Annotated in this window: 113 protein-coding genes and 1 riboswitch (1 of these 114 cut by a window edge); of the genes, 60 read left to right on the forward strand and 53 right to left on the reverse strand. The window is 63.9% G+C overall.

The genetic code is table 11. The annotated features are described in order from the left end of the window. Positions 1 to 171: 171 nt before the first annotated feature. Complete coding sequence (locus NKK50_RS25675) at positions 172 to 1,818, reverse strand: acyl-CoA synthetase (protein WP_352544026.1); 1,647 nt, start codon at positions 1,816 to 1,818, stop codon at positions 172 to 174. Positions 1,819 to 2,019: 201 nt separating this feature from the next. On the opposite strand from NKK50_RS25675, the gene NKK50_RS25680 reads away from it, so the two are divergent. The 9 genes from NKK50_RS25680 (at position 2,020) to NKK50_RS25720 (ending at position 11,520) form a co-directional block, all read left to right on the forward strand. Then, positions 2,020 to 3,141 (forward strand): KamA family radical SAM protein, encoded by a 1,122-nt coding sequence (locus tag NKK50_RS25680; protein WP_031204497.1) that lies wholly within the window; start codon positions 2,020 to 2,022, stop codon positions 3,139 to 3,141. A 150-nt stretch (positions 3,142 to 3,291) separates the two neighbouring features. Then, positions 3,292 to 7,101, forward strand: a complete 3,810-nt coding sequence (metH, locus tag NKK50_RS25685; RefSeq protein ID WP_023743853.1) for a methionine synthase — start codon at positions 3,292 to 3,294, stop codon at positions 7,099 to 7,101. Between the two features lie 188 nt (positions 7,102 to 7,289). After that, positions 7,290 to 7,880, forward strand: a complete 591-nt coding sequence (locus NKK50_RS25690; protein WP_352544027.1) for a BA14K family protein — start codon at positions 7,290 to 7,292, stop codon at positions 7,878 to 7,880. 87 nt (positions 7,881 to 7,967) lie between these two features. After that, positions 7,968 to 8,279, forward strand: coding sequence for a DUF2934 domain-containing protein (locus NKK50_RS25695; protein ID WP_352544028.1), 312 nt, complete (start codon positions 7,968 to 7,970; stop codon positions 8,277 to 8,279). A gap of 2 nt (positions 8,280 to 8,281) precedes the next feature. Beyond that, positions 8,282 to 8,479 (forward strand): hypothetical protein, encoded by a 198-nt coding sequence (locus NKK50_RS25700; RefSeq protein WP_352544029.1) that lies wholly within the window; start codon positions 8,282 to 8,284, stop codon positions 8,477 to 8,479. Positions 8,480 to 8,572: 93 nt separating this feature from the next. Continuing rightward, entirely contained in the window at positions 8,573 to 9,256 is a 684-nt protein-coding gene (locus tag NKK50_RS25705) for a dual OB domain-containing protein (RefSeq protein ID WP_352544030.1), read from the forward strand. 31 nt (positions 9,257 to 9,287) lie between these two features. Then, positions 9,288 to 9,908: a DUF488 domain-containing protein gene (locus NKK50_RS25710; protein WP_352544031.1), complete on the forward strand. Its 621-nt coding sequence runs from the start codon at positions 9,288 to 9,290 to the stop codon at positions 9,906 to 9,908. A 3-nt stretch (positions 9,909 to 9,911) separates the two neighbouring features. Beyond that, positions 9,912 to 10,358 carry a DUF488 domain-containing protein gene (locus NKK50_RS25715; RefSeq protein WP_352544032.1) on the forward strand — a complete coding sequence of 149 codons (447 nt, stop codon included), beginning with the start codon at positions 9,912 to 9,914 and terminating at the stop codon, positions 10,356 to 10,358. 217 nt (positions 10,359 to 10,575) lie between these two features. Further along, positions 10,576 to 11,520: a hypothetical protein gene (locus NKK50_RS25720; protein ID WP_352544033.1), complete on the forward strand. Its 945-nt coding sequence runs from the start codon at positions 10,576 to 10,578 to the stop codon at positions 11,518 to 11,520. Between the two features lie 9 nt (positions 11,521 to 11,529). Here NKK50_RS25720 and tcmP read toward each other — a convergent pair whose 3' ends face one another. Next, positions 11,530 to 12,699 (reverse strand): three-Cys-motif partner protein TcmP, encoded by a 1,170-nt coding sequence (tcmP, locus tag NKK50_RS25725; RefSeq protein ID WP_352544034.1) that lies wholly within the window; start codon positions 12,697 to 12,699, stop codon positions 11,530 to 11,532. A gap of 18 nt (positions 12,700 to 12,717) precedes the next feature. Further along, a complete protein-coding gene (locus NKK50_RS25730) occupies positions 12,718 to 13,476 on the reverse strand; it encodes a DUF5131 family protein (protein ID WP_352544035.1) in 759 nt (252 codons plus the stop codon). Positions 13,477 to 13,707: 231 nt separating this feature from the next. Here NKK50_RS25730 and minC point away from each other — a divergent pair, with 231 nt between their 5' ends. From minC to NKK50_RS25770, 8 genes are all read left to right on the forward strand, one after another. Next, complete coding sequence (gene minC / locus NKK50_RS25735; protein WP_352544036.1) at positions 13,708 to 14,538, forward strand: septum site-determining protein MinC; 831 nt, start codon at positions 13,708 to 13,710, stop codon at positions 14,536 to 14,538. A 47-nt stretch (positions 14,539 to 14,585) separates the two neighbouring features. After that, the gene (gene minD / locus NKK50_RS25740) at positions 14,586 to 15,401 is read left to right on the forward strand and encodes a septum site-determining protein MinD (protein WP_023670342.1); all 816 of its coding nucleotides are present in this window, start codon (positions 14,586 to 14,588) and stop codon (positions 15,399 to 15,401) included. Beyond that, positions 15,398 to 15,670 (forward strand): cell division topological specificity factor MinE, encoded by a 273-nt coding sequence (gene minE, locus NKK50_RS25745; RefSeq protein WP_023684809.1) that lies wholly within the window; start codon positions 15,398 to 15,400, stop codon positions 15,668 to 15,670. The genes minD and minE overlap by 4 nt, the downstream gene beginning before the upstream one ends. A gap of 270 nt (positions 15,671 to 15,940) precedes the next feature. Continuing rightward, a complete protein-coding gene (locus tag NKK50_RS25750) occupies positions 15,941 to 16,387 on the forward strand; it encodes an ArsR/SmtB family transcription factor (RefSeq protein WP_352544037.1) in 447 nt (148 codons plus the stop codon). Beyond that, entirely contained in the window at positions 16,384 to 16,920 is a 537-nt protein-coding gene (locus NKK50_RS25755) for an SRPBCC family protein (protein ID WP_352544038.1), read from the forward strand. The genes NKK50_RS25750 and NKK50_RS25755 overlap by 4 nt, the downstream gene beginning before the upstream one ends. A gap of 165 nt (positions 16,921 to 17,085) precedes the next feature. Beyond that, complete coding sequence (locus tag NKK50_RS25760; protein WP_352544039.1) at positions 17,086 to 17,667, forward strand: dihydrofolate reductase family protein; 582 nt, start codon at positions 17,086 to 17,088, stop codon at positions 17,665 to 17,667. Positions 17,668 to 18,010: 343 nt separating this feature from the next. Beyond that, the gene (locus NKK50_RS25765; RefSeq protein WP_023711860.1) at positions 18,011 to 18,892 is read left to right on the forward strand and encodes an EamA family transporter; all 882 of its coding nucleotides are present in this window, start codon (positions 18,011 to 18,013) and stop codon (positions 18,890 to 18,892) included. 145 nt (positions 18,893 to 19,037) lie between these two features. Further along, entirely contained in the window at positions 19,038 to 20,213 is a 1,176-nt protein-coding gene (locus tag NKK50_RS25770; RefSeq protein ID WP_352544040.1) for a hypothetical protein, read from the forward strand. 90 nt (positions 20,214 to 20,303) lie between these two features. Here the strand turns inward: NKK50_RS25770 and NKK50_RS25775 are convergent, their stop codons facing one another. From NKK50_RS25775 to NKK50_RS25795, 5 genes are all read right to left on the reverse strand, one after another. Further along, positions 20,304 to 20,396, reverse strand: coding sequence for a hypothetical protein (locus tag NKK50_RS25775; RefSeq protein WP_023689018.1), 93 nt, complete (start codon positions 20,394 to 20,396; stop codon positions 20,304 to 20,306). A 73-nt stretch (positions 20,397 to 20,469) separates the two neighbouring features. Then, positions 20,470 to 20,568 (reverse strand): hypothetical protein, encoded by a 99-nt coding sequence (locus NKK50_RS25780; RefSeq protein WP_023684816.1) that lies wholly within the window; start codon positions 20,566 to 20,568, stop codon positions 20,470 to 20,472. 59 nt (positions 20,569 to 20,627) lie between these two features. Beyond that, a complete protein-coding gene (locus tag NKK50_RS25785) occupies positions 20,628 to 20,726 on the reverse strand; it encodes a hypothetical protein (RefSeq protein WP_023670351.1) in 99 nt (32 codons plus the stop codon). A gap of 199 nt (positions 20,727 to 20,925) precedes the next feature. After that, entirely contained in the window at positions 20,926 to 21,516 is a 591-nt protein-coding gene (locus NKK50_RS25790) for a DUF924 family protein (RefSeq protein ID WP_245271482.1), read from the reverse strand. 2 nt (positions 21,517 to 21,518) lie between these two features. Beyond that, complete coding sequence (locus NKK50_RS25795; protein ID WP_023834727.1) at positions 21,519 to 22,430, reverse strand: SDR family oxidoreductase; 912 nt, start codon at positions 22,428 to 22,430, stop codon at positions 21,519 to 21,521. Positions 22,431 to 22,541: 111 nt separating this feature from the next. On the opposite strand from NKK50_RS25795, the gene NKK50_RS25800 reads away from it, so the two are divergent. Beyond that, entirely contained in the window at positions 22,542 to 23,507 is a 966-nt protein-coding gene (locus NKK50_RS25800) for a LysR family transcriptional regulator (RefSeq protein WP_023702929.1), read from the forward strand. Positions 23,508 to 23,534: 27 nt separating this feature from the next. On the opposite strand, the gene NKK50_RS25805 is transcribed toward NKK50_RS25800, so the two are convergent. Then, the gene (locus NKK50_RS25805; RefSeq protein WP_352544041.1) at positions 23,535 to 24,722 is read right to left on the reverse strand and encodes a Y-family DNA polymerase; all 1,188 of its coding nucleotides are present in this window, start codon (positions 24,720 to 24,722) and stop codon (positions 23,535 to 23,537) included. Between the two features lie 232 nt (positions 24,723 to 24,954). On the opposite strand from NKK50_RS25805, the gene NKK50_RS25810 reads away from it, so the two are divergent. The 3 genes from NKK50_RS25810 (at position 24,955) to NKK50_RS25820 (ending at position 26,239) form a co-directional block, all read left to right on the forward strand. Continuing rightward, complete coding sequence (locus NKK50_RS25810) at positions 24,955 to 25,191, forward strand: hypothetical protein (RefSeq protein ID WP_023670353.1); 237 nt, start codon at positions 24,955 to 24,957, stop codon at positions 25,189 to 25,191. A 152-nt stretch (positions 25,192 to 25,343) separates the two neighbouring features. Beyond that, the gene (locus NKK50_RS25815; protein WP_023693868.1) at positions 25,344 to 25,751 is read left to right on the forward strand and encodes a heme-copper oxidase family protein; all 408 of its coding nucleotides are present in this window, start codon (positions 25,344 to 25,346) and stop codon (positions 25,749 to 25,751) included. Between the two features lie 266 nt (positions 25,752 to 26,017). Further along, a complete protein-coding gene (locus tag NKK50_RS25820) occupies positions 26,018 to 26,239 on the forward strand; it encodes a hypothetical protein (protein ID WP_023670355.1) in 222 nt (73 codons plus the stop codon). Positions 26,240 to 26,462: 223 nt separating this feature from the next. Here NKK50_RS25820 and NKK50_RS31395 read toward each other — a convergent pair whose 3' ends face one another. Next, complete coding sequence (locus NKK50_RS31395; RefSeq protein ID WP_502902424.1) at positions 26,463 to 26,993, reverse strand: hypothetical protein; 531 nt, start codon at positions 26,991 to 26,993, stop codon at positions 26,463 to 26,465. A 115-nt stretch (positions 26,994 to 27,108) separates the two neighbouring features. Between NKK50_RS31395 and NKK50_RS25830 the strand changes: the two genes are divergently transcribed. The 4 genes from NKK50_RS25830 (at position 27,109) to NKK50_RS25845 (ending at position 28,729) form a co-directional block, all read left to right on the forward strand. Continuing rightward, positions 27,109 to 27,411, forward strand: a complete 303-nt coding sequence (locus tag NKK50_RS25830) for a hypothetical protein (RefSeq protein ID WP_023684824.1) — start codon at positions 27,109 to 27,111, stop codon at positions 27,409 to 27,411. A 342-nt stretch (positions 27,412 to 27,753) separates the two neighbouring features. Beyond that, positions 27,754 to 28,083 carry a DUF1236 domain-containing protein gene (locus tag NKK50_RS25835; protein ID WP_023670359.1) on the forward strand — a complete coding sequence of 110 codons (330 nt, stop codon included), beginning with the start codon at positions 27,754 to 27,756 and terminating at the stop codon, positions 28,081 to 28,083. Positions 28,084 to 28,181: 98 nt separating this feature from the next. Beyond that, a complete protein-coding gene (locus NKK50_RS25840) occupies positions 28,182 to 28,397 on the forward strand; it encodes a hypothetical protein (RefSeq protein WP_023670360.1) in 216 nt (71 codons plus the stop codon). A gap of 92 nt (positions 28,398 to 28,489) precedes the next feature. After that, positions 28,490 to 28,729 carry a DUF2934 domain-containing protein gene (locus tag NKK50_RS25845; protein WP_023684825.1) on the forward strand — a complete coding sequence of 80 codons (240 nt, stop codon included), beginning with the start codon at positions 28,490 to 28,492 and terminating at the stop codon, positions 28,727 to 28,729. A 156-nt stretch (positions 28,730 to 28,885) separates the two neighbouring features. Here NKK50_RS25845 and NKK50_RS25850 read toward each other — a convergent pair whose 3' ends face one another. Then, positions 28,886 to 29,278 (reverse strand): hypothetical protein, encoded by a 393-nt coding sequence (locus NKK50_RS25850; protein WP_352544042.1) that lies wholly within the window; start codon positions 29,276 to 29,278, stop codon positions 28,886 to 28,888. A 201-nt stretch (positions 29,279 to 29,479) separates the two neighbouring features. Then, positions 29,480 to 29,592, forward strand: a riboswitch (TPP riboswitch). Between NKK50_RS25850 and NKK50_RS25855 the strand changes: the two genes are divergently transcribed. The 4 genes from NKK50_RS25855 to NKK50_RS25870 all read left to right on the forward strand — a co-directional run bounded on the left by NKK50_RS25855 (position 29,583) and on the right by NKK50_RS25870 (position 33,072). Next, positions 29,583 to 30,191, forward strand: coding sequence for a YkoF family thiamine/hydroxymethylpyrimidine-binding protein (locus NKK50_RS25855; protein WP_023670364.1), 609 nt, complete (start codon positions 29,583 to 29,585; stop codon positions 30,189 to 30,191). (Overlaps the previous riboswitch by 10 nt.) Before the next feature lie 255 nt (positions 30,192 to 30,446). Beyond that, the gene (locus tag NKK50_RS25860; RefSeq protein WP_023689011.1) at positions 30,447 to 31,289 is read left to right on the forward strand and encodes an ABC transporter permease; all 843 of its coding nucleotides are present in this window, start codon (positions 30,447 to 30,449) and stop codon (positions 31,287 to 31,289) included. Further along, positions 31,286 to 32,068, forward strand: coding sequence for an ABC transporter ATP-binding protein (locus NKK50_RS25865; RefSeq protein WP_023705167.1), 783 nt, complete (start codon positions 31,286 to 31,288; stop codon positions 32,066 to 32,068). The genes NKK50_RS25860 and NKK50_RS25865 overlap by 4 nt, the downstream gene beginning before the upstream one ends. Continuing rightward, the gene (locus NKK50_RS25870) at positions 32,065 to 33,072 is read left to right on the forward strand and encodes an ABC transporter substrate-binding protein (RefSeq protein ID WP_023834724.1); all 1,008 of its coding nucleotides are present in this window, start codon (positions 32,065 to 32,067) and stop codon (positions 33,070 to 33,072) included. The genes NKK50_RS25865 and NKK50_RS25870 overlap by 4 nt, the downstream gene beginning before the upstream one ends. A 162-nt stretch (positions 33,073 to 33,234) precedes the next feature. Here the strand turns inward: NKK50_RS25870 and NKK50_RS25875 are convergent, their stop codons facing one another. Then, entirely contained in the window at positions 33,235 to 33,897 is a 663-nt protein-coding gene (locus NKK50_RS25875) for a LexA family transcriptional regulator (RefSeq protein WP_023834723.1), read from the reverse strand. 80 nt (positions 33,898 to 33,977) lie between these two features. On the opposite strand from NKK50_RS25875, the gene NKK50_RS25880 reads away from it, so the two are divergent. The 3 genes from NKK50_RS25880 to NKK50_RS25890 all read left to right on the forward strand — a co-directional run bounded on the left by NKK50_RS25880 (position 33,978) and on the right by NKK50_RS25890 (position 36,059). Next, entirely contained in the window at positions 33,978 to 34,352 is a 375-nt protein-coding gene (locus NKK50_RS25880; protein WP_352544043.1) for a hypothetical protein, read from the forward strand. An 86-nt stretch (positions 34,353 to 34,438) separates the two neighbouring features. Continuing rightward, positions 34,439 to 35,131: a GcrA cell cycle regulator gene (locus tag NKK50_RS25885; protein ID WP_023693856.1), complete on the forward strand. Its 693-nt coding sequence runs from the start codon at positions 34,439 to 34,441 to the stop codon at positions 35,129 to 35,131. Between the two features lie 328 nt (positions 35,132 to 35,459). Beyond that, entirely contained in the window at positions 35,460 to 36,059 is a 600-nt protein-coding gene (locus NKK50_RS25890; protein ID WP_352544044.1) for a DUF6456 domain-containing protein, read from the forward strand. A gap of 65 nt (positions 36,060 to 36,124) precedes the next feature. On the opposite strand, the gene NKK50_RS25895 is transcribed toward NKK50_RS25890, so the two are convergent. Continuing rightward, entirely contained in the window at positions 36,125 to 36,433 is a 309-nt protein-coding gene (locus NKK50_RS25895; RefSeq protein WP_352544045.1) for a hypothetical protein, read from the reverse strand. A 203-nt stretch (positions 36,434 to 36,636) separates the two neighbouring features. Here NKK50_RS25895 and NKK50_RS25900 point away from each other — a divergent pair, with 203 nt between their 5' ends. Further along, positions 36,637 to 37,521: an NmrA family NAD(P)-binding protein gene (locus NKK50_RS25900; RefSeq protein WP_352544046.1), complete on the forward strand. Its 885-nt coding sequence runs from the start codon at positions 36,637 to 36,639 to the stop codon at positions 37,519 to 37,521. A gap of 57 nt (positions 37,522 to 37,578) precedes the next feature. Here NKK50_RS25900 and NKK50_RS25905 read toward each other — a convergent pair whose 3' ends face one another. After that, entirely contained in the window at positions 37,579 to 38,346 is a 768-nt protein-coding gene (locus NKK50_RS25905; RefSeq protein WP_156933462.1) for a COG3904 family protein, read from the reverse strand. 147 nt (positions 38,347 to 38,493) lie between these two features. Beyond that, the gene (locus tag NKK50_RS25910; RefSeq protein ID WP_352544047.1) at positions 38,494 to 39,768 is read right to left on the reverse strand and encodes a DUF763 domain-containing protein; all 1,275 of its coding nucleotides are present in this window, start codon (positions 39,766 to 39,768) and stop codon (positions 38,494 to 38,496) included. Between the two features lie 244 nt (positions 39,769 to 40,012). Between NKK50_RS25910 and NKK50_RS25915 the strand changes: the two genes are divergently transcribed. Next, positions 40,013 to 41,005: an HNH endonuclease gene (locus NKK50_RS25915; RefSeq protein WP_023702917.1), complete on the forward strand. Its 993-nt coding sequence runs from the start codon at positions 40,013 to 40,015 to the stop codon at positions 41,003 to 41,005. Positions 41,006 to 41,055: 50 nt separating this feature from the next. Here NKK50_RS25915 and NKK50_RS25920 read toward each other — a convergent pair whose 3' ends face one another. Further along, positions 41,056 to 43,011 carry an acyltransferase family protein gene (locus NKK50_RS25920; protein ID WP_023712494.1) on the reverse strand — a complete coding sequence of 652 codons (1,956 nt, stop codon included), beginning with the start codon at positions 43,009 to 43,011 and terminating at the stop codon, positions 41,056 to 41,058. A gap of 461 nt (positions 43,012 to 43,472) precedes the next feature. Here NKK50_RS25920 and NKK50_RS25925 point away from each other — a divergent pair, with 461 nt between their 5' ends. Next, complete coding sequence (locus NKK50_RS25925; RefSeq protein WP_023688994.1) at positions 43,473 to 43,826, forward strand: cupin domain-containing protein; 354 nt, start codon at positions 43,473 to 43,475, stop codon at positions 43,824 to 43,826. A 764-nt stretch (positions 43,827 to 44,590) separates the two neighbouring features. Here the strand turns inward: NKK50_RS25925 and NKK50_RS25930 are convergent. From NKK50_RS25930 to NKK50_RS25945, 4 genes are all read right to left on the reverse strand, one after another. Next, entirely contained in the window at positions 44,591 to 45,418 is an 828-nt protein-coding gene (locus NKK50_RS25930; protein ID WP_023685454.1) for a metal ABC transporter permease, read from the reverse strand. Continuing rightward, a complete protein-coding gene (locus tag NKK50_RS25935) occupies positions 45,402 to 46,196 on the reverse strand; it encodes a metal ABC transporter ATP-binding protein (RefSeq protein ID WP_023685455.1) in 795 nt (264 codons plus the stop codon). Before NKK50_RS25935 ends, NKK50_RS25930 begins: the two co-directional genes overlap by 17 nt. A 26-nt stretch (positions 46,197 to 46,222) precedes the next feature. Continuing rightward, the gene (locus tag NKK50_RS25940; RefSeq protein WP_023672495.1) at positions 46,223 to 47,104 is read right to left on the reverse strand and encodes a metal ABC transporter solute-binding protein, Zn/Mn family; all 882 of its coding nucleotides are present in this window, start codon (positions 47,102 to 47,104) and stop codon (positions 46,223 to 46,225) included. 232 nt (positions 47,105 to 47,336) lie between these two features. After that, positions 47,337 to 48,398, reverse strand: a complete 1,062-nt coding sequence (locus NKK50_RS25945; protein ID WP_352500377.1) for a maleylacetate reductase — start codon at positions 48,396 to 48,398, stop codon at positions 47,337 to 47,339. A gap of 309 nt (positions 48,399 to 48,707) precedes the next feature. Here NKK50_RS25945 and NKK50_RS25950 point away from each other — a divergent pair, with 309 nt between their 5' ends. The 6 genes from NKK50_RS25950 to NKK50_RS25975 all read left to right on the forward strand — a co-directional run bounded on the left by NKK50_RS25950 (position 48,708) and on the right by NKK50_RS25975 (position 55,580). Beyond that, positions 48,708 to 49,592 (forward strand): AraC family transcriptional regulator, encoded by an 885-nt coding sequence (locus tag NKK50_RS25950; protein WP_023672497.1) that lies wholly within the window; start codon positions 48,708 to 48,710, stop codon positions 49,590 to 49,592. Between the two features lie 228 nt (positions 49,593 to 49,820). After that, on the forward strand, positions 49,821 to 50,885 hold the full coding sequence (locus NKK50_RS25955) for an ABC transporter substrate-binding protein (protein ID WP_023672498.1): 1,065 nt from the start codon (positions 49,821 to 49,823) through the stop codon (positions 50,883 to 50,885). Between the two features lie 152 nt (positions 50,886 to 51,037). Beyond that, entirely contained in the window at positions 51,038 to 51,862 is an 825-nt protein-coding gene (locus tag NKK50_RS25960; RefSeq protein WP_023715131.1) for an ATP-binding cassette domain-containing protein, read from the forward strand. Further along, positions 51,859 to 53,118: a sugar ABC transporter permease gene (locus tag NKK50_RS25965; RefSeq protein WP_023672500.1), complete on the forward strand. Its 1,260-nt coding sequence runs from the start codon at positions 51,859 to 51,861 to the stop codon at positions 53,116 to 53,118. Before NKK50_RS25960 ends, NKK50_RS25965 begins: the two co-directional genes overlap by 4 nt. Positions 53,119 to 53,146: 28 nt before the next feature. Further along, entirely contained in the window at positions 53,147 to 53,875 is a 729-nt protein-coding gene (locus NKK50_RS25970; protein ID WP_023735452.1) for an SDR family oxidoreductase, read from the forward strand. A 97-nt stretch (positions 53,876 to 53,972) separates the two neighbouring features. Beyond that, complete coding sequence (locus NKK50_RS25975; protein WP_023735451.1) at positions 53,973 to 55,580, forward strand: FGGY-family carbohydrate kinase; 1,608 nt, start codon at positions 53,973 to 53,975, stop codon at positions 55,578 to 55,580. Positions 55,581 to 55,590: 10 nt separating this feature from the next. Here the strand turns inward: NKK50_RS25975 and NKK50_RS25980 are convergent, their stop codons facing one another. Genes NKK50_RS25980 through NKK50_RS26005 form a run of 6 tightly spaced genes read right to left on the reverse strand, consistent with a single transcriptional unit; the run spans position 55,591 to position 61,441 of the window. Next, a complete protein-coding gene (locus NKK50_RS25980) occupies positions 55,591 to 56,520 on the reverse strand; it encodes a phosphatidate cytidylyltransferase (protein ID WP_031201228.1) in 930 nt (309 codons plus the stop codon). A gap of 39 nt (positions 56,521 to 56,559) precedes the next feature. Then, entirely contained in the window at positions 56,560 to 57,228 is a 669-nt protein-coding gene (locus NKK50_RS25985; RefSeq protein ID WP_023672504.1) for a lysophospholipid acyltransferase family protein, read from the reverse strand. A gap of 3 nt (positions 57,229 to 57,231) precedes the next feature. Next, positions 57,232 to 57,666: a hypothetical protein gene (locus tag NKK50_RS25990; protein ID WP_023834519.1), complete on the reverse strand. Its 435-nt coding sequence runs from the start codon at positions 57,664 to 57,666 to the stop codon at positions 57,232 to 57,234. A 10-nt stretch (positions 57,667 to 57,676) separates the two neighbouring features. Continuing rightward, positions 57,677 to 59,011 (reverse strand): phosphatase PAP2/dual specificity phosphatase family protein, encoded by a 1,335-nt coding sequence (locus NKK50_RS25995; protein ID WP_031204366.1) that lies wholly within the window; start codon positions 59,009 to 59,011, stop codon positions 57,677 to 57,679. A gap of 4 nt (positions 59,012 to 59,015) precedes the next feature. Beyond that, the gene (locus NKK50_RS26000) at positions 59,016 to 60,797 is read right to left on the reverse strand and encodes a bifunctional alpha/beta hydrolase/class I SAM-dependent methyltransferase (protein WP_031204364.1); all 1,782 of its coding nucleotides are present in this window, start codon (positions 60,795 to 60,797) and stop codon (positions 59,016 to 59,018) included. A gap of 41 nt (positions 60,798 to 60,838) precedes the next feature. Beyond that, positions 60,839 to 61,441, reverse strand: coding sequence for a CDP-alcohol phosphatidyltransferase family protein (locus NKK50_RS26005; protein ID WP_023688982.1), 603 nt, complete (start codon positions 61,439 to 61,441; stop codon positions 60,839 to 60,841). A gap of 238 nt (positions 61,442 to 61,679) precedes the next feature. On the opposite strand from NKK50_RS26005, the gene NKK50_RS26010 reads away from it, so the two are divergent. The 3 genes from NKK50_RS26010 to NKK50_RS26020 are packed head-to-tail and all read left to right on the forward strand — an operon-like array spanning position 61,680 to position 64,440. Next, complete coding sequence (locus NKK50_RS26010; protein ID WP_023672509.1) at positions 61,680 to 62,681, forward strand: sugar phosphate isomerase/epimerase family protein; 1,002 nt, start codon at positions 61,680 to 61,682, stop codon at positions 62,679 to 62,681. Beyond that, positions 62,678 to 63,553: a MurR/RpiR family transcriptional regulator gene (locus NKK50_RS26015; protein ID WP_023672510.1), complete on the forward strand. Its 876-nt coding sequence runs from the start codon at positions 62,678 to 62,680 to the stop codon at positions 63,551 to 63,553. Before NKK50_RS26010 ends, NKK50_RS26015 begins: the two co-directional genes overlap by 4 nt. Continuing rightward, entirely contained in the window at positions 63,550 to 64,440 is an 891-nt protein-coding gene (locus NKK50_RS26020; protein WP_023834516.1) for a ribokinase, read from the forward strand. Before NKK50_RS26015 ends, NKK50_RS26020 begins: the two co-directional genes overlap by 4 nt. Before the next feature lie 140 nt (positions 64,441 to 64,580). On the opposite strand, the gene NKK50_RS26025 is transcribed toward NKK50_RS26020, so the two are convergent. Together NKK50_RS26025 and NKK50_RS26030 are read right to left on the reverse strand one after the other, a co-directional pair. Then, positions 64,581 to 65,081: a hypothetical protein gene (locus NKK50_RS26025; protein ID WP_023713519.1), complete on the reverse strand. Its 501-nt coding sequence runs from the start codon at positions 65,079 to 65,081 to the stop codon at positions 64,581 to 64,583. A 95-nt stretch (positions 65,082 to 65,176) separates the two neighbouring features. Next, positions 65,177 to 66,124, reverse strand: coding sequence for a LysR family transcriptional regulator (locus NKK50_RS26030; RefSeq protein WP_023743889.1), 948 nt, complete (start codon positions 66,122 to 66,124; stop codon positions 65,177 to 65,179). A 106-nt stretch (positions 66,125 to 66,230) separates the two neighbouring features. Between NKK50_RS26030 and NKK50_RS26035 the strand changes: the two genes are divergently transcribed. Then, positions 66,231 to 67,241, forward strand: a complete 1,011-nt coding sequence (locus NKK50_RS26035; protein ID WP_023834515.1) for a zinc-dependent alcohol dehydrogenase family protein — start codon at positions 66,231 to 66,233, stop codon at positions 67,239 to 67,241. Positions 67,242 to 67,428: 187 nt separating this feature from the next. On the opposite strand, the gene NKK50_RS26040 is transcribed toward NKK50_RS26035, so the two are convergent. From NKK50_RS26040 to NKK50_RS26050, 3 genes are read right to left on the reverse strand one after another with little or no spacing between them, the layout of a single operon-like run. Further along, entirely contained in the window at positions 67,429 to 69,729 is a 2,301-nt protein-coding gene (locus tag NKK50_RS26040; RefSeq protein WP_023834514.1) for a xanthine dehydrogenase family protein molybdopterin-binding subunit, read from the reverse strand. Continuing rightward, positions 69,726 to 70,709, reverse strand: coding sequence for an FAD binding domain-containing protein (locus NKK50_RS26045; RefSeq protein ID WP_023834513.1), 984 nt, complete (start codon positions 70,707 to 70,709; stop codon positions 69,726 to 69,728). Before NKK50_RS26045 ends, NKK50_RS26040 begins: the two co-directional genes overlap by 4 nt. After that, entirely contained in the window at positions 70,706 to 71,200 is a 495-nt protein-coding gene (locus NKK50_RS26050; protein WP_023705138.1) for a (2Fe-2S)-binding protein, read from the reverse strand. Before NKK50_RS26050 ends, NKK50_RS26045 begins: the two co-directional genes overlap by 4 nt. 459 nt (positions 71,201 to 71,659) lie before the next feature. Here NKK50_RS26050 and NKK50_RS26055 point away from each other — a divergent pair, with 459 nt between their 5' ends. Continuing rightward, on the forward strand, positions 71,660 to 72,277 hold the full coding sequence (locus tag NKK50_RS26055) for a TetR/AcrR family transcriptional regulator (RefSeq protein ID WP_023709407.1): 618 nt from the start codon (positions 71,660 to 71,662) through the stop codon (positions 72,275 to 72,277). A 9-nt stretch (positions 72,278 to 72,286) separates the two neighbouring features. On the opposite strand, the gene NKK50_RS26060 is transcribed toward NKK50_RS26055, so the two are convergent. Further along, complete coding sequence (locus NKK50_RS26060) at positions 72,287 to 74,383, reverse strand: alpha/beta fold hydrolase (RefSeq protein WP_023705137.1); 2,097 nt, start codon at positions 74,381 to 74,383, stop codon at positions 72,287 to 72,289. Between the two features lie 134 nt (positions 74,384 to 74,517). Here NKK50_RS26060 and NKK50_RS26065 point away from each other — a divergent pair, with 134 nt between their 5' ends. Beyond that, positions 74,518 to 74,880 (forward strand): hypothetical protein, encoded by a 363-nt coding sequence (locus NKK50_RS26065; protein WP_023685480.1) that lies wholly within the window; start codon positions 74,518 to 74,520, stop codon positions 74,878 to 74,880. A 24-nt stretch (positions 74,881 to 74,904) separates the two neighbouring features. Here NKK50_RS26065 and NKK50_RS26070 read toward each other — a convergent pair whose 3' ends face one another. From NKK50_RS26070 to NKK50_RS26080, 3 genes are all read right to left on the reverse strand, one after another. Continuing rightward, positions 74,905 to 75,213: a hypothetical protein gene (locus tag NKK50_RS26070; RefSeq protein ID WP_023685481.1), complete on the reverse strand. Its 309-nt coding sequence runs from the start codon at positions 75,211 to 75,213 to the stop codon at positions 74,905 to 74,907. Between the two features lie 14 nt (positions 75,214 to 75,227). After that, positions 75,228 to 77,777, reverse strand: coding sequence for a caspase family protein (locus NKK50_RS26075; RefSeq protein ID WP_352544048.1), 2,550 nt, complete (start codon positions 77,775 to 77,777; stop codon positions 75,228 to 75,230). Between the two features lie 245 nt (positions 77,778 to 78,022). Continuing rightward, positions 78,023 to 79,258, reverse strand: coding sequence for an ROK family protein (locus NKK50_RS26080; RefSeq protein WP_352544049.1), 1,236 nt, complete (start codon positions 79,256 to 79,258; stop codon positions 78,023 to 78,025). 166 nt (positions 79,259 to 79,424) lie between these two features. On the opposite strand from NKK50_RS26080, the gene NKK50_RS26085 reads away from it, so the two are divergent. The 3 genes from NKK50_RS26085 (at position 79,425) to NKK50_RS26095 (ending at position 83,319) form a co-directional block, all read left to right on the forward strand. Then, entirely contained in the window at positions 79,425 to 80,081 is a 657-nt protein-coding gene (locus tag NKK50_RS26085; protein WP_023733972.1) for an SGNH/GDSL hydrolase family protein, read from the forward strand. Between the two features lie 158 nt (positions 80,082 to 80,239). After that, a complete protein-coding gene (locus NKK50_RS26090) occupies positions 80,240 to 81,385 on the forward strand; it encodes a sugar ABC transporter substrate-binding protein (RefSeq protein WP_032905967.1) in 1,146 nt (381 codons plus the stop codon). A 71-nt stretch (positions 81,386 to 81,456) separates the two neighbouring features. Beyond that, positions 81,457 to 83,319 (forward strand): ATP-binding cassette domain-containing protein, encoded by a 1,863-nt coding sequence (locus NKK50_RS26095; protein ID WP_352544050.1) that lies wholly within the window; start codon positions 81,457 to 81,459, stop codon positions 83,317 to 83,319. 18 nt (positions 83,320 to 83,337) lie between these two features. Here the strand turns inward: NKK50_RS26095 and NKK50_RS26100 are convergent, their stop codons facing one another. The 3 genes from NKK50_RS26100 to NKK50_RS26110 all read right to left on the reverse strand — a co-directional run bounded on the left by NKK50_RS26100 (position 83,338) and on the right by NKK50_RS26110 (position 85,505). Then, positions 83,338 to 84,342, reverse strand: a complete 1,005-nt coding sequence (locus tag NKK50_RS26100; protein WP_352544051.1) for a zinc-dependent alcohol dehydrogenase family protein — start codon at positions 84,340 to 84,342, stop codon at positions 83,338 to 83,340. A gap of 51 nt (positions 84,343 to 84,393) precedes the next feature. Next, the gene (locus tag NKK50_RS26105) at positions 84,394 to 84,666 is read right to left on the reverse strand and encodes a hypothetical protein (protein WP_023730377.1); all 273 of its coding nucleotides are present in this window, start codon (positions 84,664 to 84,666) and stop codon (positions 84,394 to 84,396) included. Positions 84,667 to 84,752: 86 nt separating this feature from the next. After that, positions 84,753 to 85,505 carry a DUF899 domain-containing protein gene (locus NKK50_RS26110; protein WP_023685489.1) on the reverse strand — a complete coding sequence of 251 codons (753 nt, stop codon included), beginning with the start codon at positions 85,503 to 85,505 and terminating at the stop codon, positions 84,753 to 84,755. A gap of 389 nt (positions 85,506 to 85,894) precedes the next feature. Between NKK50_RS26110 and NKK50_RS26115 the strand changes: the two genes are divergently transcribed. Both NKK50_RS26115 and NKK50_RS26120 read left to right on the forward strand, forming a co-directional pair. Then, the gene (locus NKK50_RS26115) at positions 85,895 to 87,115 is read left to right on the forward strand and encodes a hypothetical protein (protein ID WP_023685490.1); all 1,221 of its coding nucleotides are present in this window, start codon (positions 85,895 to 85,897) and stop codon (positions 87,113 to 87,115) included. 29 nt (positions 87,116 to 87,144) lie between these two features. After that, positions 87,145 to 87,777, forward strand: a complete 633-nt coding sequence (locus tag NKK50_RS26120) for a Vgb family protein (RefSeq protein ID WP_023715140.1) — start codon at positions 87,145 to 87,147, stop codon at positions 87,775 to 87,777. 52 nt (positions 87,778 to 87,829) lie between these two features. On the opposite strand, the gene NKK50_RS26125 is transcribed toward NKK50_RS26120, so the two are convergent. Further along, positions 87,830 to 88,135, reverse strand: a complete 306-nt coding sequence (locus tag NKK50_RS26125; protein WP_023689804.1) for a hypothetical protein — start codon at positions 88,133 to 88,135, stop codon at positions 87,830 to 87,832. A gap of 284 nt (positions 88,136 to 88,419) precedes the next feature. Between NKK50_RS26125 and NKK50_RS26130 the strand changes: the two genes are divergently transcribed. Further along, the gene (locus NKK50_RS26130) at positions 88,420 to 88,764 is read left to right on the forward strand and encodes a PQ-loop domain-containing transporter (protein WP_023685493.1); all 345 of its coding nucleotides are present in this window, start codon (positions 88,420 to 88,422) and stop codon (positions 88,762 to 88,764) included. 37 nt (positions 88,765 to 88,801) lie between these two features. On the opposite strand, the gene NKK50_RS26135 is transcribed toward NKK50_RS26130, so the two are convergent. Continuing rightward, on the reverse strand, positions 88,802 to 89,533 hold the full coding sequence (locus NKK50_RS26135) for a DUF2270 domain-containing protein (protein WP_023673885.1): 732 nt from the start codon (positions 89,531 to 89,533) through the stop codon (positions 88,802 to 88,804). Between the two features lie 237 nt (positions 89,534 to 89,770). Between NKK50_RS26135 and NKK50_RS26140 the strand changes: the two genes are divergently transcribed. Next, positions 89,771 to 92,065 (forward strand): cation:proton antiporter domain-containing protein, encoded by a 2,295-nt coding sequence (locus NKK50_RS26140; protein WP_352544052.1) that lies wholly within the window; start codon positions 89,771 to 89,773, stop codon positions 92,063 to 92,065. 30 nt (positions 92,066 to 92,095) lie between these two features. On the opposite strand, the gene NKK50_RS26145 is transcribed toward NKK50_RS26140, so the two are convergent. After that, entirely contained in the window at positions 92,096 to 93,304 is a 1,209-nt protein-coding gene (locus tag NKK50_RS26145; protein WP_352544053.1) for an MFS transporter, read from the reverse strand. 247 nt (positions 93,305 to 93,551) lie between these two features. On the opposite strand from NKK50_RS26145, the gene NKK50_RS26150 reads away from it, so the two are divergent. Continuing rightward, positions 93,552 to 93,980, forward strand: coding sequence for a VOC family protein (locus tag NKK50_RS26150; protein ID WP_155922514.1), 429 nt, complete (start codon positions 93,552 to 93,554; stop codon positions 93,978 to 93,980). 95 nt (positions 93,981 to 94,075) lie between these two features. On the opposite strand, the gene NKK50_RS26155 is transcribed toward NKK50_RS26150, so the two are convergent. Further along, on the reverse strand, positions 94,076 to 94,663 hold the full coding sequence (locus NKK50_RS26155; RefSeq protein WP_023834508.1) for a dihydrofolate reductase family protein: 588 nt from the start codon (positions 94,661 to 94,663) through the stop codon (positions 94,076 to 94,078). Between the two features lie 132 nt (positions 94,664 to 94,795). Between NKK50_RS26155 and NKK50_RS26160 the strand changes: the two genes are divergently transcribed. Continuing rightward, entirely contained in the window at positions 94,796 to 95,212 is a 417-nt protein-coding gene (locus NKK50_RS26160; RefSeq protein WP_023727056.1) for a winged helix-turn-helix transcriptional regulator, read from the forward strand. Between the two features lie 108 nt (positions 95,213 to 95,320). Continuing rightward, positions 95,321 to 96,424, forward strand: a complete 1,104-nt coding sequence (locus NKK50_RS26165; RefSeq protein ID WP_023673466.1) for a flavin-containing monooxygenase — start codon at positions 95,321 to 95,323, stop codon at positions 96,422 to 96,424. A gap of 58 nt (positions 96,425 to 96,482) precedes the next feature. Here NKK50_RS26165 and gcvA read toward each other — a convergent pair whose 3' ends face one another. Then, positions 96,483 to 97,382, reverse strand: coding sequence for a transcriptional regulator GcvA (gcvA, locus tag NKK50_RS26170; protein WP_023743899.1), 900 nt, complete (start codon positions 97,380 to 97,382; stop codon positions 96,483 to 96,485). 117 nt (positions 97,383 to 97,499) lie between these two features. On the opposite strand from gcvA, the gene NKK50_RS26175 reads away from it, so the two are divergent. After that, positions 97,500 to 98,204, forward strand: coding sequence for an SDR family oxidoreductase (locus NKK50_RS26175; RefSeq protein ID WP_023715144.1), 705 nt, complete (start codon positions 97,500 to 97,502; stop codon positions 98,202 to 98,204). 31 nt (positions 98,205 to 98,235) lie between these two features. Here the strand turns inward: NKK50_RS26175 and NKK50_RS26180 are convergent, their stop codons facing one another. The 7 genes from NKK50_RS26180 to NKK50_RS26210 form a co-directional block, all read right to left on the reverse strand. Then, positions 98,236 to 99,138, reverse strand: a complete 903-nt coding sequence (locus NKK50_RS26180; RefSeq protein WP_023673469.1) for a carbohydrate ABC transporter permease — start codon at positions 99,136 to 99,138, stop codon at positions 98,236 to 98,238. A 1-nt stretch (position 99,139) separates the two neighbouring features. After that, complete coding sequence (locus NKK50_RS26185; protein ID WP_444849008.1) at positions 99,140 to 100,039, reverse strand: carbohydrate ABC transporter permease; 900 nt, start codon at positions 100,037 to 100,039, stop codon at positions 99,140 to 99,142. Positions 100,040 to 100,180: 141 nt separating this feature from the next. After that, positions 100,181 to 101,506, reverse strand: coding sequence for an ABC transporter substrate-binding protein (locus NKK50_RS26190; RefSeq protein WP_023693796.1), 1,326 nt, complete (start codon positions 101,504 to 101,506; stop codon positions 100,181 to 100,183). A gap of 39 nt (positions 101,507 to 101,545) precedes the next feature. Continuing rightward, positions 101,546 to 102,631, reverse strand: a complete 1,086-nt coding sequence (locus NKK50_RS26195) for an ABC transporter ATP-binding protein (RefSeq protein ID WP_352544054.1) — start codon at positions 102,629 to 102,631, stop codon at positions 101,546 to 101,548. A gap of 195 nt (positions 102,632 to 102,826) precedes the next feature. Then, positions 102,827 to 103,417 carry a DUF922 domain-containing Zn-dependent protease gene (locus NKK50_RS26200; RefSeq protein ID WP_502896569.1) on the reverse strand — a complete coding sequence of 197 codons (591 nt, stop codon included), beginning with the start codon at positions 103,415 to 103,417 and terminating at the stop codon, positions 102,827 to 102,829. 53 nt (positions 103,418 to 103,470) lie between these two features. Beyond that, complete coding sequence (locus NKK50_RS26205; protein WP_023743901.1) at positions 103,471 to 104,748, reverse strand: D-tagatose-bisphosphate aldolase, class II, non-catalytic subunit; 1,278 nt, start codon at positions 104,746 to 104,748, stop codon at positions 103,471 to 103,473. Next, the gene (locus NKK50_RS26210; RefSeq protein ID WP_023834506.1) at positions 104,745 to 105,731 is read right to left on the reverse strand and encodes a tagatose kinase; all 987 of its coding nucleotides are present in this window, start codon (positions 105,729 to 105,731) and stop codon (positions 104,745 to 104,747) included. The genes NKK50_RS26205 and NKK50_RS26210 overlap by 4 nt, the downstream gene beginning before the upstream one ends. Positions 105,732 to 105,941: 210 nt before the next feature. Here NKK50_RS26210 and NKK50_RS26215 point away from each other — a divergent pair, with 210 nt between their 5' ends. Beyond that, the gene (locus tag NKK50_RS26215; RefSeq protein WP_352544056.1) at positions 105,942 to 106,571 is read left to right on the forward strand and encodes a glutathione S-transferase family protein; all 630 of its coding nucleotides are present in this window, start codon (positions 105,942 to 105,944) and stop codon (positions 106,569 to 106,571) included. Between the two features lie 149 nt (positions 106,572 to 106,720). Continuing rightward, on the forward strand, positions 106,721 to 106,954 hold the full coding sequence (locus NKK50_RS26220; protein ID WP_081726147.1) for a hypothetical protein: 234 nt from the start codon (positions 106,721 to 106,723) through the stop codon (positions 106,952 to 106,954). Between the two features lie 67 nt (positions 106,955 to 107,021). Here NKK50_RS26220 and NKK50_RS26225 read toward each other — a convergent pair whose 3' ends face one another. The 3 genes in view from NKK50_RS26225 to NKK50_RS26235 are tightly spaced (at most 11 nt apart) and all read right to left on the reverse strand, a layout consistent with a single transcriptional unit that may run on beyond the window. Further along, positions 107,022 to 107,519, reverse strand: coding sequence for a GNAT family N-acetyltransferase (locus NKK50_RS26225; RefSeq protein ID WP_023685888.1), 498 nt, complete (start codon positions 107,517 to 107,519; stop codon positions 107,022 to 107,024). Between the two features lie 11 nt (positions 107,520 to 107,530). Next, complete coding sequence (locus NKK50_RS26230) at positions 107,531 to 108,547, reverse strand: ABC transporter permease (RefSeq protein WP_023693787.1); 1,017 nt, start codon at positions 108,545 to 108,547, stop codon at positions 107,531 to 107,533. Next, positions 108,544 to 110,131, reverse strand: the 3' portion of a protein-coding gene (locus NKK50_RS26235) for a sugar ABC transporter ATP-binding protein (RefSeq protein WP_502896568.1). The gene runs 44 nt beyond the window's last position; the window shows 1,588 of its 1,632 coding nt (coding positions 45–1,632); the start codon falls outside the window, past its right edge; it ends in the stop codon at positions 108,544 to 108,546. The genes NKK50_RS26230 and NKK50_RS26235 overlap by 4 nt, the downstream gene beginning before the upstream one ends.

The raw sequence follows: 110,131 nt of genomic DNA on the forward strand, positions 1-110,131 counted from the left end.
CGTCTTACCGCGCCCGTTGGGGGGTTTTTGCCGGCCGGCCCTGTGGGGGGCGCCGCGCGTTACCCGCTGACCCATTTTGCAGCGCGAGACGACGTTAGCGCTTCACGCGCAACGACCCCCTCTGTCGCCTTCGGCGACATCTCCCCCTCGAGGGGGGAGATTGGCGCCTAATCACGCCTTGCGCTTCTCCACCTCCGCCTTCCTCAGCAGGAAGCGCTGGATCTTGCCGCTTGGGGTCTTCGGCAGTTCCGTGATGAACTCGACCTCGCGCGGGTAGGCGTGCGCCGACAGCCGTTTCTTGACGTGCTGGGCAAGCTCTTCGGCGAGCTCCGAATTGCCCTTGTAGGCCGGCGCCAGCACGACGAAGGCCTTGACGATCTCGGTGCGCTGCGGATCGGGCACGCCGACCACGGCCGCCTCGTTGACCGCCGGATGCTCGATCAGTGCGCTTTCGACGTCGAACGGGCCGATGCGATAGCCGGCCGAAGTGATGACATCGTCGGCGCGGCCGATGAAGGAGACCGAACCGTCCGGCTCGTACTCCACCGTATCGCCGGTGCGGTAGTAGCCGCCCGTGATCGCCGGCGTTTGCGCCTGGTGATAGCCGTCAAACCAGCGCAGCGGCGACTTCGCGATATCTACGGCGAGGATGCCGGGCTGGTTGGGGCCGAGCTCGTTGCCGGCCTCGTCCAATACCACCATGCGATATCCGGGCATTGCGAAGCCGGCCGAGCCCGCGCGCACGACATGCGAGAGCCCATGATGGTTGTTGACCATCATGCCGTTCTCGGTCTGGCCGTAATGGTCGTGAATGGGCGCGGCGAGATTTGCGTCGAACCAGCGGATGACTTCCGGGTTGAGCGGCTCGCCGGCGCTACTCACCACGCGCAGTCTGCCTTTGACACGGGCCGCAGCTTCCGCGCCTTCCGCCATCAGCAGGCGATAGGCGGTCGGCGAGCCGGCAAGGCTGGTGACGCCGAGCCGCTCGATGATGTCGTAAGTGCTCTTGGCGTTGAAGGCGCCTTCATAGAAGGTCGTGGCGATGCCCAGCTGCAACGGGCCGGTGATGGCGTAATAGAGGCCGTAGGCCCAGCCGGGGTCCGCGATGTTCCAGAAGATGTCGTCGGGCAGCAAGCCGATCGCGTCGCGCATATAGGCGCCGAAGGCGAGCAGGGCGCGAAGCGGCACCGGCACGCCCTTGGGCAGGCCGGTCGTTCCCGACGTCGACATCATCATGAACAAGTCGTCGCCCTTGCGCATCACCGGCTGGCAGTCGGGCGACGCGGTGCCAAGCGCGGCGCGGAAATCGATGTCGCCTGCAGGCAGCACATCGCCATTGCCAAGAATGGTGGCGATTTGCGCTGATCTCTGGACCTCGTCGAGCTTACCGCGATTGGCCGGGTTGGTCACCACGATCCTGGCGCCGCTATAGCCGAGGCGGTGCTCGATGGCTTTCGGACCGAAGGCGGTGAACAGCGGCTGGTAGACCGCGCCGATGCGCCACGTCCCGAGGATCAGCGCCACCAGTTCGGGGACGCGCGGCAGCATGCCGGCGACGACATCGCCGGCACCGACGCCGGCGGCCTTGAGCACATTGGCGGCGCGCCCCGACATGTCGGCGAGATCGTCGAAGCTGAATTCGCGAAGCTCGCCGCCGGCCGAGATCGCGCGCAGCGCCAGCCGGTCTTCTCCGGTGTAGCGGCCGCAGCATTCGACATAGGCATTGATGCCGGTTCCAGGGTTGCCATACAACCGCGCGATCTCATCTTCGATGCGAAAGCGCTGAACGGCATCCTCATAGCGCGGCATTTTGCTCATGGCGATCCTCCCTAGGCGGCGCCCATCTCCCCTTGGAGCGCCTTATCGGTGAGATTGCCTGAAATTGCTGCGCTGGTCGATTACGGCGATAGTCGGGGGATGCGAAGGACCGCAGCGCAGCGACAATCCGCGCTGAGCCACTGGAGTTGACCGAACCGTCCATCCGGCCGATAGCACCGCCAGAATTGCCCCGAGGCCCCAATGACCCCAGACTCAACTTTCGATGACGCGGCCATCGCCGACGAAGGACGCGATGCCGACACCGCCTGGCAAAACGACATCCGCGCGGGCGTGCGCCACGTCCGCGATCTCGCCTCCCTGCCGCTGTCACCCGCCGAGCGCGCGGCGGCGCAGGAGGCGGCCGTACGCCACAAGGTGCGTGCCCCCAAAACCTATCTCGACCTGATCGACTGGAACGATCCCGCCGATCCGATCCGCGCCCAGGTCATTCCATCGCCGGATGAGCTGACGGAAACGGAAGGCGAGCTCGACGATCCGATCGCCGACCATGCCTTCAGTCCGGTGCCGCGACTGACGCACCGCCACGCCGACCGGGTGCTGTTGTTTGCGACCTACCAATGCGCGGTCTATTGCCGTTTCTGCTTCCGCAAGGAATCCCTGACCTCGATCGGCCGCGGCTATACGCGAGAAGCGCTCGAAGAGGCTTTTGCCTATATCGAAGGCCATACCGAAATCCGCGAAGTGATCCTGACCGGCGGCGATCCGCTTTCGCTGCCGGACAAGGCGCTGGCCGAAATCCGCGCCCGTATCGAGACGATCGCGCATGTGAGGCTGCTGCGTATCCACACACGCGTGCCTGTCGTGCTGCCCGCGCGCATCACGCCGGGGCTGGTTGGCGCCTTGCAGGGCCGGCTGATGGTCACCGTCGTCACCCATTTCAACCATGCGCGGGAGATCACGCCGGCCACCGAATTGGCCTGCCGCGTCATGCGCCAGGCAGGCTTCGTGCTGCTCAACCAGAGTGTCCTGCTCAAGGGCGTCAACGACACGGTCGAGGTGCTGGAGGAACTCTGCCGCGAACTGATGTACCGGCTCGGCGTCAAACCCTATTACCTGCACCATGGCGACCTCGCGCGCGGCATGGCGCACAGGCGCACCACGATTGCGCAGGGACAGGCGCTGGCCGGCGCGCTGCGCGCCCGCCTGTCGGGCATCTGCAATCCCGTCTATGTGCTGGACCTGCCGGAAGGCGGCGGCAAGGTGCCGCTCGGGCCGTGTCATATCGAAGGACGGGACGGGCAGGATTGGCGCATCCGCGGCCAGGACGGCGAGGTGAGGCTGTATCGGGACGTCGTGGTGTAGGCAGGGCGCAGCGGCGACGATGACCGCCGCCGTCACATTGTCGATCGGGATGACCATCGCACCAAACTCTCGCCACGACGCGTTCGCCTGCATTCCGTATGTTGACATAAAGATATCCTTATGTGATGGTTGTCGCCTCAAGGATAAAAAATGTCGCAGAATTCTGCATCGCTGGACGCATTGTTCGGCCCCGTCGCGGCAAAGCCCGATGGGTCCGAAGTGCTTGCGGCGCTGACGGCAGCGGCACGCGAGCGCATCCTCATCCTCGACGGCGCCATGGGCACGCAGATCCAGGGTCTCGGTTTCGACGAGGAGCATTTTCGCGGCGAGGCATTCGCCGGCTGCGCCTGCCACCAGCAGGGCAACAACGACCTCTTGATCCTGACGCAGCCGAAGGCGATCGAGGAGATCCATTATCAATACGCCATCGCTGGCGCCGATATCCTCGAGACCAACACCTTCTCCTCGACCTCGATCGCCCAGGCGGATTACGGCATGGAGGATGCCGTCTACGCGCTGAACCGCGACGGCGCGCGGCTGGTGCGTCGGGCAGCGGCGAGGGCACAGCAGGAGGACGGCAAGCGGCGCTTCGTCGCCGGCGCGCTCGGGCCGACCAACCGCACCGCCTCGATGTCGCCCGACGTCAACAATCCCGGCTATCGCGCCGTGACCTTCGACGATCTGCGCCTGGCCTATGGCGAGCAGTTGCGCGGACTGGTCGACGGTGGCGCCGACATCATCCTGATCGAAACTATCTTCGACACGTTGAACGCCAAGGCGGCGATCTTCGCCTGCAATGAGATTTTCCTCGAAAAGGGCGTACGGCTGCCGGTGATGATTTCCGGCACCATCACCGATCTCTCCGGCCGCACCCTGTCGGGCCAGACGCCGACCGCCTTCTGGCATTCGGTGCGCCATGCGAGCCCCTTCACCATCGGCCTCAACTGCGCGCTCGGCGCCAACGCCATGCGCGCGCATCTGGCTGAAATATCGGGCGTCGCCGACACCTTCGTCTGCGCCTATCCGAATGCCGGCCTGCCCAATGAATTCGGCCGCTATGACGAGAGCCCGGACTTCATGGCCGCGCAGATCGAGGATTTTGCGCGGGAAGGGCTCGTCAACGTCGTCGGCGGCTGCTGTGGCTCGACGCCGGACCACATCCGCGCCATCGCCGAGGCTGTCAAGAAATATCCGCCACGCGCCATCCCCGAGATCGAGCGCAAGATGCGCCTGTCCGGGCTGGAGCCGTTCACGCTGACTGATGAGATTCCCTTCGTCAATGTCGGCGAGCGCACCAACGTCACCGGCTCGGCCAAGTTCCGAAAGCTGATCACGGCGGGCGACTATGTCCCGGCGCTCGACGTGGCGCGCGACCAGGTCGCCAATGGCGCACAGATCATCGACATCAACATGGATGAAGGCCTGATCGATTCGAAAAAGGCGATGGTCGAGTTCCTCAATTTGATCGCCGCCGAACCCGACATCGCCCGTGTTCCGGTGATGGTCGACTCCTCGAAATGGGAGATCATCGAGGCCGGGCTGAAATGCGTGCAGGGCAAGCCACTGGTCAACTCCATCTCGATGAAGGAAGGCGAGGAAGCCTTTCTGCATCATGCGAAGCTGGTGCGCGCCTACGGCGCGGCGGTGGTCGTCATGGCCTTCGACGAGGCCGGTCAGGCCGACACCAAGGCGCGCAAGGTCGAGATCTGCACCCGCGCCTACAATCTGCTCACCGAACAGGCCGGTTTCCCGCCCGAAGACATCGTCTTCGACCCCAATGTCTTCGCGGTCGCCACCGGCATAGAGGAGCACGACAATTACGGCGTCGACTTCATCGAGGCCGCCGGCGAGATCACCGCCACGCTGCCGCATGTGCATATCTCGGGCGGCGTCTCGAACCTGTCCTTCTCCTTCCGCGGCAACGAGCCGGTGCGCGAGGCGATGCACGCGGTGTTCCTCTACCATGCCATCCAGCGCGGCATGGATATGGGCATCGTCAATGCCGGCCAGCTTGCCGTCTACGACACGATCGAACCGGGACTGCGCGAGGCTTGCGAGGACGTCGTGCTCAACCGCGCGCCCAGGGCCGGCGGCACCGCCACCGAACGCATGCTGGAGATCGCCGAGCGTTTCAAGGGCACGGCCGGCAAGGAAGCCAGGGAGCGCGATCTCGCCTGGCGCGACTGGACAGTCGAGCAGCGGATTTCGCATGCGCTGGTCAACGGCATCACCGAATTCATCGACGCCGACACCGAAGAGGCGCGGCTTGCGGCCGAGCGGCCTCTGCATGTCATCGAAGGCCCGCTGATGGCCGGCATGAATGTCGTCGGCGATCTGTTCGGCGCTGGAAAGATGTTTCTGCCGCAAGTGGTGAAGTCGGCGCGCGTGATGAAGCAGGCGGTGGCCGGATTGCTGCCGCACATGGAGGCGGAAAAACTGGCGAATGCCGCCAATGGGATCGACAATGGCGAGCGCCAGACGGCCGGCAAAATCCTGATGGCGACGGTGAAGGGCGATGTCCACGACATCGGCAAGAACATCGTCGGCGTCGTTCTGGCGTGCAACAATTACGAGATCATCGATCTCGGCGTCATGGTGCCGGCGGCGAAGATCCTGCAGACGGCTCGCGAGCAAAATGTCGACATCATCGGCCTGTCCGGCCTGATCACCCCGTCGCTGGACGAGATGGTGCACATGGCCGCCGAGATGGAGCGCGAAGGCTTCGACATTCCGCTTTTGATCGGCGGCGCGACAACCAGCCGCGTGCACACGGCGGTGAAGATCCATCCCCGCTACTCCAGGGGACAGACGGTCTATGTCAATGACGCCAGCCGGGCGGTCGGCGTCGTCTCGTCCTTGCTGTCGAAGGAGACCAAGGGCGGCTACGTCGACACAGTGCGGGCCGAGTACAAAAAGGTCGCTGACGCGCATGCCCGCTCCGAGGCCGACAAGCAGCGGCTGCCGCTGGCCAAGGCCAGGGCCAATGCGCACAGGGTGGACTGGTCCGCCTATGAACCGCCGAAGCCGTCCTTCACCGGCGTGAAAGTGTTCGAGAACTGGGACCTGACTGAGCTCTCGCGCTACATCGACTGGACGCCGTTCTTCCAGACCTGGGAGTTGAAAGGGCGTTACCCCAAGATCCTCGACGACGAGAAGCAGGGACCGGCGGCACGCCAGCTTTTCGAGGATGCGCAGGCGATGCTGACAAAAATCATCGCGGAAAAATGGTTCGCGCCGCGCGGCGTCATCGGCTTCTGGCCGGCGAACGCCGTCGGCGACGACATCAGGCTGTTCACGGATGAGGCGCGCTCGCAGGAGCTTGCCACTTTCTTCACGCTGCGCCAGCAGCTGATCAAGCGCGACAGCAAGGCCAATGTCGCGCTGTCGGATTTCGTCGCACCGGCCGACAGCGGCAAGCCGGACTATATCGGCGGCTTCATCGTCACCGCGGGGATCGAGGAGGTGGCGATCGCCGAGCGCTTCGAGCGCGCCAATGACGATTATTCCTCGATCATGGTCAAGGCGCTGGCCGATCGTTTCGCCGAAGCTTTTGCCGAGCGCATGCACGAGAAGGTGCGCAAGGAATTCTGGGGCTATGCATCAGACGAGAAGCTGGCGCCCGACGAACTGATCGGCGAGCCTTATCGCGGCATCCGCCCCGCGCCCGGCTATCCCGCGCAGCCCGATCATACCGAGAAGGCGACCTTGTTCCGGCTGCTCGACGGCGAGCGCAATGCCGGCGTCGGCCTGACCGAGAGCTATGCGATGTGGCCGGGCTCGTCTGTGTCCGGCATCTATCTCGCCCATCCCGAAAGCTATTATTTCGGCGTCGCCAAAGTCGAGCGCGACCAGGTCGAGGACTATGCCCGCCGCAAAGCCATGCCGCTGGCCGATGCCGAGCGCTGGCTTGGGCCGATCCTCAACTATGTGCCCGTGGATTATGCCGAGGCGGCGGAATAGCCGGGACGTGATCTGGCCCAATGGCTCGACCGCTCCCTTGATTTTCACCGTCGAAAGAAATCGCGCCGCACCCGGTTCTCGGCGAGCTGCCGGTTGTGGGTCGGTCAGACTTAGGTCCCTCGCGCCTGCTTTTCTGGAACAAGCCGTGATGTCCCGCATTTTATTGGCAGGGACACAAGGAGTGTCGAGTGAAAGCGATTTTGGGACTGGTCGGCGGCTTCGTGCTGACCCTTGCGGTGTTCGGCAGCGGGCTGGTTTTCGCAGCCTGGCTGCTTGCCGCCAAGCCAGCGCGGGAGGCAAGGCCGACCGTCAGCGTGGCGGAACTGTGGACCCGGAAAGCGCGGCCGGTGGACAAGACGGCGCAGGACTTCGAACGTGTGCCGCCCGAGCAGTCCGCGCCTTCCGACATCGCCGCCAAGGAGCCAGCCCAGGACCCGGCCAGGCAGCAGCCCGATCCCACCGTCACCGGCGCCATCGCGCGGACCGAACTGCCGCCGCCGCATCTCGCCTGGTGCGCCAGCCGATACCGCTCCTACGATCCCGACGACAACAGTTACATGTCATACAGTGGACAGCAGCGCACCTGCGTATCGCCCTATCTCGCCGCCGACCGCGTCGCGCCGCGAGAGGCAAGCTATGTCGAGGGCGCGGGCGCCTACGCGGCTGCCGGCGGCGAACCGGACCATGTCGCCTCCTGCTTCAGCCGCTATCGCTCCTACCGTCCGGAAGACAACAGCTACCAGCCATATTCCGGCGGGCCGAGACGGCAATGCGAATAGCCAGCGCGAAGGGCGCCGCGAACGATTGCGACCGCGCGATTTCTGGGATCGTTCGGATCGTCCTCAAAGCCCAGGGGAGGAACCACCATGGAAGACGACCGCCATCACAAGATACAGCAGCGCGCCTACCAGATCTGGGAGCGCGAAGGCACTGGCGACCCCGAGCACCACTGGCACCGGGCCGAGGCCGAAATCGACCGCGAAGCAGCCCTGCCGCTGACCGCCGACGACGCCCTGCCGCGCGAGATCGCCAGCACCGACGTCCTGACCGTCGAGGAACTCGCCGTGCGCACCGGCATATCGGGCGACGAGGCACAGGAGCTGATCGACAGGCTGGGCGCGGACAGGGCGGCGGTTGAGCAGGCGGCGAGGGGGCTGAAGGTCAGGCGGAAATTCTGAGAATGAGATGGCCCAGCAAACTAAAAGACGAAAAATACCGGCCTCTATTCGAGGAAGAAGGACGAACAGACCGGCAAGCAGCGGAGAAGCGTGTACAGTTCGCTCTCTTAAAATATGACAACGGCGAAGGCAAAATCATCGTATTGGCGACAACCGATATTGAAAGGAGTGTTTCAGGCAGGTTTGTGGAAGATGGATAATATTCCAAGAGAAATGACTTGATTAAAGAACGTAACTTACGGATAGAGTATCACATGGGGAGATCAAACGAGAAGAAGTAAGGGAGTGGGGGAATGCCGGTTGCATATCGGAAGGTGATAATATGCCTAGCGAATTCAAGAAAGATTTCCGGGAGATGTGTTGCTGGAAAAGAGGTTAATGAGCAAGGTGTGGGTGGGTGGGTCCGCCCTGTGAGCGAGAGAGAGAACGGAGAACTGTCTGAGGCAGACCGACGCTTCGAGGACGGTGCCGACCCGAAACTGCTTGACGTAATATCAATTCCTATGAAGCGGCCAAACCCGCATGAGTTCCAGGTTGAAAACCACGTCATAGATGACGGTTATTATTGGAAGAGAATTCGTACCGCGACTGCGGATGAGGTGGCAGCTGCAATCGATCATGTTAACGGCCCTCTTTGGGACAACCAGTCGTCCAGCTACAATGGCCAGCATGATAGGGTGTCCGAAGCTCAGGCGAATCAGCTCGGGTATTCACTTTGTCTGATACCGGTAGATGATTTACAGGTGCATATAGGGGTGGAAGGCGCCGAATTTGGGAATGGCAAACGAAGGGTGCGAGGCCTTTTCACGTTCAACGGAGCGCAATATCTACTGAGCATAACCGACTCAGTTGTGGAAAGGCGATATCTGGCGGGCAAGGATGGAACTTTCGACCTTGGCGCTGCCACTCTTTCCATTAGTTTGGGAGAGCCGTGGCAAGGGTACGCCTACAAACTGATAGCGGCGGTTCTTCCCTGAACTAAGCGGGCCCTACCCGTAGGACGATAAAATGAAGGCAGCCTGCGAAATTTTTACAATCGGCCATTCGAACCTTAGCTATGAGGCTTTCTTGTCGCTGCTTCGGCAAGCTGGCGTAACCGCAATCGCTGATGTCCGTACGTCGCCTTTTTCACGCCGCTCTCCTCAGTTCAGTCAGCCCCAACTCAAGAACGAGCTCCCGCTAGATGGCGTCGCCTACTCCTTCTTGGGTAAGGAGCTTGGTGGTCGGCCGACAGGTAAACAGTTCTACTGCGAGGGTGTGGCAAACTATGAACGCATGGCGAAGTCCTCGGACTTCAAGCGTGGGATTCAGCGTGTGCTTGAGGGTGCCCAGAAATATCGCATTGCGCTGATGTGTTCCGAGCATGATCCTCTGGATTGCCATCGCTGTCTGCTGGTGGGTCGGGTTCTTTCCGAGCGTGGCCTGGCAATTAGACATATCTTATCAAACGGAAAAATCCTTGATCAGAAAGATATCGAGGAAAAGCTTTTGAATTTAGAAGGCAAGCAAGATGAAGATCTATTCGTTTCGCGTGAAGATCGACTGGCGGCGGCTTATCGGGATCGGGCTCTAAAAGTAGCGTACTCAGAACCGCAAAATAACACCTCAGGTCACATGGCTGCGGAGTAGGTTTTGGAAAAGGTCAGCGTTTCTACGATTGGTTTTACAAAATCGAACGCCGAGAATTTTTTTGAGCGTCTTTTAAAAGCGGGGGTAAAGCGAGTTGTTGATGTCCGTTTGCACAACACTTCACAGCTTGCAGCTTTCGCCAAAGCCGATGATTTGGCATATTTTTTAAAGAAAATAGGTGGAATTCAATATGTCCATCAACCTTTGCTTGCTCCAACCGATAATATTCTAAAGGCCTACAAAAAGGAGAAGGGTGATTGGAGCGTATATCAAGAGCGTTTCTTGCATTTAATGGCGGAGCGAAAAATCGAGCAACGTCTAAAGCCAGAGATGCTGGCGGGTGCCTGCTTACTTTGTTCCGAGGCTACTCCACATCACTGTCATCGGCGCCTCGTTTGCGAGTATCTGAATGACAAATGGGGCGACGCACTAAGCGTTAGGCATCTTTAGCTGCACGCGCTGACCTGCTGGTACGGCAATTGTGGTCCTAGGTATCCGATAGAAACGACATCTCTTCAGCCCAGCACCTTTCCATGCATTGAAGCCCGAGCACAAGACCATCACTTAGAGTCCAGAGGCGCTACAGCCATCATAGTATTGATTGATGCGGCTGCTACTGATGCGATTCCCCGCTGCCGGATAGCTCGAGGCAAGCCATGGTTCCACAATGACAACCCATGATGATTGGCGGCTTTTCACGATCAAGAATATCCAGACACGGCGCCTCTGGGGTTGGGGCTACTCTATTCAAAAATTTGTCAGCATGGGGGAACCACGTCAAAGGAAATCTGATCGGCTCTTGATTGCATCCGACTATGGAGGCGATCACCCCCGATCCACGCATCAAATCTACTGCTATCTGGTAGTCCGGCGCGTTGATTTCGAACGGCTTTCGAGTATCAGCTCTATTCGCCGCACCGCGCTCAAGGACAATCGAACGATGTCCTATAAACGCCTTGATGATCCGCGACGTCAGGAGGCGCTGGTACCATTCTTGGCGGCTGCTTCCGAAGTCGACGGTCATCTCGTCGCCATCGCCGTCGATAAGAAGAAAAAGTGGCTGTCCACGGTTCCTGGGTCGATGGACGACATTCAAAAAGCGCTCGGCCTGAAGGCATCCTGGAATCCGCGGTCATTCGAAGCGATGATGCGAAAAGTGCATTTTGCGTCCATCCTGCTGTCGATCTGGTCGCGCCCGCATGGGAATGTCACATGGATTACTGACGAGGATGAGTTCGTTGCCAATGACGCGCGGCATGACGATGCTCTACAGGCAGCTGCGCGAATGTCATCTCTCTATTTCTCTCATCCCATGGGTGTTTTCCGCCTGAACACTACCGGCCAAGACCCGAGCGACAGAGAATATGAGGATCTTTGCGCAATACCTGACCTGGCGGCCGGGATGCTGTCTGAAATCTCAACACGCCTCACAAAAGATGGAGTTTGGGAAGACAAGCTGAAGCGGGTGCTTGATGTTGCACTACCCTTTAAGACGGACCTTATTGCCGATTGGTTTTGGGATGAAGGAATGCGCCTCCGAAAGACCCTTGTCAGCATCGATGTCGAAGGAGCGCGTTTCGGAGTGCGCAAGGTTTGGATGACGGCCAAGTGAGTAGACTTACTAAGAGCTTGCAATTTCGGGAGCTGGAATGCAAAGCCTGATCGGATCGGTGTCGTCAGGCTTCCTGATCCTATTCCCCCTGTCTTTCCAAGTAGGCCTAATGATTGCACGCTTAGCTAGCTCAACGCAGATGTCCTTTGCGTCTGTCTTCCGCAACATGAAAAGCTCAAGCATATCTGGCCACATATCCTCAAATAGCTCGTCAACCTCCGATCCCCTCAGTCGTTTCTCTAGCCATGCTGTCGCGGCTTCCTGCTCTACTGCGCACTGGATGTCGACCGCATTGGAAGGATTCAAATCACCCGCTTTGAAGAGCAAACTCTGGCCAGTAGCCTCGATTTTGGCCAGACGGCTCTCAAGTCGTCGAAACTCGTGATCTCGCAACGCCCGGTGTTCAATACCTCGATAGATCTCCAAACCCTTCGGGTGGCGCGTCCCGTAGGTGATGCAGAAATGGGTGCGATCAGACAATTTTTTAATCGGCGTAGAGACTACCCTCTCGAAGGCGCCCGCTTCTTTGAACTCCTTCCGAAACAGGCGTTCAGCTGCCTCTCCCGGAGGTAGCGAGCGGTCGATCCTATTGCGCCATCCCGGGCGAAGGATGCCGTTAAAAGACGCAGTGATCGTTTCGTCGTCCCATGAGGTGAAACGGCTGATGTGGTCATACATGAAGTTTACGAGTGTCTCACTTGCGGGTCGCGCCAGCAGGGGGCCGATACGATCGAATGCGTAATCGGTCCAGCCTGTGGGATCGATGAAAGTGAGCGTCATGCCTTGAGCAAACTTCATAATTGCCGGGATCGATTCCTCGAATCGCCCGTTGAAAGTCTCTACGCAAAAGCTATCCGCTTCATCGTGATGTATGGTAACAGCCGACTGCAACTGGGTGAATGCAGCTTCATCCTTCTCGACGAAGAAGCACTTGATCGTCGGGCGCAAGCCCCGAGCCCTAAGCTGAATCCGTATTTTCTTCAGGACGCCTATAGCGATCATGAATGAAGTGTCAGAGAAATCTGCCTTGCGCGACATCCAAGGGCCAGAAAAACCGTCAACATAAGTCAGCGTCGAGAACGCCCCCTGTAAAGTGATCAGGGAGAGCTCCTGAAGATAATGGCGGAGGATGAAATGCTTGGCTGCTGTCTGCTCCCTAAGGAAGTATGTATTGTCCATCCAAGTCCTCGTGGCGTGCTATTCAGCTGCTGCGGAAATCCCTTCCCGAATCGAGTTCGCAATAGGTAATTGGTTCCACTCTTCTCCGTCCAGTATCCGCCCACCGCTTTTAGGCCTGCTCCCGCCCCATTGTTTGAAGAAGAATGCGACTCCAGCATCATTACATTGGTCGCGTACTTCCCTCACCCACTCTGGATTCAGAGGTCGCGCTTTCGGGCCGCTTTCGCCGCCTACAATGACCCAATCGATTCCTTCGAGATTGATTGTGCCCATAGGCCCAATCAGTGGCTCGACCGACAGGAATCGGATCGAGGCATTCATCTGCTGCATATGCCGGATACGAGATTTCCGGCTGCCATCCTCGACCGAGGTACCTAGCCATACGTGCGGCGGTGCAGCATCCGCGCCGTAACGCTTATTCACGTAGTCGCGCATCCGGGAACTACGCTTCGTGAGAACCTGAAACGTATGCCAGTCTGCTTGTTCCATGGTGTCGAAGACGCCGTCTACGAACTCCAGAGGAATTCCTTTGTGAAAAAGGTCGCTCATAGAGTTGACGAAGATCATCTTCGATTGTTTCCATGAGAGAGGCTGGAGCATTCTTTCCGGTCGCAGAATGAGATCGAAACCCAGCTCGAAAGGATGCCCGGAAACGCCTCGGAAGCGCTCCGAGAAGCGTTCCGCGTAACAGTTGTCACAACCGGCGCTAATCTTCGTACAGCCTGTAACGGGGTTCCACGTCGCATCTGTCCATTCAATGGATGTGGTGCTAGCCATATTATATTCTCCCAGAACATAAAGAGAACACATAATGTCTTTACTCGGTTAGAGAAGTGTTAAGGCTAATAAATTGTTTGCCGATTACCATGTTTGGGGAACGACCATGGCGAGAACTCGAAATTTGCGATGAATCCTCGGATTGAAGCGCTAGCTCCCGTCCCCCTCCCGTTAACCTTTCATTAACCATACCACCGCTAGCGTTTACCTCTCAGTAAGGAATCGCCCGCCGTGACCTTTGCCGCTCCCCTCGAGGCCAAATCCATTCGCTTTCGCGCCCGCTCCTTCGTCGCTTTCACGCTGACGCCGGAGGCGCCTTTGGATGTGTGGCTGGAGAGCCTCGATCGCTGGGTCGGCAATTCGCCGGGCTATTTTGCCGGGCGCCCGGTGGTGCTCGATCTGAACGTGCTGAAGCCTGATGTCGTCGCCATCGAAGCGCTGGTCGATCTGCTCGGCCAGCGCGGCATTCGCATCTATGCCATCGAGCTCGACGGCGGCGCCGAGCTTGGCGCGCATCTGCCGCCGGTGCTGGTCGGCGCCAAGGAGGCGACCACCGACGGTCTGCTGCAGCCGAGCCGCAAGGCGGGCAGGGCGGAGGACGCCACGCCGGCAGGCGATACGAAGGCGGCCGGTGACATCAAGACAGAGGCCGGCGATTTGAAGGCGGGCGATTTGAAACCGGCGAGCGATGCCAGGGCACAGCCGAGAGACGCCAAAATTGCAGCACCCGACGCCGGCACGTTGATGATCCGCTCGCCGATCCGTTCGGGCCAGCTGATCTTCCATCCGCACGGCGATGTCATCGTGCTGGGCTCGGTCGCGTCCGGATCCGAGATCGTCGCCACCGGCTCGATCCATGTCTATGGCACGCTGCGCGGCCGCGCTTCGGCAGGCGCTCAAGGGAACACGGCGGCGCGTGTCTTCTGCCGCAGGAACGAGGCCGAGCTTCTCTCGGTCGATGGCTGGTATTGCACGGCCGAGGAGATGGACCCGTCGGTCCGGGGCAAGCCTGTGCAGGCATTTCTCGACAACGGTATGCTGCGCATCGCCCCTTTCAGCTAATGCGTCGCCCGACAACGACATAACGAACAACAACGGAGGCTTTATTGATGGGCAAGGTAGTGGTGGTCACCTCGGGCAAGGGGGGCGTCGGCAAGACGACCTCTACCGCGGCTCTGGGGGCGGCGGTCGCCAAGACCGGCAAGAAGGTGGCGCTGGTCGATTTCGATGTCGGCCTGCGCAACCTCGATTTGATCATGGGCGCCGAACGGCGCGTGGTGTTCGATCTCGTCAACGTCATCCAGGGCTCGGCAAAGCTGTCGCAGGCGCTGATCCGCGACAAGCGGGTCGAGACGCTGTTCCTGCTGCCGGCCTCGCAGACGCGCGACAAGGATGCGTTGACCGAGGAGGGCGTGGCCGAGGTCATCGGCAAGCTGCGCTCGGTGTTCGACTATGTCTTCTGCGACAGCCCAGCCGGCATCGAGCGCGGCGCGCAGCTCGCCATGCGCTTTGCCGACGAGGCGGTCATCGTCACCAATCCGGAAGTGTCGTCGGTGCGCGATTCCGACCGCATCATCGGCCTGCTCGATTCCCGCACCTTGCGCGCCGAGGAGGGCGAGCAGATCGCCAAGCATGTGCTGGTCACGCGCTACGATGCGGGACGCGCCGCGCGCGGTGAAATGCTGTCGATCGACGATGTGCTGGAGATCCTGTCGGTGCCGCTGCTCGGCATCATTCCGGAAAGCCAGGATGTGCTGCGCGCCTCCAACCTCGGTTCGCCGGTGACGCTGTCGGAGCCGCTGAATGCCGCTGCCAAGGCTTACATCGACGCGGCCAAGCGGCTCGAGGGCGAACAGCTGCCGGTCATCGTGCCCTTCGAGCGCAAGGGCTTCCTCGATCGTCTTTTGGGAAGGAGGGCGGCATGAACCTGCTCGACATCTTCAAGCGGCGCACCAGCGCGCCGGTGGCGCGCGAACGGCTGCAAGTGCTTCTCGCCTATGAGCGCCGCAACCGCAGCCAGCCCGATCTCGTCTCCATCCTGCGCGAGGAGATCATGGCGGTGATCGCCAAGCATGTGCAGATCGACCAGGACTATCTGCAAGTCTCGATGGACCGCGGCGAGACCATGTCGACGCTGGAGATCGACATCCAGATCCCCAACAAGAGCGCAGTGCCGCTGGCCATGGCTGGGTGAGGGCACTTTACCCTCCCCCTTGTGGGGAGGGTCGATCCGCAAAGCGGATCGGGGTGGGGGTCTGCGCGGACCTCCGCCATCTTGGGTTCCTCTCCCAGACTTTCGTGAGGGAAGAGGAAATCCACATCCCCCACGGTCAGCGCTAGTACCCCCACCCGGACCTACGGTCCGACCTCCCCACAAGGGGGAGGTAGGGGGCCAGCGCCTCTCCCCAAAACACATTCAACCAACTAGTTGACTATCTAAAATCTCGCCTCTATATTCAACTACATGGTTGAATTAGAGACGCCCCAGATGGACCAGGTTTTTCACGCCCTTGGCGACGCCACGCGCCGGAACATGCTTAACCACCTCGCCGGCGGCGAGCGTACGGTGAGCGAGCTGGCTCAACCCTTTGCCATGTCGCTGGCCGCCGCCTCCAAGCACATCAAGGCGCTGGAGCATGCCGGGCTGATCCGGCGCGAAGTGCGCGGGCGCACCCATGTCTGCCGCCTCGAGGCCCGCCCGCTGGCCACCGCCTATCAGTGGCTCGGCCAATACGCGCGTTTCTGGAACAGCCGCCTCGATGTCCTCGAACAGCTTTTGCGCGAGGAGGCGGGGCGCAAAACGTCGACGACGCAGACAACGCCGGCACCGGCAAATCCAGAACCATCCAAGCCGGAATTACCCAGGCCAACATCATCCAAGCCAACATCATCCGAGGGAGACGACCGATGAATCAGATGAACAGCTTCGACGGCTACGCCCAGCTGATCCAGCCGGCCACTTTGAGGATCGAACGGCTTTTGCCCGGAACCAGGGAGCGCGTCTGGGAATATCTGACGCAGAGCGACCTGCGCCGCCAATGGCTGGCGGCCGGCGACATGGAGATGGAGGAAGGCTCTTCCTTCGAGCTGGTCTGGCGCAACGACGAACTGACCGACCCGCCCGGCGTGAGGCCGGCCAGCTTCAGTGGCGGCGAGCAGCGGATGCACAACCAGATCGTCGAGTGCGACCCGCCGCGTAAGCTCACCATCACCTGGAACGGCAGCGGCAATGTCACGTTCGAATTGGCGCAGCGCGGCGACGACGTCCTGCTCACCCTGGTCCACCGCCGCCTGCCGGACCGCTCGAGCCTGATGATGCATGCCGCAGGCTGGCACGTGCATCTCGACCTCCTGGTTGCCCGCGTGGCGGCCGAGAAGCCCGAACCGTTCTGGGACAGCTTTAGCCGTATCGTGGCGGAATACGACCGGCGCCTGCCGGCCTGACCTGACCTGACGCATCGCCCGGCCCAACCGGGCACCATCGATCCCTTGCGCCGGATGCCGGCGCAAGGGTCGGCGAAACACGCGCCTTCGCCAGACACCGCGGCGCGCCAGCGGAAATGAAACCAGGCAACGTGCTTGCATCCCGCAAGCCCGAAGGAGGAAGTCATGCGTAAATTGATCACCGGAATGAAGATCTCCATCGACGGCAAGATGGAAGGCCCCGAAGGCTTTGCCGACTGGGTCGACAACTGGTCGGAGGAATACGGCCTGATGCCTGAGATCGACGCCTGCCTGCTCGGCGGCGTCATGTATGCCGGTTATGAGCGCTACTGGAGCGCGATCCTTGAGAACGAGCCGGACCAGCCATTGCCGATGACCGGCAGACTGGTCGACCCGGCCGAACTCGAATGGGCGCGCTTTGCCGCCAAGACACCGCACTATGTGCTGTCGAACACCATGACTTCGGCCGCCTGGGCCTCGACGCGCTTCCTGCGCAGCCTCGACGACATCGCGGCGCTGAAGCGCGAGCCCGGCAAGGACATCTACCTCATGGGCGGCGCGAGCATCACCGCCAGCCTGATCGGGGCGGGGCTAGTGGATGAAATGCGGCTCATCGTTTATCCGCTGCTCGCCGGCGAAGGCAAGGCGCTGTTCGGCACGGTGCACGCCCGGCACGGACTGGAACTGCGCCAGGTCGGCCAGCTGTCGGATGGGCGGGTGAGCCTGGTGTATGGGCTGGCGAGCTAGCTTCTTTTCCTCTCCCTCCGGAGGGGGGAGAGGTGGCGCCGCGAAGCGGCGACGGAGTGGGGGAAGGCGCTCATGAAACCCACGGTCGCCGCAAAACAGGAGCGACGGAAGCGAGCGCGAAACGCCTGCAAGCAGGCAATCAGGCGGATGAACGGTCGACCCCCACTCCGTCGAGCTACGCTCGACACCTCTCCCCCGATCGACGGGGGAGAGGAAATGCGTCGGCGTTCGCCTCCCACCCTTGCCCTATCAACAGCCCGCTCGTGCCACACGACAGCCAGGCCCTTTATCCCTATCTCCAGCCTGCGCTACGGCCGGCTGGTCGCGTGGAGAGGGACTGGAATTGACGTCGACGTCGATTGCCGCAGCTGAAGCGAAGGCCTTGCCGATCGGCGCGTTGCTTGGCGCCATGGTGTCGATCCAGATCGGCGCCACCTTCGCCAAGAGCCTGTTTCCGCTGATCGGCGCCAACGGCACCACGGCGCTGCGGCTGGCCTTGGGCGCGCTGATGCTGGCGGCGGTGCTGAGGCCGTGGCGGGTGCGGCCGTCGCGCGCCGTGCTGCCCTGGCTCATCGCCTATGGCGTCAACCTCGCGGCGCTGAACCTGCTGTTTTATGCAGCGCTCGCCAGAATCCCGCTCGGCGTCGCGGTGGCGCTCGAATTCTCCGGCCCGCTGCTCGTGGCGACGCTGTCGTCGCGGCGCGCCACCGACTTCGTCTGGGTGGTGCTGGCCGTTGCCGGCATATTGCTGTTGTCGCCCTTCATCCACTCCGGCAGTGCACTCGACCCGATCGGCGTGATGCTGGCGCTGGCCGCCGGCGGCTGCTGGGCGCTCTACATCGTCTTTGCGCAAAAGGCGGGCGCCGAGCTTGGCAGCCAGACCACGGCTTACGGGCTGGTCATTGCCGCTGCTCTCGCCCTGCCGTTCGGCCTCGCCGAGGCGGGTACCGGCCTGATCGCACCCGCGATCCTGGTCAGCGCGCTGCTGGTCGGGCTGTTCTCCAGCGCCTTGCCGTTCTGGCTGGAGATGGTGGCGCTGACCCGGATGCCGGCCAGGCTCTACGGCACGCTGACTTGTCTGGAGCCGGCGCTGGGCGCGCTGGCCGGCTTCCTGTTCCTGCACGAGATCCTGAGCCCGTTGCAATGCGCGGGCATCGCCGCCGTGGTCGTCGCCGCCTTCGGAGCCGCGCTGACCACCAAGCCGCCGGTGCCGTCGCCGGAATAGTTGCCTGAAATGGGTATGTGACGCCGATGCCGTGGTCCGCCGATCCCGTGTCCGGTTGCTCAAGCGCCCGCAGCATCGATATATGGATCGATGTATGCGCAGGAGATTCAGATGAGCAGGGCCGACAGCATTGCTTGAGCCGTCCGTGATCAAGGCAATACTCCTTGTCGGGTTCGCCGCTGTCGTTGCGGCTCTCGCCTGGCGGCTGGCGCGGTCTCGTCGCAGAGCCCGGCTTCGTGAAGATCCGGCCAACGACTACGCCGTGCGCCGCGACTGGTCGGGCAACCACGGCAAGCTCAATCATTCGACCTTTGTCTATTTCGATGCCGATCGCGACGGCCGCTACGGGCTCGGCGACCGCCCGATGGCCGGCATCATGGTCAGACTGCATGATGGCGACGGCCGCTTCGTCGCCGCGGCGCGGAGCAATCGCGGCGGCTTTGCCAATTTCCTGGCGTCGACGAAACGTCGGGCCGCGCTCATCCATGTGCCGGGCAGCTACCGCTTCACCGTGTCTCTGCCGCCCGGCTGGCGCTCGAGCAGCGCCAACGAAGTACAGTCGCAGCACCTCCGGCCGCTGCCAGGCTCGCCCACCGGGCTGGTGTCGGACGCAATGCTGCAGCCGGTCGGCCTGTTTGCGATACGCCGGCTCAGCGGCCGCGTAGCGGACGGTGTTTCGACGAGCATCTCGGTGATGGCGAAAGGGCAAGAGGTGGCGGTGCATCCGCTAAGTGCTGGCGCTGGCTTCCGTCTCGATCTGCCCGATGACGCCGACGCGATCGAAATCACCGGCGGTGGCATGGAACGACGACTGGCCTTGTCGGCCTACCCGACCGAGCTCGGCCTGCTGTCGCCCGAGAACGCGGCTGTCGACAGCGCCGCGTCCTTGCAGGCCATCGGTTTCGACGATGTCACGACGCGCGGCCTGCGCAAGGTGCCGTCCGGTTATGCCGGGTTGACCTGGTTCAACCTGAACGCACTGGCGCGCGATCATACCGAAGGCAGCGAAGGCTACGTCAACGGCAATATCTCGGGAGACCATGTCTGCTATACGAGCAGCGGACACCCGGCTGAATTCTCGAGCGACAAACCGTTCGGGTTCCATTCCGTGATGCTGACAGCGGCATGGTTGAAGTCCGAAGGCGAAACCGCACTGGTCGAGAGCTGGCTTGGCGACCGGCTGATCGCCAGCGACACGATCGTCCTGTCGGCACTGGCGCCCGTCCACTATGCGCCGATGCTGGCGGCGGTGACGCGCGTGCGCCTCTCCACGAGCCACTATTGGCAGCTCGTGCTCGACGATCTGGTGGTTGTGCGCTGAACGGTCCCGCCGCCTGCGGGAGATCATGCTCCGGAAACGATCAAGCCGCCCGACTCTGCCAGGAGGATCTCGATCTACCGGGGAACGAGTTTAGCCCGGAATAGGAGCAGAAGCGCCGTTCGCGGTGATCTGCGAGAGCTTGCCCTTCTTGACCAGCACCGGCTTGGAATAGGTCTTCCTCATTTTCCACTCTCCACGTCGGGCACCCAAAGCCCTGTTCCCGGCCAGACGGCACGAGGCGTCGGATAATCGGCTGCTAGACGGCGACCGGCCCGGAGCCGTTACCATTGTCGGCTGTAACCTGCGAGAGCTTGCCCTTCTTGACCAGCACCGGCTTCGAATAGGTCTTCTTCATGCCGCATCTCCAGTGTCAGGCGAGGCCGCCAGATCAGGCGACAGTCCGACTCAACGACTTCACTCGATCGGGCCGGAACCCGCTCCATTGGCGAGCGCCGTAACCTGCGAAAGCTTGCCTTTTTTGACCAGAACAGGCTTCGAATAGGTTTTCTTCATAGTGAATCCTCCAAGCTTACGCGATAATGCCAGACGGATCGGCACTGTCAACCTTCGCGGCGCCGTCGTCCCGCCCCGGGTTTTCTCGGTCCCGATGCACTAGATCATGATGAGATTTGGTTGCAATCTCATTATGATCTAACCCTTTGTTGGAGCATGATCTTTTCCAAAAACCGGACCCGCTTTTTGGAATCATGCTCTAACCCGCAAATCCACCTTCATCGAGAAAGCGTTGTTCTTGGGCGTGCATGGCGCGGCCGAGGATCGGGTTGCGGTGCGGAAAACGTCCGAAACGGCGGATGATGTCGCGGTGATGTTCGGCCCGCTTCAGGTCGGACGGGCCGATGTCGCGCGACAGCGCCACCGAGCGGTCCTGGTCGGCAATCGCTTCGGAATGCGCGAAGGGCAGCCCGAAGAACAGCCGCAGCGAGGGATCGACCATCCGCTGGAACCCGGCATCGATCGCCTCAGTAGCGATCGCGCGGGCCTTCGCGTCGCTGGCATACATGCGCGGCGTGTCGCGAAAGGCGTTGCGCGGGAACTGGTCGAGCAGCAGGATCAGCGCCAGCGCCCCGTAGGGCGTCGCCATCCAGCCATCGCAGTCGCCGCGCGCTGCGGCCTCATGCAGCCGCAGGAAGCGATCGCGAAACTCGCGGTCGAAGGCCGCATCCTTGGCGAACCACGCGGCAGGTCCTGCCTGCCACCAGAAGCCCACCACGGCGGCAGCGGCATCCGGCACATTCTTCCGGGCTGCGAGGCCGCCCGGTTCGACGGTTGCGATGGCGTCCATTGTCAGGCCGCCTTCGCATCGCCGGCCAGTGCCGCCCAGTCCAGCGCTCTTGCCCATTCGGCGAATGAGGTCGGCTTCAACGGCAGCAGACGGGTCGTCTGGCCGAGATCGACGGCAAGCACGGTCTGCTTCTGGTTGTGGATCCAGGCATAGCTGGCGGCAGTCTGTTCGGCGGCGTCCTTGCCGAGCATGGTTTCGAGCGCGGCGGCGAAGTCCGCCAGCGGCACAGGATAATAGCTGACTTCGCGGCCGACAATGCCTGACAGGATGACGGCCATCTCCGGTCCGGTCAGCGCCTGCGGCCCGCCAATGTCGAAGCTGGCACCGGCAAGCTCCGGATGCCGCAGCGCTTCGACCACGTAGGCCGCCATATCCTGCCAGGAGATCCAGGAGGTCTGGAAGTTGGCCGGCAGCGGATAGGCGAGGACGCCCTGATGCATGATCGCCGGCGCGCTCCAGGGCGCCGCGATATTGCTCATGGCCAGCGTCGGCTTGAGGACGATAGATGGCGGGCCGAACGTCTTGATGTAGTCGATGAGTTCGGCCTTGGCGTCCATCACCGCCGTGCCGGAATGGCCCGACACATGGCCGCTGGTGTTGAACACCAGAAGCTTGACGCCGCCTTGCTGCGCCGCATCCGCAATGTTGCGGCCGTAGCGCAGGATCTCTTCAGGGCTTGCACCGACCGGCAAGGTCAGCGCCACCGCATCAACGCCGAGGCAGGCGAGGGCCAGTCGGCCGGGGTCGGCGAGATCACCGCGCACGATGTTGACCCCATCGCCGAACGGATCGGGCGAGCCCTTGCGTAACAGGACACGCACCGTGGCGCCGGCGGCGCGGCAAGCGCTGACAATGGCCGACCCTTGGGCGCCGGAGGCGCCGGTGACCAGAACCGAATTGGGAAAGTTTGGCATGGATTTGCTCCTCTCTGAATGAGTGCCGACGAAACCGGCACCACCGTCTTCGCGTCGAAGAAGGCATTCGCAACTTTACTCTGCTGAATCCAGTGATATGATTTCAGGAATATGCTGAACAAAATTGACCTGGCGCGCGCCGATCTCAATTTGCTGGTCTTGTTCCAAGCCATCATGGAGGAGCGGCATGTCGGTCGCTCGGCGGAGCGGCTAAACCTGTCGGCCTCGGCGGTCAGCCATGGCCTTGGCCGGCTGCGCAAGCTGCTTGGCGATCCGTTGTTCCTGAAGACGCCGCGCGGCGTCGTGCCCACCGACCGGGCAACGGAGCTTGCCGAACCGGTGGCCGAGATCCTGGCGCGGGTGCGCCGGGTGATCGCCAGCGCCGAGCCGTTCGATCCGGCCCGCTCGACGCGCCGCTTCACCATCGGTGCGCCGGATGCGGTATCGTCCGTGCTCCTGCCGCCGCTGCTCGACCAGATCCGCTTTTTGGCCCCCGGCATCGACATCGGCATCCGGCAACTGCTGCCGCGCCAAGGTGAACCGTCGCCCACTACTGCCTGGAGCGACTGTGTCGCCGAACTCGAAGCGCGCGCCATGGATGTCGCGGTGATTCCGTTCGACGGCCTGCCGGCACGCTTCACCGTCGACAAGCTCTATGAGGAGGATTTCGTCGTCGCCATGCGCGCCGGCCACCGCTTCGCCGGCGATCCGTGCCTCGACGCCTATTGCAGCGTGCAGCATATGGTCGTCTCGAACAATGGCGATCCGAACGGGTTTGTCGACAGGGTGCTGGCTGAACGCGGCCTGTCGCGTCGCGTCGCGCTGACTGTCCCCAACTTTATGTTCGGACTGGCCGTGCTTGCTCAGACTGATCTGATATCGGCCTATCCGCGCCGGTTCCTCGCCATGTATGGCGGCCGTTTCGGTGTCGTCGGCGTTGATGCGCCCATCCGGCTCGGCCACTTCAACATCAACAGCATCGTGCCGAAGGTTGCGCTGATGGATGCGGGCTTGGCCTGGCTGGTCGGCCTGCTCAGGCAGACCGGAAATGCAGCACTATCTTCGGGTGCGGCGTAAGCATTGGCCTGGCCGTCGCGGCGGTGCTCAAAGCTCCTTTTCCGCCAGTTCGCGGAAGGCATCGGGAACCGAGCGCCGGGCTTCCAGCGCCACGGCGCCATAGCCGACAGCCTCTCTGCCAAAGCGCTGGCGGATCTTGTCGATGGCGCGGTCGGCGCCAAAGCGCGCCAGGCCTTGCCTGCTGCCGGGCCGCTGCTTTTCATCGGCAAGCCCGAGCGGCAGCTCCAACTGCAGCTCGGCACTTTCTTCCAGCTGCGACACCGAGATCGCCAGCAGCGAGATGATCTTCTCCCGAGGGTTGGCTGCCACCACGCCGCGCACCAGCTCCCCGGCGATTTCGGCCAGCATCGCGGTTGCCGAAATCGGTTGCTCGAGCGTCAGCGAGCGTGTGACAGCGTGCAGATCGGCGAAACGCACGCGCACCGTCACCGTGCGTCCGGGCCGTGATTTCGCCCTGAGCCGGCTGGCGACCCGGTCTGCCAGATGCAGCAGGACGGGTCCGAAGATACGCGCCGGCCGTCTGCCAAGCGCCGACTGCGCGCCGGCGGAATGCGACGGCCTGTGGGTTTCGAGCTTTCGCGGGTCGCGGTTCCATGCCAGCGACGCCAGCTTTTCGCCGGCGGCGGGCCCGAGCAACCTTCGCAGCGCCCCGCTATGCGTCTTTGCCAACTGGCCGATGGTCTCGATGCCGATCTCGGCCAGCCGCGCTCTGGTCGCCGGGCCGACGCCCCACATCACCACCACCAGGCCGTCGGGCTTGGCCACCTGCGAGGCGATCTTGGCCAGATGCTTGGTGCGCGCCACGCCGATCGAGATCGGCAGGCCGAGCTCTGCCCGGACGCGCCGACGCACCGTGGCGGCGATCTCGGCCGGCGGTCCGAACAGATGCGTGCAGCCGGCCACATCGGCAAAGGCTTCATCGATGGAAATCCGCTCGACCAGCGGCGTGAAATCGTCGAGCACCTTGATGGCGGCGTCGCCCAGCCGCTGATAGTCGGCGAAATGGCCGCCGACGAAGATCAGTCCGGGGCAAAGCTCGCGCGCGCGTCGTCCGGGCATGCCGCCGCGCACGCCGAAAACCCTGGCTTCGTAGGAAGCGGCAAGCACGACGCCGCCGCCGACGGCGATCGGCTTGCCCCTGAGCGCCGGGTCGAGCAGCTGCTCGACCGAGGCGTAGAAGGCGTCGAGATCCGCATGCAGGATGGTGGGCTCCATCCCGACCGTTCCCTTTGCGGCGTTGCAGCATTAGCCGCGTCTGTTGTGAGAGGCGTTTTTGCCGAACAAATAGAGAACAAACAGGGCCTATTGTCAAGCGAAGTGGTTGTCGCCGGCCGGCCCGTTCCAGGTCGGGCTGTCGAGTGCTCCGCCTGGGCATCGGACCTGCGGAACATTGTCTCTCGCCTCGGCGTTCATATCCGCGACGGGACGCTGTTTTGTGGAGGCCGGTATGGGCCAGTTCGAGATGATCGACCTCGTCAGCGTCATTGACGCCTGCACGAGCGATCGCGTTGCCGGGCACTGCGTGTCAATGGCCAGGGCGGTGGAGGAGTTGCGAGTGCTGACCGGTGATTTCGTATCGCCGGACGAGACGGTGGCCAACGCGCTGTCGGCAGTGGCGCTGGGGCGCGGCTGCGCGGTGGTGTTCGACGAGCGAGCGGGCGCCGACATCTTGCTGACGCCGTAGCGGCGGCGCCGGGTTGTGGCAGCCAGAAAAGTCGAACAGCGTGCAAAAAGCTGTGCAGGCATGGCCCCATAACCGGGGCGTGGAAAAGTTCTGCGCGTGGGTGTATTCTCCAGGTCGCAAGCGGTCGCAGACCGCATAGGGGGAGAAATGACATGCCGAGGGTTTCAGAACTCTTTTTCAAAACTGCCATCTTGTTCCTGATGTTGGGGATTGCGGCCGGCCTGCAGATGGCGATCTCGGGTGACCACGCCGCTTTTCCGGCGCACGCGCATATCAATCTGCTCGGTTGGGTGACGAGCGCCATCTTCGGCGGCTACTACGCGCTCAATCCGCAAAAGGCGGCGCGTCGCGTCGCCATGATCCACTACGGGCTCTACACTCTCGGCTTGGTGATCATGCTGCCGGCGCTGTATGTGATGCTGCAGGGAAACCCGGCGCTTGAACCGATCGTCGCCGGCGGCTCGCTCATTATCGCCGCTGCCGTTCTGGTTTTTGCTTTCGTGGTGTTTTCGCCCGAAACGGCGCGCTCGGTGTCCGGCGTGGTTCCGGCCTCTCGCTGACTGTTCGCGCGCGGCGATCAAAGTCCGACCCGCGTTCGCGACCCGCGACACGGGTTGGCCAGGCCGATTGCCGCAGCCGCTTGCTGCGGTGTCTATCGCCGCGTCGGCGCTTAACATACCCGAGTCCCACCACGTATTATTTCGTGACTATTTGGCGCCGGAACCTTCCCAGATATCGCGCGTTGCGGCGACTGTATTCGCGCTGCCTTATATATAGGCAGCCTTGAGTACGTCCACAGCATGGGTTGGGGGAGGAGCAGGACACCATGTCGAACAGAGAAATCGGAACGTCGGCCTCCCTGGGCCGACGCATCGCCGATCTGAAAGCCAGGATGCGAGACGCCAGCGTTACTGAACACGAGATGCAGACCTTCCAGAAGGTCGCAGCCATCATGGGAGGTGTCGAAGGCTCCCTACGCCTCGACGCCGACGACCTGATCGCGGCGTCCTTCGTCACCGAGGCGCTCGGCGATCCCGGGTCGAATTGAAGGTCAGAGCCCGTCGGCACCCAAGTGCCGGCGGTCGATGGCCCGGTTCGCAGCGCCGCGATGCCGGAGCGTGTCTGCACAGCCCGCGGCGGGGATTTCTTGCGCACTTTGAAGATTTCAGGCGAGCGGCCTCGACGGCGCTTGAAATATTGGGCTTCGCGTTCGTGCTTCTCGGCTGTCGAAGGTGCCGAGATTGTCGCCGTCCAGCCCTTGACCACAAGGGCTAAGCCAAACCGCCAAGGCGGCTTAAACGAAGGATCCGGCCAGCCGGATCCTTCGAAATATCCCGATGCTCCGGCATCGCCTTCAGCTCATCCTTGGTCCAACTGGTGACGGCGTGGACGTCCCGGGAAACCTCTCGAAAGTCCGCGGTCGCTGCCTTACACGTCGTCGAACGGGCCGCCGCGCCTCGCCAGGTCGTGACCAATGGCGGCTTCCTCGGCGTCGTCGGGCAAGGCATCGTCACTGTCCTGGTAGGGTTGTCGTCATCCTCCTCGGGCAATTCGCCTTCCTTCTCGACACCGGTGGTGTCCGGCAGGCTTTCCTCATCTGCTCCGTCGGGCAGGACCGTTGCGCCACGCAGCGCATCCCAATCCTGCCGGCGCGGCGTCGGCGCTTCCACCTCGTCATTGGCGATCCTGTCGCGGGCATCGTTTTTGCTCGGTGGCGCCTCGACCCCGTCATTGGGTTTTCTGTTTCGTTCTTCCATGATTGCCTCCTCCGGGCGGCTTTGCGTCGAGAAGGTGGAACTCACTTCCGGCTGTCAGGTTCCGGCAACCACTCCATCTCCGTGGAACCAATTGCCGCCAGTCTGCTTTGCCAAGGACTAGTCTGCTTTGCCAAGGAGATGAATCCAGAGGAGCTGGACCATGAAGACTTTCCCCCTCATCCCATGCGTGCTGCTCCTGGCGCTGGCCGACCCGGCGGCTGCGCAGGACAATGGCGACCAGCACGGCCCTGCCGCGCCTTGCCAGGCGCAGCCTCAGGACGATGGTCAGAAGCCGCCGGTCGCCAATGGCGGCGGCGAATCGACCAGCACGCTCGGTCCCTGCGGCGGCGTGCTGCAGCCGCCGCCCAGTGGTGACCAGGGTATGACGCAGCCGCCGCCGGATCAGGGCAAGACGCCGGTGATCAAGCCTGGCGAGGTGCCTGCGCAGCCGCCGAAGCAATGACCTTTTGCTTGAAACTTCACGGCGTGGCACGAAGGCGGTCGGTTCCGGTCTTGGCCGGGCGACGCGGTCACCGGATCAATGCCGGCGCCGGCCGCAATCGCCACCGGAATTGGAGCCGTGCATCATCCATGTCGAAGGTCTCCTGAGGGATTGTGCTTCAATGCGAATCTTGCGGGTGCGGGTTCTGCTGGCATGACCGGGAAGCCGATCAATTTAGTCTCCGCTTGCGGAACAAGACCGTACCGGCTGCGTTTGCCTCCAGGAGCCCGCCACCTCGATCTGCGCTGTTTTCGCCTCATGCGGGAACACGGCGGAGCTCGCCAACAACGACAGGAGACGAAGATGAAAACCATCCTTATTCCCGCCGTCGCCGGGCTCGCCATGATCGCTGGTATCGGCATTGCCGCCGCCGACGAGGTGATCGTCACGCAGCCGGCACAGCAGCAGGTGATCATCACCCCGGAACAGCGCACGGTCGTGCACCAGTACGTAAAGAAACATCCGCTTGCCTCGGTCAATCTGCTCGGCGTCGAATTGAATGTCGGCACTGCCTTGCCTGACACTGTCGAGCTGCAGGAGGTTCCCGACGTTCAGTACAGATACGCCGTCGTCGACAACCATACCGTGTTGGTCGACCCCAGCACGCGCAGGATTGTCGAGGTGGTCGAGTAACGCTCGACAACCTAACCATTCATCGGTGATACGGCCCTGTCGTTCTTCCCAAAAGGGCGGCAGGGCCGAATGACGAACATGATGAAAGGAGAATTGCCATGTTGCCGCATGTCGAGACCCCGAACTCCGCCAATGTTGCGGCGTGTTGCGACAAGTTGCTGGCCGAGCGCAACACGGCGCTGTTATCGATGAAGGAAGCGATCGCGCTCCTGCGGGAGCGCACCGGCACCGATCGTTCGGATGCCGACCTCGCGGGGCTGATCGTCAAGAAAGCGGCGCTGCTCGGCGTTGCGGTGATTTCCGACCCGCGCTGAGATGTCTCGTCACTCAAGACGCCGGCCGAATTTTCGGCTAATGTTTTCGTGGAATCTGGACCAACCGACCGGACCCAACCACGGAGGCTTAAGTGACGGACGACAAACAGGACCGCATTCGCCAGCGCGCGCACGAGATCTGGGAAAAGGCCGGCCGGCCTGAAGGCGCGCATCAGGAACACTGGGAGCAGGCCACGGCTGAAGTCGATGGCGCGGTCGCCAAGCCCAAAAAGGCGGCGAAGAAAGCTGACGCCAAGCCCGCCAAGGCAGCCGCCAAGCCAAAGGCCGCGAAGCCTGCCGCCGCAAAGTCCGGCAAAGCCAAATCGAAATAAGGCCAGAAATAAGGCCAGTCGAAATAAAGCAAGGCCGGAATTCGCTGGCCGGGCCATCCTTGGCGCCCGCCGTTCAGGCGCGCCCGAGCCTCTCAACCTGACGAATTGCGCCTGCGACGGGCAGCGCAATTCCTTGTGTTTGGCGACAGCCGCCCCTCATGCCTCCCAGGCATAACTCGACAGCGCAAAGCGAATCCCGGCAGCTGTCATGGCCAGTTCGCATTCGGTGATCTGGCGCAGGTGGCGCAGATAGCGCGTTACAGTCTGTGGCAGCCAGCCGGCGCAGGCCTCGACATAGGCGCGGCTGTGAACAAGGGTGCCGGTCGACAGCCTCTCGTCCTTCTCGGCAACGACTTTCAAATATTGGCGGATGAAGCGGATGTCGTCGGCGATGTCCTGGCTGGCCATTCGCCAGGCCCCGGCGAGGCGTTGGCACTGATCGAATGACAAGGGCAACAACGGCGGCGGCAATAAAGGCGGCGGCAACGACGGGGGTGACAGCAAAGGACGAGAGAGATCGGCGAAAGCAACATGGTTCGCTGTGCTCAAGGACATTCCTCTCTGCGAAAAGAGAGATCGTACTTTATGTACGAACGAGCGTCAAGCCAATTTCGTACGGTTGGGACGATAACGCAACGAACTGACGAGTCGTCTGTTAACGCCCGGGCGCCCGGCACGTCTGGCCCAAAACACTTTCCCGCAGTGCCTCAACAAACGGCTTCCCCAATGCCGCGAACGGTGCTTTAACCCGCCCATCCACAGGGGTGCTCCGTATCGTCGGGGCTGAGATGAGGGCGGCAAGCCTTCGGACCCTAAAGCTGATCTGGATAATACCAGCGGAGCGAGGCGGGCGATGTTTTCAGGCGCACAGATTTCCCTTTATCCCATGACCGACGATTTCGTCGGCGTCATCCTCGGCGCGCTCGGCGCGCTCGATCCCTGGCGCGACCGGCTGCGGATCGAAACCGATGACATCTCGACCCTTATGGTCGGGCCGCCCGAGGTGCTGTTTCCCGCCATGCGCGACCTGTTCGTCGCGGCGGCCAAAAGCGGCAAGCACTGTGTGCTTTCGGCGGCGGTCTCGCGCGGCTGTCCGGGCGAGCCCGACGATCCGATCTGCCGCTCCGACGAGACCGGCGGCCCCGCCATTCCGCTGGACGAGCGCAAGATCGCCGCGATCCGCGCTGTCCAGGCCACGCCGTCGACCGGCCAGCCGGTGGCGGCGCAGTTCTCGCTCTACGTTATGGGCACGGGCGACCATATGGACGAGATCTACGGCTGCATCGATTTCCTGAAACAGTCCGGCGTCTTTGAGCGCTCAAAGAACTTCTGCACCAAATTGCGTGGCGATGCCGGTGCGGTGTTTGCCACGCTCAACGAGGCCTTCTGCCGCTTCGGCCCCGGCGCCGGCCACGTCACCCTCGACATCACGATCTCGGCGAACAGCCCGAGCGCCGTCTGAGCCGCGGCTCAAGCGTCGTTCCTTGAGGATATTGCCGTGGCTGGTTTATCTGACCCATTGCGTGGAGGAGATGCCTCTGACCCCTCAGCACAAAGAGGAGGGGAGCCATTGGCGATTGGCGAAGACCGCGATGCCCACGAATCTCCCCCCTCGAGCAGGAGATGGCCGGCAGGCCAGAGGGGGTCCCAGCGCGTGGAGCGCCGACGTCCTTTTCGCATCGGCAAGGCGTGGGCGCTCTATGCGAGACGACCCCCTCTGTCGCCTTCGGCGACATCTCCCCCTCGAGGGGGGAGATTAGCCGCAGCCATCGCCAAGACCATCCCCGCCGCCTGCGCCTCCGCCCTGCTCCTCGCGGCGTGGGAGCTCTACGCCCGCTATGGTGGCGCTGCGCCCACCATGCTGCCGGCGCCGTCGCGCGTGCTGCAGCAGGCCTGGGAGCATCGCGCTGCCCTTGCCGACAACACGCTGCCCACCATCCGCGCCACATCAGCCGGCTTCGCCTGCTCGTTGGTCGCTGCCTTCGTGCTTTCGGCGCTGGTCGATTTCTTGGCCCCGCTGCGCCGCGCGCTGTTTCCGCTGCTGATCGTCAGCCAGACCTTGCCGCTGGTCGCGATTGCGCCGCTCATCGTGCTGTGGTTCGGCTTCGGGCTGATGCCAAAAATCTTGCTTGTGGCGCTCGTTACCTTCTTCCCGATGATGGTGGCGCTGGTCGAGGGTTTTGCCGCGACCAGCAAGGCGATTTCGCAGATGCTCGCCACCATGGGGGCAGGGCGCTGGCGCATCTTCTGGCTGGCGCGCCTGCCTTCGGCGCTGCCCTATTTCTTCGCCGGGCTGCGCATCTCCATCACCTACGCCGTCGTCGGCGCGATCTTCGCCGAATATGCGGGGGCGGCGAAGGGGCTGGGCATCTACATGCTCAATGCCAAGAACAACTTTCGGCCCGATCTGGTGCTCGCCGCGGTCGCCGTCAGCGCCGCGCTCACGCTTGTCTTGTTCGCCATTGCGGTGCTCGTCCAGCGCTTCGCCATGCCTTGGGAGAATGCAGGGAGCGAAAGCCGCGACGGCAAGGTTGAAGCTGCAGAAGAGAACCGTCAATGACGCGGCTCGAACTCCGGGACATCAGGAAGAACTTCGGCGCGCTTGAGGTGCTCGCCGGCATTTCGCTTCATGTCGCGGCCGGCGAGTTCGTCTCCATCCTCGGCCCTTCCGGCGCCGGCAAGTCGACGCTGTTCCAGTTGCTGACCGGCGCGCTGAAAGGCGAGGGCGACATGCGCTTCGACGGCGCACCATTGCAGGGCAGCCCCTTCGCCTTCATGCCGCAGCGCGACGCGCTGATGCCGTGGCGACGCGTCATCGACAATGTGACGCTGGGGCTGGAGGTGCAGGGCATGAAGCGCCGCGAGGCGCGCGCGTCCGTTGCGCCATTGTTCGCTGAGTTCGGCCTTGCCGGTTTCGAGCGCGCCTGGCCGGCCGAGCTTTCCGGCGGCATGCGCCAGCGCGCCGCCCTTTTGCGCACCGTGGTGCAGCAGCGCGACATGCTGCTGCTCGACGAGCCCTTTGGCGCGCTGGATGCACTGACCCGCGCGGGTATGCAGCGCTGGCTGGAAGGCATGTGGCAGCGCCACCGCTGGACCGCGCTGCTGATCACCCATGACGTGCGCGAAGCCGTCTACCTCTCCGATCGAATCTATCTGATGTCGGCGCGGCCGGCCCGCATCATCGGCGAGATTGCCGTGCCGCTGCCGCGCCCGCGCACCACCGGCAGCGATGCCGCGCGCCAGGCCGCCGCGCTCGAAGCCGACATCCTCGACACGCTGCTCAATCCCGGGACTGACCGGGGCTTGTTTCCGCAGACCGCTCAAAGGAGTTTTTCATGACCGAATTCACACGCCGGCAGGCTTTGCTGCTGACGCTGGCCGCCGGATTGCCGCTGGCCTCGCGCGCTCATGCGGCTGCGCAAAAAATCACCGTCGCGCTCGACTGGACGGTCAACACCAACCATGTCGGCCTGTTCGTTGCCCGCGACAAAGGATTCTACAACGAGGCCGGGCTCGATGTTGAGATCCTGCCCTATGGCGATACTGGCGCCGGCACGCTGGTCGCCAACCGCATCGCCGATTTCGGCATTGCCGGCGTCGGCCTGTTTACCCAGCGGGCTGCCGGCGCCGATCTCAAAGCGGTCTACGCCGTGGTCCAGCAGGAGACCGGCCGGCTGGTCTTCAACGCGGACCGTAGTGAGATCAAAGGCCCGAAAAACCTTGACGGCCTGACCTATGGCGGTTTCGGCAGCGCCTGGGAAAACACGCTGATCTCGACCATCATCCGCCACGATGGTGGCAAGGGCGTTTTCGAGACGGTGACATTAGGCACCTCGGCCTATGAGGCGCTGGCCAACGGCTCGGTCGACTTCACGCTGGAGGTCTCGACCTGGGAAGGCGTCGATGCGGAGCTGAAAGGCGTCAGGCAGCGCGGCTTCCGCTACGCCGACTACGGCGTGCCCGACGAGCACACCACCTTGATCGCCTCCAGCAATGCATATCTCCAGGCAAACCCGAAGGCCGCATCGGCCTTCGTCGAAGCAACGCGGCGCGGCTACCAGTTTGCCTGCGATCACCCGCAGGAGGCTGGCGACCTGCTGATCGCGTCCAACAAGGACGCGCTGACCGACCCGGCGCTGATCCACGCTTCGCTGAAGATGCTCGTCGACGGGCACTTCCTCAGAAGTCATGCCGGCGTCATCGGCACCGTCGACAAGGCCAAGATCGAGGCGATCGGAACCTACCTCTTCAGGGCCGGCATATTGCTCGATGGCGATGGCAAGGTTCTGAAGGAGAAGCCGGATTTTGGAGCGTATTTCACGAACGAGTTTTTGGGCGCGTAATCTCCCCCCTCAAGGGGGAGATGTCGCCGAAGGGGTCGGTACGTCCTGACGCGACTTCCTATCGCGGACAGAGGACGTCAGCGCCTTACGCGCGGCGACCCCCTCTGGCCTGCCGGCCATCTCCCCCTCGAGGCGGGAGATTGCGCCTCACCGCCTTCTCCCTCACATATCGATCATCGAGCGCTTCACCCGGCCGATGATGGTGATGGCGCCTTCGAGCGCCGGCGGCGGGATGTCCATGTAGGAGGCCGGCTGGAAGGGCGGGTTCTCGTTGGGGCGATAGCGCTTGTAGGTGGCCTGGCCGGATTCGTCCGAAATGACGTAGCAGCCATTGGTCACCAGCCGCTTGTCCCTGAGGTTGACGAAGATGATCGAATCCGGTGGCGAGATCTTGTTCATCGACGGGCCGTCGACGCGCAGCGCAATCCATTGGCCCTGCTCCAGATCGGTGGTGGGGATGGTCGGATAGTCGCTGAGATTGGCCACCGTATCCTGGCTGCCGAGTTCGCCGGCGCTGATCCACGAGACGATGGGCACATCGACGGTGGCCAGCGACGGCATCGGGATCTGCCGGCCCGACTCGTCAAAGCCGAAATGGCCCCCCGCAAGGCTGCCGCCGTCACCGTTGAACAAGAGCCAGCCGGGATCGACGCCGAACAGGCGGCCGTATTTCTCCGCCGCCTTGCGCGACAGCGGCCGGTTACCATTCTCGTGACTGATCAGCGTGTTCTTGTTGATGTCGCGCAATGCTCGCGCCGCGTCGCTCGGCGAGGCATAACCCGCCTCCGCCCGCGCCTGCTGCAATCTGTGCCTCGGTTCCTGCATCGTACAAATTGCCTGAAATTTATCGTCCAATTTGTACGATTTCGCTTGCGTACGTTTCGTACATATCGTACGCTTAGCGCATGATCGAACAAACCGCAAGCGTTTCCGCAGACATCGTCAGCTTTCTCCCATCGTCCGGGCTGTCCTCCTCCCCGGTCCGGACGCAAACCGGGGCTCTTGCCCCGGATCCGGTCGAACCGTCGTCCCCCCGATCGACCGGAACGGCCGGAGCCGCTCCTCTCCCGGCTCGGGCCACCTCTTCAGCCCATGGCGCCGCCGGTGCGCCAAGGGCTGTCTCCGGCGGGCAGGGTATTTCCTGCATCCGCACGGAAGATGGCACCGTCATCCTGTTCGACCGGCTGACGGGCAGGGCGGTTTCCGCCCTCACCAAAGCGGCCGCCGAAGCCGCCTTGCGGCATCTCGCCGGCTCGCTGCCGGCCGCCAGTATCGGCTGACCGCACCGACCATCCGCTCTGATTTTTTCCCGTGGGCCCTCGGGGCCGGCGCTCGGCCTTTGCGCGCGCAATCAATGGATACCGACATGACTGCCTATACCGACACCGAATTGCAGGAGATCGCCGTCTGGCTGAGGGATGGCCTGTCGGCCACAGGGATCGCCGTCCGCTTCACGGCGCTGCGCGGCAGTCCGGTCTCGCGCAATGCCATCATCGGCATCGTCCACCGCAACAGCGCGTTGAAGACCATCGGCTTCGCCAACCCCAGAGGCGGCAGGTCCGGCGGCCGACCGAGGAAGAATGCGACGGGGAAGACTGCGGCAAACGAGAATACCGCCAAGAGGAATCCGCCGGCGCAGCCAAGCAAGCTCGTAAGGGAAGTAGGAGTTTCGAAGCAGGCCGCGCCGGTCAAACCGGCCGCCAAACCGAGCCGTCAGCCATCGGCCAGGCCTCTGTTGCCAGCCCGTCCGGCGCCCTCGATCCCGGGCGAAGGACGGCTGGTGGTGGACGGCGAAATCTACCGCTTCAATGTGCCGGCGCCGCGCCCTGCCTCGCTCGGGCGTCAGCCGCATGTCGCCGCCATGCGCTTCATCGACTGCCTGTTCGACCGCTGCCGCGCGCCGCTCGACCTGACGTTGGAGGAAGACCCCGACAACGATGCTCCCGGCAGTCGGCCGGGGCTCGAGATGCTGTGCTGCGGCCTGCGCACAAGGGCGCTGAAAAGCTACTGCGAATATCATCAGACGCGTTTCCACCGACCTGTGGCGGAGGTGGTGTGAGCGGCTGGGCTCCGTTCCTCGCCTCCGGACGACCCCACCAATGATCGAAAGCCGGCGGGACAGCGCCCCCCTCTGTCCTGCCGGACGTTCGTCGCTCGGGAAGCCAAGCAATTGGCTTTCCGTCCGCTTCGCGGACCACTCCTCAACCTCCACGCGGGGGGAGATTGGCAGCTCGCCCGCACTGCCTTCCAACGGCGGTGGTGATTGGCGAAAGCCGACGCGACATCCGATCTCCCCCCAAGTGGGGGAGATGCCCGGCAGGGCAGAGGGGGGCGCGAAGGAACGCCAACCTTCCGGCTCAACAACCCAATCCCACAAGGATCCCCCGATGAGCAAAAAAACCGCGCAGAAAGCCAAACCGCCGAAATTGCCTGCGGGCGAAGCCGAGCAGGTGCGCATCCGCCGCGAGATCGGCCATGATTTCGCGCTGAAGGACGATCGCTTCGGCCGCAAGCGGTTGAGCGTCGGCACCGAAGAGGCGCGGCGCGTCTACGAGGTCTCCAATGACGGCTACACCGCGACCGGCGGCATCGTGCGGGTGCGCAATGTCGATCCGCTGGTCGGCATCACCTCGCTGACCCGCCAGCAGCGTGAGGCCGCCCAGCGGTTTCGCGACGATTTCGAGCGCGCCTCGCGTGACGGGCTGCGGCCGATGCCGTGGGAAGAGCGCATTGACGGCGGCCGCATCAATGGCGGCATCCCCGACCGCGTGCTCAACGCCGGCCGCGCCCACACCCATGCCATCGCCGCCATGGCCCACTGGGAAGTGACGGAGGTGGTTCGCAAGATCTGCCTCGAAGGCCAGTCGGTGAAGGCGCTCGCCGAACGCACCGGCGAGGGACGAGATGTGGTGGTGAAGCTGTTGAAGGTCGGGCTCGACCTTTTGGCCGTGGGTTACGGGATGATGCTGATGCGGAAGCCGCGATAAGGCCGGCAGCCGCGCAGGAAGCGGCCGGCCGGCAGATGCCGGCCGACCGGTTTCACCCTATCGGATCACCGTTCGCAAACGCGAATTTCCTCGATGATCCTGTGATGATGGCGCCAATGCTTGACCAACTCTATTCGGCAATGGCGATGGTGCCTGTGATACCTGTGGTACCTGAAGCCGTTGTCGTAGGCATTATACTGGTAGTAGGGGCGAGGAGCGTAGCGATCGTAATAGTCGCCATAGCTGTCATTGTAGTCATCGTCATAGTAGCCGTTGCCGATGCCGATCACGACGCGCCCGCCGGCATTCGCCGGAGCGATCATCGCCGCCGCCGCAGTGATAGCGATAGCCGAAGCAAGCAGGAGCTTTCTCATAGCTGCCTCCTATTCAAGGTTGCGCTAATATAACTCGCTGGGCACCACCTCGTTCCATAATTTTGCAAGATGCGAACGACCCCTGCGCCGTGCATTGCGAGGAAAGCCGGCGTCACCTCCTGTCAGCATCGTCCCCCGATTTTTGAACCCTTCGCCGCCCCAGCCATTAATCCGGCATGAATCAGCAAGGGAAGGACGAGACCATGCATGTCATTCTTGGAGGTACCGGCCATGTCGGCTCGGCGGCGGCAATGGCGCTGTTGCGGCAGGGAGAGGATGTCACGGTGGTGACGCGCGACGAGTCGAAGGCCGCATGGTTGGTTGAACAGGGCGCGGAGGCAGCGGTTGCCGATGTGCTCGATGTCGAGGCGCTGCGTGAAGTCTTGCGGCGCGGCAAGCGGGCGTTTCTGCTCAACCCGCCGGCCGATCCATCGACCGACACCGACGCCGAGGAGCGCAAGACGGTTGGCGCCATTGCGGCGGCACTGGAGGGCTCCGGCCTCGAAAAGCTGGTGGTGGAATCGACCTATGGCGCGCAGGCCGGCGAGGGTGTCGGCGATCTCACCGTCCTTTACGGCCTCGAGCAGAAGCTGAAGGCCCAGGCCATTCCGGCAAGCATCAACCGCGCCGCCTATTACATGAGCAACTGGGATCAGGCCTTGGAGACGGCGCGGCGCGACGGCGTCATCACCTCCTTCTTCCCGGCGGATTTCGAGCTGCCGATGGTGGCGCCGCAGGATCTCGGCGAGGCCGCGGCGAGACGTCTGCTGGAGCCGACGGACAAGACCGGCACGCACTATATCGAGGGCCCTCGGCGCTACTCAGCCGCCGATGTCGCCGCAGCCTTCAGTGCGGCGTTGCGCAAAAACGTGCGCGTGGTCACGGTGCCGCGCGAGCGCTGGACAGAAACCTACGAAAAACTCGGCTTCTCCAAAGCGGCGGCCGAGTCCTACACCCGCATGACCGAGGCCACGCTGGACAAGCCGGCGGAGCCGGAAAACCCGGAGCGCGGCACGACCAGCTTGGAAAGCTATATTGCTGCGCTCGTCGAGGGGCGGCCGGAAGACCTGTTGAAGGGTGCCGCGTAAAGTGAAGGGTTGCTGTTGAGAAACAGGCGCTTCGACGACCTACGTGGCCCGCTATTCCTATTGCCTGACCGTTCGGCAGTTGCCCGCCGGCGGCGTGGTCTTGCAGATATCGATGGAGGTGCGCGTGTCGCCGTGACCGGTTTCGGTTATCAGATTCAGGTCCAAAAGTTCGTATGTCACGAGGTATCGTATGCTGTCGTCGGGTATTTTTTGCATGGCCGATACGATCCACGAACCTGCTTTCATCTCGGTGAAATAGCTGTCGACCTTGCGTTCATACCATTTGGGTATCGGAACGAGGACGATGGTCTTCTTGCCGTGGATTTTCTTGGCGGTCGGCAGCATGATCCGGTGAATGCCGACAAAGGCGCGGCTGTCTGCCAGGCGCCGTACGCCGCCCGCAAGAACCATCGTACAAGCTGACGAACAGACTGCGCCGACGGGGTTGGCGACGCCGAAGCGGAGGTCGCCCGGCCCGCAGGCTTTTGTGTCTGGCGCGCATTCGGAGAACTCCGTCTTGCCAACCATCGTGTCGAGCCCGCTGGCGCGGATCATATGGCCAAGCGCCATCGCCGCATCGGTCTCGCCGCCCGGGGAATTCAACGCCAAAGGCAATTTGCGGGGGCCGAGTTTTTTCAGCAAGGCCTTCAGCAAAGCTGGCGTGCCCGCCACGATGTGACCTTCCGCCGAAATCCATTCCGGGCATGTCGGCTCGCATCCTGGCGTGCTGTTGCGTACAACGACGAAGTGCATCGGCGGTGTATATGCCAGTATGGCAGGCTCAGGCGTCGTTTGGGCGATCGCGCCGCCAATCGCCAGCAGCACGAAAACCAACGTCCATGCGAATGTCTTCATGCCGAGCCTCGCCTGGCAGAGCATCACTTGAGAAATGGGTCTTTGCAAGCATTATCAAAACAAGCCGAGCACGTGTTTCTATGGGCCGCGCACTATCTCTGCATGATGGACAGGCCGCTACTGGCGGCCCCTGTCTGAACCGTCGTCGCTTTCCGCCGCCCCCTCCCACCCGAACACACTGCGCCCTCCCAGCAGATGCGACTGGTCGAACTCGCCGGCGACGATCTCCTTAAGGCTCGGCCCGATGACGTAGCGCTCCAGCCGGCGCGCCTCGCCATCCAGGCGCTTCAGCGCGCCAAGCTCTTCCTCGCGGCCGAGCTTGGCCTTGCCGACGGCCGATTTCAGCACCGCGATCGTCTCGTCATAGACTTTCAGCGGCACCGGGAAGGGATGCCGGTCCTTGCCGCCATGGGCAAGCGAAAAGCGCGCCGGGTCGGAGAACCGGCAAGGCGCGCCATGCACCACTTCCGCCACCATGGCCAGCGCCCGCACCGTGCGCGCGCCGACGCCGGGCACCAGCAGCAGCTCGGGAAAGTCGGCCGGCCCGCTTTCGATGGCGGCGGAAATGTTGCCGTGCAGCCGGTGCATGACGATGTCGCTCTCGCGCACGTCGTGATGCGCCGGCATCACCAGATTGGGCAGCATCGGCTGCGCCGCCGGTTTCGCAGGCGCTGCTTTCGGCGGCGGCTCCAGCACGGCAAGCTCGTCGAGGATCCGTTCCGGGCTCATGGTCTTCAACAGGTCGATCTGGCCGCTACGTGACGGCGCGGCGCGATGGTCGGTCAGGTTGACGATCTCGCCCTGCCGCTCGCCCTCGATCGCCGCATGCGGCTGGTCGACGAAGCTTGTCAGCCCTTCCGACAGCCAGTGATAGCGCCGCGCCTGGCGGCTGTCGCCGTTCATGCCTTGCTGCACCACCACCCAGCGGCTGTCGTCGGTGACGATGAAGCCGTGCAGATAGAGGTCGAAGCCGTCCTGCACGGCCGCACTGTCCACTTTGGCGACCAGGCGGCTGGCGGTGGCGAGTGCCGCGCCATCGATGCCGACGCGTTCGCCGATCGCGGTCAGCTCCTGCGGCGTCTTGCGCGAATGCGCGCCGCGCCCGCCGCAGACATGGATGCCGAGCTCGCGCGACATCGGGTTCAGCCCGCGCTTCAGCGCGCCGACGACCGAGGTGGTGATGCCCGAGGAGTGCCAGTCCATGCCCATGACGGCGCCGAAAGACTGGAACCAGAACGGATGCGCCAGCCGCCGCAACAGCTCGTCGCGGCCATAGTGATGGATGATCGCCTCGCACAGCACAGCGCCCAGCCGCGTCATGCGATCGCCCAGCCATTTCGGAACCCGCCCGCCATGCAGCGGCAAATCCGCACTGCCGCTTCGCTGCGTCAAGTGAAAGCTCCGTGGCTAAGGCGCACCGGCGGTGCGCCTGTGATCTAGATGGCATTTGGGGGGCGATTTGCAAGTGGGGTGGGGGCGGCGACTATCGTCGCCCTACGCTCTTCTTGGCGTCTCGCCGAAAGATGCAGTTACGCCGCCTGTCGCACCTGGCAATAAGGTCGGCTCCATGCTTGTAGGCGAGACAGGTCTCGAATAGAGCTTACCCAGCCGACGGCAACTATTAAAATCAAAAACGATGTCGCAATTCTGGTGGGTAAATCACAGTCAGACCGCCTGCCAAGAGATCGACGGGCAATATCTCTGGTCGCCCAAAACTCAGAAGAATGGGGCACGCAGCGAGTTCTACAAAAATATGCGTCGGGCGACACCTGGTGACCTCGTGTTGTCTTTTTTCGGTCAAGCCGTGCGCTATATTGGTCGGGTAGCGGAGTTTGCATTCACAGCACCGAAACCACCGGAGTTCAAGAACACTGGAGCCAATTGGAACGAGGAAGGTTGGCTTCTCCCGGTGTATTGGGCGCCGCTCCTGCCGACGGTGCGCCCGTCGGACATAATTGGCGAATTGGGTCCGCTTCTGCCTCCCCGATATTCGCCCATCGACCCAAACTCCGGATCAGGCCGTCAAAACGCCTATCTCGCGAGCGTATCGCAAGAGGTGTTTCACACCATTGTCGCGGGTACAGCTTTCGACCGCGAAGCTCTGAGGCGTGGTGGCGCAAACAGTCTCACTTTCGAAGTCGTCAATGAAATTTTAGAGGACGTCGTTGAGCGCCGTATCCGAGACGACCTCCAACTCGAGGACACTGTAAAGACGAGCGTCATTCAAGCTCGTCGCGGCCAAGGTAAATTTCGTTCCAATGTCGAAGCCATGGAGCGCTCGTGCCGACTCACAGGGGTCACCAATCCCTCGTTGCTGATTGCAAGCCACATCAAGCCTTGGCGCCTATGCGCTTCCGCGCAGGAGCGCTTGGACGGCATGAACGGGCTGCTCCTCACGCCTGATGCCGACCACCTCTTTGACCGTGGCTTCATCAGTTTTGAAGATAGCGGGCAGGTCCTCATATCCCAGCGCGTCGACAAGACTGATTTGCGGCGGCTCGGTTTCGAGCAATTGGTGATGCAGAGTTTCGGCTTTGCCGAAGCCCCCGCCGTCTGGCGCACTAGCACCTTCACCCCGCCGCAGCAGGCTTACCTCGCTCACCATCGAGAGGATGTGTTTGTGGCATAGCTCGCATCAACTGAGCGGTCAGCCGTCAGGTCCCCCTACCTCGCCGCCCCCTAAAACACCGCCTTCTCCAAGACCGGCTCCAGTGATTCAGCAAATGGCGTCGCCAGGTGGTGTCGGTCGCGGAAGGCGAGTTGGCCGTTGATGAACACGTGGCAGGTTTGGGCGTCGCAGAACTGGCTGGTCAGGTCGACATAGGTGGCGCCGGGCACGCTGCGCACGACGTCGCGCTCGGCCGCGGCGATGTCGTCGTTCGCCGCCGCGTCCCTCGGCGTGTCGCAGACTTCAGGCACCTGCCCGCGCCACAGCGCCCGCGCCACGCATTTGTCGGCATAGCTTCCATTGTAGGGAACGTCCCGGATTACCGCGACCTTGATCCCGGCCCGGCTGAATGCCGCCAGCGTCCAGCGCAGGCCGGCCTTCCACTCCTCGTTCCAATCGGCGTGCTTCAGTTCCTCGGGCGATTCCTTCATCACATTGCCGATCGAGAATTCCGAGATCACCACCATGTGCGGGTGCAACGCGATAATGTCCTTGACCGATTGCTCCCGCCACTGGTCGCATTCGGTGTAGTCGCGCTTCAGCCGCCAGTTCCAGGTCGTCACCCGCGAGGCACGGCAGGACGATTTGAGATAGGTGACGAGGCGATAATTGTTCTTGGCCGCCGCGTCGATCAGCGGCGTCGACCAGTGGTCGGCATGCGAATCGCCGAACAGCGCAATCGAGCGCCCGGCGTCCTTGTTGCCGAACACGCAGGCCTTCGGCGTCACCGTCTCAAAGGAGAGAATACAGCCGGCCGCGCGCGCCGTGGACGGCTGCGCGGCGCTGGCGGCAATGCTGCGCTGCTCAGGGTCCAGATCGTGGACGGCAAGCCTGGCATTGGCGTAGGCGGCTGCGACGCCGGTGCCGGTCAGGAGGACGGCCGGCACCAGCGCCCGCGCCGCACTGGCCATCAGCCAGCCATTGCGGCGGATCGGGTTTTCGATGACATGATAGGTGAACCCCGACAGCGCCAGCGTCAGCGCCAAGCAGCCGAGCCGCTGCAGCGGCGAAAGTTCCGGCGTCAGCATCGTGGCATACACGATCACCGGCCAGTGCCAGAGATAGAGCGAGTAGGAGAGTTTGCCGACCCATTGCAGCGGCGCCAGCGCCAGTGCCTCGATCGGGCTTTTCTTAGCGCTCTCCTGCTGCGCGTGCGCCGCTCCTGCCAGCAGCAACAGCACGGTGCCGGCCACCGGCACCAGGGCGAGGAAACCCGGGAAGGGCGTTTCGTCGCTGAAGGAAAGATAGGCGCCGGCAATCAGCGCTAGGCCGAGCCACGCCAGCGGCGTGGCGAGCCGCGGGCGGTTTTGCCAGACTTGCTGCGGCACCATGCTGGCCAGCCCGCCGGCGGCGAACTCCCAGGCGCGTAGCGGCGAGAAATAGAAGGCCCAGGGCTGCGAGACCGTGGTGAGCCACGCGCAGACGGCGAACGAGACGAGGCCGGCAATGCCGATCACCAGGATCGCGCCGCGCTTGCCGGGGCGCAGCCATGCCGCCAGCACAAGCAGCGCCGGCCAGGCGACATAGAACTGCTCCTCCACCGACAGCGACCAGAAATGGACAAACGGGTTGCTGGCCGCATCGGCGGCGAAATAATCAAACGACCAGCGGATCAGCCACAGATTGATCATGTAGGCCGAGGCGAACATGGCGCCTTTGGAATAGAGCGATTGTTCCTCCGGCGACAGGATGAAGGCGCCGGCCACCAGTGTGGCGAGGATGACGAACAGCGACGCCGGCAACAGCCGCCGAGCGCGCCTGGCATAGAAGCGCCACAGGTTGAGCCGCCCGGTCTCGGTGATTTCGGCAAGCAGGTGTTTTGTGATCAGATAGCCCGAGATGACGAAGAAGATGTCGACGCCGGTGAAGCCGCCGGGCAGGCCGGTGAAGCCGAAATGAAAGGCGATCACGCCTGCCACCGCCAAGGCACGCAGTCCTTCGATATCGGGCCGGAACGATGCTGACACGATTTGCCACCTCGTGCTGGTGCATGACCCCGCCTCGGCGAGTAACGATCGCGCCGGGATCATACGTGCGGCAGCTTTGCGCCCAACGGGACACGGCGCTGCAACCGTTCACAGTCGGACCAAGACTCCGCCCTATGGGTCGATATCGCAATGCAACAAATCTAACGCAGTGCAACATTGGAGGAGGCGACGCCGCTGATCTCCCCCCTTGAGGGGGAGATGGCCGGCAGGCCAGAGGGGGTCGGTTCGACCGGACTCGGCCCAATCCTGCAAGTGAAGGCAGGCGCTCCACGCGCGGCGACCCCCTCTGTCGCCTTCGGCGACATCTCCCCCTCGATGGGGGAGATTAGGTCCCCGCCTCCTTCGCCAAATCTCCGACATCCGGGGTCGGCCCTTGCGTTGCCCCCGTCACACGCATCGGCTATCCAACCGGCAGCCATGCAATTCAAACGGAGCCTCCCATGACCAACACCACCATTTTCAAATTCGGCGCTGTCGAGCATGCCGAGGGCGGCGACTTACCGGGCTGGATCGTTGTCGCGGGCCGGCCGACCATGCAGACCGCCGTGCAGCACACCACCGCCGACGGCAAGGTGCTGTCGGGCACCTGGCGGGCCTCGCCCGGCACTTATCACGCCACCTACACCGACTATGAGTTCGTGCACATGATCGCCGGCCGCATCATCATCACGCCCGATGGCGGCACGCCTGTCGAGGTCGGTCCGGGCGATGCGTTCGTGGTCGAAGCCGATTTCAAGGGCACCTGGCAGATCCTCGAGCCGGTAACCAAGCACTTCGTCGTCAAGCTTGCTTGATCGACGTAGTCAAGCTTGCTTGATCGACGTCGCCAGGGTCGCCTGATCGGCTCGTCGTCAGGCTTGCTTGATCGCGTCGTCAGGAGTGCCTGATCGGTAACGATACACGTCGGCCGGCGCGGTTCATCGCCAGCGTCCCCCTCGCCCAGCAGGGGAGGGGGACGCTGGCGAAGCGAATATCGGTTAAGAGGGCGTCACCTCGTTCGCTTCGAACCGATGCGGATCGAAAAGCTGAGACGATGGCGTTCTGCGGAGCCTGGTCGAGAGAACGCAGGCCAGGACTGCTGCCGGGTCGCCAGCGCGTCAGCCAAGAGCGAGCGGCGCACTTCGAGAGTGCATGCCGCCCGTCCGGCGCCGGGCCGTCAATGCTGTTGTTACGAAACCCCCCAGCCCCGTCTCAACCGCCACGGCCATGGCGTGACCCATGGCTTGCTATACGCATGCAGCACCGCGGTCTGTCAACGCCGCCCGCAATGGCCGCGGGAGGTCCCTTTGGCGCCTCCCGGCCAGCTTTCCAGCCGGCCTCGCGCAAGCCATTCGCCGCTGCAAAATGCGCTTGAAATGGCGGTTTTCCGGGTGTTCCGGCCGCTCCGGAGCGGCCCTTTGGCGCGACAGAGGTCGCGATCTAGGCGATTGGATGAATTTGTCTTTCCCGGCTGAAACGTTTCAGGAGCCGGTTTGTAAACCTGACTTTTTTTGGGTGTATTTCCCTCACGTCAGTTTTGCACTCCAGCCGGCCCGATCGACCCGCCGGAGGGCAAGCCTCAGGGGCCGGCGTCGGCGCTCTGAGTCTCTCGGACCGACGGGCGCCGGACCATGCCGCTGACGACATAGGCCGCCGCGCCCAGCGCCGTGATCCAGAAGCTCGTCGGCCAGTCGGTCAGGAAGGCGAGCGTCAGGCTGATCCAGGCGATGATCACGGCAAGCGCGATGGACGTCAGCACGCCGGCTCCGACGCCGCTGGTAAGCCTGAGCGCGGTGGCTGCAGGCGCCACCATCAGCGCGAAGACGAGCAGCACGCCGACGATCTGCACCGCCTCGGACGTGGCGACGGCGACCAGCACCATGAACAGGGTCGAGACAAGAGTGAGGGGCACGCCGCGCGCTTCGGCGAGTTCCGGCTGCAGGCTGGCGAACAGCAGCGGCCGCGCGATCAGCAAAAGCGCGACAAGGATCGCCACCGCCAGCACCGCAAGCACGATAACGGTGCGCAGGCTGATGCCCAGCACATTGCCGAACAGCACGTTGGTCGCCTGCGAGGCGAAGGCGGTGTAGAAATGCAGGAACAGCAAGCCCAGGCCGAGCGACAGCGTCAAAACGATGCCGATGGCGACGTCGCGATGCGCGCGTTCGCCGAGCAGGCCGATGCCGATGCCGGCGGCGACGGTAAACACGGTGAGGCCGAGAAACGGCGACAGCCCGATCAGGCCGGCGCCGGTGGCGCCCGGAAAGCCGACATGGGAGAGCGCATGACCGGCGAAGGTCTGGCCCCGAAGCACGAGGAAATAGCCGACCGCGCCCGAAACGATGCCGACGATGGTGCAGGCATAGAAGGCGTTGCGCATGAATTCATAGTCAAAGATCGTGGACATGCGCCCCGCTCTCCAGTTCGACATCGTCGGCCATGACGAAGATGCGGCCGGCAACCCGCACCACATTGATATGCGTGCCGTAGAGTTTCGACAGCACCGGACCGCTGATGACCTCGTCGACGGAACCGATCGCCGCCTTGCGGTTGCCGAGATAGAGCACGCGGTCGACGGCGCGCAGCAGCGGGTTGATCTCGTGCGAGCAGAACAGCACGGCAATGCCGAGCCGTTCGCCGATCTGATGCACCAGGTCGATGATCGCGCGCTGATGGCCCGCATCGAGGCTGATCAGCGGCTCGTCGAGCAAAAGCAGTTGCGGATTGCCGATCAACGATTGCGCGATCAGGATGCGCTGGCGCTCGCCACCGGAAAGCTCGCCCAGCGGCCGCCGCGCAAGGTCGCCGGCGCCCACCTCTTCAAGAGCCTTCCACGCCGCCTCCTTCTCGGCAGCCGATGCGACGGGCCAGCCCCAGCGATGCCCGCCGGCGGCACTCAGCACGAAGTCGAGGCCGCTGACGCCGACATCGCCAAGCGCGCGCCGCGCCTGCGGCATATAGCCGATGTCGGCGTTGCCGCGCGTCGGCGATTTGCCAAGCACCGAAATGGCGCCGCCGGCCGGTTTGATCAGGCCGAGAATGGCGCGCAGCATCGTCGTCTTGCCGGCGCCATTGGCGCCGAGCAGGCCGACAAAGGCGCCTTGCGGTAGAGAAAAGGAGACGTCGGATAAAACCCGGCGTCCCCCATAGGTCAGCGTGACTTTGTCGAATTCGATTGCGTTCATTTAGTCACATTCATTCGCAGTCACGTTCATTGTGTGCGGGCGGCGAGCGCCTTCTGAACCGCGTCGATCTGGCCGCCGAACCAGGTCTGGATCGTCTGGCCCGCCGGTTCCGTCTCGGTGACGCCGATGACCGTGACCTTGTTCTGCCTGGCGATGTCGAGCAGCCTTGTCGTTGCCTCGTCGGTCACCTGCGAATTGTAGAACAGGATCTTGGCCGAGCCGTCCTTCAGGCTGTTTTCGAACGCCGCCACCTGCGTGGCGCTCGGCTCCGCATCGTTCATCAAGGCCACCTGGAAATCGTAGTTCAGCATCTTGAGACCGAGCGCTTCCGCCATGTAGCCGAAGACCGGCTCGGTAGCCGTCACCTCGGTGCCAGCGTACGTCTTCTTGACGTCGGCGATTTCCTTGTCAATGGCCTCGAGCGAGGTCTGGAATGCCTTCAGGTTCGCCTCGTAGTGCACCGCATTGGCCGGATCGCGTTTGGCAAGATCGGCGCTCAGCGCCTTGGCGATGGCCGGCAGCGTCGCCGGGTCGTACCACAGATGCGGGTTGTCGCCCGACTTCTTGCCGATCAGGTCGGCGGCGACGATGGTCGTGCGATCCTTGGCTGTCGAGGCCGACAGCAGCTTGTCCATCCACGGATCGTAGTCGGCGCCGTTGTAGATGACGATCTTGGCGTCGGCGATGGTGCGCGCCGTCGACGGGCTGGTCTCGAACAGATGCGGATCGTCGTCGGGATTGGCCAGGATGCTGGTGACCGTGACGTTGCTGCCGCCGATCTGGCGGGCAAGATCGCCATAGAAATTCTCGGCTGCCACGATGGTCAGCTTGTCTTCGGCGCGGGCAGCCGTGCCGGTCAAAAGCGGCACCGCGACGAGCAGCGCGGCGAGAAAGGGAATGCGACGCATCCGTGGTCTCCTTGCAGTCTGAAAGGTATGTCGCCGGAGAGGCGGGCTGTGTAACTGTATAACAGTAACAATATAACGTTTGCGTCGAAAATACGGCTGATGTCAATGGGCTTGTTGAGCCGCTCAGTTTTTCACGCGCACATATGCGTGAGCGGCCTGCGCCGATCAGGCGGAGCCACTCGTGGCGGTATCCTGATGAATTCGCGGCGGGTAAGTTCCTTGCTTGTTGCCGTCAGTTTTGCGGACGCCTTCCCTCCCACGCGTCCTGCAACAGGGCGCGGATTGCGGCGCGGTCGAAAGGCCGCGGATTCCAGTATGGGTTCCTGGTCGCGATCTCAGCGGCGCGGTCGAGATCGGCCTGCATGAGGCCGAGTTCTTTCAATGTAAGGGGCGCGCCGACCGCCTTGGCGAAATCGTGGAGACCGCCGCCCGCACTGCCGCCAAACAAGTCGGCGACCGGCTTCAACGAGTCGGGCACCGCGACGGCGTTGAAGCCGATCGTGTGCGGCAACATCACCGCATGGGTCTCGGCATGCGGCATGTCGAAAGAGCCGCCCAGCGTGTGACAGATCTTGTGATGCAGCGCCATGCCGACGGCGCCGAGCACCGTACCGCACAGCCAGGCGCCGTAAAGCGCATCGCTGCGTGCATCGATATTTCCAGGCTCCTTGGTCAACACCGGCAGCGCCGCCGTCATGGCGCGCAATCCTTCTTTCGCCATCAGGGTGGAAATCGGATGGCGATCCTGCGCGTAAAGCGCTTCGGCCGCGTGCGCCACGGCGTTGAGTCCTGACGCGACGCTCATCGCTATCGGCAGGCCGACGGTCAGCTCTGGATCGTAGATCACCACTTCCGGCAGGATCCTTGCGTCACGCATTGTGGTTTTTTCGCCGTTCTCGGTCTGACCGAGGATCGGCGTCACCTCCGAGCCGGCATAGGTGGTCGGGATGACGATCTGCGGCAGGTCGGTGCGCCAGGCGATCGCCTTGCCGAGACCGGTGGTAGAGCCGCCGCCAAGCGCGACAACGCAGTCAGCCTTGACCTCGGTCGCCTTGGCCATTGCCGTTTGGGTTACCTCGACCGGCGTGTGCATGGCGGCGCCCGAAAAGGTGCCGGCCGCCAGCGCGCCGAGGGACTTGGCAAGCGCCTCGCCGTCGGCAGCCCGATGCGGCGTCGACAGCACCAGCGCGCGATTGCAGCCGAGTTTTTCGATCCAGGTGCCCACCTCGGACGACGCGCCATTGCCGAAGACAATATGCGCAGGGCTGCCGGAGTAGGTGAACGTCCTTGTCATGCCGATCCGCTCCCTTTGCATATTGTCACTGTGACGGAGCCGAAATCGAGCGACCAGCTCTCGCCGCCGGCGACATCGTTTGCGTCGTCACCGTCTCGCAAGCGGGGCCTGATCTCTCCCGCGTACTCGCATACGTATCGCCTTGACCACAAAAACGTCAAAAAAGTATCAGTGAGGTGGACACACCGTGGTGGCGGCTGCATGAATTGCCGCCTAAGCTTCGATCACTGCAGAGAGCGGCAAACGCGGCCTGCGGGAGATGGCACTGCAACTGGTCGCATGACCGGACCGGCGCCGGGAGGAACTGACATGAATCCGGACTTGGAAGTCGTCCAGATCAGACGCGGCGAGTCGTTCAAGGCCTGGGCCCACGGCTACCCCTTCCACACGGTGCGCTGGCACTTCCACCCCGAATACGAAATCCATCACGTCGTCGCCACCACGGGCCATTATTTCGTCGGTGACTTCATCGGCGAGTTCGAGCCCGGCAATCTCGTGCTCACCGGCCCGAACCTGCCGCACAACTGGGTCAGCGACGTGCCGGCAGGCGCCAGCGTGCCGCTGCGCGGCCGCGTCGTGCAGTTCTCGCAAGAGTTCATTGCCGACGCCACCGCCGCGTTGCCGGAACTTGCCGGTTGTGAAAACATTCTCGAGCTCAGCCGCCGCGGCGCGCTGTTCTCCACCGCTACCGCCAAGCTCGCCGCACCTGTGCTGGCCGAACTGGTCGAGGCGCAAGGCGTTCGCCGCATCGCTTTGTTCATGGAGCTCATCGACATTCTGAGCCGCGCCGCCGATGTGCGGACGCTGACCAGCGCCAGCTATCTGCCGGATCCCTCAGGCTTCATGTCGGCCGGCGTCAACAAGGCGCTTGCCTATATCAACGCCAACCTGACCGAGCCGTTCAGCGAAAGCGATCTGGCGGCGATCGCCGGCCGCAGCCCGAGCGCGTTTTCGCGCAGCTTCCGCCGCCATACCGGCATGGCGCTGGTGCAGTATGTCAACCGGCTGCGCATCAACCTTGCCTGCCAGTTGCTGATGAGCGAGGCCGACATGCCGATCACCGAGATCTGCTATGCCGCCGGCTACAACAACATCTCGAATTTCAACCGCCAGTTCCTGACCCAGAAAGGCATGTCGCCTTCGCGCTTCAGGGCCCTGCTGGCGGAAAACATCAGCGCGGAGATTGCCGCCTAACAGGGAGGACCGGGAGGAGCCTAGACGTTTACTGAGGTAAGAACGCGGGGTGCGTTGGAGGCGCCCCGTGCTGGAGATCGCTTGTCCCGAAATCCAGGGATATCAAGGGGATGCGCAGCACGGATCAAGTGCTCCGTTGTTCCTCGCAACAGCCGACTGCAGTCAAGGCCCGGCGCCATGTGGTGTCCAGGGCTTCATGAAACCATTCCTTGAAACGGAGCTATCAAAATGACCAGATTTGCCTGGAAATCGACGGGAGCCATTGCGCTCACTCTGTCTCTTCTTGGCGGCACCGCTGCCTTTGCCGCCCCGGTTACCGACGCCACGGTCGCCTTCTTGATGCCCGACCAGGCCTCGACGCGCTACGAGCAGCACGACTATCCCGGCTTCGTCGCCGAGATGAAAAAACTCTGCCCCGGCTGCAAGGTGATCTACCAGAACGCCGATGCCGACGCCTCGCGCCAGCAGCAGCAGTTCAACTCGGTAATCTCGCAGGGCGCCAAGGCGATCGTGCTTGACCCTGTCGACTCGACCGCCGCCGCCTCGCTGGTCAAGCTGGCGCAGAGCCAGGGCGTCAAGGTCATCGCCTATGATCGCCCGATCCCGACTGCACCTGCCGACTTCTACGTCTCGTTCAACAATGAAGGCATCGGCAAGGCCATTGCCGACTCGCTCGTCGAACACCTCAAGGCGCTGAAGGTCGACCCGGCCAGCGGCGGCCTGCTGCAGATCAACGGATCGCCGACCGACGCGGCCGCAGGGCTGATCAAGAAGGGCATCCATTCCAGCCTCGACAACAGCGGCTACAAGATCCTTGCCGAATACGACACGCCGGAATGGGCGCCGCCGAAGGCGCAGCAATGGGCAAGCGGCCAGATCACCCGCTTCTCCACGCAGATCGTCGGCGTCGTTGCGGCCAATGACGGCACCGGTGGTGGCGCCATCGCCGCTTTCAAGGCCGCCGGTGTCGATCCGGTGCCGCCGGTGACCGGCAACGACGCGACGATCGCCGCACTGCAGCTGATCATCGCCGGCGATCAGTACAACACCATCTCCAAGCCGAGCGAGATCGTTGCGGCGGCTGCCGCCAACGTCGCCGTCCAGCTTCTGTCGGGCGAGACGCCGAAGGCCGAAATGACCCTCTACGACACTCCTTCGCAGCTGTTCACGCCGGCGGTGGTGACGCAGGAAAACCTAAAGGCCGAGATCATCGACAAGAAGATCAACACCGCCGAAGAGCTTTGCGTCGACCGCTACGCCGAAGGTTGCAAGAAGCTCGGCATTACAAAGTGACAATGCAGGTCGCCCAAAAGTGCGCAGCGGTTTTGGGATAACGACATGCATAAAAGGATGACCTAGAATCCTGATCCTGCTTTCCGGCCGCCCTTGCGGTGGCCGGAAGTTCGCAGTCACTCTTGACCGCCCATCCGGAAAGGTTTGCCACCATGTCTGACATCTCTGACGGACCGGTTTCGGCAGGCGAGCTGGTGCTCAGCCTGCGCGGCATCTCGAAGAATTTCGGCGCCGTTTCGGCGCTCACCGATATCGATCTCGATGTCCATGCCGGCGAGGTGGTGGCGCTGGTCGGCGACAATGGCGCCGGCAAGTCGACGCTGGTCAAGATTCTGGCCGGCGTCCACCAGCCGAGCTCGGGCACCATCAATTTCCGCGGCAGGCAAGTGACGATGCCCGACCCGAGCGCCGCGCTGACGCTCGGCATCGCCACCGTCTTCCAGGATCTCGCACTGTGCGAAAACCTCGACGTCGTCGCCAACATCTTTCTCGGCAAGGAGATCAACCCGCTGCGGCTGGACGAGGTGGCGATGGAAATTCGCGCCTGGACGCTGCTCAACGAATTGTCGGCGCGTATTCCAAGCGTCCGCGAGGCGGTCGCCTCGCTGTCCGGCGGCCAGCGCCAGACCGTGGCGATCGCCCGCTCGCTGCTGCTCGACCCCAAGGTCATCCTGCTCGACGAGCCGACCGCCGCTCTTGGCGTCGCCCAGACGGCGGAAGTGCTGAACCTCATCGACCGGGTGCGCGAGCGTGGGCTCGGCGTGCTGATGATTAGTCACAATATGGAGGACGTGCGCGCCGTCGCCGACCGCATAGTCGTGCTCAGGCTCGGCCGCAACAACGGCGTCTTCGAACCCGACGCCTCGAACCAGGAACTGGTCAGCGCCATCACCGGCGCCGCCAACAATGCAGTGTCGCGCCGCGCCGAACGGCGCAAGGCCGCCGAACAAGCGAACAATCAGGAGCAGCGGCCATGAGCGCGGAGCCCAAGCAGGACACCTCCTCGTCGACGGCCCTCGACCGCAGCGACGTGCGCGTCAAGCACCAGGCCGGCGTTGGTGGCGCCATCAGCGCCTTCTTCGACCGCGTCCGCTCCGGCGACCTCGGCTCGTTGCCGGTCATCGTCGGCCTGGTCATCATCTGGAGCGTGTTCACCGCCCTCAATCCGGTCTTCGTCTCGTCGAGCAATCTGGTCAATCTCCTGTTCGACTGCTCGACCGTCGGCGTCATCGCGCTCGGCATCGTCTGTGTGCTGATGGTCGGTGAGATCGACCTGTCGGTCGGCTCGATCAGCGGCTTTGCCTCGGCCATGGTAGGCACGCTGTGGGTCAACCAGGGCTGGCCGGTGGCGCTCGCCATCCTCGCCGCAATTGCCGTCGGCGGTTTCATCGGCGCGCTCTATGCCTTGCTGTTCAACCGGCTCGGCATGCCAAGCTTCGTCTCGACGCTCGCCGGCCTGCTCGCCGTGCTCGGCCTGCAGCTGTATATTCTGGGCTCCACCGGCTCGATCAATCTGCCCTATGGCTCGAACCTGGTGAATTTCGGCCAGTTGCTGGTCATGCCGGACTGGCTGTCCTATGCACTGGCGGCATTGCCCGGCATCGTCATGCTGATCAGCGGCCTGCGCACCGTCAGCCGCCGCCGGGCCGTCAATTTGTCGGCGCCGTCTGTCGGCGGCCTCATCGTGCGCGTCGCCGCCCTGACCATCCTGCTCGAACTGATCGTCGGCTATCTCAACCAGGCGCGCGGCATACCGTGGATGTTCGGCCTGTTCGTCGGCCTGGTGGTGGCGATGAACTATGCGCTGACCCGCACCCAATGGGGCCGCTCGATGACCGCCGTCGGCGGCAACCGCGAAGCGGCGCGCCGCGCCGGCATCAAGGTGCGCTCGATCTACCTCAGCGCCTTCGTCATGTGCTCGATGTTCGCCGCCCTTGGCGGCGTGCTGTCGGCGGCGCGGCTGGCCTCTGCCAGCCAGCAGGCCGGCACCGGCGACGTCAACCTCAACGCCATTGCGGCGGCGGTCATAGGCGGCACCAGCCTGTTTGGCGGCCGTGGCAGCGCCTATTCCGCGCTGCTCGGGATCATCGTCATCCAGTCGATCGCCAGCGGGCTGACCTTGCTCGATCTGTCATCGTCGCTTCGCTACATGATCACCGGCGCCGTTCTGGCAATTGCGGTCATCGTCGACTCCCTGGCACGCCGCTCGCGGGTTTCCCACGGCCGCGCCTGAACGCAACCGCAATCGATACGAGGATAGAATGGCTCAGGATTTGAGTGGAAAGGTCGCGGCGATCACCGGCGCCGCGTCGGGCATAGGCCTGGAATGCGCGAGAGCGCTGATTGCCGCCGGCGTTCGCGTTGTGCTCGTCGACCGCGCCGCCGACGCGCTGAAAAGCGTCTGCACCGAACTCGGTCCCAACGCGATCCCGCTGGTGATCGATCTGATGGAGCCGGCCAGCGTCGCGACGATGATGCCGCAAATCCTGGACAAGGCCGGCCAGCTCGATATCTTCCACGCCAATGCCGGCGCCTATGTCGGAGGCCCGGTGCTCGAAGGCGACCCCGATGTGTGGGACCGCATGCTGAACCTCAACATCAACGCGGTGTTCCGTTCCATACACGCCGTGCTTCCGCATATGGTCGAACGAAAGACCGGCGACATCATCGTGACGTCCTCGATCGCCGGACTGGTGCCGGTGGTCTGGGAGCCGATCTACACCGCCTCCAAGCATGCCGTGCAGGCCTTCGTCCACACGGTGCGCCGGCAGGTCGCCCCGCACGGCCTGCGCCTCGGCGCGGTGCAGCCGGGGCCGGTGGTGACAGCGCTGATCAGCGACTGGCCGAAGGACAAGCTTGAGGATGAACTGGCCAAGGGCGGCCTGATTCAACCGGTCGAGGTCGCCGAAGCCGTGCTGTTCATGCTGACTAGGCCGAGAAATGTCACTATCCGGGATCTGGTGATCCTGCCGCAGAGCAATGATTTGTGAGGCAGTAGGCATTAGGCAGTAGGGAATGGGGAGAGGCTCTTGCAACTGGCCGTTCACTGCTGACCATCTCGCCTACTGCCTAACTTCTGAGGTTCCCATGTCCCACTTCCTCGGCATCGATGTCGGCACTGGCAGTGCCAGGGCGGGGGTATTCGACAGCAAGGGCACCATGCTTGCCTCGGCGAAGCGCGACATCGCTCTGTTCATCGAGCCCGGCGAAATCGCCGAACAGTCGAGCGAGGACATCTGGCGTGCGGTTTGCGCCAGCGTGCGCGAGGCGGTGACCAAGTCGGGGCTCGCTGGGCGCGACATTGCTGGCATCGGCTTCGACGCCACCTGTTCGCTGGTCGTGGTCGGCAAGGACGGCGCGCCGTTGCAGGTCGGCAGTTCCGGCGACAGTCAGCGCAACATCATCGTCTGGATGGATCACCGCGCGCTCGACCAGGCGCAGCGCATCAATGCCGGCAAGCACGCCGTGCTCGACTATGTCGGCGGCACCATCTCGCCGGAAATGGAAACGCCGAAGCTGCTGTGGCTGCGCGAGAACCTGCCCGCCACCTTCGATGCGGCCGAGCATTTCTTCGACCTGACGGACTATCTGACCTGGCGCTCAACCGGCAGCCTGGCGCGCTCGATCTGCACGCTGACCTGCAAATGGACCTATCTCGGTCATGAGCGGCGCTGGGACGATGCCTATTTCCGTGCCATCGGCCTCGGCGCGCTCGCCGATGAAGGCTTTGCCCGCATCGGCACCGAAATCGTCGAAGGCGGCACGGCACTTGCCCAAGGCCTGACTGAGGCCGCCGCGGCCGATCTCGGCCTGCTGCCGGGAACGCCGGTTGCGGCCGGCCTGATCGATGCCCATGCCGGCGGCGTCGGCACGGTTGGCGGGCAGGGCTCGGTCGGCACCTTGCAGTCGCGCATGGCCTATGTGTTCGGCACTTCGGCCTGCACCATGGCCAGCACCAGCGAGCCGGCCTTCGTGCCCGGCGTCTGGGGCCCGTATTTTTCCTCGATGGTGCCGGGGCTTTGGCTCAATGAAGGCGGGCAATCGGCGGCGGGTGCTGCAATCGACCACCTCGTCGCTTTCCATCCGGCCACGGCTGAGGCATCCGCAAAAGCCAAGGCGGAAGGTCTCGGCCTGACCGCTTGGCTTGGTCAGCAGGCGGCGAAGCAGTCCGCCGACCTGTCCGCCGTAGCGCACCTGGCCGATGGACTGCATGTCGTGCCGGAATTCCTCGGCAACCGCTCGCCCTTCGCCGATCCCGAGTCCAAGGCCTTGATCGCCGGGCTTGGCATGGACACGTCCCTCGACAGTCTGGTCGCGCTCTATGTCGCCGGCCTGCTGGGCATCGGCTACGGCGTGCGCCAGATCCTTGCGGCGATGGCCAACAAAGGCATTGCCATCGACACCATCGTCGTCAGCGGCGGTGCCGCGCAAAGCGCGCTGGTACGTCAGCTTTTGGCCGACACCACAGGCCTGACCGTCGCCGGTTCGACCTCGCCCGAACCGGTGCTGCTCGGCTCGTCCATATTGGCGGCGGTGGCGGCGCAAAAATATCCCGATGTGATCGCGGCGATGACCGGCATGTCGCGCATCGGCGACATCTATCGCCCGGCCGGTGGCGACCTCGTGCCCTGGCACGACAAGCGCTTCGCCGCCTTCGAATTGCTGCAGCAGGCAGGCCGCGCCATCCGCGATTGAACGGCTTAGCTCACGTCCAGAAATAGCGGACGATGTGGAAGAACACCGGTGCGGCGAAGACCAGGCTGTCGGCGCGGTCCATCATGCCGCCGTGACCCTCGATCAGGTGACCCCAGTCCTTGACGCCCTGGTCGCGCTTGATCGCCGACGCCACCAGCCCGCCGAGGAACCCCATCAGGCAGGCGATGAAGGCGACGCCTGCCGCCGCGAGCGGCGAGAACGGCGTCAGGAACGACAGCAGCGCGCCGAGCAGGCTCGATGACACCAGCCCGCCGATCAGCCCTTCCCAAGTCTTTGATGGCGAAACGGACGGCGACAAAAAATGCCGGCCGAACAGCTTGCCGAAAATGTATTGCAGCACGTCGCTGCCTTGCACGGTGATGATCAGGAAGGCGATGAGCAGGAGGTTGCGGCCCTCGAAACCGGGCACGTTGAGCGTCAGCAGCGCCGGCACATGGCTGACGCAGTAGACCGAGATCATGACCGCCCATTGCTGCGCGGACACGCGCTCGAGGAAGCGCTCGGTGTCGCCGTTGAGCGCGGTGATCGCCGGCATCAAGAGGAAGCAGTAGACGGGGATGAAGATGGTGAACAGCCCGTACCAGGCGGTCCACACCAGCCAGTACTGGAAGGGAATGATGATGCCGAACATGCCGAGCAGCACCCAGTGGTCGCTGCGCCGGCTGTGCGTCAGCGTCACGAACTCGCGCAGCGCGGCAAACGAGATCAGCGCAAACAGGATGGTCATGCCGGTGCGGCCGAAGAAGAAGGCGACGGTGATCGCCAGCACCATCACCCACCAGGCGTTGATGCGCTGGTTCAAGTTGACGAGCGTCGAGGGCAGCGGCTTCGGCGCCCGCCATGAGAGGATACCGGCAACGATGCTCGCCATGGTGAGCACGCAGATCAGGCCGGCCAGCAGGATGACGGTTTCATGCATTGGCGGCAGTGTCATACGAAGTCTCTTTGCCTGGTCATGCTAGTGGTCCCGATCGGGACGCGGGTTGAGCGACAGCAGCGTCTGGCGCGCGCGCTCGAGGAAGGTGCGGCGTTCTTCGCCGGGCGCGATCGCCACCGGCGGACCAAAGACGACGCGGCACAGAAGCGGCACCGGCAGGAACTGGCCCTTGGGCAGCACGCGCGACATGTTCTCGATCCAGCACGGGATGAGTTCGACATCGGGCCGCGCCATCGACAGATTGTAGAGGCCGGAGCGGAACGGCAGCAGATCCGCCTCCGTCGTGTTGCGAGTGCCTTCGGGAAACAGGATCAGCGAGTGGCCGTCGTCGAGCACCGACAGCATGATCGAGATCGGGTGTTGCGTTTCGTCGGTCCACTGCCGGTGGATGAGCACGGACGACAGCATGTCCTGCGCGATGAAGCGGCGCAGCCGCGACTTGCCCCAATATTCGGCCGCCGCGATCGCATGGGTGCGGGCGCGCACCTTCTCGCTCAGACAGGCCGACAGCAGGATGAAATCGCCATGGCTGGCATGATTGGCGAAGTAGATGCGCTGCCGCTCCGACGGCTGGCTGCCGTTCCAGATTGGCCTGACGCCGGTTACCACCCAGGCCGCCGCCGACAGGCCGACCGAGGTCACCGTCTGCAGCAAGGTGAAGGTGTTGGCGCGCAGGTGAAGTTTTGTCATGGCTCAAACAAATGCTGCGAAAAGGGATGCCGCAGCAAACATGGCGAGCGCCATGCGCTGCCTTGTCAGCAGGCGGCGCGTGCCTGCCATGCGACGGTCGAGCGAGCGGCCGCCGGCAGCGGTGGGCTTCAGGCGCATGCGCGTCAGCACGTCGTCGACCGCAGCACCGCCGGCGGCCTCGCTGGCGTGGCTTGCCATCAGCCGGAACAGCAGCGCATCGAACAAAAGCAAGGCCGAAAGAGCCAGCGTGGCCACGGCGCTCGCCGCCGCGACCAGCCAGGCCGCCGCGGACAGCGCTGTCGTCTGCGGTCCGGCCACCAGGCCGATGACCGGCGCTGCCATCACAGCCGCGACCACCAGCAGGATCGGCCACACCGCCTGCACCATCAGCCCGGCGGCGAATATTTCGGCCTTCTCGGGAAAATTCTCGCCACTCATGCCGGCCAACTCATGTCGGTTCTTCCAGCCCCGGTTCTTCCAGCCCGATCTGAAGATGCACGGGCCGGCCCAATGCGGCGAGTTTCCTGCGCGCCTGCGCGGCAGTGTGCGAGCGTCCGGTCACAACCAGCCAGTCGGCGACGACGGCTGCACTGCGCTGGAAGCCGAGCGCGCAGCAGACCAGCACGGTGCCGCGCCGGCGCGCCAGCTCGATCGCCGCCACCGCTCGCTCCAGCCTGTCGTGAGGCGGCGCCACGAGGTCGAGCATCGCGTAGCTGATCCAGCGGCAGGTCACGCCGCGCGGCCGTTCCATCTCGCCGGCAAGGTCGATCACTGTGCCGAAGCGGTTGGCCTCGTCGGCACTCGGAAACCGGCCGAGGAAAACACCGTCGGTGATCTCCGCTTGCGGCGCCAGTTGGCGGGTCCATACCCACACATTGATCCGGGCGCCAAGCCGGTAGGGCAGGAGCAGGATACGGTTGGCCAGTGAGACGCTACCATCGGCTGCCTTCTGGAACACTTTGGCCCCGGCCCCAGCATAGGCGAAGGCGACGATGGCCAGCGCCAATGCCGGCCACAACAGGATGAGAAAATCGGCGGAGACCAACGCGCCCTCGGCAGCGCCGGCCAGGGCAAGGGCCGCCCCCAGCCCGTAATAACCCGCCAGCCGCCGCGCCCTTGGGTCGGCGGTCAACCGAAAACCCCAGAATGGCAGCTCGCCCTTGGACGGAAACAGCCACAGCGCAAACAGGCCGAGCAGGGCGCCGGTCGGAATGTCGATGAAATGATGCTGCCAGGTCGTCAGCACCGAGGCGCCGATGAGAAAACACCAGACGTGCCAGAGGGGGCGGAGAATGCCGCCGAGACGGTGACGTGCCAGAACGTGACGCCAATGGTCCCAAATGATCACCAGCAGCGCGATGTGCAGGGACGGCGCTTGGTTGAACGGCTTGTCGAAACCACCGAGCACCGCAAACAGGAAACCCGGCAGGCCGGTGGTTGCCGGCCGCACGAAGGTCGCCGTCAGCGGGAACGCGATGAAGCAGGCGACGGCAATGATCTGCGCCGAGAGATAGCGGCCGGCGAGCCGGTCGACACCGCGCCTGGTCGTGTTGAGCAGCAACGATAGGCCGTAGAACAGATTGATCGACCAATAGGGCACGATCGTCCAGGCGACGAACGGGACGGCGTGCTCCCAAGCGTAGACGATGCTGCCGACATGGTCGCGCCGCGATGCCAGCCAGTTGGCAAAGCCATAGGTCGAATAGAAGAATGGCGCCAGCAGCGCCAACCAAAGGGCGGCCCTCAGCACGATACCCAAATTGTGTTCCCGAGCCGGGGCCATGGTCTCAGACGCGCCGAGCGACCGAAACAGTGAAGATGCCCCATTGGTCGATGCGCTGGTCGATCTTCTCGAAACCGGCAGCCGTCACCAACTGGTCCATCTCGCCCTGCGTGCGCCGCCGCATCACCCAGGCCTGTCCGCCGCGATGCGAGGTCAGGCTGCGCGCGATCATCTCCAGCTGCGGATGCCATGGCTGATTGGTGTAGACGAGCAGGCTGCCGGACTGCATGGCGCTCGCCAGCCCGCCGAGCGAGCGGGAAATCATCGTATTGTCGGCGAACAATTCGTAAAGTCCGGAGACGATGGCGAGGTCCGGCGCCGGCTTTTGCCCGGCCAGCATGTCGGCATCGAAGGCGTCGGCCTGATGAAAGGTGACGCTGGTCGGCAGCTGCCGCTCGGCTATCAGCTTCGAACCCAGTCCGACATTGAGCTCGGAATAATCCTGCAGCCGCACGCTTGCTGGTGGTTCAGTGCATTTGGCGACGGCATCGAGCACATAGCGGCCGTGGCCGGCGGCGATGTCGAGCATGTGGACGGGACGGCCAGCTGCCTTCAGGCTGGCGGCGGCGTTGCCGATCAGCTCTTCCAGATGCAGCTTGCGCTGGCGGATGCCGCGCCAGCCGATGGCGTCGAGGAAGGTGCGGTCGATCATGCGGCCGATGAAGCCGCTGCCGCGCGCGTCGTTCTCGTAGACATAGTCGAGCGTCGAGCCGGAATCGAAGCCGGTGGCAATGCCGGTCTTCATGCCCGAAGACAGCCAGGCGCCCACGCGGATCGAGGCGCGGCTCATCGCCCAGTAGATACCCTTGGGCGACAACAGCGTCAGCGGCGAGGCGAGCCTCTCGGCCTCGTCGCGGGTGTAGCCGGCGCGGTCGGCCTGAAGCAAGTCGATGGTTTTCTCCCGCGTGGCAAATTGCTTTTCGAGGAACGGCCGGATCAAGTCCAGCGCCTGCTTGCGATCGCGCTCGCCCAGCGTGTCGTGGAAGAAGCCGGGCAGCACATGCCGCTCCTTGGCGCTGCTGCCGAGATTGACGAAGAACTCGTGCTGCGGTCCATGCCGCACCACCCAATCGCTGCCGGAGATCAAGAGCTGCGTCGGCACGGTGATGGCGCGCGCGTCCGAGACGATGCGGGCAGCGTGGTCGTAAAGCTCGACCAGGATGTTGGAGGCGATCGGTCGCGTGATCAGCGGATCGGCGTCGAAGGAAGCGATGCGCTCGGCATCATGCGTCAGGAACTTCGCCTTGACGTAGGAATTGACGAAGAAGCGGCCCTTGAGCTTCTGCCACAGCGCAATGCCCTCTTTGGCGAAGGGCACGTAGAGCTTGACCGAAAAGGCCGGTGAAGCCACCACCAGCGCGCGGATGTCGGGCGCATAGTCATGCACCCAGGCAGCAGCCAGCACGGCGCCGAACGACTGCGCGATCAGCGCGATGTCGCGCTGGCCAAAACCATCCCGGCCGATCTCACGCACCAGGCAGTCGATGTCACGAACCAGGGCGGCAAAGGATGGCGCATAGCCGCGCTCGCCGGCCGAGCGGCCATTGCCGCGCACGTCCCAGGCGTAGAAGGCATGGTCGGGCATGGCGAGTTCGTCGACCAGATGCGCCATGCGGCCGCCATGCTCGTGGCCGCGATGGAACAGAAGGATCGCACCCTTTGGCGTCGACCCGGCGGCCGGCCAGTAGCGGTAGAAGATCTCGGTGCCGTCATGGCTCTTGAACGTGCGCTCCAGCGCGATGCGCTCGAGGCTTGCCGGTGCTCCGGCTGCAATGGTCTGGTGGATCATGGTTTCCCTCTGGCGGTCGGGCGCCTGACGCTTTGGCATCATGCGCCGCCCGCTCTAAGGCCGCCGCGTATCCGGTTGATGGCGGTTACGACTGACAGTGTAGCCATGACCGGAAACACAAAGGGCACAATCGCTTGGAACCACAGGCCGCAGGCGATGAGGAAGGCGATGACGCCGAGCGCCAGGGCCCGGTCGCTCTTGCCGAACGGCCCGGCATAGTTGCGCCCGCTGCCTGCGGCAACGCCAAGCACGCCGGCGAACTCGACCAGCATGGCGGTAATAGCGAAGGCGACGACACCCCAGGCCGGGAACAAGGTGGCAAAGGCCAGGATCAGCGCTAGGTCCGAGACGACGTCGCAGAGTTCGTTGAGATACATGCCGAGTTTTGATGCTTGTCCATGTTCCCTGGCCAGCATCCCGTCAATGGCGTTGAGCGCCATGCGCACAAACAGCACCACCGGCATCAACAGGAACACCAGGGGACGGAAGGCAAAGGCAGTGACCACCAGGCCTGTGGCGATGGACAGTGCTGCGGCGAGAAGCGTGATCTGGTTGGCGGTGACGCCGGCATCGGCCAGCCGGTCGGCCAACGGCCGCAGCCTGGCCTGAAAGGCCGGTTTCAGTTGATAAAGCGTTGGCATGTGCGATCCCCCAACCGCGGCTCATGACAGTGTCGGCCAGATTGGTCAATCGGCAGGCAGGGCGCAAGGGCTCGCACCAGCATCCGCACCGTTGCGGGACTCGAAACTCCCGGCATGGATGCAGAGGCGCAGCCGAAGATCTCGGCCAAGCAGGATGTTGCGCGCTACAAACCGCCTCGCAAATGATAACTTTACAAATACTCGTATTTATGTGAAGTAAATCACTGAAAGGTCGATCATGACAAACAGTCGCTTCGCCACCCGCCTGAATTCCTTCGCCTCGCGGCCGCAAGCCGAATGGCCTGATCTCACCGGCAAGCCGTCCATGCTGCAGATGGCCACTCGCGCGGCCAAGGTCGACGGGTTGACCGATCTTGATCTTAATTTCCCCGATCATGTCAGTGAAAAGCCGGCTGAAATCGCCCGAAAGCTCGGCGATTTCGGGCTTTCCATCAATGGCTTTGCCATGCGTTACTACTCCAATCCGGCCTTCAAGCTCGGCGCCTTCACCAATCCGGACCCGGCGGTGCGCCGCGAAGCCATCGACTTGACCAAGGCCGGTATCGATGCGGTGCGCGCGGCCGGCGCCAGTCTGATGACGCTGTGGCTGGGCCAGGATGGCTTCGACTATGCATTTCAAACTGACTATGCGACGCTCTGGCAGCACGAAATCGAGGGGATTCGTGAAGTTGCCGCGCATGATCCCGGCTGCCAGATCAGCCTGGAGTACAAGCCTAACGAACCGCGCTCCTACTCGCTGATGCCGGATGCGGCGACCACCTTGCTGGCGATCCGCGAGGTCGGCCTACCCAATCTCGGCGTCACGCTCGATTTCGCCCATGTGCTCTATGCCGACGAACAGCCGGCCTTCGCCGCGGCGCTGATCGCTCGCCACAGCAAGCTGCTCGGCGTCCATCTCAACGATGGCTATGCCAAGCGCGACGACGGCCTGATGGTCGGCGCGGTGCACACGCTGCAGACCATCGAACTGCTGTGCCAGATCCGTCGCGACGGCTACGCCGGCGCCATCTACTTCGACACTTTCCCCGACATGACCGGGCTCGATCCGGTGCGCGAATGCGAAGTCAACATCGCCACCGTCAAGCGCCTGCTGCGCGTTGTCGACCGGCTGGAGAAGGATAACCGCCTGTCCGCCGCGATGGCCAGCCAGGACGCCGTGACGTCGCAGGCTATCGTCCAGGAAGCCATGCTCGGGCCGGAGACGAGGGGACGTGGATGACGTTGAGCAATCTCGATCTGAAAGCCGTGGGGCCGCGCATCCGCATGATGATGCCGCATCTCACCCCGCTTGAGGCCAAGGTGGTGGAAACCGTCTTCGGCCGGCGCGGTTTCGACGAGACCATTCCGCTCAAGCAGATCGCCGAGGAGGCCGGCGTGTCGGAGGCGATGGTGGTCAAGATCGCCAAGAAACTCGGCTTCTCCGGCTACCGCGACTTCCGCACCGCCGTCTATGAATACAGCCGCCTCCCGACCGCCGAGATGCACCAGGAACTGTCGGTCGACGACAGCTCGGCCGAGATCGTGCAGAAAGTGTTCCGCACCTCGATCCAGGCGCTGGAGGAGACGCTCGCGATCCTCGACATGGACGATTTCGACCGTGCCGCCGATCTGCTCTACCGCGCCAGGAACCGCGATTTCTATGGCGTCGGCGGCTCCGCCCAGATCGCCCGCGATGTCTCGCACAAATTCCTGCGCATCGGCATCCGCGCATCGGTCTATGACGACTCGCACATGATGCTGATGTCGGCCTCGCTGCTCGGCGCCGACGACATCGCCGTCGGCTTCTCGCATTCCGGCAACACGTCGGCCGTCATCGACGCCATCCATCTTGCCCGCAAGAGCGGCGCCCGCACGCTGGCCATCACCAACTACGACAACTCGCCGCTGGCGCAGATTGCCGACATCGTGCTGTGCTCGACGGCGCAAGGCTCGCCGCTGATGGGCGAGAACGCGGCGGCGCGTATCGCCCAGCTCAACATCCTCGACGCTTTGTTCGTGGCGGTGGCGCAGCGCGACTATCAGGCGGCGGAGCGCAATCTCGGCCGCACCATGTCGGCGGTCACCTCGAAACGAAAAGACCGCGGCACATGACGGTTCCGCTGGTCACCGTCTTCGGCAGCCTGCATTACGACATCATGGTGGACGCGCCCGACCGTCCGCGTAAGGGCGAGACGGTGACCGGCCGTGCCTGGCAGCCGAAATGCGGCGGCAAGGGCGGCAACCAGGCGGTCTCGGCGGCACGCGCCGGCGTGCGCGCGGCGATGATCGGCGCCGTCGGCGACGACGATTTCGGCACGGCGCTGCTGGCCAATCTAGATCGCGCCGGCGTCGATCGCCGCTTCGTGCGCGTGGCGGCAGGCGCAGGCTCCGGCATGAGCGTGGCGATCTTCGACAGCGATGGCGACTATGGTGCGGTGATCGTCTCCGGCAGCAATCTCACGCTGGACGATGATGACGTCGTGGCAGCAAGGGAGGTGGTGGTACAGACGGCAGTGCTGTTGCTGCAAAACGAAGTGCCCGACGCCGCAAACATCGCTGCCGCGCGCGCGGTGAAGGCATCCGGCGGCCGCGTCGTGCTCAACGCCGCACCGGCGCGAACACTGTCGGCCGAATTGACCGCGCTGATAGACATCGTCATCGTCAACGCCATCGAAGCGGAATTTTTGGCCGGCATTCCGGTCGTCGATACGCTCGCCGGCGCAACCGAAGCCGCGCGGCGGCTGATCGATGCCTACCCCTCGGCGATCGTCACCGCCGGCGGCGAAGGTGTCGCCTATTGCGACCGGACCGGCGCGGCCTTCGCACTGGCGGCCGTCCCGGTCAAGGTCGTCAGCACCCATGGCGCCGGCGACGAATTCGTCGGCGCCTTCGCGGCAGGCCTCGCCCGTGGCCATCCGATGGAAGCGGCGATCGCCACGGCCAATGCCGCCGCCGCCTCGCTGGTGGCGACACCGGAGGGAAAGCGCAGCTCGCGTTGAAAACTCAGGCCGCATATTGCCGCCTCCAAACCCGTGCCCCCGTCGATGAGCGAAACGGCAAACCGGGCGCGGCGAGAACCTGCTTGGCTTTGCCCTGATGGAGGCGCGGGACCAAGCTGCGTGGTCGAAAGTAGGGAGCTTCAGTCCGCTTCGCCGGCCGAACTTTTGCCGCACTGCGCCAGCACCTTACCGATCGCAGCGCTCGAGCCCGTCAGCGGAAAGCTGTTCTCGCCATATTTGTCGGCCGTAACCGTGACGTCGCCCTTGCCGCGCAACAGGCCGAGCAGTGGATCGTCTTTGCTCAGCTCAGCCGTGAAGTAATTATACATGGCCTCGAGGTCGAGCTTTTTGGTCACGCTCTTGTCACCGCCCTTGAAGGTGAAGGAAGCGCTGATGCCGGGTTCCAGCTGCTGGCCGGCCGCACCCAGATCGTAGCTCAGCACCGGCTTGTCGAAACAGACGAGCATCAGATGCGCATCGGCCTTCGGTCCGCCGCACACCGAAGCCGTCAGCACGCTGCCGCCTTCGTCTTCTTCCATCTTGGCGCTCCAGTTGCAGGATGCGGCAAAAGCCGGCTGCGCGGCTTGCAGCGCGGCCAGAACGGAACCTGCCATCATGAACTTCGCCAATGCACTTTGCATGATCACCTCCCAAGCTTCCTTCAACGAGATCATACAGGACAAAAGGCCTGGTGATAGCGGCATATGCCGTCTTAGCCCCCGGCGCGCCCCATTGATCAAGCCTTTGAGACCGGCCTCGACGTCCAGGGCGGCTCCGGCGCGAAGCGCTTGCCGATCCACTCGGCGAAGGCGCGTGTCTTGGCGGCTTGTCCCTTGGCCGAGGGCATGACGACATAGACCGCGCCTTCGTCGGCCAGCGTCCAGTCCGCCAGCACCGGCACCAGCCGTCCGTCGGCGAGTTCGCGTCCGACCAGCCAGTCGGTGCTCATCATCAGGCCGAGGCCCTGCACCGCGGCTTCGACCAGCACCTCGGCATCGTCGCACACCATCGGCCCCGAGACGTCGACGTTGACGCGGCGTCCCGAACTGTCGGTCATCTCCCAGGTTGGAAAGGTCTGGAAGCCGGAGAAGCCGAGGCAGGCGTGTTCTGTGAGCGCTTCCGGCGCTTCCGGCGTGCCCCGGCGGGCGAGGTAGGAGGGAGCAGCGCACAGCAACCGCCGCCGTGTCGCGATCTTGCGCGCCACCAGGCGCGAGTCCTCCAGCGCGCCGAGACGGACGGCGACATCGAAGTTCTCTGCAACGAGATCGACTAACCGGTTGGAGAACTCGGCCTCGATGCTGACATCCGGGAACGTCGCTAGAAATTGCGGCAGCAGCGGCCCGATCCACATACGGCCAAAGGTTCCCGGCAGCGCCAGCCGCAGCAAGCCGCGCGGCGTCCCGCTGGCATGCGCGGAAGCAGCAGCCTCGGCTTCGTCTACCGAGGCCAGGATGGCGCGGACGCGTATCAGGAACTCCGCTCCCGCCTCCGTCAACGATACGCTTCGGGTGGTCCGGTGCAGCAGCCGCACGCCGAGCCGCTGCTCCAGCGATTGCAGGCGGCGTGACAGAACCGTCGAGTCGCGCCCGACGCGCAACGCTGCCTTGGTGAAGGAGCGCGCTTCGGTGATGGCCGCAAAGGCGGCCATTTCGGCAAGGCTGGCGGGGTCGTGTGATTGCTGCATAAAGCACAGGACTCAAATGTAAAAATTCCGGATTATCTGCTTGTAGCGCAGCAGATAGCTTCACTCAATCCTGACGATTGACCCCTTAAACAGGAATGCGTGAGCCATGAAAGCCATCGAACTGACCGCCGCCAAGCTGGACGCCTTTCGCGCCACCACCATTGCCACGCCTGAACCGCAGCGCGGCGAAGTGCTGATCCGCCAGCGCGCCGCGAGCCTGAATTTCGTCGATGTGGCGGTGGCCAGCGGCAATTATCGCGTGCCCGGCTTTCCGCTCATTCCCGTCGCCGACGGCGCCGGCGAGATCGTCGCGCTGGGGGAGGGCGTTACGGATTTCGCCGTCGGCGATCGCGTCGTTGCCCATGCCAAGCCGCGCTGGATCGGCGGTCCGCCCCGGCCTAACGAGATGACGCAGATGCGCGGAATTTCGCTGCCGGGGTCGCTCGCCGAATATGTCGCGCTGCCGGCCAACTCGCTCGTGCTGGTACCGGCTCGTCTCTCTTTCGAGGCGGCGTCGACCCTGCCGATCGCCGCGACCACCGCCTGGAACGCCGTCCGCGCCGCCGATGTCGGGCCGGGCTCGGTCGTCGTGCTGCTCGGCACCGGCGGCGTCTCCATCTTCACCCTTCAGCTGGCGAAAGCCGCTGGCGCCACCGTCATCATCACTTCTTCGTCGGACGAGAAGCTGGAGCGGGCGAAGGCACTCGGCGCCGATCATCTCATCAACTACCGCGCGACGCCCGACTGGGACGGCAAGGTGCTGGAACTGACCGGCGGCCTCGGCGCCGACCTCGTCGTCGAGACCGCCGGCACCGCCACCTTCGCCCGCGCCGTCAACGCCACCGCGCCTGGCGGCACGCTGTTCACCATCGGTTTCGTCACCGGCGCCGAGGCCACGGTCGACCTGCTGCCGATCATCATCAAGGCGCTGAAGGTGGTCGGCAACAACACCGGGTCGGTATCTGACCTTCGCGCCGCCGTCCGCGCCATCGCCGCCGCCCGCATCGACCCGGTCGTCGACAAGGTGTTCAGCCAGGAGCAGGCGGCCGAAGCCTACGCGCACATGTCGGCAGGCGGGCAGCATTTCGGCAAGCTTGCGTTCAAGCTCGACTGGTAACCGAGGCGCGCGAGCTGCCAATCTCCCCCCTTGAGGGGGAGATGCCCGGCAGGGCAGAGGGGGTCGGTCCGACCGGGCTCGACCTACGGCGGCGGAAGGAGGTTGGCGCTCTACGAGAGGCGACCCCCTCTGTCGCCTTCGGCGACATCTCCCCCTCGTCAAGGGGGGAGATTACGCACGCCGCTTCCTAGATCAACTTCTCCAGCGTGATCGGGAGGTCGCGTATCCTTTTTCCAGTTGCGTGGAACACCGCATTGGCGATCGCCGGCGCTACGCCGACGATGGCCAGTTCGCCGACACCCTTGCCGCCGAGCACCGAAGAGTGCAGGTCGGGAATGCCGACCGAGATGACCTCGATATCGGGGATGTCGGCATTGGTCGGCACCAGATAGTCGCCGAGATTGTTGTTGACGATGCGGCCATGCCTGCGGTCGACAATGCCTTCTTCAAGCAGCGCCTGGCCGATGCCCATGATGATGCCGCCCTTCCACTGGCTTTCGGCCAGCTTGGGGTTGTAGAGCCGGCCCGAATCCAGCGCCGATACCACGCGCGACACGCGCACCGTGCCGAAATCCTCGTCGACGCGCACCTCGATGAAATGCGCGCACCAGGAGTGGCGCGAATAGTCGCCCTCGGTGTGCGGCAATGCCGCCGCGATGGTGGTGTAGTTCTTGTAGCGATCGGCGGCCGTCGAGTTCGCCGGCATGGTGTCGCCTGTGGCCTCGATGCGGTCGCGGCCGACGCTGGCCAGCAGGTCGGCGATCGAGACATCGGGACCATCGCCGCGCGGCGACCTGATGCGGCCGTTGGCGACGACCAGCGTGTTGGCCTGCAGCGCGTGGAAGGGCGAGCGTGAATCGCTGATCGCCAGACCAACCAGCTGGTCGAGTGCCGATGTCGCTGCCTTGTAGACCGCGCCCGTCATCACGCCGGCCAGCCGCGACCCGCCGGCCACGCCGGCGCGGGGATACCGGGAATCACCGAGCTTCACCACGACATGGTCGGCCGCCACGCCTACCGTTTCGGCCGCTGTCTGCGCCAGGATCGTGTAGGTGCCCTGGCCCATGTCGATCGAGGAGCTTTCGACCTCGACCGAGCCGTTGGCAAGGATACGCACGATGGCCTCGCCGTAAGCGCGCCGTACCGGATAGGTGCCGGCGGCGACGCCCCAGCCGATCAGCTGGTTGCCGTCGCGCATCGAACGCGGTTTGGGCGTGCGCTGGGCCCAGCCGAAGCGTTCGGCGCCAGCCGCGAAAGCCTCGCGCAACTGCCGCGTCGACCAAGCCTTTTTTGCGTGCGGATCCTGCTCGGCGTAATTCCTCAGCCGGATCTCCAGCGGATCGATGCCGACCTCGTAGGCGAGCTCGTCAATGGCGCTTTCGATGCCGAAGGCGCTAGGGTTTTCGCCCGGCGCGCGCATGGCGCCAGGCACCACCGAATTCACCCGCACGACATTCTGCTTCGAGGAGAAGTTGGGCGTCGCATACATGATCGAGGTGACCACGCCCAAAGGCTCGACCCACATGCCGTCGATCGACGTTTCATTGACGCCGCGATGCACGATCGACTGGATTTTTCCGTCACGGTCGGCGCCGATCGTCACCGTCTGGCGGGTCGCGGCGCGGCCGCCATAGCCGGTAAAAGTCTGCGGCCGAGTCATGACCACCCTCACGGGCCGTCCCAGCATCTTGGCTGCGGCAGCCGCTACCGCGCCGTGGCCGAGCGCCAGCGCCTTGGAGCCGAAGCCGCCACCGATATAGGGCGAGACCAGCCGTACATTTTCGAACGGCACGCCGAACCATTCGGCATAGGTGCGGGCCATACCGTCGAGCCACTGGCTCGGTTCCCACACGGTCAGCCGGTCGCCCTCCCAGCGGGCGATGAGGCCATGCGGCTCCATCGGCGCCTGGTATTCGCGCGGCGTGTTATAGGCGCCGCAGACGCGCACCGGGGCAGCGGCGAAAGCGGCCTGCGCATCGCCCCATTCCTTGGTCATGGCGGCGATCGGAATGCCGTCGCCCGCCTTGGCGTCGCTGAGGTCGACGATGGCCGGCGTCTCGTCATAGCTGACCTTGACCAGGGCTGCGGCCGCAACGGCCTGCTCGAAGGTCTCCGCGATGACCGCGGCGACATGCTGGCCCGAAAAGGTGATATCGCGCGCCAGCGGGCAGTAGGGCTTGTCCGGCGGCGGTGTGCCGAACCAGTCCGATGCAGTCTTCAGCGGCATGATGGTGTCCGGCGTCAGCACCTTGAGCACACCAGGTGCCGCCTCGGCGGCTGACGTGTCGATCGAGCGCACCTTGCCTGATGCGATCGTGCTTTCGACCAGGACGCCGTAGGTTAGCCCGTCGAGCTGCTGCTCGACGGCATATTTTGCCGCACCGGTAATCTTGGCCGGGCCGTCGACGCGCGACAGCCGCCCGCCAACCTGATCGGCAGTGCCGTCCGAAGCGTCGCCGTGCCGTGTCCTCGGGTCGTGAATGGTCATGACATGGCTCCCGTCTTGAGGATGGCGCGGGCAACGACGCGCGGCGCCAGTTCGATCTTGTAGTGGTTGGCGCCGTGGTCGATCGCCCCTTCCATGGCGAGCAAGCTGGCTGCCCGCACCCTGTCTTCGCTGAGCACCTTGCCCTTCAACGCCGCTTCCACGGCGTGCGCCCGCCACGGCTTCGTCGCGACGCCGCCCAGCGCGACGCGCAGGTCGCGAATGGTGCGGCCATCGGCTTCGAAGTCGATGCCGACCGCGGCGCTTGCAGCGGCGAACTCATAGGACTGCCGGTCGCGAACCTTGAGATAGGTCGACTGCCGGGCGGCGACTGAAGCCGGGATGCTGATGGCCGTGATCATCTCGCCCGGTTGCATGGCATGTTCCCTGTCGGGCGTGGCGCCGGGCAGGAGAAAGAAGTCGTCGACGGCAACCTGGCGTTCGCCAAGGTGAACCACGGCGTCGAAGGCGACCAGCGCGGTGGCGAGGTCACCGGGATACATGGCGATGCAGGCGTCGCTGGTGCCGAGCACGGCATGGCCGCGGGTGACGCCGCCGATCGCCGAGCAGCCGCTGCCGGCCGAGCGCTTGTTGCAGGCGGAAAAATTCGCGGGATCGCGGAAATAGGGGCAGCGCGTGCGCTGCATCAGATTGCCGCCGATGGTCGCCATGTTGCGCAGTTGCGCGGAAGCCGCCTGCCACAGCGCTTCGGAGACCGCGGGAAAGCGGCTCTTGATCTCGGCATGGTCGGCGACGTGGCTCATCTTGGCCAGCGCGCCGATCATGGCACTGTCAGCGTCGACCTTGATGGCGTCGAGTCCTTTGAGATGGGTGATGTCGACCAGGCTGTCGGGTTCGGCCACGCCGCATTTGGCGAGATCGACCAGCGTCGTGCCACCGGCAAGCAGCATGGCCCCAGGCAGGGCGGCAGCTTGGCGTGCGGCGTCGATGCTATGGGCGCGAACGTAGGAAAAATCCCTCATGACGCGACCTCCAGTGCCGCCTGGCGCACGGCGGCAACGATGTGCGGATAGGCTCCGCAGCGGCACAGATTGCCGGCCATGTATTCGCGGATCTCGTCATCCGAGCCGGCATGGCCCTCGCGGATGCAGGCCACCGCCGACATGATCTGTCCGGGCGTGCAGTAGCCGCACTGGAAAGCATCCTGGTCGAGGAAAGCAGCCTGAACCGCGTTGAGCGTGCCGTCATCGCCGGCCAATCCTTCGATGGTGGTGATCTCGCGGCCTTCGGCTTGTGCTGCAAGCGTCAGGCAGGACAGCACGCGCTGTCCCTCGACATGCACCGTGCAGGCGCCGCACTGGCCCTGGTCGCAACCCTTCTTGGTGCCGGTCAGGTCGAGGCGATCACGCAATGCATCGAGCAGCGTGACGCGCGGCTCGACCTGCAGTTCGTGACTGTGTCCGTTGATGGTGAGACGGATTGGGATAGTGGTGGATTTGGTTTGGTCGGTCATGAGGCGTCTGGCTCCAGTTGCTTGACGCTAGGGGATTGAAATGGGCTCGAGTGGGAGAGGACAAGGGAAGAGGCGACGGTGCGCCTAATCTCCCCCCTTGTGGGGGAGATGCCCGGCAGGGCAGAGGGGGCGCGAAGGAATGCGACGTTCCCGATTTACATGCGTCGACACGAATCTTGTCCGAGGAGGCGCTAGTCAGGCCTTGATAGGCTGGCGGGACAGCGCCCCCCTCTGTCCTGCCGGACATCTCCCCCACGAGGGGGAAGATTGGCAGCTCTGCCGCCCCGACTCTCCAGCCGGCAGGGGATGCTTCAGTCTTCACAATCTCAACACGTGACATATCGGCTCCCCTGATTATATGATAAGACTGCTCCACTAAAACGGAGGCGCCTCCGTTTATCTAGTTGGGGGCTTACCCCTTTGGGTTCAAGCCCCCATATATCAACAGTGGAGAAAAAATTGACCGAGCAGTCGCAAGCAATTGCCGACGAGAAGCGCGAAGCCGCAGCGCCAAGGCCGCTGCGCGCCGATGCGCAGCGCAACCGCGACCGGCTGGTCGAGGTTGCGGCAGCGGCCTTTGCCGAGCACGGTGTCGATGCCTCGCTGGAGGAGATCGCGCGCCAGGCCGGCGTCGGCATCGGCACGCTCTACCGGCATTTCCCAACCCGCGAGCATCTGGTCGAAGTGGTCTACCGGCGTGAAGTCGAGGCGCTCTGTGCGGCGGCCGATGACCTCGCCAGCCACCATTCGGCCGACATGGCGCTGGAACAGTGGATGCAGCGCTTCGTCGACTACATCGCCACCAAGCGCGGCCTGGCGGCCAGCCTGCGCATCCTGTTCAACACGAATTCCGCCGTGTTCTCCGACATGTCGGGCCGGGTGTCGCTGGCCTTGCGGCAACTGGTCGAGGCGGCGGTGGCCGAAGGCTCGATCCGCAGCGACGTCGATGCCTCCGATGTGCTGCACGCACTCGGCGGCATCTACTCGGCCCCCGACACCAAGGACTGGCGCGACCGCTCGCGCCGGCTGGTCAAGCTGCTGATGGACGGGCTGCGGTTCGGGGCAGGGAAGAGGTGACCTAGCGGCTCAAGCCGAACCATCGACCGCATAGAACGGAAACGCGCCGGGCAGCCCGCTTGCCGCCATTTCGCCACGCTTCTCGAACCGCAGGCCGGAGCCGACCACGAGATCGCGCACCGTCCTTGATGCGATGATTTCGCCCGGCCGCGCATGGTCAAGCAGACGCGATGACAGTTCGATCGCCGCGCCTGAAAATTGATGGCCCCGCTGCTCGCACTCGCCGATATGCACCGCCGAGCGGACCTCGACACCGGATTGCCGCAAGCGATCGCGGATGGCGATCGCGCACTGGATCGACCGCGTTGGCCGCTGGAACACCGCGAGCACCTTGCCGTCCGATCGCCTGATCTCTCTGCCTTCGGCCGCGAGGAGTTCGCCACGGAGCGCTTCGGCGTGCCGCTCGGCCGGGTCGATGCCGAAAGGCGAGCCCGTCATATCGAGGGACAGCACCGACACAAGCAGCCGTTCGCCTGGGGCCGCCGGCAAGGCGCCGGTGACGAAAGCCTGGATCTCGTCGACGATCCGATCGGAATTCTCGCCCCAGATGACGTGGTCGCGGCCGGCGAACTCAATGTATCGGGCGCCCTCGATGTGCGTCGCCAGGTAACGTCCTTCTTCCCGCTTCACCCAGCCGTCGCCAGTCGTCTGCATGATCAGTGTCGGAACATGGACAGCAGGCAGAATGTCGCGAACATCGATTTCGGCTCCCCAGCGCCACAGGGCGATCGCGTCGGCGGGCGAGGCAGAATTCCTGAGATAGGCGGCGAACCATTCTGTCTCGAACGTGTCGCTCATCAGACTGGGCGCCGCGTTGCTCATATCCGCCGCCGCTCCCCATTCTTTCTCGACGATCGCCAGATCCTCTTCCACCTGCTCGCTTGTCTTCGCCCACGGATAGTCTTGTGACCACCTGCCGCGGGCGTAGGCCCCATTGAGCACGAGTGCCGCTGTGCGCTCGGGATAGGTCGCCGCGAACAGCATGCACATCGGGCCGCCCTCGGAGCTGCCGAAAAGCACCGTGCGCTTTGAGCCAACCGCATCCAGCACTGCCCGCACATCTTCCATCCGCTCTTCCAGGGTCGGCAGACCGACATTGCGGTCCGAGAGCCCGGTGCCGCGCTTGTCCATGCGGATTAGGCGCGAGAAAGTGCCGAGCCGCCGGTGCACATGCGAAAGCCGCGGCGAGCCCCAGGCGTGGTCGAGGTTGGAGACCCATCCCGGCACATGGATCAGGTCGACCGGACCGTCGCCGGTCACCTGATACGCGATGTTGATCCCGGCCGATTTGACATAGTGGGTCGGGGGGGCTGCGAGTTCGTGGCTGAAGCCGGTAGCGTCATCCGCATCAGTCGTGGGTGGCCGTGCCGGCGCCATTGTGCGGCGTGTGCGCAGCGTCTCGAACAATTGCCGCGTCTCCGGCTCCGGCTGCAGCTTGAGATCGCGTAGAAGCGCGGTGCGGCAGTGCTCATATTGCTTCAGCGCGAGATTGGTCCTGCCTTGCGCCGCATAGGCGCGCATCAGGGCACGGTGGACATCCTCCCTCAACGGGTCCATGGCCAGCAGGCGCGCCGCCGCGCGCACGCATGCGGCAGGATCGTTCGTCGCTGCATAATGCGCGACGAGCCTGTCGAGCGCCGCGACGGCCAGTGCCCGCAGCCGCTCGCGTTCGATCCTCAGCCAGTCCTCGAATGGCTCCTCCTTCAGGCCGAAGCCGTCGAGCAGGTCGCCGCGGTAGACATTGAGCGCCAGTTCGAGGTCTTCGGGTGCCGGGCTGGCGACCAGCGCCTCGAACCGCGCGACGTCGAAATCAAGGCCGTCGAGATGCAGAGCGACGCTGTTGCCATCGGTGAGGAAGCGGCCGCCGCCGCACGTCTGCATGGCCTTCCTGACAGACGATACCGCTTGCCGCAGGCTCATTCGCGCCTGCGCCTCGCTGTTGATGCCCCAGAGCAGGGTCGCCAGCTTCTCGCGCGACTGCGAATGCCCCGACTGCAGCGCGAGATAGGCGACCATCGCACGCGCCTTGCGGCTGATGGCTGGAACCGTGGCCCCGACGCCGGCAAAGTCGAAACCACCCAGCAGGTGAAGATAAGGTCCGGTCATCGGATCCGCCACGGTCACAGCGCGACGACGATCCGCTCAAGCTCACTCCATTTCAACACTTATTCCGCCGCCGAGGCGCTTTTCACGATTCCATCACGCAGGTTCCCACGCGTTGCTCACGGCGCTTGAGGAGATTGTTCGCACTGGATCTCTTTTCGCAGGAGGATACCGTGCATCACCCTGGCCCGACCGAGTGGCCCATCTGGCATGACGACCCCGGGCGCGACCGGCAGGAGCTTGGCGCACCATCGCGTCACGATATTGCGCTGGCCCGCTATCTCGAAACACAACAGGCCCATCGGGCATTGGCGGCTCGCAGACTCGATCCGGCGGCGGTCGTGGCCTCTGCACTGGCAGCGTTCGTCCGCTGCCTTTTCCGTGCAGCGCTGCGCCGAATTGTCCGCTGGCCAACCGATGCCGCGACAGGGATGGACGATTTCGGCTTGACGTTGTCCAAGGCTCATGCGGATCTTAGCAAGACCCTTTGGGGCCGCTGAGTGCAGCGCCCTTGGTCGACGATCTCATCCCCAACCGCCGCCGCCGCCGCCAGCCCCACCGCCGCCTCCGCTGCCGCCGAGAGAAGGAATCACGGGCGGCTTTTGCGGGATCTCCTCGGCCGGCTTCACCACTTTGCCGGTGGTCGCCTTCTTGTATCTGACCACCTTTGGCTGAGGTGCTACGCGAACCACCTTGCGATGTTTCACCGGCGGTGCCGGCTCAAACATCGGCGACACCGAGGTGCAGCCCATGAGCCCGGCCAGAACGCCGGATAGAATTATCCCGATGAATGCCTGCCCGATGAATGTCTGCTTGAATGCCTTGCCCACCATGGCCTCCTTATTGTTCAGAACAAATCCCGACGCGGATTGGCTTCTTCCCAGACCCCCCGGGCCGCATTGACCAGTTGCGTGTCCAGCGAACCGGACGCGGGAATCTTCGACTTGAGCTCTCGACGCAGGGCGTCCAAAGCTGCCGTTTTCGGCTTGGTGCCGAACTGCGCCAGGCCCTTTTTGGCGTCCGGCAGCTCCTTGCGCAGATCGAGCGCGACGGCGAATGCCAGGAAGCGCACCGCGACAGCCTGATCGGCCTTGTCGCCTTTCGCCATTTCAAGCGCCGCGCGATCATAGGCGCTCGACGGATCGCCGCGCGTGGTCGCCAGTTCGAACAGCCTTTGCGCTTCCGCCGGGTCCTGGCGCACACCGGCGCCGTCCCTGTACATGCGGGCGAGGCTGCCCGGAGCGTAGGGCTGGCCAAGATCGGTGGCCTGCTGGAACAACGCCTGCGCCGTCTTCGGATCCTTGTCGATGCCCTGGCCGGCCAGGTAATTGCGGCCGAGCAGGTTCATCGAATACATGTCCTGGCGCTGCACCCCCGCTTGCAGGAAGGCGACGGCGCGGGCCGGATCGGCAGGCACGCCGTTGCGGCCCTCGGTGAAGATGGCGGCAAGATCGTTCATGGCATAGGTGTGCCCCATGGCCGCCGCCTTGAGCAGCAGGTCGAGGCCCTTGGCCGTATCGCGGTTGACGCCATAGCCATTGAACAGCGCGCGTCCCCACGAGGTCATGCCGTAAGGATCGCCCTTGTCTGCGGCAGCCTTGTAGAGAGCGTTGGCCTGGGTGCGGTCTATGGTCGTTCCGGTTCCGGTTGCGTTGAGATAGCCGAGTTCGAAGACGGCGCGCACATGGCCTTTCTTGGCGGCGTCCTCGATGGCTGTCCTGGCCTCTCTAACCTGGCCTGCCGCAAGCAGGGCGCGGCCGAGCTCGTAGTGGAAGCGGGCGACGTCTGGATAGGTTTTCACGGCCGCCTCGCAGGCTGCCACCGCACCGGCGCCGATCTCGTTCGGCAGCAGGCCGGGCACCACCCCTTGCAGGTCGAGAGGCTCGCCGGCGGCGGTATCGCAGGCATCGACCGTCGGCGACAGCTTCATTGTCGCGGGCTTAGCCGAGCTGCTGTCGGCCCGGATTTCGAAGCCGACCTCGACCGGCGCGCCGGCGCCGATCTGCGGCTCGTAACGGAGATGGTCGACTTCACCGGCCAGAAGGCTGGATTGCGGCGACAAGGTTCGATCAGGCAATGACAGCGTTCCCGTTGCCGGATACCCCGAGACCTTCAGGCTGACCGCCGGATCGTCGGTGGGGAAATCCAGATTGAGCGCGACCGGGCCGACGCCGACGGGAATATCAAGCTTGCGGTTCTCGATTGCTTCGGCGGCGCCGGTGATGTGGATGCCGCGCTCCAGCACCTGCTGTTTCTGCTCGGCCTCGAGCGAAGCCATGATCTGCTGGCCGGCAGCGCCTTCGCCGCTCTTGACGCGGAATACGAGTATGCCCTGGCTCCCGCCGCCCCAAATGTCATGCGTGGCGTAGGCCAGCATATCCACCTCGTCCTGCGTGGCGGCTCCTTTGGGGATATCCATCTGCAGGCGCGGCAGGTCCTTGCCGGCAATCGGTTCGCCCACCGCGACGTCTTTGCCGTCCAGCACCAGACGGCCCATTGCCGGCGGCCGTTCGATGCTGATGCTGATGGCGCCGCCATCGACATCGACCGGCTCCGGCAGGCCGAGAGCGACAGGCCCGACCCCCGACAGCACCACCTTCTCCAGCACTGGCGGCAGCGAAGGCCGATTGTTGCGGCGCACCAGCACCACGTCGTCGATCAGCGAGGAATTTTCCCATGGCACCTGCATGCCGTTGGTGGCCTGCACGACATCGCGGCGCACCGCCGACATGACCGTGCGGATCTCCTGGTTCGGCGCCAGCGCGCGCCGCGAAAAGGCCGATGAAAACGGGCTGAGGTCGCCGCTGCCGTCATAGGCGACCGCGCCTGGTTCGGTGGCGAAGGCAATCAGCGTGTTGAGCGAGCTTCGCACCTGCGCCAGCCCGGTATTGCCGGCGGTGACAAGCTGATCGCGCAGCCAGTAATTGTTGCGCGGGAAGGGGTTGCTGCGGCAGGCATCGAGGATGATCACCTGGATCTTCGACTTCGAGCGCAGCTGCTCCAGCACGTCGTTGAGCTTAATGGCCTGGACCTCGATATCGGCCGCCTTCTTCAACGAGGCGTCGACCGGTATCAGGAAATTCTCGCCGCCGATCTGAAAGCCGTGCCCGGAATAGTAGACGACGGCGAGATCGGCGCCGTCGGCGGCGGCCAGATAGTCCCGGAACTGGCCTTCGAACTGCTGCTTGGTGAGATTCTCGGCGACGAAAACCTCGAAGCCCGCCAGCCGGAACGTGGCCGATACGTCCTGGGCATCCTTGGCCGGGTTCTTCAGCGCCGGGATGTCGCGATAATCGGAATTGCCGATGACGAGCGCGACCCTTCGATCGGCGAAGGCCTCGAAGCTTGTGAGGCCGGCAAGGATGAAGGCCGCGATGAATCCGCAAAGTCGGAGCATGACAAAACTCCTGGTCGCGGCCTGACGCCGACGAGAACACCGCTTGCGGCATCAAGGTCCGTTGAGAGTATGCAACCTGCCACAGCATAAAGTGAAAGGCCCGTCACCGCCAGACCATGGCAGGCGATTTCTTTCTGGCGTCGACCGACCGCAGGATGCAAGTAGCACGCGCTTCACGAGCAGGTATGTGACAAGTCTCACAGTTCGCTGTTTTGGGGGAATGCCTGGTGCCGGCGGCTGCGCGCCTATTCCTTGAAGAGCAATTCCTTGTCGTTCGAATATTTCACCAGCAGCGGAATGCTGGCGCCGCCGATAACGGGGCCGAGATGGCCAAACGTCCCCTCGATGACGGAGAACGGCTCGGGACGATCGACAAGGATACGTGCCAGTTTTCTGCGCATGGCCTTGGCGATCTCCTTGCGCACGCCATTGGGTATGGCGCCATCGATCACCACATTGTCGATGTCGAGCAAGGCAACGGCACTGCGGGCGGCATAGGCAAGCCCGTCCGAAACCTCATCGATCCACGCGGTGACCGGCTCTCCAAGGTCGCCCCAATCGTCGGGCGACGACCAGATGCGGCCGGCGTCCTTCTCCCCATTGTCCTGGTCGTTGAGCTTGCCGGCCAGCGAATGCAGCGAAGCGACGCGCAGCAGAGGCGTCATCCGGTCGCCCCTGCGCCCCGGCGCGGGCACCGGCATGTCGCCTAGCGCCCCGGCCAGCTTGTTGCGGCCGGGGAACAAGTGATGATCGAGCACCAGGCCGCCGCCGATGAAGTGCCCGACATAGGCATAGAGAAAGTCGGCGCGCGATCCGCCGGCGCCAAACATCAGTTCGGCCGCGGCCGACACCGTGGCGTCGTTGTAGAGGAACACCGGCCAGTCGAACGCCCGGTCCAGTTCGGCGCGAATGTCGATTTCCCTCCAGGCATCCAGCCTGCTCGCCGGCACCGCGCCCTCTTCGCTCAGGTTCCACTGATGGAATGGCGAGGCGATGCCAAGACCCGCGATGCGGTCTTGCTCTATCGATCTGTGCTTGCGGCACATGCGCGCGATGGCGCCCTTGGCGAATTTCATCACCTCGACGGGCGTCGGATAGTCGAACAGTGTGCGTTCGAACGCCATCACGTCGCCGACGAAATTGACCAGGGCGACATCGGCGCTGCGATGGTCGACCTTGAGGCCGAAGGCGTACGCGGCTTTCGGGTTCAACGCATAGGGAACCGAGGGTTGCCCCAGCCGTCCGCGCAAAGGCTCCAGGCGCAGCAGCAGCTTGTTGTCGGCGGCGCGGTTGACGATGGTGGTGATGGTTTGCGCGGCCAGCCCGGTCAGCCGCGTCAAATCGGTCTTGGCCAGCTGGCCGTGCCGGCGGATCAGCGAGACGATCAGGCGTTCGTTGTAGACGCGGCTCTCGGCCTGCGTGGTTCCGCCGCTGCGGCCCTCGGCGATCTTTTCGAGACTGAAGAAGCTGGTGCCGGTCACGCTTTCCCCTGCGCAAGGAGGTTGGCCGCAAGGCGAGCCGATCAAAGCGCTGACGTAGCAATGCGGGAACGGCAAGGCAACACTTAAATCCACCCGATGGAAAAATGTAGTTGACGCCGGCCGGCCTGCTGTCGTTCAAAGTATGCAAGCCTGGAGGAGCAATGCCGTGACGCAGACCCGGACAATCATGTGCTTTGGCGATTCCAATACCTATGGCGCCATTCCCACCCTGGCCCGCGTCGGACGGCGCCGCTTCACGCCCGACCGGCGCTGGCCGGGCATCATGCGCCGCCAGCTCGGCAGCGGATGGGATGTGATCGAAGAAGGGCAGGGCGGGCGCACCACCGTGCACGACGATCCGATCGAAGGTCTCCACAAGAACGGGCTCAAATCGCTCCCGGTGTGCCTGGAAACGCATATGCCGCTCGACCTCGTCATCCTGATGCTCGGCACCAACGATCTCAAGCATAGGTTCTCGGTAACGCCGAACGACGTCGCTGATTCCATTGAGATTTTGGCCAGAATTGTCCTGCGCAGCGAAGCTGGCGCCGCGGGCGTGGCGCCCGCGGTCCTGATAGTAGCGCCGCCGCCGATGCTGGAGGTCGACTGGTTCGGCCAGATGTTCCTGGGCGGCGCCGCAAAGTCGATGCACTTTGCCGGCCTGTTCCGCGATGCGGCCCGGCGCGCCGGCGCCGCCTTCTTCAACGCCGGCGACGTCGTCGAATCGAGCGCGGTAGACGGCATTCACCTCGACAGCGACGCGCATCGCGTGCTCGGCACGGAATTGGCCAAAGCCGTCCAGTCGCTGATCGCCAAGGCGTGATCGCGTGGGCGAGCCACCCGACTATCTCTGATTAATTAATTCCACTGGAAAAACTTTTGACTTGCAAGCGGGAAGGTGGGTATCTGGGGAGACTGGGAAGAGTAGCGACCGCGAGGCTTGCGAAGCGCGGCAACAATCAACGACAGGGAGGAAGTAAAATGCGATCTGACAGGAACATGATGCTGGCGACGCTGCTCGGCGTTGCCGCTGTGCTCGCGGGCGGTACCATTCTGGCAAGCGCGCAGGACGGCCCGGCCGGGCTCACCAAGCCGGCGGTATTTGCGCCGTTCGATCCGAAGGCGCCGGCCTGCAGCCCACCGCCCGGCCTGAACAAGGTGCTGGCCTTCGCGCAGGATAACGAGCGTGAATTCATGCAGGGCGTCGACCGCGGCCTGGCCGCCGCCGCCAAGGATCGCGGGCTGGAATATCGCCGCGCGCTTGCCAACAATGACGCCGCCAAGGGGGTCGAGCAGGTGCAATTGTTTCTCGCCTCCAAGATCGGCGGTCTGGTGGCGGCGCCCGTGGACCCGGCCTCGATGAGCCGCAGCCTGCAGGAGCTTATCTGGTCGGGCGCCTATGTCGGCACCATCGTGCCGCCGCCAGCCACGTCGCTGCTCAATGCGCCGCAATACGAGACCGGCAAGGTGCTGGCCGAAGCGGCCGCAGCCTACATAAAGGACAAGCTCGGCGGCAAGGCCAATGTCGTCATCCTGTCGCATGACAGCATGGAATTCCTGGCGCCGCGCTTTGCCGCCATGCGCGACATCTTCAAGGCAATGCCCGGTGTCACCATCGTCGCCGACATCTCACCCAATCCCGTCAACAAGGAAGGCGGCTTTGCCACGATGAGCACCATTCTCCAGGCCCATCCCGACGTCGATGTCGTGCTCGGCGCCGACACGGTCGTGCTCGGCGCGCTGGCTGCCCTGGAAGCGGCGGGCAAGGCGCGGCCGGACCAGTTCCTTGGCGGCATCGACGGCGAACCGGAGGCAGTCGCCGCGATCAAGAAAGGCGGCGGTCCCTACAAGGCAAGCATCAGCCTGGCGTCGCCGGTCTTCGCTTATGCCATGGGCCAGCACGCCGCCGACTGGCTGGAGGGCAAGAGCATCCCGCAGGCGATGGATATCCTGCCGGTGGCGCTGACCAGCGACTACATGGCCCAGTACGAGGCCGACGTCGCCGACCCGGCCGCGGTCTACAAGGACCCGAAGCGCCGCGACATCTATCTCAGGATGTACGGCAACATCTGCTACGACACGCGCGACCAGTATGTGAATTTCCCCTGGTCATCCGAGGCAAAGTAGCGCCTGTTTTTCCCGCGCGATACGGGCGGGTCAGCCTGACCTGAAACCGCCCGCTTCAGTCAGAGGCTAGCATGAGCACAGACAGCCTTCGAACGGGGACGACACCGCTGCAAACGGGCCGGTTTTCATCCTTGCTGCCGGGCGTCAAGGCGCCGGGCGAAGCGTCTGGCCGCATCGGGCTGGCGCTGGTCGCGCTGGGCTTGATCATCGCCTTCTCGCTGTTGAACAAATCCTTCTTCAGCCTCGACAATTTCGTCGTCATTGGCGTCAACTCGACCTCGATCCTGATCGCCGTGCTCGGCACCTCCGCGCTGCTGATCGCCGGCTATGTCGACCTCTCCATCGGCAGCATGGTCGCCTTGATCGGCATCATCACTGCCAAGGTTGCGGTGGCGACGCAGAGCGCGCCGCTGGCAATCTGCGTCGGCCTGGGTCTGGGCCTTTTGCTCGGTCTGCTCAACGGTCTGCTGGTGCGCAGGCTGAGCATCTCGCCGTTGATCGTCACGCTGGCGATGCTGGCGCTCTATGGCGGCCTTGCCTTCGTCGTCTCCAGCACCGCGGTCTATGGTTTTCCCGAGGCTCTGCTCGAATTGGGGCGGGGCAAGATCTTCGGCATCCAGTACACCGTGATCATCGCCGCATCTGTCTTTGTCATCGGAGCCTTTGTCTTGACCAGCACGGTCACCGGCTTGAGGCTCTACGCCATAGGCGGCGACCCGCGCGCAGCCGAACTCTGCGGCATTCCGGTGGGGCGCACGGTGGTTGGCCTCTACGCCGCCAATGGCTTGCTGATCGGCCTGGTCTCGGTGCTGATCGCCGGCCGTCTCGGCAGCATCACGCCGACCATCGGCGTTCGCTTCGAGCTCGACGTGCTCACCGCTGCAATTCTCGGCGGCGTTGCGTTTTCCGGCGGCTCCGGCAGGCCGCTCGGCATCGCCATCGGTGTTGCCACCATCGGCATCCTCAATGCAGGACTGATCTTCGTCGGCCTGCAATCATGGTGGCAATCCATTTCGGTGGGAAGCATGCTGTTGCTGGCGTTGGTGGCCGACCAGGCTGCGATCGGTTTTCGCGGCCGGCGCGCCCGGGCGGCCGCGACCAACTTCACGGTGGCGGACAATGGTCCCGTCGCCTCGGCCGGCCCTGCCGTGACGGCTGGCAATGGAGAAGCCCCGCAAGGTCCGGCATTCTCGATTGCCGGCGCCCGCAAATCCTACGGCGCGCTGACGGCCCTGGAAGAGGCGAGCTTCACGGTCGGCAAAGGCGAGATCGTCTGTCTGCTCGGCGACAATGGCGCCGGCAAGTCGACGCTGGTGAAGATTATTTCGGGCGCCATCCAGCCCGATGCCGGCGCGATGACCCTCGAGGGCCAGCCGATTTCCTTCAGGAGCCCGCAGGATGCACGCGGCGCCGGCCTGGAGACGGTCTATCAGGATTTGGCGCTCTGCCCAAACCTCAGCGTCGCCCACAACATGATCCTCGGGCGTGAGGAAACGCGGCGTTGGCTCGGTGTCTTCCCGGTTCGCGACGACCGAAAGGCCGCCGAGCAGTGTCGTGCCCGGCTTGCCGCGCTGGGCGTCACGCTTCGCGACGAAAACGTTCTGGTGCGCTCGCTGTCGGGCGGCCAGCGGCAGTCCATCGCCATTGCCCGCGCGCTTGCCGATCACGTCAAGCTGATTTGCCTCGACGAGCCCACCGCCGCGCTTGGCGTCAAGCAGACCGCGCAGGTCGTCAAACTGATCCGTTCGATCGCCGTCAGCGGCACCGGCGTCATCCTGGTCACGCACGACCTGTCGACGGTCAGGGCGCTCGCCGACAGGATCGTGGTGCTCAGCCTCGGCCGGGTGGCCTACGACGGCTCGGCCAGACAGCTGACCGCCGATCAACTCTGGGGCCTGATGGCAAGCGGGACGCTGGCGCCGGCCGCTGGGTAGGAATGCCGATTGCAGGGTCTAAAGCTCGAGGCAGATCTTGCCGAAATGCCTTTGCGCTTCGTAATGCCTGAAGGCGGCGGCGATATCCTGCAGTGGAAAGCTGCTGTCGATGACGGGCTTCAGGCGGTTGACCTCTATGGCACGGATCATGTCCTGCTGGTCGGCTTTGCTGCCGATGGAAATTCCGCTGATGCGGATCTGGTTCGAAAACAGCGCCGGGATCGAAACTTCTGCTGCAAAGCCGGTCAGGACGCCGATGAGTGCGATATGCCCGCCTGTTCGGCAGGCCGCTATCGACTGCGCCAGCGTCGCCGGTCCGCCGACCTCGATCACATGATCGACGCCGCGTCCGTCCGTCAGTTCCCTGGCCCTGCCGCCCCACTGCGGCACCGCCTTGTAGTTGATGACGCTGTCGGCCCCGAGTCGTCTGAGCTTCTCCAGCTTCTCTTCATCGGACGAGGTGGCGATGACCCTTGCGCCGGCGGCCTTGGCAAATTGCAGCGCAAACAATGACACGCTGCCGGTGCCAAGGATCAGCACCGTGTCGCCGGGCTTTACCTTGCCGCATGTCACCAGGCCGCGCCAGGCGGTGACGCCCGTGCAGGTCAGCGTTGCCGCCTCGAGATGAGTATAGCCCGCCGGCGCCCTGGTGAATGCCTGCGCCGGCATGCACACATACTCGCTGGCGAAGCCGTCGAAACTGTCTCCGGGAATGTCGCGGCTTGTATCGGATCTCATGTCGCCGGCCAGCCACCAGGGGTAGAAAACACTGACGACGCTGTCGCCCGGCTTGAACGTGTCGACGCCGTCGCCGATCGCGATCACCTCGCCGGCGCCATCCGACAGCGGCACGCGGCCGTCGGCGAGCGGCACCTTGCCTTGTACGGCGAAATCGTCGCGCATGTTCAGCGCGCAGGCGCGAATCCTGACCAGCATTTCTCCCGGCCCAGGCCGGGGCTGATCCTCCTCGACCAGGTCGAGCTTGTCCAACCCGCCCGGCGCTCTCAGCCTGACCAGCTTCATTGTCTCTCTCCGACGTAAAGAGCGTTACCATGGCGGCGGCGGTGGTCCAGCCTATCGCCGGACCGGCTGACCGGAAATCACGCGCAGCCAGGGCGCCAGATGGACGGCGCTCATCAAGAGATACATCAGCGGCATGCCGGTGAGCGGGGAGGCATCGGCCCCCAGGCACGACATGACGCCGTCGCCAGCGTGAATGCAGGTAAGCAGCGCCATCACGGCGAAAACAGGGGCCGCGGCGAGGCACAGCCACTCGGCGGTGCGGAGAGAAACTGCATCGGAGCGTTGAGGGACCTCACTGCCGGTGCCTGTGCCGATATCGCTCATGGTCGTAATCCCTTGATGATCAATGCCCGGGTTTCCTGTCCCGTGCCGGACAGGAAACCAAGCTGGATGGGCGCCGCTCCAGGTCCTCACTTGCCGTCCTTGTTGCGGAACGCGGCTTCGCCGGCCGCCGACACTTCCTCCCACGTCTTGTCGGGTGCGGCGTCGTAATTGTCGTGCCAGTTCCACCAGCTGTAGAGCTCGGTCTGCGGATAGCCTTCGGGCGAATCCTCCCAGATTTCCTGGCGGCCGAGCGGCGTTGCGTCGAGGTAGCTCCAGACCGTGCCCATCTGCTCGTCGCCGCGGTTGTTGATGAAGTAGGTGCGATAGACTTTCTTGCCGTCCTGGATGAACACGTTGTGGCCGTGCCATTCGTCGACGCCGAAATCCTTGTCGAAACTGTCGGTGATTGTGTACCAGGGCATCTCCCAACCCATCCGCTGCTTCAAGCTGGCAATGTCGGCCTGCGGCGCGCGGGAGGCATAGGCAAGCGTGGTGTTGCGGGCGTTGAGATGGGCGAGATGGCCGACCTGGTCGGCGCCGAGCGAACAGCCGCGGCAGGCATGTTCGGGCCAGCCGTGGACGCCGGGTTCGTAGAAGGCGCGGTAGACGATCAACTGGCGCCGGCCCTCGAACAAATCGAGCAGGCTCGCTTTGCCGTTGGGACCTTCAAACACATAGGGCTTGTCTACTTCCATCCATGGCATGCGCCGGCGCTCGGCCGACAGCGCGTCCCTGGCGCGCATCGTTGCCTTTTCCTTCACCAGCATCTTTTCGCGCTCGGCTTCCCATTCCTGCCTTGAAACGACCGGTGGGGTCTTCATTGCCACGTGCTTGGTCATTGCTTGTTTCCTTTGCCAATTGTTGAGCCGTTGTGGCTTGTCGTTGCCTGTTGATCGTGAGGCAGGCTAGGGCCGCGAGGCGGCGAGGGCGGAGTTACAAATGTGACGGCATTTGCAGGCGGGCCACCGCAGCAGGGGTGGCGAGGCCGCACGGTGGGCTCGAGGTCCTCGGAAGCAGGCATGGTCGGTTTTTCCTTATTGAGAAGCTTAACGCGACTGTCTGAGATGCTCAGGCTAGCGAATGCGAATATTGCCGTCAACGCAGGCCTGGGCGTCTTCAACCAGTCCAGATGGCTAGGTCGCCGTCCGCAGCTTGCTGCTTGGCGGTGGTGACTTAAGTTAGGGCCGGTAAGGGGAGCGGTGGGAGTTACAAATGTGACGGGATTTGCATGGACTCGCTGATCACCGCGGCAGGGCTGGCGCTGGCGGCGGGCAACCCGCTGGCGGCACTCGACCGCGTCGCCTTGCGCGAGGATGCCCCGGCGCTGGCGTTGCGCGGCATTGCCATGGCGCAGCTCGGCGATTTCGATCGCGCCAAAGTACTGTTGCGTAGGGCCGGCCGTGCCTTCGGTCCAAAGGAGGCGGTGGCGCGCGCCAGGTGCGTTGTCGCCGAAGCCGAGATCGCACTTGTTTCGCGTGATCTCGGCTGGCCGTCCAAGGCGCTCGACGCGGCGCGGTCGACATTGGAAAAGCATGGCGACCGGCTGAACGCGGCGCATGCCGGGCATCTCAAAGTGCGCCGCCTGCTGCTGATCGGCCGCCTCGACGAGGCTGAAGACGTGCTGGCTGGGCTCGATCCGTCGCCGCTTCCGCCGGCCTCACGCGCCGCGCATGAACTCGCGGTTGCCGGCATCGCCATGCGGCGCCTGAAGACGAAGGCCGCGCGCGCAGCCCTTGAGTGGGCGCGCCATGCCGCCCGCCGGGCCGGCATTCCGGGTCTCATGGCGGAGGTCGACAGCGCCTTCCTGGCGCTGGAGACGCCGGCGGCGCGGCTGATCGCAGGCGGCGAGGAGCATCCGCTGTTGCTCGAAGAGGTCGAAGCGCTGCAGGCGTCGCGCGCGCTGGTCGTCGATACGTTCCGCTATATCGTGCACAAGCAGGAAACAACGATCTCGCTGGCAACGAGGCCGGTGCTGTTTGCGCTGGCGCGCGCGCTTGCCGAAGCCTGGCCGGCGGATGTGCCGAGGGCGACGCTGATTGCCCGCGCCTTTGGCGGCCGGCATGCCGATGAATCGCATCGCGCCAGGCTGCGGGTCGAGATCGGCCGGCTGCGCGCCGAATTGCGGCCGCTGGCGGGCATAGGCGCGACCAGCCAGGGCTTTGCGCTAAAGCCGCGCGAAGCAGGCTCCGTGGCGGTGCTGGCGCGGCCGATCGAGGAGCGGCACGCCGCGGTGCTGGCCTTCCTGGCTGATGGTGAATCCTGGGCCAGCTCGGCGTTGGCGCTGGCGCTGGGCGCCGGACAGCGCAGCGTACAGCGGGCGCTCGAGCAGTTGGCCGAGACCGGCAAAGTGCAGTCCTTCGGCCACGGCCGGGCGCGGCGCTGGATGACGCCACCGGTCGCTGGTTTCACGACCACCTTGTTACTCCCGTCGCCGCTGCCGAACGGCTAGGAAAGGTGACCATGATCGAGGACCAGGACATGAAACATTCAGCAGCGGAAATCCTGCGCGAATACGGGCCCTTTCCTGATGTCGACACCGTGCACGGCGTGAGCTTCGACGGACAGAATGTCTGGTTTGCGACGGGCGAGCGGCTGACCGCCTTCGATCCGGCAAGCGGTGAGACGCTGCGCTCGATCGATGTCGCCGCCCATGCCGGCACCGCCTATGACGGCCGACATCTGTTCCAGCTCGCCGGGGACCGCATCCAGAAGATCGACCCGGATACCGGCAAGGTGCTCTCCATCATCCCGGCGCCCGGCGGCGGCCGCGATTCCGGCATGACCTGGGCCGAGGGCACGCTCTGGGTGGGGCAAAACCGGGAGCGCAAGATCCACCAGATCGATCCCGAGACCGGGAAAATCCTGCGGACCATCGACTCAAACCGCTTCGTCACCGGAGTGACCTGGGTCGATGGCGAGCTCTGGCACGGCACCTGGGAAGGCGACCAGAGCGATGTCCGGCGCGTCGATCCGCAAAGCGGAAAGGTGCTGGAACGGCTCGACATGCCGGCAGGGGTGGGCGTTTCCGGGCTCGAATCCGACGGCGGCGACCGCTTCTTCTGCGGCAGCGGCCCCGGCGGCATGGTGCGATCAGTGCGTCGGCCGAAGTAAGGCCGTCAAGTATTGGGCCGGCAGCATATTTCCTACGGTCATCCCGCCGAGATCATATCCCGGAGCCGTCGAGCAGCGGGACGTCTTCGCCTTGCCACGGACTTGGCATTGAAGCCCGGCTCAGATTGGCCGTCGGCAGCGGCATCCAGCATTTTAACTCCGGTTCGGGGTATTCGATCACCCGTCCTGGCGACGAATCGGAAGAGCGCCAGCCCTCCGTGCCGAACTGGTCGGCGCGCGACCAGTAAGCGAGGTCGACCTCGGCCGGCCCCTGTTCCGATGGCCTGACCGTGACCAGGATGCGGCTGCCGTCCTTGGGCGCGCTCGCCATGTGCCGCCAGCGATCGGGTTCGTCCATTCTCATGTCCTCCTGCACGTTGCAGGGATAGTCGCCGCGCTCTTGGCAGCGGTCAACCCGAACTTTGCCCAAGCACGAGATCTGTTTAGTACTCCCGCGCCGTCGGCCGAAACAGGATCTGGTTCATGTCGACCTTGTCGGGCTGGCTCACGGCGAACGCCCCCATGGCGAAAGAATCCGGGTGCCGGGCCGCAACAGGAAAATCAAAGCCGGCATGTGAACGGGCTCACATGCCGCCACTGCAAGGAACGCTATGGGACGTCCGGCCATGACAGGGGTTTCGGATGACACTTGCAGATCTGTCTTTTTATCTCTTCACTATTTTCAATGGCTTGCGCGTGGTGTCCTACCTGCCGCAGATCGTGCGGGTGGCCCGGGACAGGCACGGGGCGTCGGCGATTTCCTACGCGACCTGGCTGTTGTGGACAGGCGCCAACGCCACGACGGGACTCTACGCCCACATCAATCTGAACGATCCCGCTCTGGCGGCGATCAACTGGCTGAACGCCGTATGCTGCGTGCTGGTCATCGCGCTCACCGCCTACAAGCGCCATCGCGCACGGCTTCCGGTTGAGGAAGCCGCAAGCCGGTCGGAAGCGACCGCTCTGTTGGTCGACAATGTCTGCTGAAGATCACCGCGGCAGATTGCGCTTTTCGAGGCCGCTCTCAGACATGCACGGTGCCATGCGAAAGCTCGCCCTCGTCGCTTGAGATGAGGAAAGCGGCTGCGAGCAGGCCGACATAGAACAGCCCGACCATGCACACGACATAGATGCCTGGAACCGGGCCGAGCTGCGCCACGCGCGCGGCGTCGAGAAATGACGCGCCCAAGCCTATCGGCGACCCTTCGCGCTGCAGACTGGGCGTCGTGATCTTCAGCACCCACGCCAGCATCAGGATCGTGTACATGAAAATGTAGTTGCGGCGCAGCCGGCGCACCAACGCCGCGCGTTGCGAGATCAGGAAGCGCGGCGAACGCAGGCCTTCGCCGACGATGGCCAGCCAGTTGGAGGCGTAGTCGGGCTGCGGCGAGAAGATCTGCGCGAAATAATAGCGCTCGAACTGGCGCACCCTGGCCCGGTAGACATCGAAGAAACGATAGCGCCGCGCCTCGATCCATAGCAGCAGCGTGGTCAGCAGCATGGCAAAGAGCAGCACCCCGTGATGGGCGCTGGGCGTCGAGAGTGAGACTGAGAGCATGGCGGCGACGACAGTAATCGCCCAGTTGCTGGTACGGTCCAGCCGGTCGCGCCAGCCGGCCATGCGGGCGATTTCGGCGCGGTGGAAATGCGACATGGTGGCCACGAATTCCGATGAGGTGAGCTTCAGCGCGAACGCATCAGAGGCCCGCGGCGCTGCAGCCGCTTCGTCGGTTTTCACGGTCTTGACCTGGGACATCCCTTGCCATGCGCCTCCCAACGCCATGGCCGGCCGAAACGACGCCGGTCATCCCCATCTGCGCAACGCGCAATCGGTTGAAAATGTTCCGTCGCCGGCCGGGTCTCGGCGGTTTATCCGCAGTCAGATAGGCCTGTTATGCGATTCAGGTAAGGAGGAACCTGCGGCGCGCCAACGGAGCGTGGCGTGCAACCGATCTCGCCCGCAAACGTTATACCGGGCACAATGAGGGGGTGCATGTCCTTCGTGGTCAACCGGCGCCGGTCGGTCGCGCTTGCCGCGGCAGCTTTCGCATTCATGCCGGCCGCATCGTTGGCAGCCGAAAAGACCGGCATGTCCAGCGAGGGCATTTTCGTTCTCGAAATCCTCCTTCTGCTTCTCGTCGGCCGCGGCATCGGCGAGTTGCTGGAGCGTCTCGGCCAGCCGGCGGTGATGGGTCAGCTCATCGGCGGCATCCTGCTCGGGCCATCGCTGCTCGGCTGGCTATTGCCGGAAGCAGAACGCGTGATCTTTTCAGGCGACGCCACCCAAAAGAGCATGATCAGCGCCATCGCCCAGCTCGGCGTGTTGATGCTTCTGTTGCTCACCGGGATGGAGACGGATCTGCGGCTGGTGCGCCGGGTCGGCCGCGCCTGCTTTTCCATCTCCGCCGCCGGCGTGGCGATACCCTTCGCGCTGGGCTTCACCGCCGCGCAGGTCATGCCTGCTTCGCTGCTGGCCGACGGAACCGAGCGCATTGTCGCCGGTCTCTTCCTCGGCACGGCGCTGTCGATCTCCTCGGTCAAGATCGTCGCCATGGTGGTGCGCGAGATGAACTTCATGCGCCGCGATCTCGGTCAGATCATCGTCTCGTCGGCCATCATCGAGGACACGATCGGCTGGGTGATCATCGCCATCACCATCGGCATCGCCACCAAGGGGCGCATCGAGCTCGGCAGCCTTGCCTTCACCATTGTCGGCGTCGCCGCCTTCATGGGGTTTTCCTTCACGATTGGCCGCCGCATCGTCTTCGACGCCATCCGCTGGACCAACGATACGTTCCGCAGCGAATACGCCGTCGTCACCGTCATTCTCGCCATCATGGGCGCAATGGCGCTGATCACCGATCTGATCGGCGTCCACACCGTGCTCGGCGCCTTCGTCGCCGGCATACTGGTTGGGGAATCGCCGATCCTGTCGCGTCATATCGAAGGGCAATTGCGCGGCGTCATCATGGCGCTGTTCATGCCGGTTTTCTTCGGCGTCGCCGGCCTTTCGGCGGATCTCACCGTGCTTGTCGACCACGAGCTTGCGCTACTCACGGCCGCTTTGGTGCTGATCGCCAGCTTCGGCAAATTCGCCGGCGCCTTCATCGGCGCCGAGCTTGCCGGCATGAGCCGCAAGGAAGGCATCGCCGTCGGTTGCGGCATGAACGCGCGCGGCTCGACCGAAGTCATCGTCGCCTCGATTGGCCTGTCGATCGGCGTTCTGTCGCACAATCTTTTCACCATGATCGTGACCATGGCCGTCATCACCACGCTCGCCATGCCGCCGACCTTGCGTTGGGCACTCGGCCGCTTGCCGATGGGGGAGAACGAGAAGAAGCGTCTGGAGCGCGAGGAGATCGACCAACGCGGCTTCATCGCCAATCTGGAACGACTGCTGGTGGTGACCGATGAGGGGGTTGTCGGCCGCTTTGCCGCTTACCTCGCCGGAGTCGTGGGCGCCGGCAGGCCGACGACGGTGCTGCATGCCCGAGGCGAAGGGGAGGATGCCGAGCCCGGCACGGATGCGAAGCTCGAGCCGATCGAAAAGGGTGCCGAGGACAGCCGCGAGGCCGCCAGGAGTTCGGACGAGGAGCTGGCCCATGCGGCGCCTGTCACGCGGCGCCGCGAGGCCGAGCTTTCGGCCGAAACGGTTGCCAAGGAGGCGCGCAAAGGCTATGGGCTGCTGCTGATCGGGCTCGGCCGCGCGGTCACGTCGAAAGGTGGGTTTGCCCGCCGCATCAACGAGATCGCCGGCGCCTTCGAGGGCCCGCTATGCCTGGTGCTGAAGGCGACCGGCGCCGGCCGCCAGATGCCAAGGCTAGGACCTGAAGGCGGGAAGATTCTGGTTCCGGTCAACGGCACCGCGATCGCCCGCCGGGGTGCAGAAATGGCACTGGCGATTGCAGCGGTCACGGGTGCGCGGGTCAAGATACTTTATGTCGCGCGCGTCGGCTGCGATGAACCGCGCGACACTGTCTCGCATCGCCGCAGGGAGGCGGTGCTGAAGGATACCGTCGCACTAGCCGACCGCTATGGCGTCGAGATCGAGACGGCCATCCGCAGCCGGGCCGCCGCCGCCGATGCCATTGCCCGCCAGGCCGGCAGGGGGGCGGCGCTGATCGTCATGGGCGTGGCGCGGCGCCCTGGCGAGGAACTCTTCTTTGGCGAGACGACCACAGGCGTGCTGCAGCGCTGCCAATGCCCAGTGGTGCTGATCTCGGACGCCAGGCTCAGCCGCGCCGACGAGGGCAGGGAAGAGCTGCGCTCAGGAACGGCGACAGGGTGATGAGTATTTCCCCTCGAGGGGAAATTTCGCTCACGCCGCCTGCAGCCTCTCTCGGCCGGGCTGCGGCGGGAAGGCGATGGCGATGCCGGCAGCACCGAGGCCGATCAGCGCCGAGCCGATGAACAGCCAGGAATAGCTGGCATAGGCGTCGAAGATCATGCCGCCGGCGAGCGGGCCGAACGACATGCCGAGGCTGGACAACAGGGTCGCGGCGCCAAGTATCGTGCCGATGATGCGTGGCCCGAAATAGTCGCGCGCCAGAACCGCATAGAGCGGCATGACGCCGCCATATGTGGCGCCGAAGATGATCGCCAGGAGATAGAACTGCTCGAGATTGCCGACGGCGAGATAGGCGGCGATCACCACCGCCTGGATGGCGAGGCCCACGATCAGCACCGGCTTGGCGCCCAGCCTGTCGCCGAGCACGCCGTAGAGCACGCGCCCGCCAAGGCCGGCAAGGCCCTCGACGCTGTAGATCGACACGGCTGCCATCGGCGCCACGCCGCACGACATGGCATAGCTCACCATGTGGAAGATCGGCCCCGAATGCGCCGCGCAACAGGCGAAGAAGGTCATGCCCAGCACCAGGAATTGCGGCGAGCGCAGCGCCTGGCCGACTGACATGCCGGGGGCCGCGGCAGGCGCGGGCGCGCTGCCATCCGCTGCCGCGACCGCCGTCGACGGCTGGCGCACCAGGAAGACGGCCGGCAGCAACAGCACCCAGGCCATGATGCCGATGTCGAACATGGCGGTGCGCCAGTCGTAGGCGGTGATCAGCCAGCGCGCGAAGGGCGAGATGGTCATCGGCGCCACGCCCATGCCGGCCGAGACCAGCGACACGGCCAGACTGCGATGGGTCTCGAACCAGGCGGTGGTCAGCGCGATCATCGGCGCGAAGAAGGCGCTGGCCGCCAGCCCGACGATGACGCCATAGCTCAGCTGGAAGACCAGCAGCGATTGGGCTCGGCTCGCCACCACCAGCGACAGGCCGAGCAGCACCGCGCCGGCAAAAACCACCGGGCGGGCGCCGACACGGTCATAGATGGCGCCCCAGGCGAAACCGCCTGCGCCCATCACCAAGAAATTCAGCGTCATGGCGCTGGAAATGCCGGTTCGCGACCAGTTGGTGTCGAGCGCCATCGGCTCGAGAAAGATCGCCAGCGAAAACATCGCGCCGAGCGCCATACAGGTCATCAGCGCGCCGCACGCGACGATCACCCAACGGTAGGAATTGTTCATGCTCTTCTCCCGAGATCGGTTTCGATGCGGCGCCACTCGCTCCAGCTCCGTTGCGCCGCTTGCGTCCGAAGGACGTTGGCGGGATTTCGAATCCGACAATCCGGTTGCATTTTTTATCCGGTCTGCGCGGAAGTCCATCCGGATATGACAAAAGCAGGGGCGTAAGGCTGCCAAGCGCGCCGACAAGATAGACTGCCGAATTGACGAGCCGCTCCGCGGCACTAGCTTTGTGGTCTCGCGACGGGAGATATCGCTCATGGAACTGCATCGCGGCCGCCTCATCGACCACGTCCAGCTGGTGGTCAGGGACCTCAAGGCGAGCCGGCGCTTCTATGAAGCCGTCTTCAAGGTGCTCGGCATTCCGATCGGCGGCGAGGCCGAGGACTATTTCTGGGCCGACGAGCTGTTCATCTCAAGCCTCGACAGCCGGGCGGCGAGGGGACAGCTGACCGGGCGCCATCATCTGGCCTTCCAGGCCAGGGACAAGGCCATGGTCGATGCGTTCTACAAGGCTGGCCTCGATGCCGGCGGGGCCGACAATGGCGCGCCGGGTGAGCGGCCCTACCACCCCGGCTACTACGCCGCCTTCCTGCTCGACCCCGACGGCAACAACATCGAGGCGGTGTTTCACGGGCCGGCAAAGCGAAGTGCCGCTTCGGTCGAGATCAATTTCTAGCGCAGGTTCACGAGGAGCGGGTTGCGGTGATCCGTCCGGAGTTCTCGCAAAAACAAAGAGTTGAAGCGGTCCACGGATTCAATCTCTGAACTGCTTCACATTGCCGGCGCGTAGCGGTTCACCACCATTCCGCAGGCATAGGCTTTAGAGCCGAGCAGGCGCAATTTCAGGAAGCCGCCACAGTCGAAAATCCGCTCGCCGTCGCCCAGCGCGGCCGGATTGATGAACAGCTGGAACTCATCGACCAGTCCCGCTGCAATCAGCGCCGAGGCAAAGCCGGCGCCGCCGAATACCGCCATGTCGCCTTCACCTTCAGCTTTCAGCGCCTTGACCTCGCGCGGCAGGTCGCCGCTGGCAAGCGTCGTGCGCTCCCACCGCGATGCCGCGAGCTTGTCGCTCAGCACCACCTTGCGCGCCTCGACGATGCGCTGCGCAAAGGCGTAGAAGGGATCGCGCGGATAGTTTTTTGCCGCATTGCCCCAATGGGTTAGATAGCCTTCTTCGGCCATCTTGCGGCTGAGCAGAATGGTATCGATGCCGGCGAACACCGCGTTGAAATCCTGCTTCAAGTCGTCGTCCCACGGGCAGTTGGCGCCCCATTCCCAGAGCTGCCAGTGCTCATCGCCGGCCGCGCCGACAAAACCGTCGACCGATATCTGCATCTGCAGGATTAGTTTTCTCATCGTCGTTCTCCTGAGCTCTGGTGTCACCAGCGCCAGGTCAGGCGGCGTTGGTTATTGCTTTACTTTCGGAACCATTGACATGAGTGAAAAATGATGTCAATAGTAAAGTGATTTAAAAATGGAAGCATTTAAATGTCGACCAGGGAAAGATCCGGCTGCCCCATCAGCCTGTCGCTCGAATTGCTCGGTGACCGCTGGACGCTGCTGATCATCCGCGACATGATTTTTGCGGGAAAAAGGCACTTCCGGGAGTTTCTGCTATCAGGCGAAGGCATCTCGTCGCGCACCCTGGCCGAGCGGCTGCAGACCTTGCAGGATGAGGGCATTGTCACCAGAAGCGACGACCCCACGCACAAGCTCAAGGCGATCTACAAGCTGACGGAGGCGGGCATCGACCTGTTGCCGGTGCTGGCGACGCTCGGCGCCTGGGGCAGCAAGTACCGCAACGCCGATGACGAGCTGGCAAGGATCGCCGACGAACTGGCGGGGGGCGGCGAGGCGGGCCTGGAGCAGATAAAGAAGAAGCTGCGCGCCGAGCATATCGGCTAGGGAGCAACGCCAGCCCTCCCTTCGCGGCCGGGATGCTGCGCAACGGGTGACTTGTCCCGCCTGCGCCTCTGCGCATAACCTCTGCCAACCCGGCGGGAGGAGAATCGCTTGGACACCACTGTCGTTATTGTCGGCGCCGGGCCTGCCGGCCTTGCGGTCGGTGCCTGCCTGAAGCGGGCAGGAGTGGATTTCATCCTGCTCGAAAGATCGCAGGAGATCGCGCCCGCCTGGCGGCGGCACTATCGGCGACTGCATCTGCATACGGTCAAGTCGTTCTCGTCGCTGCCGTTCCTGCCCTTTCCCAAAAACTATCCGCGCTACGTGCCGCGCGAACTGGTGGTCCGTTACCTCGACGACTATGCGGAAAAATTCGATCTGCGCCCGCGCTTCGGCATAACGGTGAAAGCCATTCGCCGTACCGACAGCGGTTTTCTGGTCGAGACAGGTTCGGACAACCTGAAGGCGCGCCATGTCGTCATCGCCAGCGGTAACAATGCCGAGCCGATCGTCCCCCGGCTCCCTGCCATCGAGGCTTTCAAGGGCGAGGTGCTGCACAGCGCCGACTATACGCAAGCGGCGCCCTTTGCCGGCCGCTCGGTGCTGATCGTCGGCATGGGCAACACCGGCGCCGAGATCGCGCTCGACTTGGCGGAAAGTGGCGCGCGTCCGACCATTTCGGTGCGCAAGGGCGTCCACATCGTGCCGCGCCAGCTGTTTGGCGTGCCGATCCAGATGGTCGGCATCGCCAGCCGGCCAATGCCGCAGGCGCTGAACGAGTGGATGTTTCCGATCATCCTCGATTTCGCGCTGGGCAAGCTCGAGAGATACGGCATCGTCAGGCCGAAGCAGGGCATCCTGCAACAGATCGACGAAGTCGGCCGCATCCCGGTCATCGACGTCGGCACGGTCGACGCCATCACCAAAGGCGCCATCAAGATCGCACCCGACATAGCGGGCTTCACCGAGCGCGGCGCTGCGTTCACCGACGGCAGGCTGGAAAATTTCGACGCCGTCATCCTCGCCACCGGCTATCGCCCGGGCTACGAAAAGTTTCTGCCCGTGGAATTGCAGCCGGAGCGCAGTGGCGTCAACGCCCGCGCCTCGCAACTCGGCCTCTACCTCGTCGGCTTCTACAATCCGGTCACCGGTCTGCTCAGGGAAATTGGACGCGAGGCGAAGGCAGTGGCGGCCGACATTGCTCGGCGAGGCTGAAAGGGGCGGCGTCGGCCAAGCTGCGGATCTCCCGCCTTGCGGGGAGATCGGCTATCTATCACAGCCGCGCCGCATCGCCCTCATCCAGCAGCCATTGCCGCACGGCTTGCGTCGGTTCTGGGTGCCGTTGCTTGCGCGGCATCACGACATAGAAATCGTGCGTCCCACGCATCTCCGCGTTGATCGGCTGCACCAGCCGGCCGGCGGCAATGTCGGCAGCGACGAGGAAACGGCTGGCCAGTGCGATGCCTTGGCCGGCAATGGCGGCGTCGATGGCTAGGCCTGTCTGGTTGAAGCGCATGCGTTTGGCCCCGGTGGCCATCCTCAGGCCGAGCGCTCTCTCCATGAATTCCGGCCACAGATTGTGCGCGTCGTGCAACAGGACATGATGCTGGATATCGGCCGTCGCGATCTCGTTCGCCTCGGTAGGCAGCAGGGCAGGGCTGCAGATGGCGACGATCTGCTGTGGGAACAACAGGTCGACCATCAGGCCGGCGCCGAAGGGCGGGCGGCCTTGCCTGACCGCAATGTCGACGCCGTCGGCCTGAAAACTCGACAGGTTTTCGCTGGCCAGGATTCGCAGATCGACGAGCGGGTTGTGCGCGACGAACTCCGGCAGTTTCGGGATCAGCCATTTGGTGGCAAAGCTCGGCGTGACGCTGATCGTCAGCCGCGCCGGTTCGGGCCGCAGCAGCAAGGTGGCCTCCGAGATCAGCTCGAAGGCGCGGCGGATGTTGGGCATATAGGCGCGGCCCTCATCGGTCAGCGCCAGGCCGCGCGGCAGCCGGTCGAAGAGTTTTGTGCCGAGATCGGCCTCCAGCCCGCGTATATGCTGCGCCACCGCCCCTTGCGTCACGTTCAGCTCCTGCGCGGCGATGCGGAAGTTGAGATGACGCGCGGCGGCTTCGAAGGCACGCAGCGCATTCAACGGCGGCAGGCTCAGGAAGGCTTCGGGCATGCAGGAGTTTTTCTACAGCTTGATTTCAGGCTTTCTGGTTCGAACCAGATGGCAAGACCGGCTATATCATCCTTTGAAGTCGCGAGACACACGCCGCAAAACCCCAAGGAGAGAAAAATGAGTGTAGAAAAAGTGGCAGTCGTCGTCGCGGGTGGCAGCGGTATGGGCGCGGCGGCGGCCAAGCGGCTGGCGGCGGACGGGTTCAAGGTCGCGATCCTGTCGTCCTCCGGTAAGGGCGAGGCTCTGGCCAAGGAGATTGGCGGCCTCGGCGTCACCGGCTCCAACCAGTCGAATGACGATCTGCAGCGGCTCGCCGACCTGACGCTCGAGCGCTTCGGCCGCATCGACGTGCTGGTCAACAGCGGCGGCCACGGGCCACGCGCGCCGATCCTCGAAATCACCGACGAGCAGTGGCACACCGGTCTCGACGTCTATCTGATGAACGTCATCCGGCCGGTGCGCATCGTGGCGCCGCAGATGGTCAAGCAGAAGGCCGGCGCCATCATCAACATCTCGACCGCCTGGGTGGTCGAGCCGAGCCCGATGTTCCCGACATCCGCCGTGTTCCGCGCCGGTCTTGCCGCCTACACCAAGATCTTCGCCAACACCTACGCCGCCGACAATGTGCGCATGAACAATGTGCTGCCCGGCTGGATCGACAGCCTGCCGGCCACCGAGGAGCGCCGCGACAGCGTGCCGATGCAGCGCTACGGCACCTCGGAGGAAATTGCCGCGACCATCGCCTTCCTCGCTTCCGAAGGTGCGGGCTACATTACCGGCCAGAACATCCGCGTCGACGGCGGCATCATCGGCGCGATCTGACCGCGCCGGTCGCCTCGCGTGAGCCGGCGCGTCACTCCTTCACCGCGCCGGTCATCGACGAGACATAGTGCTCGACGAAGAACGAATAGAGCACCACCACCGGCAGCGAGCCGATCAGCGCTCCCGCCATCAGCGCCCCCCATTCGTAGACGTCGGAGCGCACCAACTCGGTCAGCACACCCACCGGCACGGTCTTGTTTTCCGAGGACTGGATGAATGTCAGCGCATAGATGAACTCGTTCCATGACAGGGTGAAGGCGAATATGCCGGCGGAGATCAGGCCGGGCACCGACAGCGGCAGCACGATCTTGGTGAGGATCTGCCACCGGCTCGCTCCGTCTATCAGCGCGCATTCTTCCAGTTCGAACGGGATGGAGCGGAAGTAACCCATCAACAGCCACGTGCAGAACGGCACCAGGAAGGTCGGATAGGTAAGGATGAGCGCGAAGGGCGTGTCGTAGAGCCCGAGGTTGAACACCATCACCGACAGCGGAATGAACAGGATCGAGGGCGGCACCAGATAGGCGAGGAAGATGCCGAGGCCGACCTGCCGCGCCCCGGAGAAGCGCAACCGCTCGATCGCATAGGCGGCGAACACCGACGCCAGCAGCGACAGGAACGTGGCGGCGGTCGAGATGATGATCGTGTTGAGCAGCCAGCCCGGATAGGAGGTCTCGAACAGGAGATAGCGGATGTGCTCCAATGTCGGATGCACCACCCAGAACGGATTGAACTGCGCATAGTCGGTCATCTCGAGATTGGGCTTAACCGCCGTGATCGTCATCCAGTAAAACGGAAACAACAGCACGAAGACGAACACCAGCAGCGGCAGATAGACCGTCACCACGCGGCGCGGCAGGCTCTGCAGGTAGCCCATGCCGCCTTCGTCGATATCCCCACGTTTCGCCTTCCTTGTCGCGGCCGTCTTGACCATGTCAGTCTCCGCCGCCTTGTTGCCATTTGCGGCGTTGCAGGCCGAAATAGCTGAACAGGATCGCCGCCAGCAGGAACGGGATCATGGCCACCGCGATGGCCGCGCCCTCGCCAAGCTGGCCGCCGGAAATGCCGCGCTGGAAAGACAATGTCGCCATCAGATGCGTGGCATTCACCGGTCCGCCCCGGGTCAGCACGTAGATCAGCTGGAAATCGGTGAAGGTGAAAAGCACCGAGAAGGTCATGGTGATGGCGATGATCGGCGTCAGCAGCGGCAGAGTCACATAACGAAACAACTGCCAGCGACTGGCGCCGTCGAGCGTGGCCGCCTCGTAGAGCGACTGCGGAATGGTCTGCAGGCCGGCGAGCAGCGTGATGGCGACGAAAGGAATGCCGCGCCAGACGTTGGCGGCGATAACCGAAGCGCGCGCATTCTCCGGATCGCCGAGGAAATTGATGCGGTGGTCGATCAGGCCCATTTGCTGCAGCGCCCAGGACAGGATGGAGAACTGCGAATCGTAGATCCACCAGAAGGCGATGGCTGACAGTACGGTGGGCACCACCCAAGGCAGCAGGACTATCGCGCGGAAGAACGATTTGAACGGCAGGTTTTCATTGAGAATGAGCGCCAGCCACAGGCCGAGCACGAACTTCAGGATCGAGGCGCTGACCGTGTAGAGCAAGGTGTTGAAGACGGACAGCCAGAAGACGGCGTCACTCCACAGATACTGATAGTTCTCGGTGCCAATGAAGATGCCGGGGCGGCCGATACGGGCATCGGTGAAGCCGAGCCAGACGCCCAGCCCGAGCGGATAGGTCAGGAAGACCAGCAGCAGCGCCGCCGCCGGCAGCATGAAGCCGAAGCCCAGCGCGTTGCGGCTTTCGGAGATCCGCGAAAGCATCGACGGACGCGGCTGGGCGGCAACGGACGGCACGGCCATGAAGGGCTCCTCATCGGGGAATCAGGTCACGGCGTCAACGGCCGCCATGGGATTGTGCGACGGGCCGGGCAGCGCACTAGACGCTGCCCGGCGGTGCCGTGATCAAACGCGGTAGTAGCGGTTGGCGCGCTTCTCCGCCTCCTCCATCGCCTCCTGCGGCGTCGCCTGGCCGGTCACCGCCTTGGCGAACATGTCGACCAGGACATAGTCGGCCATGGTCGCCGCCGAGGCATAGCCGAGCGGCCCGGCATAGCCGTTGGGGCGCAGCGTCGCCGAGGCCTTGGCATAGGCGGCATTGTTCGGGTCGGCCGTCCACACTGGATTGTTGTCGAAGGCCTTCAGCGTCTGGCAGCAATAGCCCGCCGAGGAGGTGATCCAGTCGGTCATCTGCGGATCCTCGAACATGAACTGCAGATAGGCCTTGGCCGCATTGGGGTAGGGCGTGTAGTTGAAGATGACGGCGGTGGTCACCTGGAACAGTTCGACCGATTTCCCGACGGGACCGATCGGCAGGTTGGTGGTGCGGATGTCCTTGGCGATCTCAGCCAGCTTCGGATCGTTGTCCTTGTTGATCTTGGCCGTATTGTAGGCGGAAATGCCGTTGGCGATGACGCCGAGTTCGCCGGCCAGGAAGGCGCGGTTGTTATTGACGTCGAGCCAGCTTTCGGTCCCGGGAATGAAGGTCTTGTAGAGTTCCTGCGCGTATCCGATCGCCTTTAGCGTCTCGGGGCTGTTGATCGCCACCTTGCCGCTCTCGTCGACCATCTGGCCGCCATGGCTCCACAGCAGCCAGTGCGCGTAATTGTTGCCGTCGCCGACGCCGTGGCCGTGCGTGAAGCCGGCCGGATGTCCCTTCGCCTGCAACGCCTTGCAAAGCTCGAGGAAGCCTGCCGTGTCCTTCGGAAATTCGGAGAAGCCGGCCTCCTTCACCCAGCTTTCGCGATAGACGATGGCATTGCCGATCGTGGCCAGCGGCAGGCCGACGAACTTGCCGTCCCGCGTCGCATATTGCTTTGGTCCGTCGTGCCAGCCGCCATATTTCGAGCCCAGATACTCGCCGAGCTCGGTCACGTCGTGCAGCTTGTCTGGATATTGATGCGGGTCGTCGAACCAGACGAACATGAGGTCCGGGCCGGAACCGACATTGGCGGCGACCGCTGCCTTGGGGCGAATGTCCTCCCAGCTTTCCTTGTCGACACGAACCTCGACACCTGTCGCCTCGGTGAAGCGCTTGGTGTTGGCCAGCCATTGATCCTCATCGCCCTTGACGAAGGGCGACCAGCGCAGCAGCCGCAGCTTTGCGCCTTCCTCGGGCTTGTATTTCAAGCCCTCCTGGGCAAAAGCCGGCGAGCCGACGAACCGGCTTCCCAGAGCTCCCGCCGCGGCACCTGCGGTCGTGCGGATTACATCGCGTCTCGTGAATTTCATGGTCGTCTCCTCCGGTTTATCTTCCTTGCTATGCGGTCCTTACCATCCGTTACGCGTTTCAAATCGTGTTCCAGTCTTGCCGTCAAAGAGATGAATCAGGCCAGGCGCGGCAGAGAGCCGTATGGATTCGCCCGGTGTGAAGGCATGGCGTTCGCGGAAATTGGCGACGATCTCGTCGCCGCCGGCGGTGCGGCCGATGATCTGCACTTCCGACCCGGTCGGCTCGACCACCGCGACGTTGACTGGAATGCCTTGGTCTGACGATAGCCGCAAATGCTCGGGCCGTATTCCCAGCACCACCGGATGACCGTTGCCAACGGCCGGCGCGCCGGCCAGCGGCACGGAAATTCCCCCGGCGCCGCGAAAGGACGGAGACCCGTCGGTGACGATCTCGCCCTTGATCAGGTTCATGGCGGGCGAGCCGATGAAACTGGCGACGAAGAGATTGTTGGGCCTGTCGTAGAGCTCCAGCGGCGGTCCGATCTGTTCGACGATGCCGTCATGCATGACGACGATCTTGTCGGCCATGGTCATGGCCTCGATCTGGTCGTGGGTGACATAGACTGTCGTCGTCTTGAGCCGCTGGTGCAGTTCCTTGATCTCGGCGCGCATCTGCACCCTGAGCTTGGCGTCGAGATTGGAGAGCGGTTCGTCGAACAGGAAAACCTGTGGATCGCGCACGATCGCCCGGCCCATGGCGACGCGCTGGCGCTGGCCGCCGGAAAGTTGGCGCGGATATCGCGTCAGCAATGGCACCAGCCCGAGGATTTCGGCGGCGCGCTGAATGCTGGTAGCGCAATCGGCCTTCGAAACACCTTTGAGCATGAGCGAGAACGCCATGTTCTCGGCGACCGTCATGTGCGGGTAGAGCGCGTAGTTCTGGAACACCATGGCAACGTCGCGCTCTTTCGGGGCAACGTTGTTGACGACCCGATCCCCGATGGCGATCTCGCCCCGAGAAATCTTTTCCAGGCCGGCGATCATCCTGAGAAGGGTCGATTTTCCGCAACCCGACGGGCCGACCAGCGTGACGAATTCGCCGTCATCGATATCCACACTGACGCCATGCAGGACCTCGACGGTCCCGAACGATTTGTAAACGTCGCCGATCGCGACAGACGCCATCGATCTCCTCCCGAATGCTTCTTGCGACGCCCCGAAGGAAACCGCTCCTCTCCCGCCTCGCGACCGTCTCCCATTCCCCGAACAGGTCGCGCGACAATCAGACGGTAGCGCTACCAAGCCTGCCTGTAAAGCGGCCATGCGGCCGGTACTCTTGTCGTTCGGAACACTCGGCGCTATGACCGGCACACCGGCAAACTACCTCCCATTCACAAAAGCCAGCACCAGCTTCTGCAGGTTTCCGCCGGGGCCGAATTCGGCTCGGTCGAAGTCGCGGCTCGCCTGCCGCTGTGCCAGCGAGATCTGGGCGAGTTGCCTCGTCAGCTCGGTTCTGATCTTGCTGCAGCCGGGGTCATCAGTAACGGTCAGGCCGACGCTCACCGCCTCGATCTTGCGCACCATCTCGGCGATGGCTGCGCCATGCACTCTCTCGTGGGCGGCGAGCCCGGCGATGAACACCGTCCAGTTCTTCTGGACGGAAGCCGGCAACGGTTCGGCCGGCTTCGGCAAGGTGTAGGTGATGATCAGTTTCGGCCGCGCCGACACCAGCTCGCAGGCGTCGCCTTTCGGCCTGTAGTCCCTGGTCCAGGTCAGCTTGAAATTGGTGTGCGCGATGACCCGGCCCTTGCCGAGCAAGGGGCCGGCTTCGCCGATCGCGGCATAGAGTTCCGGGCCGGTCCGCCCTGCGATGGCGTAGGTCTCGACCTTTTCGACCGGCTTCCAGTCGGCGCGTGCCGGCGACGCCAGCAGAGAGGCCGCGAACAGGAGAAAGAACATGGCTGGTTTCATGGAAACGTCAGAGACACTGGGCTGAGGCAAAGATCAACCCGGCGCAAATGCACTCAGGTCCCACGGCAGGCCGCGTCATAGTCGGCCAGCACCTGATCGACAGCTTCGAGAAGGATAGCCTCGGGATTGCCCGCCGACCCGAGTTCGGCCGGCAGCGCCGGCAGGAATTGCCGCATCAGCGTTTCGGGAATGGCGACCCCGTCCAGCGCCTTGCGCAGGCGCTCGACGGCCGCGACAGCGGTGGGGTTGCTCCAATAATAGCGGATGCGGTCGCTGTAGCTGTAATGCCGCTGCACATAGAGCTCTGCTTCGTTGCCGTGATAGTGGCTGTGCCAATGGCCGGGTGCTGCCAGCATCGCGCCTTCCATGGTCCGGGCGAGCGACCGGTCGCCATAGTCCCTGGCCATTTCGGATGCTATCAGGTCGAGCCCGTAAAGCGCCTCGCGCAAGGCGAAGGTCAGGCCGGGGCCGACCTTGAGGATGGGAAAGCCGTTTGCGACCAGCGCGGTCAAAGCCGCACGGCTCTGGTAGTCGGTCGAATGCGCCTCGTAGACGAGCGACGGCTGCTCATCGAGCAAGCCGGTCAGGCCCTTGGATTTCTCGGGCGCGTAGGCGACGACGTTCTGGCTGCCGAATTCCACGCCCGGCTGCACCACCACGGCCATGACGCGGCCGAACGCCTCGGTCAGGCCTTCGCGGGCAAAGATCTCCCGGTGAACCTCGATCGTGCGCCTCGCCGCCGCCGCCTCGGTCGGCTTCAACTCGCTGATCGCATGGTCGACGCCGCCGGGGGCGGGAACTTCGGTGCCGATGATGTAGACCGGCAAGGTGCTGCCTGCGGCGTGCGCGCCCGTTTCGGCCGCCTTTGCCAGCCGCGCCGCCCGGGTGGCGATGGTCTCGTCGTCAAGCGCCGCCGGCTCGCCGGCGCAGCCCATCGATGCGTCGAGATGGATCTTGGTGAAGCCGGCCGCGATATAGGCGCCGACCATGGCCTCGGCCTTGTCCATCGCCTGCGCCGCCGGCTCTGCGCGCCACGGGTTCGGTCCCAGATGATCGCCGCCGAAGATGATGCGCGAGGCTTCCAGCCCCTCGCGGCAGGCGATCTCCAGCACGAAGGCGACGAACAGCGCCGGGGTCATTCCGGTATAGCCGCCGAACTGGTTGACCTGATTGCAGGTTGCCTCAATCAGCAGGTTTTTCTCCCTGTCGGCAACGGCGCGCCTGATCGCCGTCTGGATCACCAGCGGATGCGCGGAGCAGATCGAGGTGATGCCGTAGGGCGAGCCGTTTTTGCGCGCGCTGGCGAGGCCTGCAAGCGGGTTGGCGCTCATGTCCGTCTCGCTGTTCCCTTGATGAATTGGTCAAGCGCATCGAAGCCGGCGGTGCCTTCCATCGGGCCGCGCCGGGTGACGTTGCGGGCGCCGGCGGCATTGGCATAAAGCAGCGCCTTGCCGGGCTCCATCCCCTGGCGGCGGCAGGTCAGGTAGGTGGCGCCGAAACAATCGCCGGCGCCCGTCGGGTCGACTTCCTCGACCTGAAAACCGGCGCAGTCGGTCCTGGCGCCCTCGGCGCCGAACCAGGAAGAGCCGTCAGCACCGCGCTTCAGCACGATCTCGCCGACGCCCCTGGCAAACAGCGCCGCCACCGCCTGATGCTCGTCATCGACGCCCGCCGTAGCGAGCAATTCGTCGCCGGACGGCAGCAGCAGGTCGGCATCGTCGATGAGTGCGGAAAACAGTGCGCCGTCGGAGCCGTCGATCAGCTCCTTGCGCACATTCGGGTCGAATGAGGTCGAGCCGCCGCGGGCACGAACCGCCTGCACTGCGTAGCTGACGATCTCCTTCAGCCCTGCCACCGACAGCGTCGATCCCATGATATGCAGATGGCCGGCCCTGTCCGCCAGCAGGCGCGCAGCAGTGGTCAGGTGGATCTGCCCGGCGGCGGATTCGGCGATGTTGTAGACGAAGTCCCTGATACCATCGGGCCGGTAGCGCACGAAGGCGCATCCCGTCGGGAAGCGGTCGCTGATATCGACGGCTGAGACGTCGACGCCGTCGAGCTCCAGCCTGTCCAGGTTGAGCGTGCCGAAATCGTCGCGGCCGACGCAGCCGATAATGCCGGCGCCGCCTCCCAGCCGGGCGACCTGATCGATGAAGATCGCCGGCGCACCGCTGGGGAATGGCCCGACAAGCGACTGCGGCTCGAGGAAGCCGAAACCCAGTTCCGTCGCCATGATCTCGACCAGGATTTCGCCGGCGACAATCGTTGGCCCCACGCCCTCGGCGGCGATCTCGCTTCGGCGCGAAAGGCTCATGCTTGCGATTCCTCTCACACGCAGACTGATTGCTTGCCCGCGCAGTTATCCGACGCAAGTGTTTATCGGGTAAATCGCACATACAGCGAAGTCAATAAAACTTTACATGCGTATAGTTTATCTGTTTTCGCGCGTACACATTGCAGGATTCGGGTGGCTGGTATCGTGGCACCGTGCAAATCAGGCGTCGACCCCAGCGAAAGGACAGCCATGCTCACGCTTCATGATTATTTGCCGTCGCAAAACGGTTGGAAGGCGAGGGTCGTGCTCGGCCTGCTCAACATCCCCTATGAAAGCCGCCTGGTGTCGATTTTCGAGGGCGAGAGCCACACCGACGCCTTCCTGAAGCTCAACCCGGCCGGCGCCGTTCCTGTGCTCGAACTCGAGGATGGCCGTGCAATCGCCGAATCGAATGCGATCCTCATTTATCTCGCCGAAGGCACGCCCTTGCTGCCGGCGGATCGCTATGTCAGCGCGAAAATTATGCAATGGCTGTTCTTCGAACAGTACCATGTCGAGCCGGTCATCGGCTCCCTGCGCTTCTGGACGCTGGCCGGAAGGCTGGAGCGCAACCAGGCGATGGTTCCGGCCAAGCGCGAAGCCGGCGCCCGCACGCTGGCAGCGCTGGAGCGCAGCCTGAACGACACGCCGTTCCTTGTCGGCGACACGCTCACCATCGCCGACATTGCTGTCTATGCCTACGGCCACCGTGCCGAAGATTGCGGCTTTGCGCTGGCGGCTTATCCGGCGGTCCTCGCCTGGACGGACCGGGTGCGCGACGCCATCGGTCCCGGCTATCCCGTGCATCTCTACAGCATCGATCCGCACTCGGCTGCTTGACGGCAAAAGGCGCGCGCGTTCACCTTGCTTAGTCGAAAAGAAGACCCAGATTCTGCTTTGTCGGCGGTTTTTACTCGCAATCCGTTGGCTGGATGGCCGGGTCTCGGCGTCATCTCGACGACCGGCCGGCACTTAGCATGGAGGTGACCATGACACGCAACGACATCATTTCGGTGTTGGGGCCGGTAGACGAGGCGGTCATAGCCGACATCGCGCTGACCGGCGCCACCCTTGAAGAACTGCGCGAGGCGTTCGCCTGGCTCAGTGCCGACGAGGCGCTGGTCAACGAGGGTCGCCCCTTGCCGGGAACGAAGGTGGCGCGGCTGATCGAAATCCTCGATATGCCGGACGACGAGGACGGCCACCAGGCGGTGGCGCAGTAGGCCGTAGGCGTAGGGTATCGGTCTGCGCCACCTTATTCCCCTATTCCCTACGGCCTATTCCATTCCCTTACGCCCTCGACAGCAGCCGGCGCATGATCAGCGAGGCGTGGCCGCCAACGCCGTGCGCGGCCGTGTGGCGCTCGACCACTTCGAAACCGTGCTTGCGATAGAAGGCGATCGCCCGGTCGTTGCCCTCGATCACTTCCAGCGCAATGCTGGGGATGCCGGCATGCGCGACAAGCACCGCGTGCAGCAGGTCGGTGGCGAGCCCGCTGCCGAACTCTGTCTTGTCGATGTGCAGCCGGTCGAGCAGGACATCGCCACGATCGTCCATCGCCGCCATCGCGTAGCCGGCGATCGAACCGTCCGGCCGTTCGGCCACGAACGACATCTTGTTGTCGTCCGCAAGTTCCTCGGCCAGCCGCTCGGGCGCATGCTTGTCGTCGGAGAGCCGCGCAGTGGTCTCTGGCCCCATTATTGCCGAATAGGTGCGCCGCCAGGATTCCCCCAACAGCCGCGACACCGCCGCTATATCTTTCTCGGTCATCGCCCTGATCTGAACCATGGCCTAAATCCTCACCGCCTCACCCGCGACTTCAGCCAACGATCGAAGGCCACGGCCAGGATCAGGATCAGGCCAATGACGATGCTTTGCGTGTAGGACGAGACATTGTTGAACTGCAGCCCGTTCTGCAGCACGCCGATCAGTGCAGCGCCCACCACCGTGCCGCCGACCGAGCCGATGCCACCGAATAGCGAGGTGCCGCCGATGACGACGGCGGAAATCACCGTAAGTTCGTAACCGATCCCGGCCACGGCTTCGGAGGAGTTGAGCCGTGCTGACAAAACGAAGGCCGCCAGCCCGGCGAAGAAGCCGACGATGACATAGACCGAGATCAGAATGCGGTCGACGCGCAGGCCCGACAGGCGTGCGGCCTCGGCATTGCCGCCGACGGCATAGACGGCGCGGCCATAGCGCGTATAGCGCAGCACGATGTGGCACAGGATGGCCGCCGCCGCGAAGATGATCGCCGGCACCGGCACCGGTCCGATGAGCCCGGTGCCGAACCAGCGCATCGAGGCGTCGAAACCGGAGATCGGTCCGCCATTGGAGATGGTCAGCGTCAGGCCGCGAAACACGGTGAGCCCACCCAGCGTGACGACGAAGGGCGGCACTTTCAGCCGGGTGATGGCAAAGCCCTGGACGCCGCCGGCCAGCGCCCCGACGGTGACGGCGGCAAGCAAGGCGGCGAACCAGCCATAGCCTTGCGTGCCCGTGGTCGACAGCGACAGCGTGTTGGCGGTGCCGCCCTTGGCCACCACCGCGGCCACCATGCCGCAGAAGGCGAGCAGTGAGCCGACCGACAGGTCGATGCCGGCAGTGAGGATGACGAAGGTCATGCCGAGCGCGATCAGCCCGGTGATCGAGATCTGCCTCAAAATGTTGAACAGGTTGATTGGATCGATGAAGCTCGGCTTCAGCACGGTGAAGATGACGATCAACACCGCCAGGAACATCAGCGGCCCAAAACTCATCAGAAGCCGCGCGATGTTGATGCCGCTGCGCTGGGTCTGTTCGGTGGTGCTGGTCATTGCGTTGCGTCCTGCTTGCGGTCGAGCGCCATCAGTTCCATCAGTTTTTCCTCGGTCGCTTCGATGCCCGGCATTTCGCCAGTGATACGGCCGCGCCGCATCGTAACGATGCGATCCGACACTGCCAGCACCTCCGGCAGCTCCGACGAGATCATCATGATGGCGATGCCGCGCGCAGCCAACTGGACCAGGATCTGGTGCACTTCGGCCTTGGCGCCGACATCGACGCCGCGCGTCGGCTCGTCGACGATCAGTACTTTCGGGTCGCGCGCCAGCCAGCGGGCCAGGATCACCTTTTGCTGATTGCCGCCGGACAGGCCCTCGATCGCCTGCTCGGGAGAGGCCATGCGGATCGACAGTGCCTTGCGATAGCCGGCCAGCGCCTCGCGCTCGCGCCGTTCGGCCATGAAGCCGGCGCCATTGCTGTAGCGGCCGAGCGAGGCGATGGAGAAATTGTTGAGAATGCCAAGTGCTGCAAAAATCGCCTGGTGCTTGCGGTCTTCCGGCACCAGCCCGATGCCGAGTTTGATGGCGTCGGCGGGGGAGGCCGGGGCGATCGGCTTGCCGTCCAGCGTGATATTACCCGCCGCGATGCGGTCGGCGCCGAAAATGGCGCGGGCAAGCTCGGTGCGGCCGGAACCGACGAGACCGGCAACGCCGAGGATTTCGCCGGCCTTCACATCGAGGTCGACGCCTTCGAGCACGATGGCGTGCGGCGCCAGCGGATCGCGCACCGTTCGCAAGCCTCGCACCGAGAGCCGGACCTCGCCGGCGACGTCGCGCTGCGTCGGCCGCGCGTAGAGTTCGGAGGCGGCGCGGCCGACCATCTTCTCGATGATCTTCGGGATCTGGATCGGCTGGCCGTCACGGTCGAGATGACCGGCCAGCCTGCCATCCCGCAGCACGGTCATGCGGTCGCAAATGGCGGACGCTTCCTCCAGCCGGTGGGTGACGAACATGATGGCGACACCGTCCTTGCGCAGCCTGTCCATGATCGACATCAGTTTCTGCACCTCGGTCTCGGTCAGCGCCGAGGTCGGCTCGTCCATGATGATCAGGCGGCTTTCCAGCGACAGAGCGCGGGCGATTTCGACCAGCTGCTGTTCGGCTACCGACAGCGAGGACACCGGCGTCGCCGGATCGATGTCGAGACCGACGCGGGCGATGATCGCGCGCGAGGCGTCCTCCATCCTGCGCCAGCTGACCAGCCCGAGCGGCCCGAGCGGCGCGCGGCCGATGAAAATGTTTTCCGCAACCGTCAGCGTCGGGATCAGGCTCAGTTCCTGATAGATGGTGACGATGCCATGCCGCTTCGCATCCTGCGGACTGGACGGCGCGTAGTCGGCGCCGTCGAAGACGATGCGGCCGCTTGACGGCGGCATCACGCCGGACAGGATTTTCAACAGCGTCGACTTGCCGGCGCCGTTCTCGCCGAGCAGGCCAAGGATCTCACTGGGCCGCACCTCGAGCGAAACGTCGATGAGCGCGGTGACGCCGGAAAAATGCTTGGTCACGCCTTCGACGGAAAGGAGCGGGGGCGATGATGCGGTGGGTTCAACGGCGGACAAGCATTGCTCCCGGATT

This window comes from Mesorhizobium sp. M0001 (assembly GCF_040324255.1).
Taxonomy (GTDB): domain Bacteria; phylum Pseudomonadota; class Alphaproteobacteria; order Rhizobiales; family Rhizobiaceae; genus Mesorhizobium.

What these genes read in the sequence shown, in the direction of transcription:
- NKK50_RS25675 (WP_352544026.1), bottom strand. Translation starts at nt 1,818, where the DNA reads ATGAGCAAAATGCCGCGCTATGAGGATGCCGTTCAGCGCTTTCGCATC.
- NKK50_RS25680 (WP_031204497.1), top strand. Translation starts at nt 2,020, where the DNA reads ATGACCCCAGACTCAACTTTCGATGACGCGGCCATCGCCGACGAAGGA.
- metH (WP_023743853.1), top strand. Translation starts at nt 3,292, where the DNA reads ATGTCGCAGAATTCTGCATCGCTGGACGCATTGTTCGGCCCCGTCGCG.
- NKK50_RS25695 (WP_352544028.1), top strand. Translation starts at nt 7,968, where the DNA reads ATGGAAGACGACCGCCATCACAAGATACAGCAGCGCGCCTACCAGATC.
- NKK50_RS25700 (WP_352544029.1), top strand. Translation starts at nt 8,282, where the DNA reads ATGAGATGGCCCAGCAAACTAAAAGACGAAAAATACCGGCCTCTATTC.
- NKK50_RS25705 (WP_352544030.1), top strand. Translation starts at nt 8,573, where the DNA reads ATGCCGGTTGCATATCGGAAGGTGATAATATGCCTAGCGAATTCAAGA.
- NKK50_RS25710 (WP_352544031.1), top strand. Translation starts at nt 9,288, where the DNA reads ATGAAGGCAGCCTGCGAAATTTTTACAATCGGCCATTCGAACCTTAGC.
- NKK50_RS25720 (WP_352544033.1), top strand. Translation starts at nt 10,576, where the DNA reads ATGACAACCCATGATGATTGGCGGCTTTTCACGATCAAGAATATCCAG.
- tcmP (WP_352544034.1), bottom strand. Translation starts at nt 12,699, where the DNA reads ATGGACAATACATACTTCCTTAGGGAGCAGACAGCAGCCAAGCATTTC.
- NKK50_RS25730 (WP_352544035.1), bottom strand. Translation starts at nt 13,476, where the DNA reads ATGGCTAGCACCACATCCATTGAATGGACAGATGCGACGTGGAACCCC.
- minD (WP_023670342.1), top strand. Translation starts at nt 14,586, where the DNA reads ATGGGCAAGGTAGTGGTGGTCACCTCGGGCAAGGGGGGCGTCGGCAAG.
- minE (WP_023684809.1), top strand. Translation starts at nt 15,398, where the DNA reads ATGAACCTGCTCGACATCTTCAAGCGGCGCACCAGCGCGCCGGTGGCG.
- NKK50_RS25750 (WP_352544037.1), top strand. Translation starts at nt 15,941, where the DNA reads ATGGTTGAATTAGAGACGCCCCAGATGGACCAGGTTTTTCACGCCCTT.
- NKK50_RS25755 (WP_352544038.1), top strand. Translation starts at nt 16,384, where the DNA reads ATGAATCAGATGAACAGCTTCGACGGCTACGCCCAGCTGATCCAGCCG.
- NKK50_RS25760 (WP_352544039.1), top strand. Translation starts at nt 17,086, where the DNA reads ATGCGTAAATTGATCACCGGAATGAAGATCTCCATCGACGGCAAGATG.
- NKK50_RS25775 (WP_023689018.1), bottom strand. Translation starts at nt 20,396, where the DNA reads ATGAGGAAGACCTATTCCAAGCCGGTGCTGGTCAAGAAGGGCAAGCTC.
- NKK50_RS25780 (WP_023684816.1), bottom strand. Translation starts at nt 20,568, where the DNA reads ATGAAGAAGACCTATTCGAAGCCGGTGCTGGTCAAGAAGGGCAAGCTC.
- NKK50_RS25785 (WP_023670351.1), bottom strand. Translation starts at nt 20,726, where the DNA reads ATGAAGAAAACCTATTCGAAGCCTGTTCTGGTCAAAAAAGGCAAGCTT.
- NKK50_RS25790 (WP_245271482.1), bottom strand. Translation starts at nt 21,516, where the DNA reads ATGGACGCCATCGCAACCGTCGAACCGGGCGGCCTCGCAGCCCGGAAG.
- NKK50_RS25795 (WP_023834727.1), bottom strand. Translation starts at nt 22,430, where the DNA reads ATGCCAAACTTTCCCAATTCGGTTCTGGTCACCGGCGCCTCCGGCGCC.
- NKK50_RS25800 (WP_023702929.1), top strand. Translation starts at nt 22,542, where the DNA reads ATGCTGAACAAAATTGACCTGGCGCGCGCCGATCTCAATTTGCTGGTC.
- NKK50_RS25805 (WP_352544041.1), bottom strand. Translation starts at nt 24,722, where the DNA reads ATGGAGCCCACCATCCTGCATGCGGATCTCGACGCCTTCTACGCCTCG.
- NKK50_RS25810 (WP_023670353.1), top strand. Translation starts at nt 24,955, where the DNA reads ATGGGCCAGTTCGAGATGATCGACCTCGTCAGCGTCATTGACGCCTGC.
- NKK50_RS25815 (WP_023693868.1), top strand. Translation starts at nt 25,344, where the DNA reads ATGCCGAGGGTTTCAGAACTCTTTTTCAAAACTGCCATCTTGTTCCTG.
- NKK50_RS25820 (WP_023670355.1), top strand. Translation starts at nt 26,018, where the DNA reads ATGTCGAACAGAGAAATCGGAACGTCGGCCTCCCTGGGCCGACGCATC.
- NKK50_RS25830 (WP_023684824.1), top strand. Translation starts at nt 27,109, where the DNA reads ATGAAGACTTTCCCCCTCATCCCATGCGTGCTGCTCCTGGCGCTGGCC.
- NKK50_RS25835 (WP_023670359.1), top strand. Translation starts at nt 27,754, where the DNA reads ATGAAAACCATCCTTATTCCCGCCGTCGCCGGGCTCGCCATGATCGCT.
- NKK50_RS25840 (WP_023670360.1), top strand. Translation starts at nt 28,182, where the DNA reads ATGTTGCCGCATGTCGAGACCCCGAACTCCGCCAATGTTGCGGCGTGT.
- NKK50_RS25855 (WP_023670364.1), top strand. Translation starts at nt 29,583, where the DNA reads ATGTTTTCAGGCGCACAGATTTCCCTTTATCCCATGACCGACGATTTC.
- NKK50_RS25865 (WP_023705167.1), top strand. Translation starts at nt 31,286, where the DNA reads ATGACGCGGCTCGAACTCCGGGACATCAGGAAGAACTTCGGCGCGCTT.
- NKK50_RS25870 (WP_023834724.1), top strand. Translation starts at nt 32,065, where the DNA reads ATGACCGAATTCACACGCCGGCAGGCTTTGCTGCTGACGCTGGCCGCC.
- NKK50_RS25875 (WP_023834723.1), bottom strand. Translation starts at nt 33,897, where the DNA reads ATGCAGGAACCGAGGCACAGATTGCAGCAGGCGCGGGCGGAGGCGGGT.
- NKK50_RS25880 (WP_352544043.1), top strand. Translation starts at nt 33,978, where the DNA reads ATGATCGAACAAACCGCAAGCGTTTCCGCAGACATCGTCAGCTTTCTC.
- NKK50_RS25885 (WP_023693856.1), top strand. Translation starts at nt 34,439, where the DNA reads ATGACTGCCTATACCGACACCGAATTGCAGGAGATCGCCGTCTGGCTG.
- NKK50_RS25890 (WP_352544044.1), top strand. Translation starts at nt 35,460, where the DNA reads ATGAGCAAAAAAACCGCGCAGAAAGCCAAACCGCCGAAATTGCCTGCG.
- NKK50_RS25895 (WP_352544045.1), bottom strand. Translation starts at nt 36,433, where the DNA reads ATGAGAAAGCTCCTGCTTGCTTCGGCTATCGCTATCACTGCGGCGGCG.
- NKK50_RS25900 (WP_352544046.1), top strand. Translation starts at nt 36,637, where the DNA reads ATGCATGTCATTCTTGGAGGTACCGGCCATGTCGGCTCGGCGGCGGCA.
- NKK50_RS25915 (WP_023702917.1), top strand. Translation starts at nt 40,013, where the DNA reads ATGTCGCAATTCTGGTGGGTAAATCACAGTCAGACCGCCTGCCAAGAG.
- NKK50_RS25925 (WP_023688994.1), top strand. Translation starts at nt 43,473, where the DNA reads ATGACCAACACCACCATTTTCAAATTCGGCGCTGTCGAGCATGCCGAG.
- NKK50_RS25930 (WP_023685454.1), bottom strand. Translation starts at nt 45,418, where the DNA reads ATGTCCACGATCTTTGACTATGAATTCATGCGCAACGCCTTCTATGCC.
- NKK50_RS25935 (WP_023685455.1), bottom strand. Translation starts at nt 46,196, where the DNA reads ATGAACGCAATCGAATTCGACAAAGTCACGCTGACCTATGGGGGACGC.
- NKK50_RS25940 (WP_023672495.1), bottom strand. Translation starts at nt 47,104, where the DNA reads ATGCGTCGCATTCCCTTTCTCGCCGCGCTGCTCGTCGCGGTGCCGCTT.
- NKK50_RS25945 (WP_352500377.1), bottom strand. Translation starts at nt 48,398, where the DNA reads ATGACAAGGACGTTCACCTACTCCGGCAGCCCTGCGCATATTGTCTTC.
- NKK50_RS25950 (WP_023672497.1), top strand. Translation starts at nt 48,708, where the DNA reads ATGAATCCGGACTTGGAAGTCGTCCAGATCAGACGCGGCGAGTCGTTC.
- NKK50_RS25955 (WP_023672498.1), top strand. Translation starts at nt 49,821, where the DNA reads ATGACCAGATTTGCCTGGAAATCGACGGGAGCCATTGCGCTCACTCTG.
- NKK50_RS25960 (WP_023715131.1), top strand. Translation starts at nt 51,038, where the DNA reads ATGTCTGACATCTCTGACGGACCGGTTTCGGCAGGCGAGCTGGTGCTC.
- NKK50_RS25965 (WP_023672500.1), top strand. Translation starts at nt 51,859, where the DNA reads ATGAGCGCGGAGCCCAAGCAGGACACCTCCTCGTCGACGGCCCTCGAC.
- NKK50_RS25970 (WP_023735452.1), top strand. Translation starts at nt 53,147, where the DNA reads ATGGCTCAGGATTTGAGTGGAAAGGTCGCGGCGATCACCGGCGCCGCG.
- NKK50_RS25975 (WP_023735451.1), top strand. Translation starts at nt 53,973, where the DNA reads ATGTCCCACTTCCTCGGCATCGATGTCGGCACTGGCAGTGCCAGGGCG.
- NKK50_RS25980 (WP_031201228.1), bottom strand. Translation starts at nt 56,520, where the DNA reads ATGCATGAAACCGTCATCCTGCTGGCCGGCCTGATCTGCGTGCTCACC.
- NKK50_RS25985 (WP_023672504.1), bottom strand. Translation starts at nt 57,228, where the DNA reads ATGACAAAACTTCACCTGCGCGCCAACACCTTCACCTTGCTGCAGACG.
- NKK50_RS25990 (WP_023834519.1), bottom strand. Translation starts at nt 57,666, where the DNA reads ATGAGTGGCGAGAATTTTCCCGAGAAGGCCGAAATATTCGCCGCCGGG.
- NKK50_RS25995 (WP_031204366.1), bottom strand. Translation starts at nt 59,011, where the DNA reads ATGGCCCCGGCTCGGGAACACAATTTGGGTATCGTGCTGAGGGCCGCC.
- NKK50_RS26005 (WP_023688982.1), bottom strand. Translation starts at nt 61,441, where the DNA reads ATGCCAACGCTTTATCAACTGAAACCGGCCTTTCAGGCCAGGCTGCGG.
- NKK50_RS26010 (WP_023672509.1), top strand. Translation starts at nt 61,680, where the DNA reads ATGACAAACAGTCGCTTCGCCACCCGCCTGAATTCCTTCGCCTCGCGG.
- NKK50_RS26015 (WP_023672510.1), top strand. Translation starts at nt 62,678, where the DNA reads ATGACGTTGAGCAATCTCGATCTGAAAGCCGTGGGGCCGCGCATCCGC.
- NKK50_RS26020 (WP_023834516.1), top strand. Translation starts at nt 63,550, where the DNA reads ATGACGGTTCCGCTGGTCACCGTCTTCGGCAGCCTGCATTACGACATC.
- NKK50_RS26025 (WP_023713519.1), bottom strand. Translation starts at nt 65,081, where the DNA reads ATGCAAAGTGCATTGGCGAAGTTCATGATGGCAGGTTCCGTTCTGGCC.
- NKK50_RS26030 (WP_023743889.1), bottom strand. Translation starts at nt 66,124, where the DNA reads ATGCAGCAATCACACGACCCCGCCAGCCTTGCCGAAATGGCCGCCTTT.
- NKK50_RS26035 (WP_023834515.1), top strand. Translation starts at nt 66,231, where the DNA reads ATGAAAGCCATCGAACTGACCGCCGCCAAGCTGGACGCCTTTCGCGCC.
- NKK50_RS26040 (WP_023834514.1), bottom strand. Translation starts at nt 69,729, where the DNA reads ATGACCATTCACGACCCGAGGACACGGCACGGCGACGCTTCGGACGGC.
- NKK50_RS26045 (WP_023834513.1), bottom strand. Translation starts at nt 70,709, where the DNA reads ATGAGGGATTTTTCCTACGTTCGCGCCCATAGCATCGACGCCGCACGC.
- NKK50_RS26050 (WP_023705138.1), bottom strand. Translation starts at nt 71,200, where the DNA reads ATGACCGACCAAACCAAATCCACCACTATCCCAATCCGTCTCACCATC.
- NKK50_RS26060 (WP_023705137.1), bottom strand. Translation starts at nt 74,383, where the DNA reads ATGACCGGACCTTATCTTCACCTGCTGGGTGGTTTCGACTTTGCCGGC.
- NKK50_RS26070 (WP_023685481.1), bottom strand. Translation starts at nt 75,213, where the DNA reads ATGGTGGGCAAGGCATTCAAGCAGACATTCATCGGGCAGGCATTCATC.
- NKK50_RS26075 (WP_352544048.1), bottom strand. Translation starts at nt 77,777, where the DNA reads ATGCTCCGACTTTGCGGATTCATCGCGGCCTTCATCCTTGCCGGCCTC.
- NKK50_RS26090 (WP_032905967.1), top strand. Translation starts at nt 80,240, where the DNA reads ATGCGATCTGACAGGAACATGATGCTGGCGACGCTGCTCGGCGTTGCC.
- NKK50_RS26095 (WP_352544050.1), top strand. Translation starts at nt 81,457, where the DNA reads ATGAGCACAGACAGCCTTCGAACGGGGACGACACCGCTGCAAACGGGC.
- NKK50_RS26100 (WP_352544051.1), bottom strand. Translation starts at nt 84,342, where the DNA reads ATGAAGCTGGTCAGGCTGAGAGCGCCGGGCGGGTTGGACAAGCTCGAC.
- NKK50_RS26105 (WP_023730377.1), bottom strand. Translation starts at nt 84,666, where the DNA reads ATGAGCGATATCGGCACAGGCACCGGCAGTGAGGTCCCTCAACGCTCC.
- NKK50_RS26110 (WP_023685489.1), bottom strand. Translation starts at nt 85,505, where the DNA reads ATGACCAAGCACGTGGCAATGAAGACCCCACCGGTCGTTTCAAGGCAG.
- NKK50_RS26115 (WP_023685490.1), top strand. Translation starts at nt 85,895, where the DNA reads ATGGACTCGCTGATCACCGCGGCAGGGCTGGCGCTGGCGGCGGGCAAC.
- NKK50_RS26120 (WP_023715140.1), top strand. Translation starts at nt 87,145, where the DNA reads ATGAAACATTCAGCAGCGGAAATCCTGCGCGAATACGGGCCCTTTCCT.
- NKK50_RS26125 (WP_023689804.1), bottom strand. Translation starts at nt 88,135, where the DNA reads ATGGACGAACCCGATCGCTGGCGGCACATGGCGAGCGCGCCCAAGGAC.
- NKK50_RS26130 (WP_023685493.1), top strand. Translation starts at nt 88,420, where the DNA reads ATGACACTTGCAGATCTGTCTTTTTATCTCTTCACTATTTTCAATGGC.
- NKK50_RS26135 (WP_023673885.1), bottom strand. Translation starts at nt 89,533, where the DNA reads ATGTCCCAGGTCAAGACCGTGAAAACCGACGAAGCGGCTGCAGCGCCG.
- NKK50_RS26140 (WP_352544052.1), top strand. Translation starts at nt 89,771, where the DNA reads ATGTCCTTCGTGGTCAACCGGCGCCGGTCGGTCGCGCTTGCCGCGGCA.
- NKK50_RS26145 (WP_352544053.1), bottom strand. Translation starts at nt 93,304, where the DNA reads ATGAACAATTCCTACCGTTGGGTGATCGTCGCGTGCGGCGCGCTGATG.
- NKK50_RS26155 (WP_023834508.1), bottom strand. Translation starts at nt 94,663, where the DNA reads ATGAGAAAACTAATCCTGCAGATGCAGATATCGGTCGACGGTTTTGTC.
- NKK50_RS26160 (WP_023727056.1), top strand. Translation starts at nt 94,796, where the DNA reads ATGTCGACCAGGGAAAGATCCGGCTGCCCCATCAGCCTGTCGCTCGAA.
- gcvA (WP_023743899.1), bottom strand. Translation starts at nt 97,382, where the DNA reads ATGCCCGAAGCCTTCCTGAGCCTGCCGCCGTTGAATGCGCTGCGTGCC.
- NKK50_RS26175 (WP_023715144.1), top strand. Translation starts at nt 97,500, where the DNA reads ATGAGTGTAGAAAAAGTGGCAGTCGTCGTCGCGGGTGGCAGCGGTATG.
- NKK50_RS26180 (WP_023673469.1), bottom strand. Translation starts at nt 99,138, where the DNA reads ATGGTCAAGACGGCCGCGACAAGGAAGGCGAAACGTGGGGATATCGAC.
- NKK50_RS26185 (WP_444849008.1), bottom strand. Translation starts at nt 100,039, where the DNA reads ATGCTTTCGCGGATCTCCGAAAGCCGCAACGCGCTGGGCTTCGGCTTC.
- NKK50_RS26190 (WP_023693796.1), bottom strand. Translation starts at nt 101,506, where the DNA reads ATGAAATTCACGAGACGCGATGTAATCCGCACGACCGCAGGTGCCGCG.
- NKK50_RS26195 (WP_352544054.1), bottom strand. Translation starts at nt 102,631, where the DNA reads ATGGCGTCTGTCGCGATCGGCGACGTTTACAAATCGTTCGGGACCGTC.
- NKK50_RS26200 (WP_502896569.1), bottom strand. Translation starts at nt 103,417, where the DNA reads ATGAAACCAGCCATGTTCTTTCTCCTGTTCGCGGCCTCTCTGCTGGCG.
- NKK50_RS26205 (WP_023743901.1), bottom strand. Translation starts at nt 104,748, where the DNA reads ATGAGCGCCAACCCGCTTGCAGGCCTCGCCAGCGCGCGCAAAAACGGC.
- NKK50_RS26210 (WP_023834506.1), bottom strand. Translation starts at nt 105,731, where the DNA reads ATGAGCCTTTCGCGCCGAAGCGAGATCGCCGCCGAGGGCGTGGGGCCA.
- NKK50_RS26215 (WP_352544056.1), top strand. Translation starts at nt 105,942, where the DNA reads ATGCTCACGCTTCATGATTATTTGCCGTCGCAAAACGGTTGGAAGGCG.
- NKK50_RS26220 (WP_081726147.1), top strand. Translation starts at nt 106,721, where the DNA reads ATGACACGCAACGACATCATTTCGGTGTTGGGGCCGGTAGACGAGGCG.
- NKK50_RS26225 (WP_023685888.1), bottom strand. Translation starts at nt 107,519, where the DNA reads ATGGTTCAGATCAGGGCGATGACCGAGAAAGATATAGCGGCGGTGTCG.
- NKK50_RS26230 (WP_023693787.1), bottom strand. Translation starts at nt 108,547, where the DNA reads ATGACCAGCACCACCGAACAGACCCAGCGCAGCGGCATCAACATCGCG.